Raw genomic sequence first — 115,343 nt, 5'->3', positions numbered from 1 at the left:
GTTCTTCAAATTCGGTAGCTGCAATCTGTCCTGTAAGCCATCGATGAAGAATGTTATCTTTCAGAATCTGAATGCCATACGCATCATCGGCTTGAGGTGATACCGTATGATCCAGCTTGGACGCCGTGTTGCTCAGCGTGGATTCCAGTTCCTCTACATTAATCGGTTTGAGCAGATAGTTTTCGATCCCCAATTGCATGCCTTCCTTCAGATATTCGAACTCATTGAAACCACTGAGGATAATGACCTTAAGCTCAGGTTGCACTCGCCTTGCTTCCCGAATCAGATCGAGACCATTCATGAGTGGCATGGATATATCCGTAATCAGAATGTCCACAGGCTGAGAAGAGAGCGCCTGTAACGCTGCTTGCCCATTACCTGCATGGCTCACAATTTCCATATCAAATGAAGACCAATCCACAATATCGTATAAACCTTCAATGATGAATGGCTCATCGTCCACAATAAACACCTTGTACATGTTAAACACCTGTCCCTTCTGTATGTGGATAACGCACCCTGATCCGTGTTCCTTCTCCAAGGGTGCTCTCTATGGTGATACCGAACTCTGGTCCATACAGGAAGCGCAATCGACTATGGACACTGCGCAGCCCGAACATCTGACCAGACTCTTCAGGACGTTCCAGTTCTTCAAGGATTTCCGTCAGGCGTGCTGGATCAATGCCTTTGCCATTATCTCTGACTTCCACTTGCACCACATCATCTGTTTCTTCCACAACAATCGATAATCGGTTATCCGAACGTTCTGTCTGAATGCCATGTACGACATAATTCTCAATGATGGGTTGCAGCGAAAGTTTCACCACAGGGTGTTGATAATAAGCAGCATCGATCTGGATCGTATATATGAAAATATCCTTGTAGCGGATTCGGAATAACTCCAGATACAAGCGACAAGCTTCCATCTCATCCTTCAGCGTATAATTTTTCTTCTGCTGTACCAGGCTCTTGAACAATACGGATAAACTATAGATCATCTCGCCAACATCTCTCGCCCCCTGGGATATCGCCCTCATCCGAATCACTTCAAGCGTATTGTAGAGAAAATGAGGGTTGATGCGCGCCTGTAATGCGACCAGCTCGGTCTCCTTCTGTTTGATCTCGGCTTTGTAGACTCGTTCAATATACAGATTCAGCTCATCCAGCATGTCGTTGAAGCTATGGGAGATCTGCCCCAGTTCATCATCTCGCGAATCGTCGATGCGAGCCGTCAAGTTGCCATATTTCACTTTTTGGGTGAAACGAATAATTCGACGGGTTCGTTTGGCAAAGTTAATAATGAAAAACGCCGGAACCAGCACAGCAAACAGAATACACACAATACTGATCGAGATGATGGTATTGCGAATGCCCGCATAGGTTTCAGCCATCTCTTCTACCGGAACGGTGCCAATGACCACATAACCCTGATCGGCGGAGACAAACTTGTTCACATACATGTTCTGCTCTTTTTTCATCGAATCCATATCCGTCTGATCAAACAGGGAATCGGCCACATTCACGTAGGGATACTTCTTCCCGTAATAATGATTGTTGGAGTCAAATAACACTGTCCCTTTCGCCGATAACACCACGATTTCTCCCTTGAGGTTACTCTCGTAGTTATCCAGCGCGTTACCGATTCCCTCCGAGTCAAAGAAGACAAGAAATTGGCCCAGATTCCGAAGAGTCTGTGTATTGTTAATTGGTACGCGGATGGAGTAGAGCGCAGGGTCCCATTGATTAATCTCTTTGCGAATCCAGTAATTGGGTGCACTGATATTGGGCGTTTCCATCGCCATCACGTCCGGAATATAGGAATGAGCCACATTGGCGTCCAGCTTGCGGAACTGCTTATGTTGATTAAAGGTAGACAGATCCTGCTGCTCAGCGCTATACAACATGAGTTGGTTAATCTGGGAATTACGATCCATAATGTTCTGAAAATGTTTTAACACATCGGCCGAATAATCGTCCTGATTAGCATAATATCCATTTGTCATGTGCTGAACATATTCAGCGTACGAATGATTCATCAGATACGTAATGTTGGCGGAGAGCGCCTCATTCTGATGCATGTCCCTCACCATATTCTGTACCGATTCATACTGCTGATGAATGTACCGATCCACATGTTCCATCGCCGCTTTCTGGATCGCCAGTTCCCGACGAATTGTGGAGTCGGACACTGACAGGAAGATGATATAAGACAATGTAATGATCGTGACAATGGATATCATCGAGAAGATCAGTAGCATTTTCATAAACATATTATTTTTGAAGAAATTATTGTAAACGCTAACAATTTTCAAGTCGCATGTTCCCTCCGATGCTGTTTTCCTGACTATATAAGTAGAACTAAAGATTATTAACACTGACACTACGATGACAGAATAACCTTCCAATCGCTGTTATCCCCAGATTTCTTTGATTCTCTTCTCCCAAGGGAAAATCCGGTGATAGCGTATGCTTCCGATGCAGCTTTCTTTCAGAAAGCTTTTAGGCGAACGCTTCGCTTTTCCAGTTTTTTCTGCCCTCTCCGTTTTCGTGTAAATGATTAGTTTAACTTATATAGAATTATATCATTAGGCTTCTGACATTAACTTGTCACCTGGAACTTTTCTTTAGTTTGTACTAGCGATTCTTTAATTTCACCCTATTTAAAAACGCTTTCATCCACTATCGTTAACCATAAGTTTAGCTTTGTGTAAAAGAATACCTTACATTCATTCCACTTGAAGGAGGAACAGCATGACACGCAAACTCAAAGCAAAAGGCATCATTCCCAAGGTAACCGCCATGGTCCTTACTACGGCTCTGCTTGGACAAGTTGTTGCATCATCCGTTTATGCCGGAGACACGCTCCCTTACACCGGTGAAAGTGCCAAAGGGGTGAATCAGCCCTATCAACACGGGTACACCTCGGCCCAGATTCTGAACTGGACACCGGAAAGTGATATCCATGGTGACCTGCTTCGTGCCCATGTTCCCTTGCAGCCCCGTAATGAAGCGTTCGCTGCCACACAGGCATATCCTGAGCTCAGCCCGGACACCCAACTGTTCACAATGAGTGGTGATTACGGCAATGCATTCTTCGATAGCACACCTTATACCAATGAATTCAGCCAGTATCTGTTTAATTATTGGCAATATACAGACTACTACAGCTATTGGCACGGCATGGCCTCTGCGGGAGTACCTGAGGAGCTGTATGACCCGAGTAAAGAGTGGACGGAGAAATACTTTGAGTTTGGTATCTTGAACATTCCGAATCCGGCCTACACCAATGCAGCCCATAAGAATGGCGTTAAGTCCATTGCTAACATCTTTTTCTCGGACAATGACCGTGGGCCACAAACCTATAAACAAATGCTGATCCAGGATGAAAACGGTAATTTCCCTGTGGCCGAGAAACTGGCCGAGATGGCAGAATACTACAACTACGATGGATATTTCTTCAATCAGGAAGAGGTTGCCCGGGGTGTAGCCCCTGAAGATATCGCTTCCTACAAGAAATTCATGAAATATCTAAGAGATAAAGGCCTGTACGTTCAGTGGTATGATTCCACCATCAATACAACAGGCAAAATTCAATACCAGAACCAATTCAATGGGCTTAACAGCCCCTTTGTACAAGATTCCGTTCTCGGCAGAGTCTCGGATTCCATCTTCCTGAACTATGTATGGAACCACAAGATGCTCCGCGATTCCCGTGATCATGCCCTTAGCTTGGGACTGGATCCACTGGAAACCGTATTTGCTGGTGTCGAAGGTGGACATGACAAATTCGGCCGCTGGAAGCAGTCCTACGACCTGCGCCATAACCTGGATGAGAACGGTCAGCCCATGAATAGTATCGCGACATTGGGTGCCGATTTCACCCACAACGCCCTGGATGAAGAGATGGGCGATGGCAGTACCAATCATCGAGCTGAGGATGAGTACCAATGGATGACCTTTGTACGTGATCGTGCGTGGTGGTCTGGTCCAAATCAGGACCCTACGGATGCACGTCGTAATGCGTCTGCCGATCTGTCCGATGTGTATGCTTCCGGTGCAAATTGGGATGGAATCGCTGCATATCTTACCGAACGTTCCGTCATCAACGGCTCTAATTTTGCGACCAGCTTCAATACGGGCCACGGTCTGAAATATTATGAAGACGGCGCTGTCTCGAACGATAAAGAATGGTCAAATATCAACATTCAGGATATCCCTGTCACTTGGCAATGGTGGATGGATAGCGAAGGCGACAAGCTCAGTGTTGATTTTGACTACGGTCCATCTTATGAGAAAGGCGCAAGGTACAACTATGACTCCATTGGCGCGTTCAATGGCGGTAGCTCTCTCGTGGTGAACGGTACACTGAACTCGGAGAACTTCCTGCGTCTGTACAAAACCGACCTGTCCGTCAACGGACAATCCAAACTGGAGCTCACGTATAACAAACCGTCAACTAGCGATGCTTCTTCCCTGCATGTTGGGCTGATCTTCGAGGATGATCCATCCAACGTGGTCAATGTGGAAGTGCCTCAGTCAGGCCAGCATACTACAGGTTGGAAGACAACTTCGCTGGATTTGAGCGCCTATCAAGGAAAAACCATTGCCGCTATGGGATTATCCTTTGACCCGAATGGCGAGGCAATAGAGAATTACCAGATGAATATTGGCGGGGTCCGCATTTCCGACGGTTCAGCGGCTGTACCGGATGCACCTACCGGATTCCATATTGCCAAAGCACTGACCGACACCAATGAATTGGTTGTCGCATGGGACATGAAGGACTATTCAGAGGTCAAACAATACAATTTATATGAAAATGGCGCCTATGTTGGCGGCGTGTATGATTCTACTTTTTATATCAAATCGCTAAAACAGCCTTCTGGTGAACTGTCCATACGTGCTGTTGGTGCAGATGGTACCGAAAGTGAAGCAACCGTCCTGCCCTACGATCTGAATGCAGCCGTTCAGGATATTGATGTGAAATTCAAAAAGAATGGCGATGCCATCGTAAGCTGGAAAAACCCGAAGAAAGTGAAAGATTCGGGCAAAGGCAAAGATAAGAATACGGATAAGGACAAGGATAAAAATAAAGACAAAGGAAAAGGCAACGAGTCTATTCAGCTCACACTAGAAACAGAATACACAAAAGAACCCTTCACCAAGTCGCTTCAGGTCAAAAAAGGAAAACAATCTGCCGTCCTGACCGGACTTCCGATCAACGGTGAGCATTACGTGCTGAACATCGCTATTGGCGGGCAGAATCCGGTTACCCATACCGGACAGCTCGCAGATCTTCAGATTACACCATACGCCAAGGAAAAGGTCACGTTAAAAGATGGAAAATATACACTTGCCCTGCCCGATCTGGAAGACTGGTACAAGATCTATGTATATGAAAATGGGGTGCCACGCGAGTTCGGAGTCACTTACGTTTCGCAGAAATTCCCGTATATCATTCGGGGAAGAACAAAGCTGAGTGAACTGACCTTCACACCAGCATCCAGCAACAGCTCTTTGAAACTGGTCATTGAGGATTATGCAGGCAATCAGGCCACTACGATTTTGAGGTAATATTACAAAGTATTTTTGTGTGCGCCAGCATAGCAGTAATGAAAACATACAGCCCTTCACTTCCAAAAGGAAGTTGAAGGGCTGTCTTGTTGATCTAACAATAAATACTCTACCAAACAGTTATTAAACATCATTTTCCGTTAGCCTAGTTCTTCGGATGAAATTGAGGATAGCTGCTTGCGCAGCCGCTTTTTGTCTATTTTATCCACGGCTGTTCTCGGCAAAGTATCCACAATGAACAGTTGAGTCGGCCATTTGTACGGAGCAAGGTGTGGCTCACAGAACGCCCGCACCTGTGTCAGATCTAAACTTTCACCGTCCCGTAACACTATGAAAGCGACGAGTTCCTCTCCTTCTTCAGGAAGAGGATGTCCGATTACGGCCGCCTCGCTTATCGCCTCATGAGTCACAATAACATGCTCCACTTCGGCACAGAACACATTGGAGCCGCCCACAATAACCATATCCTTCAAGCGATCAAACACATAAAGGTAACCTTCGACATCCAGGCAACCGACATCCCCAGTTCGGATCCAGCCATCGGGCATGGTCTCGGCAGAAGCCTCCGACTGGCGCCAATACCCCAGCATGGTCTGTGCACCTCGAACAACGATTTCTCCAGCCTCGCCCGTAACTGTCTCACTTCCGTCCGTATCTAATATCCGAACTTCGAAGGCCTGCTCACCCTGGGTAGCCAGATCAGCAGGACGACCTACGGATCGAAGGCGATGAGGATCGCCCATATGCTGAGCAGGAAAAAGGCGGCTTATGGACATTCCACATTCCGCTTGTGAGTAGTTGTTCACAATGATAACTTCAGGAAATTGCGATACGACCTCCTGTAGTGTATCCGGGGAAATGATGGACCCTCCGCAGCCAATAAGCGATAGACTCTTCAAGTTTCTACTTCCTACGGATGCCTCGCGGGTAAGATCACGTAGCAGTTGGCCTACTGTGCTGAGTTGTGTAATCTGATCACGTTCAACGACGTCTATAATGCGGTGTACATCCGCCGGGTATTCGTCTAGGAATACAAGACAGCCTCCAGCAGCCATGGTCGCCCACAACTGGAACTGACCCACCAGATGGGATAAGTTGAGCACTAACACACGACGCTTGAGATCATGACCGAAGCCTGCAGAAGGCGTAAGTTGATTCCAAGCAGCCATTCCGCGATGCGAATGCATGACCCCTTTTGGCCGACCAGTTGTCCCACCCGTATAAATCAGGACTGCCGTATCGTCTACACTTCGATTGAAATGATCTTTTGGATAGGACGCGGGTTCCTGCTGTAAAAGAGCAGCGAGCGAACTGCTATTCGTCCCTTCTTCGTCTGTCGTGAACAGTTTTGGACAATACCCAAGAAGCTTTACCGCGGCAATAGCTGCGTCAACATGTTGGTCATCATGAATAACCATATGTGGTTTTGCATCCTGAAATATCGCAGCGAGTTCAGGCACTGTTAGCATAGGAGAAGGCACGAGTGGTATAGCGCCGATCCCAACTGCTGCATAAAACGCAACAACGAGCTGGGGATCTGGATCACCTAAAAGGGCAAATCGATCGCCCGCCCGGAGACCTTCAACATACAGGGCATGACCTAGTCTTTCAACTAAACCGTAAAGCTCCCCATAACTCATCGTTTGGCCATGTCGCATTAACGCAGGTTCCTCAGGGTACAGACTTGCTGCAATCGGCAATCGTTCGGATAGAAGCAAGCAATTACCCCCAATATTTAAATTTCCATTTTTTCCGTTAAGAAAACTATGGAATAAAAAGAGAGTAGCATATATCTGGAATAATAAGTATTCATTATCCCCTATTAAAACCATAAATTCTTCTAATATTACAGTTCCGCCAACAGACGATCCTGCCATTTACCCTACTTGCTAACTTAATTAGGTAGCCCTAATTGGGCTGCTTTGTAAACTGAAATACAACATTTCTTTTATCATTACGTTTATTTAGGTAACGAGTACCAAGGAGGGGTTTGTCATAAAAGTAAAGACAATGTATTTTATTCTCAGTGTTGTAGCGTTATTTTTAATATCAGCTTGCGCAGGTGGTGTTACTGGCTCTAGTCAGCAGAATGAACTAGGTGAACCATATCGTATGGCGTTGGAGGAGTTAATTTCAACAGATACGGCTCTTAATGAAAACATGGAGTATATCTCATTAGATTTCGATAAAGGAATTCCATTAAAGGATTCTGATAAGAAAAGCATTGAGGATTACCTTCACAGCAAATATAACGTAAAAATTTATAGCCTAACCTATGAAGAATTGATTGAAGAAGGACTGTCTGAACAGTCTGAAAACACGCTAAAAGGAATTTTACTGAAAATTGAAAAGCAGGAGAAGCAATCAGATAATAACATTGCCATAGAGGTCAGTAAGTATCTTGCCAATGAGGGGTCGCTCTCTGCAAAAATAACATTAACCTATGAGGAAGGTAAATGGAGAGTTGCTACCCATACTCCTACAAGGGAAAGTTAAAGGAAATAATTTCTTTTACCAGTGAGAACTAGGAAAAGTTTATTATGACATTATGGAAGTAGCCCTTTTGGGCTTTTTTTGCCCGTATTTTCTGGAGGTACATCCCCCCCCCTAAAGGTATACCAATAAGGATTGTTAGCATTTTTGCAACGACCCCTATTGTCATCCGTTAGTTTAATGAAACTCAATTATGCATTTGAATAATTAATCGAGACCACTCCTGGTAAACTACGGAACGAAGGAGTACCCCAAGTCCCCGAAGAAGAACTTTGGCTCGTGCTCCTAGTTTGTATCCTCCCATAGTTGAACCGAAAAGAAGTATCTTTATATACTAAAAGTGAGGCCTTTACATCTAAAGTAATCTTCAACTTGTTTAATTCTTTTCCAATATACTTAACAAAAAATTCATAACGTCTTTTTAACCATTCAAATAATCTACTCATGATGTTTGTAATAATTATACATATATGAGCGATCCGGTAGGACGTCCAATTTTTTTAAAAATAATCCCAACCTTTATTTCGCCTGGCACACTATATAATTGTCAGGAATTACAGATGCAACTATGGAGGCAAAAAATGGACTCAATTGGTAAAAACGGAAAAGAAGCGGCGGAAGCGATTCGGAGCTATGTCAAACCGATTTTCGGTTTTGCGTTAAACCGGGTCAAGCAGCGGGCCGAGGCGGAGGATCTGGCTCAGGAGATTATGCTGCAGTTGTTGAAATCCTTCTCTGGGGTGCGGGACATTAGAAGCCTTGACGCTTACGTCTGGACGGTTGCCCGATACACTTGGGTGAATTGGTTGAAAAAGCGTGCGCACGCTCCCCAAGCGATTGAAATCAACGGCATGTCCGAACTGTCTGCCGCCCCTTCCCGGGAGCCGCTTGACCGGCTGCTGGTAACCGAAGCTTACCGCGAACTGCGCCGAGAAGTCGCGTTTCTATCCGACATCCATCGCCGGATCGTGGTCATGCATTACTACGACGAGCTTAAAATCGGCGATATCGCGATTGCTCTGAACATTCCTGTCAACACGGTGAAGTGGCATTTGAGCGAGGCTAAAAAGAAGTTACGGAAAGGGATGAAACGTATGCGTGCAACAGGAACTTTAAGTGTCAATCCGGTCAGCATGGGGGAAATGGGCCATTCCGGTTCGGCCGGCAGTCTAGGCGAAACCAACGATTTTCTTGGACGCGCCTTGGCGCAAAATATCGTTTACGCGGCTTATCACAAGGCGCGTACCGTACATCAAATCGCGGAGGAGCTAGGAATGCCGCCGTCTTTACTGGAAGGCGAAGTCCGGCACCTGGCCGATTACAATTTTCTCACCCAAACCTCTCCCGGCAAATATCAAAGCAATACCATCGTCTGGGACCTCTTCGAGTTGGCTGTAGCCGGTCATCAATTTTGGCAAGATTGCGCCGCCGAAGTGGCCGATGTTCATTTCGACGCGTTAATGGAAGTTCGCCAGCAAGTCGAGGATAGCGGAGTGTACGTTCCGGACGGCGACTATAACTTCCTGCTCTGGACCTTGCTGCCCAAGAACGTCGAGGAGCAATCATGGCGGAGCATGCCGGCGGGCGAAAACTTCGATGCGGTCGCACCAATGCGAAAGGACGGAGGTCAGTATATTGCCTATGCGGCGTTAAACCAGAGCCACAGTTCCGATCCGGGTTTTGATTTGAGTAGTTACGTCACCTTCGGTCCGTCGCTCCGCTACGTCGAAGACACTCCCTTATACTTGTGGCAATTTAATACGTACTGGAGCGACCGCCAGATGGATTGGCGTTTCCTGGAATACCGGAATGTCGAGATTTGTCATGCGTTCCAACAAGGGGAGCTGCCCGACAACGAAGAGAACGCCGAGCAATATTCGTTCCTGCTGGAGAAGGGGTACATCCGCAAGACGGAGGAGGGGTACAAGTTCAATGCGGTTTGGATCGACTCTCCGCAAACGTTGGATCGGTTGAACAAGGCAATGCCGGATTTGTCCGCTCTGTATGCGCCTGCTGTCGGCAAGCTCTACGATAAAATGCTCAACCTGTTCCTGCAAAATCAGCCGAAGCATTTGGAGCCGCAGCTTGCTTACATGGTGAGAGGCAACACCGGCGGAGGCCGGCTTGTCGCTTATATTTTGAAGCATTTGATCGATAACGGGAAGTTGAAACCGCCGTTGCCGCATCAGCAGAAGACGATTTCAACCTGGATGGGGCCGGTCAAGTAAGTCGGTTCGGAAATGTACACGAAGAATAGCCGTTCCCGGGCGGTGGCCATTTTTACACAAAACTCTGTCTGTCCAACGAAGTGATTAGGACATCGCTATTTCAACGTGGCCCCCTCCCAACCTAACTCCGCCCGTCCCTCTTTCAGTTTTACGGAGATCATTTTCCCTCCTGTACATTAAAGTGGGTTATTGTCTATTAAATGAAAAATGCTCCCGTACCTGTGGCTAAAATGTACGGGAGCATTTTAATTAGCTGTTGAAGTAGTGCGATTGTTCGAGGTCGGGAATCAGTGCGGGTTGTACAGGGCGCCATCCCAGAAGTTCCTGAGTTGCAATGCTTGATCTCGGGATATCAAGCATTGCAAGTGTGCTGAGAAAGCCGAAGTGGGTCTCTGCCTCTTCACGTGAAATACTGACTACAGGTACGTTCAGTTGCTTACCTATAACACTCGCGATGTCGCGGAATGGCACACCTTCATCTGCGACACCATCCAGTCTTGCACCGGCGGGTGCCTCTTCTAAAGCAAGTCGGTATAAATGTGCGGCATCAAGGCGGTGCACAGCTGGCCACCGATTGTTCCCCTCTTCTATATAAGCTGAAAAGCCCTTTGTTTTGGCAATATTGATTAGTCTTGGTACAAATCCTGTATCACCCGCTCCGTGTACTGACGGACAAAGCTCTACAATCGATGTCCGCACTCCGCGCTCTGCCAGCGATAACACTACGTTCTCTGCTGCAGCTCCATTTGCGTGCGTAGTGATTACGAAGGGTTTACCAGATCCTTCAAGTGCTGCTCCCATCGCTTCTACGGCATGCAGATCTGTTGTGAGTGCTCCAGCGAAGTTCGAGAAGTCGTGGTTGAATGCCAGATGAATGACGCCTTCCGCAGCAGCCACGCCACTACGAAGGCTGTCGAGATCCTCGATGTCACCACGGTGAACTTCGGCCCCAGCCTCTTTTAGTTTCGCAGCGCTATTGTCTGAGCGCACAAGACCGGTGACCTGATGACCGGCATCAATGAGTTCGCGGATGACAGCGGAACCGATATAACCTGTTGCTCCTGTTACGAAAACACGCATTAAGAAATCCCCCTTAAGCTACTATCTATAATTGTATAAACGATAATTACCACGCAATGGGTCCATCCTCATCTGAAAATGTTCCTGTTGGACCGTCTGCTCCAATCATGGCAAGCCGAACCGCCTCACGCGCCCCTTGTTCCACACTACGAGTACCAGCAAAATTATTAAGCGCAGTCGATGTGAAGCCTGGACATGCCGCATTGACCTTGATGTTAGTGGATTCAAGCGCAAATGCAAAGGCAAGTGTCACCGCATGAACAGCCGCTTTGGATGCCGAATAGGCACCAAACATCGCACGATGCGAGTTTTCCGGAATAGAGTTCCAGCTAAGGGAGCCGCCGGTACTGCCCATATTTACGATACGTGCTGCCGGGGCCTCCCGCAAAAGTGGCAACATCGCCTGCGTGACAGCAATAACACCAAAAACATTAGTTTCATAAACTGTACGAATATCATCAAGTGAAGCAACGGTCAAAAGACCACTCGCCGCGCCCCCGTTCGGAAACGGATCACCCGATCTGCCTGCGTGCGAGATCCCCGCATTGTTCACAAGTACATCGAGACGTCCGAATTCGTTCCGAATACGTTCTGCTGCTGCAGCGATAGAGCTCTCATCTGCAACGTCGAGCTGGAGAGCGTGTGCATTTGAACCGATGCTATTTGAGGCAGTTTCTCCATTCTCGAGGCTACGAGATCCGACGAGCACGGTGAATCCGTGTTCCGTGAGGTCCTTCGCAATTTGAAGGCCGATACCTTTGTTAGCCCCAGTGACCAGAGCGACGGGTTTATTTTGCATAGTTATAATCTCCTTTTTTTGCGATTGGTGGGCAATGCGACTTAAGTTGACGTGTCAACCATAGATCAAATTTAGCACATTGAAGTTGACACGTCAACCATGTTATTATGCACCTATGGATAAAAACGAACTTAACGAAGAAGAAATGCGAATATGGCATATGTGGAAAGGTTCCTTTCAGAGCATCTTCGGTCGTGTTGTCAAAGATATGTCCGATCACTCAGGACTGTCAGAGGGTGATTTTGGAGTATTGGACCGATTAGTCCTTTTTGGCGACGGTAGCCTTCGCCAACAGGAATTAGCCGACTCTATGGCCTGGGATAAAAGTAGGTTATCTCATCACTTGAAGCGTATGGAAAAACGAGGACTAGTGATGAGGAAACCATTAGACAACGATCGCGGAGTACAAGTCAGTATCACTTCTTCTGGAAAATCAATGTTAGATGATGCCCGTCCCTTCCTCTCCAAGGCAATTCGCAAACATTTTTTTGAGCAATTAACCGAACAAGATATTGAGTTGATTACTAAGTTGGCGGAAAGGACAAACGCAGGGTCTTAGCTTACTATGGTATAAAGTCCCGCCATTGGGACCACGTTTAATACCATGAAATGAAGAATGGATAGGAATTCAGCTGTATGCTGATTACCTATCCATTTCTTTTCCTTTTTTTGAATATTTAAAAAAATCAGAACGAATATTCAGTGTTTTTTTAGTGAGTATATATCTATTGTGTTAGAAATCATTTGAATTTCAAATGAATTGTATGAAGTTATACCCATTTTTGAAATGAGATCAATCAAAGAAAATTCCCAACTCAAGTATTCTAGTGGCAAAGGGGAAAACATGGTATGGTTGTAATAAGACTAATGATTAGCTATTCATTCGAATCGAATCTCATCTATCCAGATTGTACTTTTGCCACCATGCCAGAAAGTCATCGTCAGTTGTCCTGGGCTGCTGCGATCTATCCCCTTTGCTGCCAAATCAATCGCAACTTCTTTAAAACTGGTTGTTATCTTATCCCCGCTGAAAGCTGCCAGTGTTTGGGACGCTCCGCCGATCGAGAGCTGCATATGATGTTGTTCACCGCCGTGTTCACCTCTGATTCTAATTACCATTTTTGAATAATCCCCTATGTTTTGCTTAATATCAGAGCCAAACCATCCGTTATTGTTATACTGAAGCTTCAACGCCCCGGATTCAATGACACCTGCATCGTTTACGAACCCGTTTGCTCCCGTCCATTTGTTAATACCATTGCTTCCCGGCCAGCTCATTAAGTCGTTAAATTCATCTAGGACTAAACCGCTACTTCCGCTACTATAACCGCCGTCATATGGAGTTTGAGTTAAGCTATACGAAAGTGTATTTTCAGACTTCAAGCTGTCGAAAGGCCCGATGTTCTGGTTAGCAGGATCCATGCCAATGCCCACTTTTCCAAGCGGTGTCCTGCCGCCGGTATAATAATTTGCATTGGCAAATCTTGCACTCGGACGATTGCCGTAAGGATCAAGAATGGACAGCGCCAAGGTGTAAGTACCCGCTGGCAGGTTGGAAGGGATATCAAATTCCCCGGAAACTTGCTGATCCGAAGGCATCTGATCATATTGACGCGTAGAGCTGTTCCAATCGTCACCTGGCATCCAATTCCGAATATCCACATTGTTGAAAATGCCCTTCCAAGCAACTGTGCGATCGCTCCTCAGCAAGCTGACTTCAACGGGCCAGTTATAATAGAACGGGGAAGAACCCTTGTTTACAACTTGAAAAGATACTTTCATTTTCTTACCTGGCTGAACGTTCTCGGAAAATGTCGCTTGATTGATGACGAATCGATATCCGAGTTCCTTCTGCATCAGTGCAGCTCCCTGAGAGACAGCGGGATTTTGGGCATCGTACAGGTCAATCCACCCTAGACTGGTCGTATGCGTCTTTTTGATCCAATCGATAACATAATTCAGATGCTTTATATCGCTTAAAGTATCATCCGGAGAATCGCCAGGCTGGATATGTTTCTGTCCCCAATCATAAGCAACCTCGCCGCCGTTGACTTGCGTTCTCCAGTTATCTCTAGCAACAATGCCTTCCCCACCTTCCAGATCATCAATTAATGCGAATGAGTCCCACAGAAGTCCGAAATCATAATTCTGGAACGTATCGGGATAACGCACTTGAACTTTCTTGTTTTGAAAAGCTTGCTCGGCAGCGTCGGCTAAAGCTGTCTGGAAGCTAAGCGGAATCCGATCGGTCTCATCGGCAAGTTGATCCGGGTAAATATGATGTTCTCCCCAATTACCCCACAATCCCAGCTCCACATAAGCAACACGGGGATCGTTATCCCAAGCTTGACCAAGCTTTTGAATAAATGCAACGAGACGATCTTTCAATATATTTGTTGTCCAACGTGTAGCCAAGTCACCACTAGGAACCCCAGGGGGCCAAAACTCTCCTTCGTTCGGATATACGATGAGAACACGAGGAATAACTTTTTTATTCTGACTTTCAATGCCTTCCCAGGCTGCATTGCTCCAATCCATGATTTTCTGAACAGAGTCCGATGATGCATTTTCCAAGTCCGTGTATTTGATATAGTGCTTAAAAACAGTTCCGTATTCATGACTCGGAAATTTAGTGTCATTCATAAACCGTGTAGGTCTAAACCCCTTAAAAGGATTCTTGAAAGCCTCTTGCGTTTCAATTAGATTAACGGTGATCATACCAGCTGCTGCGGACGTTTTAGGAAACATTACCGCTAATGGTCCTCCTATTAATAACCCAAGAGTTAATAACATGGCCATTGATTTAAGTGATTTTCTCTTCATTAATGAATACTCCTAATATCTGATATAAAGTTTCTTTTTCTAGTGTTAAATTAAGTTTGCATCAACAAACATAAGTCTTACATTATGTATCCGTATTTCTCTGAATCGGTTGTTTCTCAACAATTAACAACCTAAATGAAACAATCTTTTTCATTTTGTGATCTTGTTTTCACCTCACCAGCCCAGTAAGTTACTCCAAGATGGCTAAGCTAAGATGTGTGTAGCTCATGGTGGATTCTCCTTGTGTGAAAGGTGTGTTATGGTGACTTCACTCTACACGAATCCGACCATGTGCCCTTATTTATACTTCACACTACAATCCGTCATAGCAAACAACCGCTAACCCACATATTTATGAATTAGCGGCTACAAATTTATCTGTTCACAAAAGCTACATCATTTTCGAAGTATCTTATATTCAATAGTTCGGACCACCGCGTTTAGGGCTTTATTGAAGGTTCGGAGTACTTTGCGGCGATTAGCTGGTAAGGCGCTCCTTTTAACTCTGACCAATATATCGCCTCTGGCGATCTTGTAGTCAAAAGTCGTGAACTTCACATCAAAAACCTCTTGAGGATCATAGAAGCTTTCAATCTTCAATTTTAGAAAACGGCGATTTGATTTTAAAGAATTCTTTATACGTTATTGGTTTTCGGCCAATCAGACGTTCAAGATCTCCAGACGTCTCCGAGAATTCTCCAGTGTTGATTCCTCGCACCCAACCTAATAAGAAATCAGTCATAAGAACAGGTAAACCATTCGCTACCATAGTGTCTATATATTCTTTTTCGCTAATTGCCTCATAAGGGATATTCATCTCATTAATCTCCGAGAGAGCTTCAGCGATGTCTGCAAAAGAGCTTCCCTCGCTGCCACTTAAAGTATATGACTTATTTTCGTGCCCGTTTTGAGTGAGAACGGCTACGTTGGCTGCCGCCAAATCGTCCAGAGATGCAGCGGCTACTTTACCGGAACCCGCGGGTACTCGCACGCCGACTTTAAGCGCATCTCCGAAATACGAATGCATGACTTCAAGATACGGTGGATTCCGCAAAATAGTATAGTCTAATCCGGATGCTTTAAGCGTTTGTTCAGCAAATAAGTCTGACATCGATACTTCGGGCACAATAAGATTTGAATTTTCTCTTCGTATGATCGACGTAAAAATCACTTGTTTGACACCAGCCTGTTTTGCAGCTGCGATGACATTGAAATGTTGCGTATTGCGGTCGGTAAATGCTTGCGCGGAAATAAGCATTACTTTTTCAACACCATTAAAAGCCCGCAGAAGTGAGTTATAATCAAAATAGTCGCCCTTGTGAGCTTCTATACCTTCTTTAACAAACTTTTTTATTTTTTCGGATTCCGGATCACGTACCAATACAGCGATCTGATTTGACGGAACTTTTTTCAGAAGAAGCTCTAGTGTCCTGCTGCCGAGATTACCTGTTGCACCAGTAATAAGTATTTTCCCCATATGAATAACCCCTTTGTACTTTTATTAATGCTTAAATTTTATACTAGAAACCAATAAGGACTTCGAATCGTTGACCAGTTTTATGACTATATGATTGACTGAAAGCCCTTAACGTTAGAGGGTGCATGAATATGGAAGTCGGTAAATGTCCACAAATTACGAAACATTTCAATCAATAAGATTTGGTTCACACAGCTGCTGGCACCTACTGCCTAGAATAGCGTTATCGTACACTGTATCTCTCCAACAGATTTAAATTTAATCCAGCAAGAGGACCTCCTATTTGCTGCAGCAGACCGCCCTGGCTTAAGGAGCCAAGATCAATACAGGCAAAACCAATGTTCTCCCAAATTTCTTGCAAGACTTGTTTGGTTTGGATGTCGTCACCGGACATGAATAGGACAGTCTTCGGCTTCTCTTCCGTGTAATCCTTAATCCATTCCATCGGAACACTGTTAAAAGCTTTGATTACCCGAGCACCCGGAGCATATTGGGCTACGATTTCACTCGAATTCTTTCCTGATAATTCACCGACTAAAGGTTCCATATTTTCAAAGCGATTGGTAGCATCAATAAGAACACGGCCTGTCCAGTCAGGAACCATGGACAAAGCAGTAGGCATTTGCGGCCACATTACGCTCAAAATTACAAAGTCCTGCTCAGCTGCTTCTATAGGTGTTCCAGCTTTTGCGCCAGTACCGAGCGAGCTTACCAGGTCTGAGAGCGTTTCGGGACCACGGCTATTACTGAGAACAACTTCATGACCGTGAAGCAAGAGATGCTTCGCCAGCGTTTGAGCAACTATTCCAGCACCAATAAAGCCAAATTTCATTAGGCACCTCCATGAAAATTTATTTGTTTAACATTCTCATCTTATTCTCCAATGAAGGTAAGTTGGTCATAATGTAACAATATCAGTTACATTATGACCAAAAAAAAAGGTTATTAACTTCCTGTGCCTTTTTTATCATATCATCCACATCATCTTTTATCGTGAAGCTAGCGAGAACATCTTCCTTTGATTAAGTTTGGCAGTAGATCAAGTGACTGTTGTTTCACGGTGAAATATTCAGAGATTATTTGTAAAATTCGAATTTGGAGGCTGCAGAATGGATTGCAAGTGATAATCCTTACCTTTAAAAACTTACCGTCTTACATTCGTCAGTGTACTTCCCCATTCACCGACTGGTTCAAGCCAGCTTACGATTCTATCATCAATTAGGTTGGTAAGTGCACCTTCATACTCAGCACGATAAGGTTTATTAAGTTCGTGTTGAATCCAACTTTCTCTTGTACCCTGCCAGATCTCATAGATGACAAGATCATCAGAATGATCAAGATCATCGGAGACGATTGCATTGACAAAGGTAGGTTCACTCTTGAAGTTGCTAATCATTGCAAATAGACTTTCACGGAAAGCTTCTTTCTTACCAGGCTTAATTTTAAAACGTATATTGAGAATTATTTGACTGTTGTTCGTTGACATCATTCGAACACTCCTCTTATTAATTTTTTTAATTTCTTCATGGTCACAAGTCTCATTATGTACTATGTATCACTTTTAAAATAGTACGTACTTTTTGGTTATATAGTAACCAAAAAGTGATAATTGTGATGAAATGCAGAATAAATTGATTTTTTAAATTACTCTATTCTACATTTAATCTCCGATATTCATCCTTGTTCCATGTCTTCTCTGCATAATCCTGACCCCAATCACAAAGAGCTCGCAAAGTGGGTTCAAGTGACATACCCATTTCTGATATTGCATATTCCACTTTTGGTGGTACCTGATTATACATTTTTCTTATAATCAAATTATTACTCTCCAACTCCCGCAATGACTGTACTAACATTTTCTGAGAAATTGATGGTATGAGCCTTTTCAATTCACCGGTCCGTTTAGGACCTTTTATTAAGTAATACAGTATAAGAGGTCTCCACTTTCCGCCAATGACATCTAAGGTTATTTCCAGATCACAATAAAAAGTTTTCAATTGAGAAACACCATCCCTTATTTAATTTCCATTATTATAGTACATGTGTTGATTAAATCCACCTCCCTTGCCATATATTCTGTCTGTTTTTATCAATGCTATTACATGGTCTGTTTAAATCAGATAATTTTCAAGACAATTGAACTAACCGGAAATAATTGCTCAAAATGCCTGAGTTGTTTATCCTTTTTCAAGATTCAAGTGCGAAAAAAAGAGCTACCGCGTACCCTAACTAGGAATGGGTAAATCCAGTTCAGTCAGGGGCTTGCTCCAGCTCTTATACATTCTTATATATAACTCCTATGTGTTGATTATCCGTTAAGCTTTGACATTTCTTCTTTTATGTAACGTGTCCCATGGACTACATGTTTAGGGCTGACATCTTCAATTGGGGCCAAATCTTCGGAGCTAAGCTAGATTTCGAGCTGCAGTAATCGACAAATTCTTTGGCATTATGAAGTCAAAATTAAAAGGCATGGGCCCGGTACAATACCGAGCTCATGCCCACCAAAGTGCAAAGAAATATTGGTTTAACTTTAAGGGCACTGTAATGTTGATCGGCTGGTTTCTTGATTATATTGAGTTATCGTTTCTATGTTAGCGTACCGTTCTCTATGCAACGATCCTATTTTCAAACCGTTTTTTTGTAAGCCAAGATCTCTAGGGTTGATTTTTTGCTCCCCACTCGCAAAACCCTTCTAAGACCGGTAATAGTGTTCCCGCTTTATCTGTAAGACTGTACTCGACTTTAGGAGGAACTTGAGGATACTCTCTCCGTATTACCATACCGTCCGCTTCCAATTCTTTAAGTTGTGAACTCAGTGTTTTGAAAGTAATCGCTCCGACCTGTCTTTTTAGATCATTAAAGCGAACCGGTTGATTTTCTGCCAAAAGATACATAATAACCATTTTCCATTTCCCACCAATAACTGACAATGTATACCCAAAAGGTGTATCCTGAATATTTTTAACTTTCCCCTGATATTCAGCCATGCTCATATTTCCACTATCCTTTCTGATAGTACCTATCATTAAAGTGCGTACTATTTTTTTATAAGTACTCATTTTATACTAGCCTTACTTTGAAATAAAGGAGAGAAAAAAAATGACTACTGTCAAAACTTATAATCACAATCTATGGGATCACGGCATATCTCAAGGCTACAGCGTCAACGGAACCATCTACATTTCGGGACAATTTTCCCACAATTCGGAGGGCACCTTCGTTGGTGAGGGCGATATTGAAGCACAAACCCTGCAAACGCTGGAAAATCTCGATCGCGTGTTGGCGGAATTTGATATTACAAAATCGAACCTCGCTTATGTGGAGATTTATTTGACAAACGCACAAGAGCATATAGGGCCATGTATCAAGTTGTTTAGGGAATACATGGGACAACACCGGCCCGCGGGCAGCTGTATCGGTGTGACCTATTTGGCTTCACCTGAGCAGCTGATCGAAATTAGCGCTGTTGCACACACAAACTAAGTCTATTACCGTTTTGTATGTTTCACTAAAAATAGTAGTATATTGCTGTTAACTTAAAGAAACTGCAGTCGATCCATTGCTCGGCTGCAGTTTTATCATATTCAGCTATTGTTTCTCGTTAGCTCAATGAGTATCCTCAATTTAGTCGTTCAAAACTCATCGATCAACGAGATACCTTTAGTAATCCTCATTCTACTATCTTGCAAGAAATCGCGGGTCCAGTCATCTGGTTTGCTTAAATCCCAGCTCCGATGCATACCGACAACCAAAATGATTTCGCGAAGTCTAAGGAATAGCTTCAACAAATCCTTCCAGTTGTCTGGCATTCGTCGACCATCCTCTATATAGCCTAGCTCGAAGTGCTTTATGAAAAGTTCATACTGGTCCTTTCGTTCGAATTTCGAATCTTCTCCGAATACATATAGCAAGTAATACAGCTGGATAGCAATATCCTCGACATACCAACTGTACTGACACTCGTCGAAGTCAAAGAGAGTTAATCCCCCAGCTTCATTGATCGTGAAGTTTCCCACATTAATATCTCCGTGGATCAAACCAAAATTATCTGCATTAACAGGCAGACTCGCCAATTGTACTTTAAGTTCATCAAGGGCAATAAGGATTGGTTGAAGTTCTGACGGCAAGTAAATCCTCGGCTCGTAAGAGGTGTTCATTAAACTCCCAAGTGTGCCTTTTGGCAATCGTAGGGTTGTAAAGCTTCGCTAATTCATGAAGTCGGCCCGTTATACGTCCACACTTTTCATAAAGTATAGAATTGCCTAGACATTCTGGATATCCGATTTTACGACCTGGTGCATGTTTAAAGCAGGTTACGTAAAAATCCATTTTATTTCCTTGAACTAGTTAACAATATTATCCATTAATTTAATAAATAGGTTCTGACACTGCTATACCACTCTCTGAAAGATAATGAATCCAATCCATTTCTGCTACAAGTCCTTCCGCCGTGCGAAGAGTGCTCGGAGTGAAACGGAGAATATATTTCAATTCATCGCGATTATAGGAATATATAAAGTTTTGAAAACCTCCAATGAAAGTGAGTTCCTCTTGGCTGCCCCCATAACGCGCGGCGCCTTCTGCAGCATGTTCGTCCAAGAACAATAATTTTATTTTTGGGTCCATTAGCTCTCCTTAGTAATATAGATTAAATTATGGCCTAACTCGCTGTTGCCTAAATTTAATAAAATGAATGCCTGGTGACATGCGAAAGCCCCACTTTCAAGATTTTTATATCCATATAAATCATACTAATCCAACTTTTTACAGTCAACTAAAATGGTTGATCTATTGCGCTATCCTGCCCGTTAGCTTAATAAGGAACTCATCATCCTAATATAATTTTCGTCTTCTCTACTTTCTGTAAAGGTATACCACTAAGGATCGTTAGCATTTTTGCAACGATCCCTATTGTCAGTCCGCTAGTTGAAATAAGTAACTGATCACTTCGATACCCTGCCGACTATAAGTCCTAGGGATATTAGATTGCATCTGTTTACCAACAGTATTCCAATCATAGAAAGGAGACCTGAGATGATTCGCCTGTTAGCCTTGATTTTATACATTTTATACATCAAAGGGATTACTTATGTAAGGTCACAGCCACTCACCCTAATTAGAGCGTCTCAACCAACTTCTGAATCTTTGAGTGGGAAATTAAATATACAGGACCCATTGTTTCTATGTTGCCGTCCTTTACACGTATAGCGCTCTCCTGTTCTGCCGCATAAACATCAATCTCTTCAGACAAGGGGAACAGGTAGCCTTGAACAAACGTGGCGTAGTCGCGTTGAGAATGAGATTCATAGGCAAAATGATCAAAGCCAATACCATCATAAATAGTACTTGTTTCCAGTTCATCAGTGTTATTCAAGCTTAACCATTTTGCAGCCATGTTTAACGCACCGGCGCTGGCACCCATTATAACGGCATTGCTATTCTTAATCGCATTCGATAGTTCATAATCCAACAAAAAATCGTTCTGCAGAACAGGATATCCACCACATAAAAAAATGACAGAAGCGTTTCGAATGAATCGCTGAGCATCTTCTTTCTGCATACGGTAATCAATGAAATGATATTCATCAAAAATAATGTTAGCCTGATTCAACCAGGTCCATTCAGAAATATCATCCATGTTAATTTGCTCATCTGTATAACCAGACGGGTCAGCACTAATCATAACAAGCGATTTTCTGTCTTGTATATCCTCTTGCAAACAATGGACCAGCTTCTCAGGAAAAAAATGATTAAACCAACTGAAATAGTAGTGAGTTTTCAAACTTAATTACCTCCATATGTATTATTTACATTCATCGCTCGTTGGCTTAACAAATCGCATCAGTAAAAGATGCTTACTTTACTAATGCATATATGTTCGTGTCTCTTAATTCGCTTCCATCAACAGACAGATCTTCATTCCTGATAACACCTTCCAGATCAAACCTCAACCTTTCGGGAATCATCTTGCTTTTTGTGTTTTTGGTGTCACAACGTATTTCTATTCGATTTGCATTCAAATGATTAAAAGCAAAATCAGTGATACCTTGTACAGCTTCAGTCATATAACCTTTGCCACTATACCTAGTATCAATCCAATACCCAATTTCAAACTTTCGAACTTCCCAATCAATGTTATGTAAGCTAGAAGAGGCTACTAATTGCCCGGTATCCTTCAAAAATACAAGTAGCCTTAGGTTTTCTCTACTTAGGAATTTAATATGCGCTTCTCTTATCCTAAGTTCTGAATTATACTCCTTATGTTTTTCCTGAGCCCATTTCATCCAAGGCTTCAACTCTTCAATGGAAGCATTTACAGCTTCACATACTACCTTTCCATCACCTGGTTTAGGCATTCTAATCATTAGACGCTCTGTAAAAAATTCACCCGGAAAATCAATCATGATAGGATTCATAGACAACCTCTTTTTATATGCATTATACAAAATAACCCAATTTATTGATAGTACATTTACCATAGCTATAACCAAGTTAAAAAGAGCCCGGTTTATCCCCCGGGCAACATACACTTTTGTCTGGGTTACTTACTTATAAACTCTACCATCTTCTGATGCAATTCCTGCTCGGAACATTGAAAGATACCATTAAAATCCTGAGGGTTACGGATCAATGTGTTTAACTGGTCTATTCCATATTGTTGAACAACAAACTCCACAAATAGGAACGAAAACTGAAAACCCTTCATCGTTTCGAATTCCCAATTATCATTATCTAATTGTTCGAACGTTGGGATCTCTAAATTGTGAATAGCCTCTTCTGTTGTACCATCAATAAAGTCCTGAGTCATCAGCTTGGCTTCATATCCACCAATTCCTTGCCTTATCCATTTCGGAGCCTTCGGATTAATTTCACTTATTAGCCACATGGTGAACAAGTGAACCGTACCTTTAAGAATCGATTGATAGGTATGCTCCGGTCCTGGATTTAATGGAGATACAATTTTGAGAATACTCCCTTCATAGGTACCCATGAACCAATTCGGAGCATCTGCTTCTCCGACCGCTTGGTGAAACGATGGCATATCAGGATATACTTCAATCGTTACTTTTCGCGATGGATGATAATTGTACTTTAGCGAGATTCGTTCAATATGATCACTTAGTTCATTGAACAAATCATGGTGTACTTTATTGGGCTGATTATTCAATCCCTCGTTTTCACCCTTATTAACAATTGAAATCAAATCTTGAATAGACATGATCGTAACGCCTCCCCATTCTTTCAGTTCCTTTTTAAGTTTTTCCAAAGCTCTGTAGAGTCTGTTCTTTACTGCACTTTCACGCATCCCTACGATCTTAGAAATTTCAAGCAGTGTGCAGTCCACAAAAAAGCGTAATGCAATGATTTCCTGGTCGGTTTCATTTAACTTTTTCAGCGCAATTCCGATATCAATTCGAAAATCAACATACTTCGTAAATTCAAGGGAGATCGACTGTGATTCATATCCTGTAAAATCAAACGGCGTTTCTTTTTTTCGCGATAACCTTCGATATTCGTTTTTCACTGTATTCTGAGCAATCTTGAATATCCACGTGAATAAAATTGATTTGCCTTGAAATTGGTGAAGATTCTCGACTGCTTTTAAAAACACCTGTTGAGTCAAATCATCTGCAACCATCGGATTCAATTTCAGGGAAAAGTACTTGCAAATTCTTTGACGATACAACTCATAAGTGTTTTCAAAGTCAGTGATACTTTCCTGTTTATCCGGATAAACAGGTTTTGTGTCATGAGCTCCTGACATGGTAAGAACCTCCTCTTGATTTACAATGAATTAGACACCAGAGAGAGTCAGAAGGCCACATAAATATAAAATATGTATTCAACTTTTTAGGCTTGTTACTTACAGGACCAATGGCTAATCACCCTTTTTGAAATCTGTCTTCAAATCATCTCTATGATTTCATATCTTTACAAATTAACAATGATAAGCAAAGATTGGAGTAGTTCTGGAGGGAATCACATCATGTAAACGCCTTCCCAAAATGAAGGAGAGATAATAATGAAATACACCAATGTTTTATTATCAGGCCTCATTGTCTTAGGTAGCTTAGGCACGTTATCAACTGTATCAGCTTCGTTCCATACTCTTGATAAGTCAGTAGCTCCAATTGCTGCTAAATCAACTTCTGTGAACTCCTCGACATACCAGAGTATACCTAGGTTTGAAAAAACGATAGGCTCAAATAAAATTGTCTGGAAAGGTGACAACATCACGATAACCGCGAACACCTTAAAGCTAGATGCTGCTGCAGATTTTGAGCAAAACATTATTGACACCATTGTAGTTACTCATGGTAAAGAAAAGCACACCTTACAAACGGGAGATTTTGAAGTTAAATTATTGAATATCACTAGTGTTGTTGGATCTCCATCAAATGAATGGATTGCTATCCAAGTAGAAAAAAGTGCCGGCAGCAACCTCATTCTCGTGAACTTTAAAACAGGAAAGTACACAATTTTAAACGAACGTCTTGAAAAAGCAGGTAAACAAAATGTAGAAACCATTTCATCATATAATTGGTCACCAAAAGAAGACATCATTGCATTTTCCTATGGAAATACGGAGAAAAGCACTTTAGCAATCTACGATACTAAGAAAGACCGTTTTGTTTATCTCCCTCGGGCAACCAACTATATTAGCACCGGTTTAATTTTATGGCATAAGAACGGAAAAAATATAGATTACATTAGTGAGTATCCTTCAGATCAATGGATTCTTTTTAGATACAATACAGCCAGCAGCCAAGTTAAACCTGTTAAAAAAATTAGCCGGAAAGAATTTCAACAGTGGTTAAAATTAGATAAATAAAATGATTATTCAACTCTCCTTCCTTTATCCCCTACCTACTGACTGACAACAGTTCTCTCGTCCATATTTTGTATTAAACAAATTTTCTTTACGACTTTCATGTGGTTTGTAGCGTTCATATTAGTGAACAGAATATTCTAGTAAATTTGGGTTTTCATAAAAGAAAAAGGAGGTGATTGGTTTTTCCCCGTTAGAAGTTGGTACTACGCAAATTAAAACCGAGGTGTAAAATGAAGAAATCTATAATCCTGTTACTTTTCAGCGCACTGCTACTCATGCTAATTCCCATGCACACCCATGCAGCTACGAATCAAACTAAAATTATTTTAGATGGCCAGGAGCTGGTTTTACCCAGTGATGTTGAAGTCGTCAATGTAAGAAACAATATTATGATTCCTATTCGAGTAGTCGCTGAGAATTTAAAATTCAACGTGAAATGGGATCAAAAGACACAAAATGTAAATATCGAACAAGCTTCCAATGCCATTTCTTTGACCGTTGGAAAGGATCAAGCTACAGTCCAAAACAACAACGTCAAACTTAATATCGCTCCACAAATGATTAAGAATACCGTTGTTGTTCCCCTGCGTTTTGTTAGTGAAGAGATGGGTCTAAGAGTGGGCTGGAATAACAAAGACAAGATTGTTACACTAACCAGCAATAATGTATCACAACCAACTTCACCTTCTAATGGGAATGATGCAGCCACTAACCTGGTTCATGATATAACTTATGCCAATAATCAACTCGTCGTCTCATTAGACCGTGAAGTTGCTCCAGTCATATCTACACTAAAAAATCCCGAAAGGATTATCGTAGATTTCCCATCCACCAACTTCGGTAATATGGGACAGGTCCCCTCTGGAGGATCCATGGGAAGGTTGGATGTTAACGAATTTCCAAGTGTTACTGAGATACGTTATTCTCTTTTCAAAAATGATCCTCCTCAAGTTCGAATCGTAATCGAATTAAACAATATAAGTTCGGTGAATTACAAACAACAGACAATCGCCGGTAAATTTATCCTTGATCTAAGTATGGCAAATGAACCTACAACTCCTGTTAACAACGGCAAAAAAATAGTCGTTATTGATCCGGGACATGGAGGAAGTGATCCAGGTACAATAAGTTTTACCAAAAAACCTGAGAAGCATTTTGCCCTTGCTTTAGGCCTAAAAGTGCAGGCTCTTTTAGAAAAGGAACCTGACATAGAATTAATTATGACTCGGGAAACGGACATCTACCCTACACGACCGGAACGTGTCAAACTTGCCAACGATCTTAATGCAGATGTGTTTGTATCTATACACGGTAACAGTGTAACCGCTGCTCCTCAGATATCGGGAACTGAAACGTATTATTACCAACGCGAGAGTAGTAAAGCCCTGGCGACCCTCATTCATAAAAACCTAATCAATGCCCTGGGATTTAATGATCGTGGCGTTAAGAACGGAAACTACCAGGTCATTAGAGAAACCACGATGCCTGCAGTTCTTCTAGAAATCGGATTCTTAAGTAACCAAATTGAGGAGGAGGCCATGATGTCAGAAACCAATCTAAATAAAGCGGCACAAGCCATTGTGGATGGGATAAAAGAGTATTTGAAGTTATAGGGTAGTGAATAATTTAAGAGGATGTGCTTCTATGAAAAAAAGAATCTATTGGGCTATCACGATTTGTGCCATAAGTATACTAGCGGTAGGTTGTGCTACCAAACCTACTTCTTCTAGTCCAGTGCAGGGTTCCGATCCGGCAAGTACAACACCAGCGCCAATAACTAACCCGAGCGAAGAAAATGAAGAATCTCAAGAAATTGAGGTTTTTTATGCAGATGATCAACTATTACAAGTAGAGCAACGTAAGAAAGAAATTACATTCAAAGATGACTCCGAAAAATATAGTAAGACATATGCGGCCCTTCAAAGTAGCGATCAAACCGAACTTATTCCATTGTGGAGTAATATTGATCTACTTTCTGCTACTTTTGATCAAGGAAAATTAACGCTGGATGTGCATATTCCAGATGAAGCAAGATTAGGGTCTGGCGGCGAGCTTTTAGCGATCGATGCTTTGAAAGGAACTTTTTTTCAGTTTGATGAAGTAACCAGTATTGATTTGCTTGTTGACGGAAATGCCACTGACAGTTTAATGGGTCATGCAGAATTAGAGCATCCACTAACCCGTGAATAAATCCATAGAAAAAATATTCTCTGTTTGAAGTGTAGAAATGCCACAATATAAAAAGCATGATCTAAAAATAAAGATCCATTCGCAAAGTAATTAGGCGAATGGATCTTATTTTTTCGGTGACTTGCACTTCTTCTTTGTCGAGGAAGTTAAGAAGTTCCTTTTTGTTTACTCGCTTGCATCTGCTGGGCAAATCTCATCATCTCTTCAAACTCTTCCTCAGATACGGCATCCCCATCGGTGCTTATGTCTTGTACAATCGGAATTTCGGGCTTAGCTTTGGTTCCTTTGCCGTATGTACGGGTACGGGTTCCAGCTGCACCAGCAGCCTGTTTGCCTTTGACCTTGGCCTGATCACGAATATATTGGACGGCTTTCTCGTAAGAGTTTACCTGCTTGAGCAACATGTTTGAGGCGATCGCCTCAACAAAGTTACGGTTAATCCGCTGCTCGCCACCGGATACAAGCAATGCCATCAAATAATGAATCAATACATTGATGACTTCACCAGGCAACTTGTAGCTCAGATCAATTTTCTCAAATATATCGATGAGATTGTCCGGTACTGCGCCCGGGAAAAATGTCTGCAACAGACGCGTATACGGCTCATTACGCAACATCATATTATATTGATGAATATCACACTTCGTCATAAATTGCGGAGGTACTTCGACGTAATATTCCATCTGTACCCCATGCTCAACAGGTGGTTCACCAGAGTCCTCTTTCCGCTCTGGCTCCTCCATATGCTGTCTCAGTGCTACGACCTTCGCGGCCTGTACGGTCTGTTGCTCATGACGCTTCTTCGTCTGTCTGAACTGCATACTTGCTTTATGCTGAAGATCATCCAGAATTAGCTGGCCCTGTGGACTGAAGATATCATCTTCATCCAGCAGACGGCATACATCCTGCACACTAAGGTTAAACTTGTTTACTACATAATTTACAATGCCCAGTTGTTCGTGATCGAACCGCAGCTGTTCTACATGACGGCGATTGACGGACTCCCGCGGGAAACGCAAAATAATGTCGGCATAGTTCAAACTATTTTCTTCCGCTGCATCATTCGTGCCTGTCCGCTGGGCTGTAGTTGATACTTCCGACAAAGCCTGCTCCAACTCGTAATCAATTACATGGGTATTCAATTCAAATATATCGTAAAAGGGAACAGAAATATTCTCTTTATTGGCTGCCGGATAAGGTGCGTCCCCATTTTCCACTGCCGAGAAACCGGAACGCAGGGAAAGGACTGCGAATTTACCAATCTTGTCACGAAGCAGCAGTGTCAAATGCTGTGTCCGGAAAAACTCTGCCGGAGAGAGCGGCGGTTGCAGCTCATATTCGTAGATGTAATCATCATTTTCCGGTATATATAACCGTGAAGTCTGAAGTAGCCCCACTGCCTCAAGCTTGGATGTCTGCTCTAACATATATTTGCGCCCCTTCTCACTTGGCTCCAAGCCAAGCGTCATGAACAGCCTCCGTTGCTGTTCAAGCGGCGAATAACCGACCTGTTCACCGGGAAGATGCTGAAACAACAGCCGATACAAGCCAACCGCAAAAGCACCTACCATGGGCTGATATGCTCCTGTAAGCATACGGTCATCCAGGGCGCTAAGTCCAAACTCCCTGTATACGCAGTAGCGATGATGTTCAGTATAATGGTGCAAATTCTTCATGCGCATAGCCTGATCTCCTTCTCCCCAAAAGTATGTTTATCTATTCTATCATAAATGTCTGATCCTCAAATGCTCAAAAACAGGTAAAAAGATGGCCTGTTCTCGCTCCGTTTCGTCCTAGGTCGACATCATTCACGTTTTCGCCGAATTCAGCAATTTCTAAAATAAAAATGTCGAGAGCCGCTAGAATACTATAAAAGCTGTAGCCGCAGAATACAAGGGAATATCTGAAGAGAATGTTCTCCAGATGTATATGAAGTACAAGTGTACAATAATCCTTCTAATATAAATGAACAGCAAAAAAGCCTTCCCTTTGTACTCGTAAGCGTTTACGACAAAGACAAGACTTTCACGCGATTACAGTGGCATGTGTAACTACTTCCAACAATCTAAAACATTCTGTACCCACCCAAACGCAACTTCTGGATCGTCCAGCCACTGATTATCGCACCAGCCAGTCCAGCGATGCCCGTCATATAGTCTACAAGCTGGAAAGAACCCAGATGTGACATCAGAGATGACGAATGATCCCATAGAGAGTACACGACGACAGGCAAAATCACAATGATGAACAGATAGGAAGGAAACCAGGTGGTCTTCATCAGCATGTTCAGAATGAAACCGATACCAAACATCATAACGAAAAATAATACCATCAATACCAACACAGGTATAAATTGCATCGGGCGACATTCACCTCTTCTTTCACACATTCAGGTTTCACTTCTAGATAGTAGTTAGTGTACCGCAAAAAATGTGGCGAAGCAACGAACTTTCTGGACAAATTTCCCTATATTTATACTCTGTTGATTTGCCCTTCTGCTTCATGTTGGGATACAATGTAAACGATAAAGCACTCACCCGTCCCTTATAGTGCGTATTCAAAAAGACTGGTTTTCAGTACCGAGAAGATGGAATGAAGTTAGAAATGGAGCAGCGGAGCGTAGATAGAGCTACGTGAGCAGCTACAATGTTTCCTAAGGAAACATACTTCGGAAGCCTCCCACTTATTTCGGCTGAATGCCATATTCGATGCTGATGATGCCACCAGGCATGATTCGTAATCAAAGGCAGACTTTTTGAACAACCTCTTATAGGGATTTGGAAATATACCTTGCAGGAGGAACAAAACCAATGAACGAAGCCGCATCAACACTGGAGGGCTGGTATGCCCTGCATGATTTTCGCTCGATTAACTGGGCCGCCTGGAAAGCAGCAGATGATGAAGAACGCGCTGTAGCACTGGACGAGCTTCAGGAATTCTGGAAAGAATGGAAAGAAGTCGAGGATTCATCCAAAGGAAGTACCGTTGTATATACGGTTGTAGGTCAAAAAGCAGACCTCGTCATGATGCACCTGCGTGAAACGCTGGAAGATCTGAAGGCTGTTGAGAACGCGTTTAACAAAACGATGTTTGCTCAATACACAACTAAGTCGTATTCCTACGTCAGTGTAGTGGAACTGAGCAACTATCTTGGCAAAGAAGGCGAAGACCCGATGCAGAATCCGGAGATTATCGCCCGTCTGAAACCTGTTCTGCCACAACGACAATACATCTGTTTCTATCCGATGAACAAAAAACGTGAGCTGAACGACAACTGGTACATGCTGTCCATGGACGAGCGTCGTACCATGATGCGCAGTCACGGCATGATTGGTCGTAGCTATGCGGGTAAAGTAAAACAGATCATTACGGGCTCTGTCGGTTTCGACGATTGGGAATGGGGCGTTACACTGTTTGCGGATGATGCACTTCAGTTCAAAAAACTTGTCTATGAGATGCGTTTCGATGAAGTTAGCGCACGGTATGGCGAATTCGGTTCGTTCTACGTGGGAAGTCTGTTGAACGAAGGAACACTGGAAGACATGCTTAAGCTGTAAAAATAACACCAAGCACAATAAAGCACCGCGACATCTCCTGTAAAGGATACTGTCTGCGGTGCTTTATTATCTATCAATATTCTACTACCTCAAGCTTGATTTAGATCTATATTGTTTGAACTATTTATTTACACAAAAACGGAAAGGACAGAAAAAACCTGAAAAAGCGAAGCGTTCGCCTAAAAGCTTTCTGGGAGAAAGCTGCATCGGAAGCATACGCTATCACCGGATTTTCCCTTTAACAAAAGGGAATCAAAAAAATCTGGGGATAACAGCGATTGGAAGGTTATTCTGTCATTGAAGTGTATGTGTAAACATCTTTAGTTCAACTTATATCGTCTCTAATCTTGCTCCTCATCTACCGCTTTCAGCGATTCGAGGAACTCGGCTGTGGCCCGGTCACGGTCACGACCCTTCTCTTTAAGCCGCTCAATCGCAGGCATAATGAGAATATCCACTTCTTTCTGCACAATGTAGGCCAGATCATATTGATCCTGTTCCTCCAGATAACCACCGACCTGCATCAGGGCGTTGTATCGATCCAGCTCTTCACGTGTTAATAGTCCCCGGACCTGAACACTGCAATGTCTCATCCAAAAAACCGCCCTTTCTTCAGGACTAACGGAATACCACCAATGATGAACAGATAACGCAGATCAACCAGCTTCTTCAACTGAGCCGCTTTCCAGCCCTTGTATTTCTTGCCGCCCACAACGGCAATAGCTTCACCTTTACCCAGTGATGCAACCGTGCCTTTGCTCGTAAATACAAAAGGTTGTGGCTGTTTCTTGCGAATGGATGCCACGACGTTCTTGGCGCAGTTCACACCCTGCTGCATCGCAATCTGAGCTGTTGGCGGATAAGGCCGTCCTTCAGCATTGAACACAAGTGAATTATCACCAATGACATAGACATGCTCATGCCCCGGAGCACGCAAGTAGTCATCTACTTTCACACGTCCTCGCATCACTTCAAGACCTGCCTGTTCAAGCAGTGAGTTACCGCGAATACCGCCGGTCCATACGACTGTAGCCGCATCGAGCTTTTCACCCTCACCCACAATAACCCCGTCCGGGAGACATTGCTTGATTGGAACACCAATTTTGAAAGTAACGCCCTTCTTCTTGAGCACATTCATCGCATGTTCTACCAATTCCGGGTCAAATCCAGGCAAGGCCGAAGGCGCTGCCTCTACATTATAGATGTGCACATGTTTCGGGTTCACGTCGAACTCTTTGCACAGCTGTGGAATACGATCTGCAAGTTCAGCTACAAATTCAACACCGCTGAAACCCGCTCCACCTACGACAAACCGAATACGATTTCGTTTGTTATCGTTTTTGTACATCGCAAATTGATATTCGATGTGTTCTCGAATCAGTCTGACCGAGTTAATGCTTCGGATTGTCATGGCGTGATCAAGCATACCCGGAATACCGAAGGTCTCAGGCTCACCGCCTAGTCCAATAATCAGATAATCATAGGATAACGTGCCGTCCTCCAGAATAATCTTCCGATCCTGCAGACGAATCTCCTTCACGGAAGACTTGACCAGATCAATCTTGAACTCATCAATCAGCTTGGAAATGGGCACTCTTGCATGCTCAATGGTATCCGTGCCGGCTGCCGGCATATGTAGATGTGTAGTAATATAATGATAATCATGCCGATTCACCAGTGTGACGTCGGCCTCGTTATAGTTCAATTCCTTCTGCAGCCGCTGGGCTGTCAGAATCCCGCCATAGCCCGCGCCGAGGATGACGATTTTGGGAATACTGCTCATGTCTATACCCCTTCCGGTTTCACTTGCATCAGCCCGATCTTGGGTGAGATGCAAAATGCACATACTTACAAATATTGATGAGGTCTTGCCCATTATGACGACAAATGTTAACTTCGCGAATTTATTTAAACGTTTGCATCAATTTCATGACTCACTAAAAATGGATTTTATGAAACTAGATATCGACATATCGAACTGTTTTGATCTATATCTAGACTTGATTGAAGCAACTAAAGGGTTTATGAAATTGATACGTTTGCACGCAAGTTATCGTTTCATGTTGTGAAATTAACCACAAGATTCTACAAAACACGGGATCTGTCTTCATATTACATATTGACTCTAAATTAGACAAAAAAACACATAGTACAGGTCAAGGATATCTGTATTTCTAGTAAAGATCAAGGTTTTTTTTGTTATTTTTCATAACCTTTCATTTCCAATTTCATCCTATTCTCATCTGATCTTCATCAATTATTCTCAGTTTCGTGACGCCGCTAACTTTGCAACCCTGAATACACCGTTTATAATAGGAAAGACAGTTCAGCACCAATGCCGGTTACGATACGTAGCCTGCACATTCTTTCTGTTAACTACCTATTAAAATATGAAAGGTGTTGTTGATTCTTGACTGCACAAAATTCCAGTCATGATATGACTGATTTACTTATTATCGGTGGAGGCCCTGCGGGTCTGTTCGCCGCGTTTTACGGTGGGATGCGTCAGGCATCCGTTACACTGGTTGAAAGTATGCCACAGCTTGGCGGACAGCTTGCCGCTCTTTACCCGGAGAAATACATCTATGATGTAGCCGGATTCCCGAAAGTAACAGCTCAGGAACTGGTGAATAACCTGGTTGAGCAAATGAGCCATTTTAACCCGAACATCCGCCTTGAAGAAAAGGTTGTATCGGTGGAGAAAAAGGATGAACAACATTTCGTCGTGAAGACGGATGAGAATGAATATCATGCCAAAGCCGTCATTATTACAGCTGGCGTAGGTGCATTCGAACCACGTCGCCTGGAGCTTGAAGGTGCTGCCAAGTTCGAGAAGAGCAACCTGCACTACTTCATCAGTGATCTGAATGCCTTCGCTGGCAAAAAAGTACTGATCAGTGGCGGCGGTGACTCCGCGGTAGACTGGGCACTCATGCTGGAGCCTATCGCTGAGCAAGTGACGCTGATCCATCGCCGGGACAAGTTCCGTGCACATGAGCACAGTGTTGAAAACCTGATGAATTCCAAGGTGAACGTTGTTACACCGACCGAAATCACGGAACTTCATGGGGATGATACCATTACCAAGGTAACCCTTTCCCATGTGAAAACCAAAGAAACTCAGGAAATCGAAGTAGATGACGTGATCGTTAACTTCGGATTTGTCTCTTCTCTCGGACCGATTGCCGAGTGGGGTATCGAAATTGACAGCAACTCCATCGTTGTTGATTCCCGCATGGAAACATCTATTCCAGGAATCTTCGCTGCCGGAGATATCACAACCTACCCAGGTAAACTGAAGCTGATCGCTGTCGGATTCGGCGAAGCTCCAACAGCCGTTAACAATGCGAAGGTATACTTCGATCCGGATGCCAAGTTGTCCCCAGGACACAGTAGTAACATGAAACGCTAGTTTGGCTGAAATAACATATATTGATACAAAAAAGGGTATCTTACTCCTGAGTGAATCCATATCAGGAGGGATACCCTTGTCTTATATATGCCCGCTGTGTAACGGTCTGGTTGTACCGGAGCAGGCTTGCCCCCACTGCCTTCAGGGACTGTTAGAATGCGGCAAATTGGATGATTACACCGGACCATACAGCCCCTACGTATTCCAACCTTCCTCTGACACGGCAGACGAAGTCGAAAACGTTTGCAATCATGTGATGTACTGTCACCATTGTCAGACGAGCACGCCATGGCCTGTCTCACTATGGGACTTGTCCGGAAACCTGTAACATTGCCTGCAATGAGGATCTCTAGTGAAGAATGGCAGATACGTCGGTACCCAGTTTGCGCTTATGGATTTCTGCCAACAGCAGTGCGATGAAATCTCGTTCGAGATTCAACTCAATCGCTTTATGGTAGGAATCCAACAACATCTCATCGGATAACATAGCCATTTCCCGCCACAACCTTTCCTTTTTTTTCCTCAAAACTATCATATCAGAGATTCATATAGAGAACAAGCGTTCTTGTTATCCACAACGTTATGTGGAAATCCTGTGCATAGTTTGTTGATAAATGGAAAAAATACAGAGTAATCAACGTGTATAGTGTGGACAATATTTATGCACAGGAAGTTTGTACTACTGTCAGAACGTTTATCAGCGTATTTTTTTTGGAATAAATTCATAGTTTCAAGACTTGTTGCGAGTAAATTACCCAGTAATGTAAAATTTCAAACGGTTTTCATACCGTTTTCTTCTATATATTATCGGATTTTCTTGAATTTTCTTGAGTTTTCCCATTCATTTTCTATTGAGGTCTGGTATTCACTTCCAGAATCCAGATCTTGCCTGAATAATCCAGTCCATAATCAAATCCAAGCTGACCTACACCAGGGAACTGACGTTCCATAATGTACGTACATGTCAGTGTAAGTGAACGCATCTCCCGGCGTTTGTGGCGACCGGATATATGAGGCAGGGATAAACCAAGAGCTCGCCTTCCTGATAACATGGTGCCACCCTTGCTCAGATTCGTCACACAGAGTCCGGGACGAGCGAGTCGTCCTACTAAAGAACGGAATACCCAGCCTCGTTCGGTTTTGACAACTTTGACTCTGTAATCAACAGGTCTCCCTTGAATCGTTGCCAGATGAATGCCTTGCTGGATCAAGTACCTGCGTCTAGCTTTTACACGCACCAGAGAGCGATACATCTGGCTGAAACTGGCGAAAGAACGGGTCGTTTTCATATGGGTGTATCGATAAGCCCCACCGCTCGCCGATACCCGAATGACACCGTAACCACCGCCTCCTACAATAGGTTTGACGTACACCATTCCATAACGACTGAGCATTTGCAGCAGATTACCCGAGTTGAATGCCTTGGTCTGTGGGATATGGACAGCCGCTACCGGGTATTTCATCAGAGCCGCTGTCTTCCGCCATTTGCTTGCAAGTTGTCTCGACATGGGTTGATCTCCTTCCTTGAAACAATAGTCCTTCCTTATACATACTCAACAGAAGCCTTGCTTTCTTGGATGTCTGTCCACGGCAAGGGCCCCTTTTCCATGTAACCTGTCCCAGGGGTGATGGCGGAAACGGGAACAAGCGCCCGGTTTGCTTTTCAAACAAGTCAATCTGTCGTATGCTACTAAGGAATGGCTTGGAAGGGCTTAAATATGAGGATCTAAGGAGCGTTCAGAACAAATGGAAGCATTTTTCAAATCACTTTATGGCGTAGCCTATTTTGCAATGTCGATCGTTCTGGTAGCTGTTACGGTACTTCTTTTTGTCACAGGTATTCGACTGTTTATGCAAAAGCGTAATCGCGGCTTTGCCGTGAGTTGTCTTATATTTGCCTGTTTCATCGTCTTTATCATTGTTGTTATGTTAACTACGCCCTTCTCTGCAACACCACCGGGTTCACCGGAAGCCATGGCTGCCCTTCTTCACTTCGGGTAGTTGAACCTCTGTAGAAGGAGATGCTTATGACACGTACTAATGAAACCTTAGGAATTATTGATATCGGCTCGAACTCCATTCGTCTAGTTATATATGAACTGGATCAGGACGCAGCCTATCGCATCATTCATGAAGACAAATATGCCGCTCGTCTGAGCAGCGTTGTTGAGTCTGATGGAACCATCCTTCGCCATTCTCTGGATAAAGCGATTACCATCTTGCGTCAATTCAAAGCGACCTGTGAGGCATATCAGACCAAACTGATTCGCGCAGCAGCTACCGCAGCCATTCGTAATGCAAGCAATGTCCTGGAAATTATCGAATGGCTGGAGACAGAGACAGGGCTTACCATTGAATGTGTATCCGGAGATCGGGAGGCCTATTATGGGTTCCTTGGTGTCACTCAATCCATTGAATTGGCAGACGGTTACGTCGTTGATATTGGAGGCGGCAGCACAGAGATCACAGTCTTTCGGGATCGGAAGAGGTTACATAGTATCTCCCTCCCCATTGGTGCAGTGAATTCACATGCCCGTTATGGGGGTGAAGATCAGTGGAGCGAGGCGAATGCAAATGCATTGTGCAACGAAATCATTGAGGCTCTCCGTGGACAGGATTGGATTCGTGAGCATCCCGGCCTGCCACTCATCGGACTTGGCGGCACAATGCGTACACTTGCCAAAGTGGAACAGAAGCGTACCCAGTATTCTTTGCCTGTCACCCATCATTATGAGATCAGTGAGGAAGCGATGGAGAACATCGCTCGCTCCTTGCCTCATCTCACCTCGGCACAGCGCAAAAAGGTACCCGGGCTCGCCAAAGATCGCGCAGACATCATTGTGCCCGGTGTGCTGATCCTGCGAACCGTCTTCCAGTTAATACAGGGAGATCGTTATGTGGTTAGTGGTGCGGGTCTACGAGACGGGTTGTTGCGTGATTACATGGCTGGAGGTCAGCCGGTCGTTCCGGACGCGCTGAAGGACAGTATCCGCAACTTTATCCATTTTGGTCCGCCTATTCCAGAGAAACGTCTGCAACGGATTCATCAGGATACGGTTACCCTGTATACGGCATTACAAGGTACCCCTCCTGATCAAGCAGATGCCCGAATCCTGTATGCGTCCTCCATGCTGCATATGGCAGGTAAACAGATTAACTATTTCCGTTATACACAGCACTCGGCCTATTGGATCATGAATTCAAGCATCTATGGACTTTCTCATCGGGAGACCATTCTAAGTGCCAGCGCAGCTGATTATCATCCAAAAAAAAGAACGCCCCAGCTGCTGAATAAGCACCGGGACATTCTGAAAAACTCGGATGAGCGGCATGCTCATCGTATTGGCTCTCTGCTGCGCGTAGCCGAAGCCATTAATCGATCCGAGAGCATCGCTGCGATCGAAGCAACAAAAGAAAACGACTCGCTGCAGGTGCAATTCACCTGTACAGCTGAGCCGTTACTGGAACTTGATGGCCTGGAAGAGGCCGTCAAGGATCTGAAGGAAGCCTGGGGAGTTACGTTAACGCACTCCATTCAGCAGGCTTCCAAGGGATAATACCCATGGCCTCCGTCTGACTTCTCAGCGGGGGCTTTTCATTTTCTACAAATACATAATTGCCACCAGGCATAAGTTGTCTCGCTTTGACATTATCCATAAGGGAAAGATTAAGGATATCGACCAGCATTTTCTTCAGCTCTGGATCGAATACGGGACACATCAGTTCAATTCTTCGATTCAGGTTACGTGTCATCCAGTCTGCACTGGAGATGAATACATCCGGGTTTCCGCTATTTTCAAAATAAAACAACCTTGAATGCTCCAGAAAACGATCCACAATGCTAATGACCCGAATATTCTCACTGAGCCCCTCTACCCCCGGACGCAGACAACATACACCACGCACAATCAGATCGATCTGCACGCCGGCTTGAGAAGCCTCGTACAATTCATCAATCATTTCCTGATGGGATAAGGAGTTGATCTTGGCAATGATTCTGGAAGGTTTACCTTTCAGCGCATGCTCTGTTTCTCTACGAATCAGTGCAAACAACTCATCCTTCATACCATCCGGAGCTACGCGGAACGCCTGCAATGCCTTCGGACCGGAGTATCCGGTAATCTCATTAAACAATTCGGATGCATCTTCCCCAATAATCGGATTAGAGGTGAACAGGCCCACGTCCGTATACACTTTGGCTGTACTCTCATTATAGTTACCGGTTCCTACATGAACATAACGTCTCAGCCCCTGCTGTTCCCTGCGTACGACAAGAATGATTTTGGCATGGGTCTTCAGTCCAACCAGTCCATAAACCACGTGACAACCGGCCTTCTCCAGCTTACGGGCCCAAGCAATGTTGCGCTCTTCATCAAAACGTGCTTTCAGTTCCACCACCACCGTGACCTGCTTACCACTCTCAGCGGCAAGAGCAAGTGCCGGAATAAGGCGTGAATCGCCATTGACCCGATATAAAGTCATCTTGATCGCCAGAACTCTTGGATCTTCCGAAGCCTCCAATATAAAATCAGTGACTGGTTCAAACGATTCGTATGGATGATGCACCAGTACATCGCGTTTACGCAGCAGCTCAAAATGACTTTCTCTTGGCAGAAACTCAAGTGGGTAGACTGGCTTCACCGGACTGTATTTCAGATGTGAAAAACTTTCCAGACTGTCCACGAATCCAGCCAGAAAACTCAGATCAAGTGGTCCATCAATTTCATATACCGGGTCCTGGATATCAAATTCATCCTGCAATTCCAATAAGGCATCCGGACGAAAATCCTTACAAACTTCCAGTCGCACAGGAGCCCCGCGGCGTCTGCGTCGCAATTCTTTTTCAATAGCCTCAAGCAGATCTTCCGCTTCTTCTTCATTAATGAACAGATCCGCATTGCGGGTCACTCGGAATTCCTGTGCAGCAAGCGAGATATATCCACTGAAGAGCGTATGAATATGATGTTTGATAAGATCTTCAATCAGTATGAATGTTTTCTTTTTGCTATTCGCCCGAATGGGAGCCTGAACTACCCGCGGCAGATTGGAAGGTACCTGAACAATAGCCATAAATGGCTCGCCCTCTTGCTCCCCTTCCTTCTGAAGCATCACGGACAGGTAGACAGACTTGTTGTGTACCAGCGGGAACGGACGACTCTGGTCAATCGCCATTGGTGTGAGTACCGGAAAAATAATCTCATGAAAGTATTGGTCCATTGCACGCTGCTGTGTCACATTGAGATCGGTATATTCCTGAATGTTCACGCCTTTTTTGGCGAGTAGACGAATGAGTTCACGATACGTTTTATACTGTTCGGCGACCATGGTCCCGGTTCGTTTGATCAATCTGCGGTACAATCCCGAAGGCGTGTATCCTGTAAAATCTTTTTGCGTGAATCCGGCCTTGATCTTCTCTTTTGTCTCCGCCACCCTTACACTGACGAACTCGTCCAGATTACTAGCGACAATGCCGAGAAATCTCATGCGTTCCAGCAGAGGCGTTGTTGGATCCTGGGCCTCCTGAAGTACGCGCCGATTAAATTCAACCCAACTCAAATCACGATTAACGTAGTTGCCTGTTTTGACGTCTCTATGCATGTATGGCCTCCGAATGTGTTGCATATCTATTCTTGGTTAGAAGTTCTCATATAATTGTACTATTCGTAATCAACATCAAGCGTCAGCGCAGTGTAAACGCTACGTAAAATTTATGTAAATGATACCTCATGGGCGCAACTTTTTCCATCCCTTTACAAAGGTCAATAGACAGAGTAAAGTGAAGTACAGTGTGATTTGGTCCGGTTGCTTGTTCTCATTCCAAATATATTTGATCAAAGGAGTATATAATGAAATCCAACAAACCTAGAACGTTACAAAAAAATATAGAATTTTTCACGGCTGCACTATCCCAATGTATGGTAAGCGCATGGCAGGAAGACCCGGCTGGCGTCTACTGTGAAGTGGGTTGCGGCATTGTGGAGCGGATCAGTGAAGACAGCGTGCGCATCCGAAACAATGACGGAACAAAGAGTCATTATGCACGAGATATTACGATGTTCCAGACTGAAAAATAATTTTGCATAAATACGTAAAAAAGACTAGCTTTCCGAAACAAGGTGTTGTATACTCTTGCCACAAGGAAAGGAGGTGCGTCAACATTTCTAATGTCATGTTGAACGTGTCCCTTACCCGATCCACTAGCTCAAATTAAAAGAGTCTGGTGGAGGCGCGGGATACGGATCAATGTTTCAAAAAGCGCCACGGGTAGAAAAGCCGTCTTCGGACGGCTTTTTGTTTTCTCTTTTTCAGTAGAGAGGTTGAGAAAACACCCAAAATATTGGAAATGGACCCTTTAGTAGAGCAAACCAGGATGGCTATAATTAGGATGCAACTCAACCTAAATCCGAGGAGGCATCTTGTAATGTTCAAAAATGTAAGGGGTTTCAAGACATCCATCATGTTGGCTTTTGTTTTGTTATTCACCTCCATCCTGCTGCCCGCAGGTCAGCATGCCAGCGCAGCACCAAGTTTCGCCAAAGGAGCCGACATCAGTTGGGTTCCCGGAATGGAAGCTCAAGGTTACAAATGGAAAGATAAAAACGGGGTACAGCGCGACATCATTGATATTTTGAAAAACGACTATCAAATCAACTCCGTTCGCATTCGGGTCTTTGTTAATCCTTCGAATGATTATGGGAACGGTTACATGAATAAGGATCGTGCGGCTACACTCGCCCAACGTGCCAAGAATGCCGGCATGAGTGTAATGCTTACCCTGCACTACAGCGATTCCTGGGCAGACCCTGGTCAACAAACCAAACCTGCTGCCTGGAAAAACTATACGTTCCAACAGCTCATGGATGCGGTATGGAACCACACTCGTGATGTGATGACGGCAATGCAAAGCAAAGGCGTTACCCCTGACTGGGTACAGATCGGTAATGAAACAAGCAACGGTATGTTATGGGAAGATGGCAAAGCATCCACTAACATGAAAAACTATGCGTGGCTGGTGAACACAGGCCATAATGCCGTGAAATCCCTGAGCAGCGGCACCAAAACCATTGTGCATCTGGCAGGTGGGGATGATAACGCCCTCTATGTATGGAATATTGGGGGTCTGATCAACAACGGAGCTAACTTTGACATGATTGCCATGTCCCTCTATCCTTCAGCTTCCGGCTGGAACACCGCTGTTACAAATACGGTAAACAATGCTAAGGATATGATCAACCGTTATGGCAAAGAGATCATCATCTCCGAAATTGGCATGGACAATAATCAGGCTGCAGCTGGAAAAAGTTTTGTTGCGGCGATGAAAAACCAAATCCGCAATCTGCCAAATGGCAAAGGTAAAGGTGTATTCTACTGGGAGCCTCAGGCTACACCAGGATACAACGGCGGCTACGGCAAAGGCGCATGGCAGTCCAATATGATGCCAACGGCTGTCATGGAAGGATTTATTGACTAGGTACGGTGGGTAGAAGTGCGGGCCTTGGGGGGCAGCGTGGTGGGCGTTCCGGGGTCGGATCGTTCTTATGATCGCTGTTGTATCCTAATTTCTTGAACAACTTTCATAAGTTGAAATTAGGATACAAAGGCGAACGCTTCGCTTCTTCAGAATCGATTCCGCCCCCTCCACTACGTTGCTGCTCCTTGAGACACTTCTAAAACCGTGTGTAGGCAAATGGATTAAGTAGTAAGGTAAACAAGAGCTTGAGGCGCTGTTCCCGGTGGGATGAGCGCCTTTTGGCGATGAAGTGCCTTGAGGGGGCCGCGTGGTGGCGTTCCGGTGTCGGATCGTTCTTATGATCGCTGTTATCCCCAGATTTTGATGAATTCCCCTTATAGGGGGAAATCCGGGGATAAAGGCGAACGCTCCGCTTCTTCAGAATCGATTCCGCCCCCTCCACTACGTTGCTGCTCCTTGAGACACTTCTAAAACCGTGTGTAGTCAAATGATTAGTAGTAAGGTAACAGAAGGGCTTGAGGCGCTGTTCCCGGTGGGAGTAGCGCCTTTTGGCGATGAGGTGCGTTAAGGGCGTAGCATGGTGGGCGTTCCGGGGGCGGATCGTTCTTATGATCGCTGTTATCCCCAGATTTTATGAATTCCCCTTATAGGGGGAAATCCGGGGATACCCTATGCTTCCGATGTAGCTTTCTTGCAGAAAGCTTTCAGGCGAACGCTCCGCTTCTTCAGAATCGATTCCGCCCCCTTCACTACGTTGCTGCTCCTTGTGGAACTTCTAAAGCGTGTCGCGATCAATCGAGGAGGGGTGCACCACTCGGGCTGTAGACTGATGTTCTTTTGGCTTACATATGAATATAATAAGTTTATTGAGATGACACAGGATCAATTTTTTATAGGAGAGGAGGCATAAGGATGAGTTTTTTAAAAGGGCTAGGTCAGTTAGCTGGGGAAGTTACCGGGAAAGTAATCGGCGGCAGCGTGAGGGTTGTTGGTGAGATCGCAGGAAGCCCCTTTATCAAAGAAATCGGAAACGGCGTAGAGAAAGCAACGATTAATACAGGCAAAACCGTTGGACAACTGGCTAGTGGCACATATGATCTTGCCAGTGGTGCAATTCGAAAAGATGATACCGCCATAGACGCGGGACTTGCCGATATTGGAGGTGCTGTAACCAATACCGCAAAAGGTGTAGCGATATCAGCCAAGTATGTATATAACAGCGGTAAAGATGTTGTTGTGGGCATGCAAGAGGAAGATAAGGACAGAGTCAAGCTTGGTGCCAAGAATCTTTTAGCTGCTGCTGCGGTAACAACACTGGCTGTCGGTGTGATTGATGCAGTTGATGGGGCTGAAGGTGTGGATACGTAGGAATTTGGATTAGAACACCAATAACACAATAACTGAAGAAACACAGCCTAGTAGGGCAACAAAAATATGGAGACAACTAAATGAGATTTTTTCAAGTAAAATCCGTTGTCTCTTCTGAATAAAACACGAGTAGATGAACACCGTTATCACAACGGGCAGATATAAATGAAGATCCGGACCATCCGTGCTCGGGAGCAATTTATTAATAAGCCCACCTATCGTCTCGTTGACGAGCATAACCCCGTATATAACACCAATTATCGCTGAAATAGAAAACTGAAATAGTGTCTGAACTACATCATTCTTTAAAAAGAACCAACCACGTTTACGGTACAGGTCATTGACCATCATATATCTGTTGCCTCCTCATTTTCTTATTACTATTTTTGATTAGTACTCCTGTATTTTACCACAACGTTGATCAGCTGCCTTTTTAGTTTTGCTGGGCTATCTTATCTTTTCTTCATAAACGTATAAATGCCCTGTCCACCTCATAGGCGGGCAGGGCATTTATAACGATTCAGATACATCTGTTCAGCTTACCTTAGCAAGTCTCGTAGCACGCATTGATGCGGCAGCGTATACGATAAGCGCTGTCCAGATCAGCGCGAAACCAACGAGCAGAACTGGCGAGACCGTTTCCTTGAACACAAACACACTCAGGATCAGCATGATTGTCGGCCCAATATACTGTACAAATCCTAGTGTGGACAATGACATTCGAGCAGCCGCCCGTGCAAAGAACAACAGCGGCAACGCCGTCACCGCACCGGAAAGTAACAGTTCGAAGAACATGGGCGCAGGCAGCGTCCATGCCGTTGCTTTTCCTACAACAGCCAGATAGATCCAGTAGCCAAGTGCGACGGGCAGAACTACAGCTGTCTCTGAAAATAAGCCCACAGAGGCATCTTGCTTGATCTTCTTCTTCGCAAGACCGTACAAGCCAAATGACACGGCCAGCGAGATCGCAACCCATGGGAAACGTCCGTAGTCGATAGCGATGATAAGCACCGCTACACCAGCAATGGCAATCGCGAGCCATTGTCCCCGGTTTGGTTTTTCATGAAGGAAGACAACCGCCAGCAACACATTCAGCAACGGGTTCAAATAATAGCCCAGACTTGTCTCAACAACATGACCATTGTTAACTGCCCAGATAAAGATAAGCCAATTAATAGCAATTAACAGCCCACTCGCGGTAAGGGACAGCAGGGTCGAACGACTGGTCAGAATGCGCTTCATGTCACTCCAACGACGTTGGACGGCAACGAAAATCCCCATAAAGACAAATGACCAGACAACCCGGTGCGATAAAATCTCGCCTGCCGGTACATTTTCGAACAACTTCCAATACAGCGGGAGAACCCCCCACATGATATACGCAATGATCGCGTTGATTAATCCATTATTCATAACTTTTTCCCCTCTTACTTACTCTAATGTCTCAACGGATTATACGCCTCGATCCTTGTTTAAGTAAAGGGGTCATAGGTCATGCTGGAAGCCATGCTCTCGTTCAACTAATTTATCTTTGGGCAAAAGCTTCACGTTAGTGCAGCGAGATTTATACTTTTCCCTTTTTCTTTCTTACTCTCATAAAAAGGATAAAAATCACCGCAAATACGACTACACCTATGATATATAAATCAATATCTTGCTCAAACATAAACCACATTTTGTGTTCTAGGTTTACTTGTTGTTTTGGTGGATATCCTTCCCCGAATAGTTCAGTTGCTTGATTAAGATTATTCATTTCGATAGTCACACTGCACGGACTACTGCTTAACTCGCCATCCACTTCGCTAAAGTATATTAAGTATTTGTTGCCTTCCTTAAAATCAAACCCCCAAGTGTAGTTAGTTGCAATAATGAGTTGAGAGACAACTTCAGTATTCCAACTCCTTTCAGCCTCCACTAAAATATATCTAATTTTCTCTTTGGTCCCCGTAAACCCCTCTTGCTTTAAGTCGACCTTTATTTGCTTTACTTCACCATAAACAGCTCCATCATATATTTCTAACTGTTCTTGGGGGCTTCCCGATTCTACACATGACAAAGCGTTAACATCTTGTGCATTTGAGATAAAGAACACGCTAGATATAAAAAAAATTAACGTGATTATACGAAGCTTCAGTTTTTCCACCTTCTTCTCATAATGTTATTTCGTACACTTTATTGACCTCTTTAACAGGAAAAATGTTGCATTTCCCCTTGCCGTTAGGAGAATGAACAACGAAGCAACCAATCGGACACAGTTGGTTGCTCCATTTGTCTTTATTAAGTTACCATTCAAGAATAATCTAAAAGAAATAAAACTAAGATATTTTTCTTACAGCAAACCATAGCTCAACAAAATTCAGTCCATCTTTAACTCCAGTAATTTCAAATTCCATTCCGTCGACCTGTTCATATCCTGTAGTAGGAAGCCATTCAGAAAAGAATCGTTTATGTATGGTAGCGTCACATTAGATTCCATTTGAGTTACTTTCACTTTCCTCCAACATGAAACACACCAATTACGGTTTCACCATCCTTGTCATACAGTGGAATATCCCATCCGTCTGGTGATCTGCTGTTCTGTATCGCAATAGCTTCTTCAGGTGTTTTTGGTTGCTGGCCATCCATGTCTTTTTTCAGCAGATATCCGTCTGTACCATCCGCACCAGTAGCCAAGATTAAATCAGGTTCCGTTTCTGGAGAAGTCGCATATGCGGCAGAACCATATGTCTGTCCATTCTTATTTTTCGGATAAAGAGAAGTGATGTGAATTTGATTCAGCGCATTTTTAACGTTTGGATATTGGGATAACCCTGAACCACTCGATTCATTCATCATAAAAACCACAAAGATCAATAGTATAACTCCATTAGAATACATCTTCACAACTGTTCACTCCCTTATACTTTTGAACTCGCAGAAAATCCGATTAAAAGAAGTTGACCTTCCATATAATCGTAGTCGAATTCCATATTTAGAATAATATAACATAGAATCATGGGGTTAGTCCGAAGTTGAACGATAATCATCTAATCTGTCTAACGTTATTGCAGAACTTCTCTCTTCGAAAATATAAAAAACGAACGCCGATCTGTGGAGATCAGCGTCCGTTTGTATATTACATATTATTATTTGAAAGTGTTACTTCACTTCGCCAACAACGGTAAAGCGCTCATTTTTGTGTTGTGGATTTTCGATCTCATCAACCAAAGCAATCGCATAGTCTGCATAGCTGATATAGCTGTTACCTTCACTGTTCACGAGAATAACGTCGTTGCCTGCTTGATATTTTCCAGTGCGTACGCCTTCTGGATTAAAGAATCCAGCCGGGCTCAAGAATGTCCATTGAATACCTGAGGATGCTTGCAGATCCTGCAAGTTTTGGCCTTGGTTCGTTGCAGTTGCTTTGTAAGCATCAGGGAATCCTGGGGATTCAAAGACACGCAATGTTTTGGAATCGTCTGTAAACAGGCTTCCTGCTCCACCCACCACGATCAGACGAGTGTTTGGTGCATCCTTCAGGATGTTGATCAACGCTTGTCCTACTTCCACATGCAGGTTTTCTTTACCAGCTGGAGCACCAAATGCATTTACAACCACATCGAATGCTTTAAGATCTTCAGCTGTAAGATCAAATACATCTTTCTCCAGCGTATTCAGGCTTTTATCTTCCAATTTGGATGCATTACGAACGATTGCCGTTACTTTATGCCCTCTGTCTGCTGCTTCTTTCAAAATTACACTTCCTGCTTTGCCTGTTGCACCAATGATTGCAATGTTCATCATGATCTCTCCTTTAAATTATCGATATTGTTTATGTTTGAACTTTATATTGTAACTATAGTTGTTACAACTAAGTTTGTCAACCATGCACAATCAGTACACGCAAAAAAGCCCCTGATATCATGCCCGTGCAAAACGGATACAATTCAGAGGCTATCTATTAAAGGGATTGGAAACTGCTTATTTCAAAACAGAATTGAGAAACCGCTGTACAACTCAGTTTCTTAACAATCCTTATCAGGCACACCCGCATCTTCCTTCGTACGGAAAGAAGATCCACAACCACAAGTGGCTACTGCGTTCGGATTATGGATGGTGAACCCACCCGTCATACCAGACTCTTCAAAATCAATTTCAAGTCCATTCAGATATTTCAGGTTTTCCTTCTCGACTACAACCTTCATGTTCTGAATATCCATATACAGGTCCTCATCGGACTCTTTATCGTCAAAGCCCATGGCGTACGAAAATCCGGTGCAACCGCCCGGTGCTACGCCAAGACGCAGGAACATACCAGGTGTCTCTTGCTGTGCAAGCATCTCTTTCAATCTGTCAGCAGCCGTTTCGCTGATGTTAATCATGCCAGGTCACTCTCCTTTTTCATATAAAATCATGTTCAAAAAGGGCGCTTTTCAGTACCAAGAAGATGGGATGAAGATAGAAACGGAGTAGCGGAGCGTATGCAAAACTACGTGAGCAACTACAATGTTTCCAAAGGAAACATACATCGTAAGCCTCCCGCTTATTTCGGCTGAATCCCATATTCGACGCTGAGATGCCGCTAGGCATCCTTCGTAATCAAAAGTGGACTTTTTGAACTACCTTTCATTAACTCTTCTTTAAATTATACTCCACCCCGTCAAGGGTCTCAAGTCATGTTTGCCTCTTTCCGCGTTCCCCCTCTACTCCTTTTTCTTCCCAGTGTATTGAACCCCCGCGATACGAGGTTTATAATGAATAGGTGGTCGCACTGAAATGTCGATATTTTGTCATGACTTATTCAGACGATGGTCATAATTGGAGTTGTAATTTTTTTCACATTTCGAGACTGCAACGCAGTCCCCAATGCATATATGAGTCAACCGACTCCATTTTTTGAAAAAATTTAGCTTTCATATGCAGCACACGCTGCACCGGGTAAATAAGAGTTAGTCCTTATAAGAAGGCGGCAGTTGACCGCATCTTTGCTATGTAGTTCTGTATGCAGATCCTACACACAACTCAAATCCGGTTAAGAACAGGAGGAAACAGTATGTCTACATTGGTAACACCGTTCACAGACAAAAGAATGGCTGAAATCGTTGAGAAAGTGCAGAACGGCGTAAGGCTGAGCGTAGAAGACGGCGTATATCTGTATGAAACAGATGATCTGCTGACTTTGGGCCAGCTGGCCAATGAGGCCAACTTGCGGAAGAATGGCAAGAAAGTATATTTCATCGAAAACATGAGTCTTTATTTTACAAACGTATGCGAAGCCCGCTGCGCTTTTTGTAATTTCCGTAAAGACCAGGGTGAAGAAGGCTCTTATACATTATCCGGTCAGGAAATGATCGATTATGTGGAACAGCATATTCATCCGGGCGTACGTGAGTTCCATATTGTAGGCGGACATAATAACCATGTTCCTTTTCAGTATTATGTCGATTCCCTGCGTGCTTTAAACGAGAAATATCCGGATGTTACACTGAAAGCTTACACGGCAGCCGAGATTGATTTCTTCACTCGCATCAGCGGACTCAGTATCAGAGAAGTTCTGCAGGAGCTGCAAAAAGCAGGTCTGAAAACATTGACTGGTGGCGGCGCTGAGATTCTCTCGGATGAATATCGCAAAAAAATGCGTGTAGACAAAGCCAACGTGGATCGTTATCTTGAGGTGCACCGTACAGCTCATGATCTCGGTATGCGTACACATACAACGATGTTGTATGGATCGATCGAGTCCTATGAGGACCGCGTCAACCATATGGTGCAGATCCGTGAATTGCAAGATGAGACCAACGGATTCATGGTCTTTATCCCGCTTTCCATGCAGCCAAAAAGTAAAAACGCGAGTATTATGCGTCGTAACTCGGCTTATGAGGATCTCAAAACAATTGCGATCAGCCGTCTGATGCTGGATAACATCGATCATATCAAAGCATACTTCATTAACATCGGTCCACAGCTGGCTCAAGTTGCTCTTGGATTTGGTGCTTCAGATGCACACGGCACAATAGTTCGCGAACGGATTAGTCATGCGGCAGGTGCACTCACACCTGAAGGCCTTACACGTAAAGAGCTCATTTGGCTCATTAAAGGTGCAGGACGTATTCCGGTAGAACGTGATACGTTCTACAATGAAATTCAAGTGTACGAATAGGATATAACTCCATCCACAATCAATATTGCACCAGCACCACTCCAGAACGCAGCTTTCATTATAGGGAGACGTTTGAATTCGAGTGGTGCAAACTGCTGAATAATATCTTCAATTTTCAATATCTACTTTTCAATTATTCAAATCATAACAAAAGGAGCAGCTATGTTATTGCATAGCTGCTCCACAGTTTACAGCCCCATTTCAGTGGGACTGATGCAGAAAGGAAGCCGAGTCATGAAAAATTTCGTCATTCTTGGAGGCGGCTATGGCGGCCTCACCATCATCAAGGAACTTCTGGAAGGTAAAATTCCATCCGATACACAAATTATTTTGGTGGACCGTAGCCCCTTTCAGGGATTAAAGACAGAATATTACGCACTCGCAGCAGGAACCGTATCCGATTATGACCTGCGTATCCAATTTCCCGTGAGCGATAAAGTCACTTACCGTTATGGAGAAGTTACTTCGATCGACCTAGAACAGCGTCAGATTGAATTTGAAGGCCAAGACCCGCTCGTGTACGACAAACTTGTCATTGGACTTGGTTGTACAGACCGTTTCCACAATACGCCAGGTGCCGAAGACTACAGCTGCACCATTCAAAGCTTTAGCAAAACACGCGAGACTTACCTGCGCCTTAATGAAGTCAAAGCCTATGGCAATGTGCACATCGTAGGCGGCGGATTAAGTGGTGTCGAGATGGCAGCCGAACTTCGTGAGAGCAGACCCGATCTAAACATCAGCATTCTGGATCGCGGTGAACGTGTATTATCCGCTTTCCCGCAACGTCTGTCCGTGTATGTCCATGAATGGTTCAACGAACATCAGGTAGAGACACGCGGACATATCGCCATTTCACGCGTTGAACCGAACGCCATCTATAACCGGGATGAACAGATTCTAACGGATGCTGTCGTGTGGACTGCAGGCATTCAGCCCGTAAAAGTGGTACAGGATCTGGACGTGACCAAAGACCCTCAAGGACGTGTCGTCCTGAATGAATACTACCAAATCCCGGAATATACCGATGTGTATGTCGTTGGTGACTGCGCAAGTGTACCTTATGCACCTAGTGGTCAAGCTGCGGAAGTACAGGGTGAGCAGATCGCCCATATTCAGCATGCCCTCTGGAAAGGCGAAAAGCCCAATCCACATCCACTCAAGCTTCGTGGCACACTGGGTGCACTCGGCAAGAAGTCTGGGTTTGGGCTGATGGGCAAAACGTCCATGATGGGACGTGTACCTCGTATTCTAAAAAGTGGTGTGCTCTGGATGTCTAAGCGCCATCTCGGTTAGTCGAGATCGAGCTCGTCCCAGACATCGGCTTCGGCAATTTTGGCCAGAATGGCGTTATATAGATCTTCCACTTTGTCCGTGATGACAACTTCTCCATTCACCAATGCAAATGGAGTCATAGAACATTGGCCGCAGTTGGTGAGGCAGCCGTATTCAATCACATCATAGTCTGGATTTTCTTCCAGTTGATCCATGACTTCATCTGTGCCAAAATGCATATTATTGGCACAAAATTCAATAATCGGTCTCATTTAAGTTCACCTGCTTTGTTTGACCATTTTAATTTGTGGCCATTTGTAATATAATATAGGAAGGAAAGGAGTTGAACAATATGAGCGAAAACGCACAAAGCACCATGTATGATGAGGTATCTGATGTGCTTGATAAACTTCGTCCGTTCCTGCAACGCGATGGCGGTGACGTGGAACTGGTCGACGTGGAGGACGGCATCATTAAGCTGAAACTGGTCGGTGCCTGCGGCAGTTGCCCAAGCTCCACCATTACCTTAAAAGCCGGGATTGAACGCGCCCTTCTCGAAGAAGTTGAGGGTGTACAAGAAGTCGTACAAGTATTCTAATCAATCCTTCACGAAATAAACCTCAAGAGCCTTCGCTTCGCATGAAGCGGAGGGCTCTTTTTTTGTGCGCATATTCAGAGTGTCCATTTCATCTGTCCCCAGTTTCAACGGGGTTCCACGTCCAATCCTACAAACTCACCTTAAGTATCCTCGCGCTGTATGGTCGGACGAATCGGATCAAGCCCTCCAGATACATCCATAATGTTGCCTGTTATAAAATCGGAATGATCAAGGCACAGATACGTAATCACTCGTGCGATATCTTCACCGCTGCCAGGACGCCCTCTTGGCGTTTCCTCATCGATGATGCCTGCCATTTCATCAATCGTTTTCTCTTTGTTGGCACCGCGAATATCTCCCGGGCATACCATGTTGACCGTAATTCCATAAGGAGCTTCCTCAACGGCGAGTGTCTTTGTAAAAGATACGAGGCCTACCTTGGCAGCCGCATATACGGCGCGATGAGGCCAAGATCTCGCTTCTCCAGCATGACTGAAGCCAAAATGGATAATGCGCCCCCATTGCTTGCGTCTCATCTCTGGCAATACACGCTGATCCAGCAACATCGGTCCCAACAGATTTCCCTGCACAAGCATCTGGACCTCAGCTTCAGAATAATCCGCAAATAATCGTCGTTCACGGACAAATGGACCTGCGTTATTCACCAAAATATCAATGCTGCCCAGGTTACCTTCCACCTGCTCAACCAATGAAGAGATATCTTCCACCTTGGATATATCAGCCTGGATGGCAATACACCGCACACCCTTGGCTATAATCTGAGCCTTTAAAGCCTCAGCTTCTGTTCTGCTGTGTACATAGTTGAGGGCAATATGACACCCTTGATCTGCCAGACTGAGGGCCGTCATTTTACCAAGACCTTTGGCACTTCCCGTTATGAGGGCAATCTTTCCCTTCACGTTCATCCCCCTCTTCAAAGAGCAGTCACTATCCAGTATAAAAGATTTATCGTCCTCCTACAACTCGCTTATCCACAAGGGATTATCCACCTTTAATTCCAAATATATTTTGATTGAAATCGGAAGCCTAACCAGCAATAGTGAATTCGGCTCGTGGTATGTTGTGTTTGAGTACGTGAAGACAGGTCATATCCATGATGACGATCAAAATTTGAGTGCACTGTCCTTAATCAACTTAGCATCAATGCAGGATACACCTACAAGGAGTACAATGCTTCGACTGACAAAACATCCACCATAGATAGGGCTCAACAGTCTTCTGGTGGGCGGGATCGGGTACACGGGTTCCCAGAAATTCAGTGCTCTTCTTTTGCTCAAAAAAGGATGGGCCTTGATCCTGGTTGTCGTTCTCGGGCTAATCGGTTGGATCAGATACAAAATCAAAAGCTTAAATGGAGAAGAAGAACAACTCTCTCCTTCCGAGAGCATGTATCTGCAAGAAGCAGATGAACAGCAGTATGCTGATCAAAATGAATTGTCCTACTACCGTCAATCTGGACATCACTATAGCGCTGATAAAACGGAAAAACTCTGACTTATGTTGATCCCCACCTCAGCACAGACTCAGGAAACATAAAATAAGCCGTATATCTCTTCAGAAGAGATATACGGCTTATTTTATATAGCTTCACATCATGTCATACATATCGTGAATTATTCAGTTGCAGGTTCAACTGCACCTTTATAACGTTCTTTGATGAATGTTTTTACTTCTTCGGAGTGCAGAGCAGCGGCCAGTTTCTGAATTGCATCTGCATCCTTGTTGTCCTCACGGGAAACGAGGATGTTTGCGTATGGGTTACCTTGCAGATCTTCGATCAGCAAAGCATCATTAGCCGGATTCAGGTTCGCTTCGAGCGCATAGTTGGCGTTGATGAATACCAGATCCGCTTCATCCAGTTGACGAGGCATCATGGCTGCATCCAGCTCAATGATATCCAGGTTCTTCGGATTGGCTGTGATGTCTTGAATCGTAGATGAGATATTTGTGTTGTCTTTCAGGGTAATAATACCTTCCTTCGCGAGCAACAACAGAGCACGTCCACCATTGGATGGGTCATTTGGAATGGCTACTTTTGCGCCGTCAGCCAATTCATCCAAAGACTTAATCTTTTTGGAGTATCCGCCAAAAGGTTCAACATGAACAGGAGTTACAGCTACGAGGTTAAATCCACGTTCTTTATTCTCTGTGTCCAGATAAGGCTGGTGCTGGAAGAAGTTTGCATCCAATTTTTTATCAGCAAGTTGCTGGTTGGGTTGTACATAGTCATTAAACGTAACAACTTGCAAACGAATACCTTGTGCTTCCAGTTCAGGCTTGATGCTTTCCAGAATCTCTGCGTGTGGTGTAGGTGAAGCTCCAACTTTCAATTCAACTGTACGTGGTGCACCTGCTGAATTGTCTGCGCCGCTATCCGCATCCTTGTTGTTTCCGCAAGCTGAAAGAACTGCAATCAGCATAAGACTAAGTAGAGCGAAAGACCATTTTTTCATGTGTAAAACCCCTTCTCTCATCATTTTTTCATGTGGCGTCCGCACGAATGCATGTCCATCATGTTATCTATGTGTTATTTCCTGGTGAAAAATGTAACCAAGCGATCTCCAGCCATCTGGAGAATTTGCACTAAGATGACCATAAATACAACGGAAATGATCATAATTTCATTCTGATAACGATAATACCCATAGTTGATTGCCAGCGTTCCTAGTCCTCCACCACCAACCATGCCTGCCATCGCCGTATACGATACAAGCGTAACAATGGTGATCGTTATACCAGCAAGCAGTCCAGGCAGTGCCTCAGGCAGTAACACTCGTCTTACAATCTGTCCGGTCGATGCCCCCATCGACTGTGCCGCTTCAATGACACCCCGATCGACTTCACGCATTGTTGTCTCTACCAGTCGAGCGAAGTAAGGAGCTGCCGAAATAACCAAAGGTGGTATAACACCAAGCACCCCTGTAGCTGTACCGACGAGCGAACGAGTGAATGGAATAATAGCAACAATCAATATGATAAATGGGATCGATCGCAAAATATTAACAATCAGGGACAGTATAATGTACACCACCCGTGATTTGGTTGAAGCAGATCGGGCTGTCATGAACAGCAGCACCCCGAGCGGTAAACCAAAGATTACGGTAAACAAGCCTGATGCACCCAATATTTGCAGTGTCTCAATGGAAGCTTTACCAACCTCTTCCCAGCGAACTGTTGAAAAATCCATCTAACGAAGCACCTCCACATCAAGTCCCTCAGCGGTTAATTCTGATATCGTCCGATCAATCGCAATGGAATCACCCTCGAACCGAACGGTCAGCTGTCCATAAGGAACCTTTTTGATCGTAGAGATTGTTCCTTGCAGGATAGCAAAATCCACACCTGTCTTACGTACCGTCCTGGACAAAATCGCTTCATACGTTTTGTTACCCAGAAAGGATATCTTCACAAGTTTGGAAGCAGCACCTGCCTGCAAATCAACGCCTGCATTCGCCAGAGCGGTCTCTTCCAGAGCAAGTCCAGCTTCATGGTCACGCATCATGAAGTCCCGCGTAATGGCATGTTGTGGCTTCAGGAACACTTCTGTTACAGGTCCTTGCTCCACAATCCCTCCTTGATGAATGACAGCCACTTTGTCACAGATGTTCTGAATGACATGCATCTCATGTGTAATCAGCACAATCGTGAGGTTGTACTTTTCGTTAATGTCGAGCAGTAACTTCAGGATTGAATTTGTCGTCTGCGGATCAAGTGCTGAAGTAGCCTCATCACAGAGAAGTACATTCGGATCACTCGCAAGTGCTCTCGCAATCCCTACACGTTGTTTCTGTCCACCTGATAATTGAGCTGGATATTTGTTGCTATGGTGCTCCAGACCAACCAGATTGAGCATTTCCTTCACTTTGCAATCAATGGCTTCCTTGGGTGTATTCACAAGTTTTAGTGGAAAAGCTACATTGTCATATACCGTTGCCGAGGATAACAGATTAAAGTGTTGGAAAATCATCCCGATCTTGCGTCTCTGTTGCTGCAATTCGGTTTTGCTCAGTTCAGTCAGGTTGATCCCATCAACCCATACTTCCCCCTCCGTAGGGTGTTCCAACAAATTAATACAGCGAATCAATGTACTTTTGCCCGCTCCGGAATGGCCAATCACGCCGTAGATTTCACCCTTTTGGATGCTCAAATTCAGCTCGGATAACGCTGTTGTAGATTTTTTCCCTTTGCCGTACGTTTTCGTTAAACCTTTTAATTCAATCAATCGCACTTGCCCCTTTCCAACCACCTACATGTATCTTTACCCGATCTAAAGGAAAACTCCCCTTAAAGTACAAAAAAAGAGCCCTTTGCAGATACAAAGAGGGCTCTTCACGTGAAAGAATATACCTTCTCATCTGCCAAAATCGTGTCTTGCACCATTTTGTAGGAATTAGCACCTAACATCTATAACGAATGACACATGTATCATGTCGTTACAAATCGGTTGCCGGGCTTCATCGGGCCTGTCCCTCCGCCGCTCTCGATAAGAAATATGTTATTGTAGGATTTTATAAGTTCATGTAGTTTATGCTTTATAATGTGAACGTAACTTCCGAAATATCAGTTCTATCCGTGTAACATTCGATTGAAACTCAGTATATTCCAAGTATTCCGATTTGTCAAAGGGAATTATTTCTTTTCCATATATTATTGATATAACTATAAGAGGCTGTTAACGTTTCACAGACCATATCGACGCCTTGACGCATTTCCTGCACATGCTGATTCAGATCCTCCAACTTCACTTTACCTTGCAAGGTCTGGTGTAACTGCCACAGGTCATCGTGCATTTCGGAGTTCATGTAGTGAATTTCCATATTACGACGTTTGCGCAGCTTGCTCATCGGCTCACGATAAGAGTCCTTGATCTGAATCAATCGCAACGCAAGATCATGATGCTCCCTCGCATAATCGAACTGCCTCAACACAGTAAAATAGGAAAAATGCGCTTTGGTATTTGACGTATTCAGTTGGAATATTTCATTTAAGACGGTGCCGACTTTATCCAGAATGGCAAAGCAGCGGATAAAGCCATCTTTGTAGAAATACACATACCGAGCATACTCGGCTTTTTCAGTCGGCGTCATATCATCCGTTGAGCCTGCAACGACCTTTTTGCGAAAATGAGCAGCAGCGAAACAGCTTTGCTCCAGTTCATCCAGTGAGGAGATGAGTCCCTGAGTCCACACATACAGCTTCCGATAGTCATGCGTGGGATCATGGTCCACATGCATTTGTCGTTGAAATAGCTCAAGCGTATGCGCCATTGCGTCCATCGCTGCCTTCAATTTACCTTCGTTTATACGTGGCTTTTCCCCCAACAACGTTCGCAGCATATCTAACCTCCTCTTTTCCAAATCAACAAGAATTCATCACCGTAACGTAACACATCATCCATTCCGTGTAATTGCTGCTTGCCATAGGTTGCCCTGATCCCCCTGACATCAAACAAAGTCCACCTGTCCAATGATGTACATCACTGGATGGTGGACTTTCATATTTAGCCCAAGTACCTTTGAAAAAGTGAATCTATATCTTAGAAACGATTAACCGGGCGATACAGCTTGTACACCAGGAAACTCATATACGTTAAGACTCCGAACAATATGGCGATATCCAGCATATGAGCAAGAGCTACGAACATGTATACTTCCGGACGGTTCATTGTCACCATCATGAAAATACCAATGACTACTTGCATCAGAATAAGAACAACGGATACCACACCCAGAGTACGCATTTCCTTATTGTCCGGATGATTACGGTAAGCGAAGTGACCCAGGATTGCAATAACAATCACGAGCGACGCAGCTGCTGCACGGTGAGCAAAAGCAACCGCTACCCCACCCGAAAGCTCAGGAATAATCTGCCCGTTACAGAGCGGAAATCCGGAACATCCGCCGGCAGAATCCGTGTGACTCACAAATGCACCCGTGTATACCACGAGATATGTGTAAATGGTGGAGAACCAGACCAGATTCCTGAATTTTTTACTAACCCGAGGGTATTTATTCAGTCGCTCCAATCCGCCATCTTTTGCCTCTTGCCTGATGCCCAGCGCCATCATTAGAGAACTGGCAAAAGCAATCAGTGCAAAGCCAAAATGCAGTGCCATGACTGCTGAAGATTGGGAGAAGACAACGGCAAAAGCCCCCATGATTCCCTGGACGATAACAAATACCAGAGTTAAGAAAGAAAACAATTGCAGGTCACGGCGTGACTTGCCAAACCGCAGAAAAGCAACAAACGAGGCAATGGACAACAGTCCAGCCAGTGCACTTACAGCGCGATGGGAATATTCAATAAGTGAAGCCACAGTATGCGCCGGAACGAGTTTTCCGTTACATAAAGGCCATTCCGTTCCGCAGCCAAGGCCAGATTCTGTTTTGGTTACGATGCCTCCACCAAAAGTGGCCAGAAACATGACAAGACAGGTTAATACGGTTAACCATTTAAACAAAGTTAAGTGTTTCAATTTTTTCTCACCCGCTGTTGGTTTAAGATGGCGAAGAATATTCTCCGCTTGTTTCGGTACTTTGACACTTATTTCACAACTAAATTCATTATACCGGATAAAATGTTCATTGACGTCGCGCTTTGTGACAAAATGTTAACGTCTGCTGAAATAATGACCCACAGGTCATTGGAGTTATGTACAGAAACGTCTCTTGCATAGAACATGCCGAACATACAAACGCCATTTCCCTATTTCAAGAGAAATGGCGTTCTTTTAGTATACCCTTTTACAACATGAACCTGTCATACTTTTATATAAGTTCAATGAAACATTACACAATAACGGAGACAGTGTCTGTGTGTCTGTGTAAATATTCATTAGTTGAACTTATATAACATTATTTATGGATCGTGTTGTACACTTCGACTGCGCGATCCAGGAACTGCTCAATCTCTTCTCTCGACTTGCGCAGCTTGTTCACATACCGTACGAGTTCGCGGCCATCTGTATACGCCACAAAGCTCGGAATGCCAAGAATATTCTGCTCTTCACTAACCGTTCCAACCTGATCCACGTCGACCTCAATCAAAGTCAGTTCACGTGCATATTTCTCTTCAACCTCAGGCATAAACGGATCGATGTATTTGCAGTCTCCACACCAGTCTGCCTTGAATACGGCAATCGTCAAACGTGGGGATTGGATGGCTACATCAAAAGCCGGTTTGGAAGTAATCTGTTCCATTCGGTTCATCTCCCTTTCTGTACCTTGTCTTACCCTAAGTGAAGCAAATTGGCGAGTGGAAGTCAAATAATCAGCGCATACTTAGAATAAAACACATGCTCTGTGAATTTAAACTCAGAACATCATGAAAGGATGTCACATCATGACTTCCACCAGAACCGATTCTTCCAGCGAACAACATCACGGGTCCCTCCTGCAGATGGTCCGTTCCATTCCAGGTGCTGCCCGGGAAATCTGGCGTGGCAAACAGGCTGCATGGCAAGCTTCTGCACAGCTTCGTCACCCATTGCGTGACATCGAGTGGGATACAGATACGGCAGCTGCCTTACAGTCTGAGGTTGAGCGTTTGTTACCTGCCAGCGGCAAGTCTTTTGCACGCACGGACCAGGTTCAAAGCGCACTCGTCTGCGAAGAAGATTGCATCATTCTGGAAGAGATTAAGACACTGACTCAGGAGCACAATCGGAGTAATATCACCCGCACGGCAGCCTACTTGGAATGTTATGAGCAATATCCCGAACTGCATTGGGCACTGCTGGCCCATATGGTCTCTCGCAACGGCGGATATCACATGACAGATCTTCAGAGTGACTTAATGCATAATCTACAGAATCAAAGCGATCGCGAGCATATGTACCGACTGCTGGAGCGGTGCAATGCACTCATTTTCCAGGATGCCTATCCCCAGCTTCTGCTGTATATGAACAGTCGCCGGATCGGACGAAGCTGTTTCCATCTCTTGTCGCACTTTCACGTCTCGGCGTTTATGACGCCATTTTGGGAACGCTTTTGGCTGGAACGGTGCAGTTCACTGCTTAGTGTGGCATTAATTATTAATGAGCAGAACTATATCGAGAGCCGGGTGGTGCAGCATCCTTATTTTCAAAAAGAAGTCCTCTCCAAACCCGCATTCCATCTGCATAATCTGGCAGGTCTGAATCATATCGTCTTCCCTCTTGGACGGGGAGCAGGACTCGCAGGACGCGTCATTGAACATTTTGGCAAGCTGGATGAGCGAATCATGTTTGGCAAAGGGCTATATGCCCTGTTGTTTGGCGTGGAGCAAGTACACACACAAGTGTTGGAGTTCGCACGTTTGGTTCCCCATCGTGGCTCGCGTGCTGAATATTGGCCTGGTCTGTTTACCAATCTTGAAGATGAGGCGGGTGATCACACATTATACGCTCAGGCGCTGCTTGATGAGGAATGGCTTCCAGAAGGGCAACGATTATATAGTCCGGAACTGCTCTCCGTATGGGGGGACACGCCTTATGAACCGATCACCAGACATGACTGGCTTCAGACTCGGGATTGTCTCAGTTATCTGACGGCACCGCGTCGGCCATGGCTGTTTGAGATGAGTCACGAACACCGGTATGGCATGCTGAAAACAGCACTGGCTCATGATGCTAAAGCCATCACACACTAATGCTGAAGACCATATAGAGCAGACAAAGACGGATGATATGATACCCCGATGTATCGCTAATCCTCGCTTGCTGGGCTAATGTCGAGTTCAGTCGCTCAGCTCGCCTTAGCTAAACAAAAAGCCCTGTCCGCTTAACAGCAGACAGAGCTTGTATCCTATTTTCACAAAATATTAATGCTTGAATGATGCTCCTTGCATTTTTAACCTCTTTGCCCAGCTCCACGTTGAAGACGCATAAGTGGACGAAGAATTTTTTGCAGAATACGGGGGTAACTGCCCAGCTCGTCCTTGCGCAGTACACGCAGCACAACCATGAGAACCAGATACACCACCACAACAAGCACACCAACCACAAGGCAGGTAAACAAGAAAGATACACGCGCTGGCAGGAACAGTCCAAAGATCGTATTCCCAATCCAGTTCGTTGCAAATCCTACACCTGCTGCAAGCAAGACCGTAATGATAAACCCTTTCCAACGATCTCCCATGATGGAGAAATCAACGATTTTGCGAAGGACCCGCAGATTCAGGTATGTGATAACCAGGAAACAAAGGGCCGTTGCAATAATGATACCGTAAATGCCAAAGATCGGCGCCAGAATCAGACTTGCGATCAGTTTGATCACAACACCTGCTGCCACACTGACCATCGTAATCCGCGGTTTACCTACCCCAAGCAAAATGGAGTTGGTGGTCATCATCGTAATCTGGAAAATGGTACCGAATGTTAACAAGGCAATGATCGGCGTTCCATCCAGATTGGTAAACAGCAATCCGTTAACCGAATATGCTGCCGCACAAAGTGCAATGACAATCGGCATACCTGTCAGAATCGAAATGCGCAACGCAAGTGTAACCTGACTCTTCAGATGCGCTTCATCCTTGCGGGCAAATGCTGCCGATATGACAGGCACCAACGATTGACTCAAAGCGATAGCCAGAATCGGAGGAATACCCGCAATACTTTGGGCTTTCGCACCCAGGATCGCAAGTACACCTGTCGCTTCTTCAAGTCCGATCTGGCCACTAAGCAGTGGTACCACAAGGGATGAATCGATGAAGTTAATGGCTGGAACCGCAAGTGAAGACAGCACAATTGGAATAGACAGCTTGAAGATATCACTGTAGATACCTCGCATCGGTAACTGCTCTGCACGCTCGTAATTCAATTGGGCCGCACGGTCGCTACGACGCAGCTTCAAGGTGAAGTACAGCATGACACCGAAGGCACCAACACTTCCTAATACCCCACCAAATGAGGCACCCGCAGCAATCGTCTGGTCATCATAATTCCATTGCAGCATGACATAAGCCACGATAATGGCTGTACCTACACGAGCGAACTGTTCCACGATTTGTGAAATACCGCCTGCTGTCATGTTGCCGCGTCCCTGGAAATATCCACGCATCATCGCAATGGCCGGGAACAGCAGCAAGGCTGGAGCCAAGGCGCGAATGGCGCTGACCGATGCCGGTACTTTAGAGACATACGTGGCATAATAAGGTGCTGCGAACCACAACAAAGCAGACATGACTACCCCGGCGACAGCCGCAAAGATCAGGGCTGCACGGTAGATCTGTTGAGCTTCACTCGCGCGTCCGAGCGCATAACGTTCCGATACCATTTTACTAAGTGTGCTCGGTATGCCCGCCGTTGCTACAGTTAACAGCATTAAATATACCGTATTGGAGATCGTAAACGATGCGTTACCAACATCTCCGAGAATATGCTCCAGCGGCACCCGTTGAACCAATCCGAGTACTCTTGCGATCAGTGCAGCGGCCGCCAGAATGAGCGTACCCCTAATGAATGTTTCTTTCTTAGACAAACGAATTCCCCTTCTTTCCTCCACACCGGACGTGCATCCCGTTGAAGCTAATCCTGAACGTTTAGGCGAATCTTACCACCCAGATAATAAAGAGAACAATCATGACGATTTGCAAAATAATTTTCATCACAGTACTCGTAAATAGCCCCACGACGGAACCAAATCCAACTTTCGACGCTTTGGAAGGTGAAGACCCTCCGATCAGTTCCCCGATAAAAGCACCGATAAATGGTCCCAATACCAGTCCGAATGCCGGAATGACAAATGGGCCAATGATAACACCAATGGTACTCAGCGTTGTTGATAACTTGGAGCCACCGAACTTCTTCACACCCCATGCGCTGACGACATAATCAGCCACAAACAACACAACAACAATCAGAATCTGGATGATCCAGAACCACACACCAAACGGATCAAAGCTGAAGAACCAGCCGTAGACCAGAAACGCGAAGAAAATCGCTACAGCACCAGGCAGTATGGGATATACCGTTCCAGCCATCCCCACTGCAAACAGCAGCACAATCAAAATCCAGGCAACGGTTGCGAGCAAAGGTTACTCCCCCTTCAAAATATGTTCACGGATCACTTCGACGATGCCGTCTTCATTGTTACTCGCTACGATCAGATCAGCCGCTTCCTTCACCTGCTCTTGCGCATTACCCATAGCCACACCCAGACCCACGGCCTCAATGACAGCCAGATCATTCAAACTGTCTCCAACAGCAACAACTTCGGACATCTCGATGCCCAGCAGCTTGCAGACTTCCGCTACACCACTGGCTTTGGATACACCTGCAGGGTTGATCTCAATATTAACGGGTGAGGAGTTGGTCATTTGCAGACCACCCATTTGTTGCAGTTCCATCATGATCTGGTGACGAACTTCATCCACTTCCGTATTGAAGCCGAATTTCAACCATTCCAGACCTTCAATATTGTCCGTCCAGCGGTCACGATTGAATAGTTCTTCCACGGAGTATGCCCAGTACCAGCTGTTATATTTCTCACCAATCTCCTGCATCTGGCGAATCAATGCCGGGTCCATCAGATGACGCATATGCAGATCATGCGGGGCTTTCCAGACCTCACTGCCGTTAACGGTAACCATCGGTGTCTCCAGTCCAAGTTGGACCGCATAAGGCATCGCGTGGAATACCGCTCTTCCCGTAGAAAGGCACACATGTACACCCCGACGAATGGCAATTTGAATCCACTTGGCGGTCTCCTGTGTAATTTCATGATTATCGTTAAGTAATGTTCCATCCATATCCAATGCAAGCAATTTGTATTTCAGTTCACTCATACAGTAGTTCCTCCTAGGTTGTCTCTCTCCAAGTTGAACTCATGGATATCCATTCAGGCACTACGCGGGCCCTCTCCGTTCCACAATGGTTCTCCAGTTCAACTTAAAGGTTCTCTTTATCTATTTTAAACATTCTCTCACAACAAGATCGCCCGGCACCCGTAACAACGGACGCTCCGGACGTCACAGCTAACGACATTTTACCACAGATCATCTGTATGCAACAAAATAACCCGTAATCAGCAGGATGACGCTCCATTATCAATTTATATTGCATATGTTATATCCGGTTGCCCTTGTCAAAGTAATACGACCAGACACGCAAAAAACCGCCTGCATTGCAGACGGCTTCTTAGAATTTTGTTTATTCACCTGTTATCTACTTAAAATTCCATTACCTTGCCGCGAATTTGCGACGAGCGTAACGGAATACGATGCCATGTTTCGGTGACAGCAGCAGTGCGAGAACAAACAAAATCCCAGCAACAGCTACCATACAGCCCGCAATGGAAGCATCCAGGGCGTATGCCATGATGTAACCTCCAACCGAGGATGCTGCTCCGATCAGGACGGCATACAGAATCATTTTGCCCAGACGATCTGTAAGCAGGTAAGCCGTCGCCGCAGGTACAATCAGCATACCCACAACGAGAATCGAACCAACACTTTCAAATGAAGCTACGGACGTCATCGAAACAAGTCCCATGAGCAGATAATGGAACAGCACTACTGGAATGCCGCAGGCCGCAGCCAGCGCCGGATCGAAGGCACATAACTTAAACTGTTTGTAGAACAGCCCAATGACGACGAGGATCACCAGCAAAGTGATACCCAGCATCCAGACAGCCCTCGGACCGACATCCGTACCTCCTAGGGTTAGCGTATCCCACTGTACATAAGCGATCTCACCGAACAACACACAGTCCAGATCCAGATCAATATGCTGGGCGTTCAGACTAATCAGAATGACCCCTACGGCGAAGAGTGCTGTGAACACAATTCCGATCGAGGCATCAGACGAGAGCCCACCCGCCTGCAAACTCTGTATGAAAAACACCGTAAGTAGTCCAAACACCGTTGCGCCGAGCAGCATCCACAATGAATCTCTGGAACCGCTCCACAGGAAAGCAATTGCAATACCGGGGAGAACCGCATGGCTGATCGCGTCACCGACCAGAGCCATTCGTCGCAGAATGAGAAAACAACCGAGAATAGCGCAGGCAGAAGATACCAATACGGCCGTCAAAATAATCCAAAACGTTGCCATTACATCTCCCCCCGTTCCTGCTGATTTCGCTGTGTGGCAAGAGTCTGAAGTGTTGCCCGCTCTTCACGCATATATGCGGATTTTGCCTGAATACTGCGCAACCGTCGAGCTAATAATCCACGACGCGGAGCCAGCAAGGCAGATCCGGCAAACAACACCGTAGCCGCAAGAACGGTTACAGGTCCCGTCGGCAGATTAGGTACAAGCGTGCTGAAGATGGTCCCTGTTGCACCGCTCAATGCACCAAATATGCCTGCCAACACCACCATCAGTGCGAGTGAGTCGGTCCAGCAACGTGCCGCTGCTGCCGGAGTTACCAGCAAGGCTGCAACAAGTACCACACCAACGGCCTGAATTCCGGCAACCACCGCGATCACCGTCAAGAGCAGGATGAGCTGCTCCAACATCGCAACTGGCAGACCCATACCACGTGCAAATCCCGGGTCAAAACTCACCAGTTTGAATTCCTTGAACCAGGCAAGACAGGCAATCAGTAATACGAGACATACACCACCCATGACATACACATCCGTCATGACCATGGATGCCGCCTGCCCAAACAAATATTTATCGAGTCCGCTTTGGCTTCCACTCGCCCCATGCTGGATGCGCGTCAGCATCACTACACCAATCCCGAAAAAGACGGTCAGCACAATTCCCATCGCCGCATCCTGCTTGATTCGGGAGTAGCGCGTAATCCACGAGATTCCGAAGGTAGCGACAATGCCGGCCACCAGAGCACCGAACAGGAATAATCCGACCGACTTCGTTTCCGTCAACATAAATGCGATACAGATCCCAGGCAGAGCAGCATGAGCAAGGGTGTCCCCCATCAGACTTTGCTTACGAAGAAAGGTGAAGGAGCCAATAATCCCGCTACTGAATCCAAGCAACAGACAGCCAAGCAATATCCAACGTGTATTTGGGTCGGACAAGATGGCAACGATCCAGTTCCACATGCACTACACCTGGCCTTTCTCCGTCCGGCTTCCGATCATCGCAATCCGGCCTCCGTACGTCTCTTGCAGTGTATCCGGTACAAATACTTCACTTGTCGGTCCACCTGCCACCAGTCGTCCATTGAGCAGCAGCACATGGTCGAAGTATTCCTCGACTGTCGCCAGATCATGGTGAACAACCAGTACCGTCTTGCCTTGTTTCTTCAACTGTTCCAAAAGCGAAATGATCGCTTTCTCTGTGGTGGCATCGACACCTGCAAATGGCTCATCCATGAAATACAGATCTGCGTCTTGTACGAGTGCCCGCGCCAGAAAGACACGCTGCTGCTGTCCACCGGACAGCTGACTGATCTGGCGGTACATGTAATCACCCATGCCGACTTGCTCCAGGCAATGTGCAGCCAGGTCCCGCTCCTTTTTCCCCGGACGACGGAACCAGCCCAGATGACCATACCGTCCCATCATCACCACATCAAGTGCATGCGTAGGGAAATCCCAGTCCACCGATTCCCGTTGGGGCACATAACCAATGCGGCGACGTTGCTCCCTGTACGATTGTCCGAAGATCCGTACCTCACCATGCATCTTCGGTACCAGTCCTAGTACAGCTTTGATCAGTGTTGATTTCCCTGCACCATTTGGTCCGAGAATTCCGATGAGCTGTCCTTCCGGAATATCGAAGGATACGCTGCTAAGCACCGGCTTTTTGTGATACGCAACAGCCAGATCCCTCACACTGAGAGGAGCCGATGTTGGCTGCGTTCCCTGCAAGTGACTATTGTTCGGTTTCGTAGGAGTTTGTTTCAATAAAGTTGTATCTTCCATAATCCTGTAACTCCTCTCTTCATGTGATTCATTATTTCAGTGCTTCTACAATCGTCTCAACATTGTGGCGAATCATACCGATGTATGTGCCTTCTTCCGTTCCCTCAGCCCCCATGGCATCCGAGAACAGTTCTCCACCAATACTGACCGTATGTCCTTTTTGAGCTGCTCCGGCAATGATGGCCTCCATCGCTTTTGCAGGCACACTCGATTCAACAAATACTGCTTTGATATGGTTATCTACGAGATAATCCCGCAGTTCGCTAACATCTTTTGCACCGTATTCAGCTGCTGTACTTATGCCCTGAAGCCCCATCACTTTCATGCCATAAGCCTGACCGAAATATCCAAATGCATCATGCGCCGTAACCAATACCCTGCTTGCTTCTGGAATCTCCAGAATCTTCTCGCGCACCTCGGCATCCAGTGCTTCGAGCTTCGCCAGATACGCCTCTGCCTGAGCCTTGTACTCTTCCGCATGGTCCGGATCCGCCTCCACGAGCGTATCGCGTACGGCTTCTGCCGCATGCATCCAGTGGCTGACGTTAAACCAGACGTGTGGATCATATTCGGTGCCACCTGTATCTTTGCCTGAATGTAACTCCCCGACTGGAATAGTCTCTGTAACGGCAGTAACCAGCTTGTTTGAGGACATTTTCTCCAAAATATCTGTCATTTTGCCTTCGAGATGCAGTCCATTATAGAAAATGACTTTGGCTTGTTCCAGCTTGCGAATATCACCTTGGGATGCCTTGTACAAGTGGGGATCAACTCCCGGGCCCATTAACCCGGTAACATCAACATATGCCCCGCCTACCTCACGTGCTACGTCAGCGATCATTCCCGTTGTAGCGGTTACTTGTAGCTTGCCACCACTGCTCGTCTCTGCATCACTGGAACATGCCGTAAGTACTACAACCAGAACCAGAGCCGCTAGCGTAATGAACCCCCTCTGAATACTCCTCATTTTCACCATTAACAAATCAACCGTCCCCTTTCCCTCTCCTAAAATACTTGTCTGCATCTAATTTTGTTGTACAAGGTATTAAGTTTTAATCAAGACTAATAATGTTTCCCTTGTGCAAATTTTATCCGAAGCCAAAAAAAAAGGCAAGGGATTATTTCCCCTGCCTGTCCAAATTCATATGTTGTTCACTTCATTAACCTGTTGGAGGTGATGTAAAAGCGCTACATCTGCCGCATTTCTTTTACATTACTCGTTGTCTTTTCCTTCGTCTTTCTTACCTTTTGGCGTTCCATCGAGACCATACACTTCATCGTATGCATCGAAGATTTTCCGTGCAATCGGCGAGGCACTGACTGACCCGAACCCACCTTCCGGTACAACAACAGCTACAGCAAGCTTCGGATTATCTCGAGGTGCAAAGGCAATAAATACACCATTCTCTTTTTTGTTCGGTCCGGTCCCCTGCTCTGATGTTCCTGTTTTCCGTGCATAATCGTATGGGAAACCGTCAAATGAACTTACTTTGGTAACCATACCTTTGTGCACTTCATTCCAGTGCGCATCGGCAAAATCAACTTCATTAAGCACTTTAGGTTTGATCTCTTTCACCACATTGCCGTCCGCGTCACGGATTTCCTTCACCAGATGTGGTTCCATCCGTTTGCCCTTATTGGCAAGCATGGTGGTATATTGTGCGAGTTGCATCGTGGTGTACTTGGCTTGCTGCCCAAACGAGGCAAACGCCAAACGTGTTAGAGCTGATTCATATTCATCATTATTATATTCCAAAGTACCTAGGTATTCATTGGGTAAATCGATACCCGTAGACACACCCAATCCGAATTCTTTCATGTGTTCGTCCCACACTTTAACACCCTCAATCGAGCCATATTTACTCAGCAAACGTTTACCCACCATATCGATCATAAACGCATTGGACGATTTCTCGATCGCTTTTCTGGCGGTAATGGAACCATTATACGCAGAATGCGAGTTCCTCACTTGTCGTCCGTCTTTCCCCAGAATGGCATATCCCGGATCATGATAGGTCTGTCCTGCTGTAAATAATCCCTCTTTCAATCCAATAAGCACACTTAGCGGTTTGATGACCGATCCAAGAAGAACAACGGATTCCGCCCGTCTAGGCTTGGCATCATTCGGCGGGAACGACTCGGTGGTTCCATTCCGGAACACAAATTTGATTTTGTCATAATCCCAATCGTTCGGATCATAATCCGGCATACTTGCCATAGCGACAACATTTCCCGTATCCACTTCCATGGCTACTGCGTATCCAGTAATTGCCTTGGGAAGTCTGCGCAATTCGTCTGTTATCGCCTCTTGTGCGGCCAACTGAATTTCCTTGTTAATGGTGGAGACCAGACTGTAGCCTTTTTCCGGTGGAGTTTGTTTCATCGTCCCCTCTGGCAAATTACGTGAATTAATATCTATGGATTGGTAACCGCTACGTCCACGGAGCTCTTCCTGATATTGAAATTCCAGACCATCAACTCCAACCTTTTCTTGTTGGGTATAGCGCAGTCCAGGATCACGTTCTGTTGCCTCCGCCTTGCTTATTTCTATATATTTTTTCAAGTTTTCCTGTTGACCTTTGAACTCTCTTGTATATCCAATCACCTGGACGGCAACTCTATCCGAATCATATTTTCGAATGTTTTCTTCCAGTACCATGGCACCTGGATACTCCGCCTTCTTCTCCATAAAATAAGCAATTTCTTTCGTGTTTAGATCCGACTTCACTAGGCGAGGGGTATACCCATGTGCCTTCTGAGATTTGAGATCCAATCGTTTGATGATCTCTTCCGCGTCCGGCTGCTCTTTATCCCCTGGATTAAACTGCTTAAACACAGCCGCCAGATCATGAGCCAGTTCCTCTGCTTCCTGCCTGCGTTCATCATTCCGATAATCCTCATACAACAACACATAGAGGGACTGCACAGGTTCGGAATAAGCGAGCGCTACTTCCCCTGTCGCATCATAGATGGGACCACGAACAGGTGCGAGTGGAATATCCTTGGTATTGCGACTCGTTTCCATATACGTCAGCTCAGGACCCTCCACAAACTGCACAAAGGCTAATCTGAAAATAAGGATACTGAATATGACAAATGCCGCGAAAAAAAACAGATTCAGCCTTGCGGTGGAAGGCTTGTTGACGGCTGTATCTTCCTCAGTCATGGGTTTCTTCCTCAATCGGTTAAACATGTTTTAAGCCTCTCCCGTTCCTATATAAAAATAAAATATTTAATCCGTCTTGTGAACGCGTTCAATCCAAAATTTAATCCTTTCTCAACCAAGTCTACCAAAGGTTAGCTGTCAAGTCTTTCAATATTTGGTTACATTTTCGTAAACAAAACCGTTACACTACCCAATCTACCGATTCCAATGTAAACACTGACATATCAACGTTATCCCGTTTTTCGGATCGCGTTTCCCCTTCCCTTATATAAACGTGGTACAGCTTATATGGTTACATATTAATGCAACTAATTAGTTCACTCTTATGATCCATTCTCCATGTAAAACAAAAAAGAGGACCCACGAAGGGTCCCCTCTGTAACCAATGCCTCACATCACTGTGTGCCTGATTCCGAATCTGAATCTTTATTTTTGTCCTTTTTCGGTACACCGTCGAGACCGAATTCCTCGTCATAGGCATCGAAGATCGCACGTGCAACCGGAGCCGCACTGCTCGATCCAAAGCCCCCTTCGGGGATAACCACAGCGACAGCAAGCTTTGGATTATTACGTGGTGCATAGGCGATAAATACACCGTTATCCACCAGTTTACCGCCTACTACCTGTGTCGATGTTCCTGTTTTTCTAGCAAAGTCATAAGGGAATCCGCTAAATGCAGATACCTCGGTTGCCATGCCTCGTTGTACTTCATTCCAGTAGGCATCGTTAAACTCCACCGTGCTGAGTACCTTCGGTTTTACTTTCTCGACCACGTTGCCTTCCGAATCCCGGAATTCTCTAACCAATTGTGGCTCCATCCGCTTTCCTTTGTTCGCCAGCATTGTCGTGTACTGTGCTAACTGCATGGTTGTGTATTTCCCCTGCTGTCCAAAGGAACCATACACGAGACGAGTCAGCGAGCTTTCCGTGTCGTTCATGTAATCCCGTATGCCCAGGAATTCATTCGGCAGATCAACCCCTGTAGATACCCCAAGGCCGAACTGCTTCATGTATTCATCCCATTTGTCAATTCCGGTCGCACCGTATTTTGAGTACATCTTCTTCCCAATCTCATCAATCATGAATACGTTCGAGGAATGACGAATCGCATCACGAGGATACATTGCACCATACACATGCCCTGATGAGTTCTGCACTCTGCGATTGTCCCCACCAAAGGTCGTTGAACCTCTATCCGAATAAACCGTATTGGTAGTGAAGAAACCTTCTTTCAAACCGATCAAGACACTAAGCGGTTTGATGGTGGAACCGAGTAGCACGATCGATTCAGCTCGCTTCTTAGAGTCATCCGGAGGGAATGAACGAATCGTACCATTTTGATACACATATTTGATATCATCATACTGATCATTGGTGATACTGCCTGTTCTCCAGATGTTGGTATCATAATCTGGCATACTGGCAGCAGATACGATTTTCCCGGTATCCACTTCCATCGCAACTGCAAATCCGGTCTTGGCATTGGGATGCAATCGACCGGAAACCTGATTCCGATGAAGCCAACTCAACTGATCCAGAATGGCCTGTTCTGTTTTCACCTGGACGTTCTTGTTAATGCTGGAAATCAGGTCGTAACCTTTCTGCGGCGGGGTAGAACCTGCTACACCTTCAGGCAAATTACGCAAATCAACATCAACGGATGTATATCCGCTTTTGCCGCGGAGAGCATCCTGATATTGCAGTTCCAGTCCATCAAAGCCTACAAATTCATTTTCCGTATACACCAGACCCGGGTCCGTTTGCGTTTTATTGGCCTCGTCCACCTCTTTGTATTTGTCCAAGGACTTCGAACTTCTAAACTTCTTCAGATAACCGATTGTCTGAACCGCTACCGTATCCGGATCGTAGAAACGTACACTCTCTTCGACGATCTGAATACCTTTGAACTCGTCCTTATGTTGCAGGAAATAAGCGACTTCTTCCTCGGACAGATCACTCTTGATCAGACGCGGCATAAAACCGTTCGCTTTGCGGGAGTTCAAGTCCATCTCTTCAATAATTTTCTCCACTGTAAGTGACTCTGAATCCTTCAGCTTGTACTGTTCAAATACATCATGCAACCGGGTTGCAATATCCTGTACTTCCCCTATGTTAGGACTCGGTTTCCCATCAACATCCCCATAGTTTTTATAAAGCGTCAGGTAGAGAGATTGAATGGGCTTGGAGTAAGCCAACTTCACCTCACCTGTGGAATCATAGATCGTGCCTCGCACAGGAGGAAGTGGTACATCCTTGGTAATGTTACTTGCTTCTTCCTGACTAAGCTCAGGGCCCTCCACGAATTGCAAAAAGGCCAAGCGTACAATAATAACGCTAAAAATAACAAAGGAAGCGAAGAAAAATACGTTCATTCGGTAACTGAAGCGCCGTTTGTCTGTAAGTTCATCCTTCTCATTGGAATGCTTTTTCATCCATCCTACCTCTTTCATGACTTGATGCATACCACTTCAAACAGATTCTTCGCGGCATGATAACTTGGCAACGTCGTCATATTCCGGACCCATGTCCGTTGTAATGTTAAGCTGACTGATCCTTTAGATGGGTGTCGGCAAAATTCGGAGGATTAAACCAGTCTCCACTGATCGCCCATGTCGGGTCAAGCGGAACCCAGCTCTCGGAATCACTCAAATACACCTCATTCCACGCATGCGGACCGTACCCTCCCTGGCCGTTATAACCCAGTCCCGTAACAACTTTGACTTCAAGTCCTTGTGAACGGGCCATCACAGCGTAGAGACGGGCATAATCAATACATACGCCTTTGCGTGTATCAAATGTATTCTGTGGATTCTGTTCATGCCATATGCCCTTTTGCTCATAGTCATCCACTTTACCATAGTCATACTGAATACGTGAACCTACCCAGTCGTATAGTGCTCTTGCTTTGGCTTCATCTGTCGATTGGCCTTTGACAATCTCACTCGCTGCAGATTCAATATCCGTCGGAATATTGTGGTCGATAACTTCATATTTGCGTTGCAGGATGCCGCCCAGTTCCTTCTGCACAGCCTGCGTAAATACGGGAAGCTTGTCCTTGATAAACGTTCCAGACAACGGTTCGATAACCGATTTGGCCCCTTGCATATAGATCGGAGATGCTTCCACATATCGGCTGAACATGCTCCCAGGGTAAAGACTGACAATCATGAACAAGACCGCAATGACAATCATTCCGCGGACGGAGCCTATGATCGTGCCAATTAATGCACCGGTTAACCGACTGAACATACCTTTAGGCGCACTTTCCTCGGCTGACCCCTGCCTGCTGCTGAAAATAAATGAAGAGAGAAACCCGAGAATCAATCGGATGAGTCCATAGCTTAATACAAATAATACAGCGAACCGCATCAGCGGAAAATCTGCAATCGCCGTAACCAACGTATAATACATCTGTTCCCACCGGTTCAACTCACGGTTAGGCATGGCTGAAGCATACTCAGACAGCCACTGCTGTACATATGGTGCAAGCCACAACGTTAAACCGATCGACAACAGAATACCAATGACCGCCATAATGCCATCCATCAGGAACCCGAAGAGTCTGCCTGCTGAACGCGAAGCCCCTCTGGACCAACCCTGCAATAATGAAGCAGCCACAATCAGCAGCAGCATAATCGTGATGCCATTCAATTCCTTTAGGCTGTCCAGCCAATTCTGCAGCACGTACCGATTCCCCCTTTACTACGATGCTGGTGCTGTTTTGTTCTCCTGTGCCTGTTCGACAAACGTACGTATGGTTTCATTGTCGAGTTTCCATTCGCCAAGTGAAATTCCGCGGAAAGTAACATCAACTTTATCCGATTGAGTTCTGCCCTTAATCTCCACATTGGGACTTGTGATGGTGAACGCTCCATCCTGTCCTTTGACGTATTTTGCTTTGGAAGCCTCCTTCAGCATCATGCTGGTTGCTTCCTTCTTCAATGTGTCCATCGTACTGGATTGTACGTCTGTCACTGTCTGTTTGATCTGATCAATGGAGATGCCGCTGTATATCAGTAGAGCCGCAATAATGATGATGGCAATCGCCCATTTCAATACGGTTTTGACCACATTCAGAACAAAGAACAATATGATCAATGCAACCACGATCACCAGCCAGTTCTGCATCACAAACTCTTTGATTACTTCTATGTTCATGACTACACCTTCCGTATTAGAATTCATTCGTAACACTCCCGAATATTATACATGATTTCCGAAGCTGCTGTCAGCTAAGCCCTCTCCCTTAAAAATAAACGGTCTAAGTTCGTCCCGCCAGGCGTACAAGTAGTACCATAAGGTTCTGCCGGGCGAACGGGGAACACGTTCAAGACCTGTAATTGGAACATGCATCGCTTAACAAGGAGGGGCTTATGTGAAAACGGCCATCTGGCTATACCTGTTTTTGTTCCTTGCCGTATTTGATTTGCACGCCCAGTATCCCATTCTGACCCCTTTTGCCATCTCGCTGGGAGCCGCCCCTACTTTCATTGGCTGGATGATGGGCATCTATTCCTTAACACATCTTCCTGGCAATCTGATTGCTGGAACACAAATCGATAAACATGGCAGTCGCCGCTACATTGTATTTAGTCTACTCGGTGCAGGATTCATCCTGCTCCTGCAAGCCTATGTCCAGACACCATGGCAACTGCTGGCGCTGCGTTCCATCAGCGGTTTTGTACTGGCCTTCCTGTCTCCTGCATGTCTCGCCCTGCTTGCACAGTTATCCAGCGATCCGGTGAAACAGGGGAAGTATATGTCGGGTCACGGGGTAGTACATACCCTCGCATCTGTGGTATCGCCAGCAGCCGGTGCGATCATTGTGGGTTCCATGGGATTCTCTGCTACATTCTCAGGATTGGGCTATCTGCTTATTCTCACAGGTGTCATTGCTTTCATGACCATGCCTCGTGGTATCGTCAAACAGCATGAGAAAGTAACGGTACCTGCCACACTTGACGTTTCACCAGCAGATGCCACAAGTGCATTCCTGCCGGTGTCCTGGCGATACTTTGCCTTGCCTCTGGTGATTGCCTGTGCCCAAGGGATTCTCTTCTTCGAATTACCCCTGCGGGGCGGAGGACAATCGTCCATCATGTCTACCGGACTGCTGTTCTCTATTATAAGTATTGGGGCACTCTTCACACTCAGCATGTTATTTCTCAACCGGTATTCCCCCAAGCTGCGTCTGGTTGCGGGTGTGCTGTTGATGTCCTTGTGTTTTTTTGTAATGGCCGCCATTCCGCAAGTTCCGTTGTCCACCGTGTTATTTGTACTTGGGATGTCAAAAGGCATCATCTTTCCAGCTATGGCTACCCTATTTATCCGTCTGAGCGGAGGAAGCAAGTTGGGCCGCATTTTCTCGCTGCAATCCATTGCCACCTCCATAGGCTCTTTCATCGGCCCCATCACAGCCGGACAACTTCGTGTCGGGTTATCACCCTATTTCATCGCCTTTGTTTTATTAATGATTGGTATGCTGCTGCTTCCATACTATACATCCAGACGCGAAGCTACCCTCACCGATCCCAAAAGTATATTGAATTAAATTCCGATCAGACTCTGTCTTCTTACCGTTATGGCATCAATTAGGCCAGTATTTTCATTAGCTTTGCATCATTCCCCCATTTACAGCTAAACTATATAAAATGGACTAACGTTTTACACGTTGATAAAAGCTAACTGGGAAATCTATCTTTTACAATCACCGAAGGTTTTATCTTATTGAAGATCATTAAGGTTGAACAATTAGCCAAAAGTAGTGGAGGGGACGGAATCGATTTTGAAGAAGCGGTAGCGTTCGCCTTTGTCTCCATATTTCAACCTATAAAAAATAAAATCAATCAGAAATTTGGAGACAACAGCGATCGAAGGAACGATCCGTAACCGGAACGGCCACTGCCAGCTATTACTGACCTAATGATGCACATGAGATAAGATTTCAGAGAATTGTCTTGATGGGTTGTTCTCTCCAGTTAGCAAACGTGTAAAGAAAGGAGTCCATTTTATATAATCAGTCGATTTTCGCTGCAACATTTCCCGGGGAATGTCGACATAAGCTCTCGAACAAGAGGTGAATATCATGCCTATTCATGTCATTGTGGAAGGTAAGAATGACCGAAGCAAACTGAAACGTTTGGTTGGACCCGAAATCAACATTCTATGTACGTTTGGAACACTTAATTCCCTCAAGTTGGAGACCTTGCGCAAGCAAGTCGGTTATGATGAAGTCTTTTTATTTATGGATAATGACAGTTCCGGCAAAAAAATTAGAGGTGTACTTCGGGATGCTTTCCCGGATGCAGTACAGATGTATACACGACGAGGATATGCGGGGGTGGAAGGAACACCTGATGAGTATATCATTGCCCAGCTGGAGAAAGCGGGGTTAGAGACATACATCCAATACCCTGAACATCCTTCCTATTAAAATGAAATACCAAAAAGGCTGCCTTTCGGTTGATGTCCAACCAGAAGGCAGCCTTTACAGTATGATGATCAGATGATTATTCCTTAATCAGATTGCGAATATCCTCGGCAATGACAGCAGGCACAACGGCCTCTGTATTAAATGCGTTATATACCTTGCGCAGCTGGTTGTTCTCATCCACCAGACCAATCATATTCATATGGGCAAAATCATCCTTACTCTCCCCATCGATCAGGATCTGGAATGATTCCCTGGCAAACTGTTTGGTTTTGTCCATATCCCCTCGCAAGAAGTACCATCCGGAATAATCCGCGTGGAAGCGGTCCGCAAACGTCTTAATCTTCTCTCTTGTATCGACTTTCGGGTCGAATGAAATAGATACAAATGAGACATCTTTACCAAAGGTGTCGTCCTCTTTCAACAGATCCTGCACCTGGGATAACGTAAAGGTCGTAATAGGGCAGACATCCGGACAACTGGTGAAATAAAAGTAGAACAAGCGGACTTTCCCTTGCGTATCCTCCAGCGATACTGTACTGCCATCTACATTTTCCATAGAAAAGGATTGGATTTCACGAATCTCGGGTAATTTTTCCTTACTGGCAAATACAGTGCCCCACATCAGATACACAGCCATTATCAGTGCGAGCCCGAGCAGCATCCATGTCCATTTGTACTTTTTCAGCATCTTCCTCGTCCCTTCTGTATCTTTCCTTATGAATACGCATACATATGTGAATCCAAAATCACGTTCGTTTCGCTTTATCCATCTACTGTGACATATGTATTCAAAGAAACCTACTTTTTATGAGATTCTATATTATTGTAACGGTTTAAAGGAACATTGCCCATAAATTATTTTAGCATTGTATATCATTCGAATAGTATCGTACGTTCTCTGGCGATTTTCTCACTGTCTCCGATATAAAGTTTATCATAGGAAATGCCAAAATAGTTTGACAAACTACGTACATTTATTGGGTATGGCACAGGAAATTGTCATAACTTTGAAATTAGGGATGTTTTGCATCCTGACAGACGGATATTATACACTATATATGGGTATCACCTAGATAGAGAAGTAATATGCCTTAGAACGATACACCACACAAAGGAGACGTTTATGGATACCTCTACACATTTTGTCATGGGGATTGGTCTAGCCGGTCTGGCTTATGTCGATCCTGTCGTCGCGGCGAGTCCCATGCTTGCAGCTGCGGTAATGGTTGGCACGATCGCCGGTTCCCAGGCCCCGGACATTGATACTGCGTTACGTCTCAAAAGCAATTCGCTTTACATTCGGAATCATCGGGGCTTGTCACACTCTCTGCCATTTCTCCTGTTATGGGTTTTGCTCATCACCGGCGTCATTGCACTGATATTCCCTGGTGTGCCTATTGGACACGTTGCCACCTGGACCGCTGTGGCCGTAGGCTTTCACGTATTCACCGATCTGTTCAACACCTATGGAACCCAAGCCGCCCGGCCTTTTACGGAACGCTGGATTGCCTGGAACATCATTCATATTTTTGATCCGTTTCTATTCACTACACATGTCATAGCTATCCTGTTATGGGCCTTTGATCTGATCGCCCCTGCACCACTCTTCGTTACGTTGTATAGTTTGACCGGTTTATATTATATATGGCGAACGATTGCTCGTGCACAAGCGGTCAGAAAAGTCAGACGTCTCGACAACAGCCCAGAGCAGGCAAGATACATCGTCATTCCAACGATATCCTGGAACCGCTGGCATGTGGTTAAACGAGTTGAGGACGGCAGTTATGTGATCGGTAAAATGGATGGTTCTAATCTGGTATGGAGTCTGCACGCTTCGTCTTCTACTCATGCGGCCGTTGCTGCTTCACGCAAATCGCCGGAAGTCAGCGCCTTCCTCTATTTCACCTCCTATGCGGTGGCAGAGGTTGAAGAACTGCCTGCCGGTTACAAGGTCCGTTGGGCAGATGTACGTTATCGACACCGGAAACAATATCCATTTGTCGCTGTGATTGTGATGGATCGGAATTTTGAAACGATTGATACGTATGTAGGCTGGTTAAGCGATGAGAAAATGGATAAAAAACTTTTATCTGCACGCCCTTGACGAAGTGAGCATGGCAAGGCACAATCAGACATAGGAACTGATACGCGAGAAAGCCCGGAGCGTTTCCGCTCCGGGCTTTCCGTTTATCCTGTTTTGTTGCTGTTGGTTAAAATAAATTATTTGCCAGACCCAGCCAGAGACTGCTCAGCGATTTGTACCAGACGTTTGGTGATATATCCACCCAAAGATCCTGTTTCACGGGAAGTGTAGTTACCATAGTAACCGTCTTGTGGGATAGTTACACCCAGTTCCTGTGCAGCCTCGATTTTCAATTGTTGCAGTGCTGAATTTGCCTGAGGTACCACCAAGTTGTTAGAACGAGATCCTTGAGCCATATTTATAATCTCCCTTCAATCTGTGTCTGTAATGTAATTGCAAGCTTGCAAGATTATTATGGCTCGTAGGCTACAGGTTATACGGAGTTTTACTAAATTTGTAGATGGAGGTTTTTCCCAATGAGTAAAGGCTTATCCTTATGGTTCGCATTCTCTTCGATTATCTTGTTAACGGTTTCAGCAATTATGATCTCCTACTCCGGTTGGTTTGCTGCACTACTGTTTGTCCTGTCCATTGCCAACATTGGCTGGGGATTTGTGATTCGCGCAAAAAAAGAACGTCAGGAAGTTCGCTCGGCTGCTTCAGAGCCCACTTCTTGAGCAGGTCATTTGACAGTTCAATAATGAACGCATAAATAAAGAGGAGTCCTTCAATAGGACTCCTCTTTATTTATGTTAACTATTCATTGCATGAAATGAAGATCTTTGTTCAGGACTACTGTTTACGTCTCGGAACAAATCCCATGCGTTCTTTCACTGCACTCAACGTTTGAGCAGCGACCTCTTCTGCACGACGAGCTGACGTATCCAGAACATCGGCCAATTCGCCAGACTCCCGAATCTCATTATATCGTTGTTGCAGCGGTTCAATTACAGACACAACCACTTCAGCCAGTTCCTTTTTGAACGGACCGTACATCTTGCCTTCATAACGCTCAGCTACTTCTTTAAGCGTCATACCCGCACATTCAGCGTAGATACTCATCAGGTTGCTAACTTCCGGTTTGTTTGCCGGATCATATACGACTTCACGTCCCGAATCTGTAGTGGCACGGCTGATTTTTTTGCGAATCACATCCGGCGGATCCAGCAGGGCAATATAGCTACCAGCGTTAGGGTTACTTTTGCTCATTTTCGAAGAGGCATCATCAAGTGACATTACCCGTGCACCTACCTGAGGGATGTACGGATCTGGAATAGTGAAGTACTCCCCATAACGGTGGTTAAAACGTCCTGCCAGATCACGTGTCAGTTCCAGATGCTGCTTCTGATCCTCGCCTACTGGCACAAGGTCAGCATTGTATAACAAAATATCAGCCGCCATTAATGATGGATAAACGAACAGTCCGGCACCAACGGAATCTTTACCAGATGATTTATCCTTAAACTGAGTCATGCGTTCAAGCTCACCCATGGAGGTCAGCGTTGTCATCAACCAGCCCAATTCCGCGTGCTGCGGTACATGGGATTGCAGAAATACGTTAGATTTCGACGGATCAATACCTGCTGCAATAAACAGTGCAGCTACCGCTTCCGACTGTTCACGCAATGCTGCTGGCTCCTGAGCCACGGTGATGGCATGAAGATCAACCACCATGAAATGACATTGATAGTCATGCTGGAGTTTTACAAAATTTTTGATTGCACCAATATAGTTGCCCAATGTGAGCTTACCGCTTGGCTGAATACCTGAAAGTACTGTTTTCATTGCACATAACGCCTCCCTGATTGTATATAAAGTAACTCCTGCCATTCTCTGCGAACGCAAAAAGGCCCCACATCCGCAAGGGACGTGAGACCGTGGTGCCACCCTTATTCGCTTTTCTTCCATTGCTCCTGACCCTGAATCAAGTCAAGCCGAAGAAATGCCTTCATTGTTCCGTAACGTGGATTATACGGCAGACTCTAGTGGGGCAAGCCCATTTCTGGCTTAACCTGTTCAAACCTACACTCAAGGGTCCATTCGGTAAAGAGCTCACACCGGTTCACATCAACCACCGGCTTTCTGAAGAGGATTCTCTTGGCCTACTTATCCCTGTCATCGATTTCATGTCATTCAATTCTAATAAATGCTTTCAGAGTTCCATCTTAATGCGCACAGGCGTGAATGTCAAAATGAGTTGAACTTTTTTACCCGAGACACTGAAATCTGTTATGATGGAATTGCTTATCCTGATGACTGGTTCACACGAAGCAGCGCAGGAAATAGCTGGCATGTACACAATGACACGCCTGCAGCAGTACAGTCATCACAACTGCTTGCAGACAGATTTCAAGTGGGAAAAGGAGCATCGATATGAAACAAGTGACCAAAGGCCAATGGAATGGTTACGACACGTATATCCTACATAGCCGTGAATTGGAAATCACCCTGCTGCCGCGTCTTGGGAATAATATTATTTCTATTCGCGATTTAGTGCAGGACAGAGATGTCGTCCGCCGTCCGGATGAAGACGATCTTGCCTTTTATCTGCAGAAGCCGTACCATTTTGGCGTTCCTCTCCTGATTCCACCAGGGCGCATTCATCGGGGACAATTCGAATATGAAGGTGTCGGTTACCAGTTCGATCAGAACACGGCGAATGACAACCATATTCACGGCCTCCATCGTACCCAATCCTGGTGTGTCAGTGACATTGAGGAAGATGAAGACGGCTGTGCAATAACGACCGAATTACTAACCGAAAATGAAGAGCATTGGATGGCTCAATTCCCGATTCCCCTGAAACTTGAGATGACGTTCAGTCTGCAAAACGCTGTATTTAGCCAGCGTCTGCGAGTCACCAATCTGAGCTCAACACCTGCTCCTTTTGGGATGGGATATCATACATGGTTTTTGTTAGACGGCAAACCTGCCGACTGGACACTGCAATTGCCTGTTTCCGGAATATACGGACAGAATGAAGAACAACTACCGACAGGTGAACTGGAGTCCCTGGGTGAATGGTCTGCTCTGAACGAAGGCATCAATTTGCAGGGACGTAACTGGGATACCCTATTAAAAGCTACCGAAGGTGAACCGGCTACGGCTTACTTACGCAGGCAAGATGGATATACATTGAAATATTCAGCAGATGAAGCATTTTTCAAACATTGGGTTCTCTTTACCAAAGGTGAATCCGATCAGTTCTTGTGCATTGAACCGTACACTTGGCTCCCGGATGCACCTAATTTGGCTTTATCGGATGAACAAACCGGGTTGATTCGCTTGGAACCGGAACAGCCTGTTGAGTTATTCACACGTATTGAGGTTATACCTCCTACAGATTAAGCGAGCTGATCATGCTCTATTTTGCTTTTACGCATATCAACCTTTATTTTGATATCCAAATACAACTTGCCGACCCGCATTGGGTCGGCTTTTTTATGTGTCCTGTGCACTGATAGTTATCCATATTTTCCCTTACACCATATCATGTATATTTCCGTATTCTCTAACCATACTAACATCACCAACCCATAAGGAGGTGACACATATGTACGGAAGTCAAAACCAAGGTAGCGGTAGCCGCTCCAACAACCTGGTCGTTCCCCAAGCAACAGCAGCATTGCAACAATTGAAAATTGAAGCTGCTCAAGAGCTGGGTGTAACTATTCCACAAGATGGTTACTACGGTAACTATACTTCCCGTGAGACAGGTTCTCTGGGTGGATACATCACTAAACGTCTGGTACAAATCGCTGAGCAGCAATTATCGGGTCGTTCGTAAGCTCGTAATTATTGCTTGAGCCTAAGCAGAATCCAAAAGCAAAAGCGGCCTTCTTCGGAAGTGCCGCTTTCTCTTGTTTAACTAATTATGAGGTCGACTCCATATCTGAATCCTTGTATGTATTGGTTCTAGGGTAACGTATCATCAAGCTTGCCATATTGTAATTAGACTCCATCGTTGCATCTACCAAAATCATACCTTGTCTTACTGTGAAGTCGTACGATATTTCGCCATGTGTCCAATTGCGTTTAAATTTCAAAGTCTCCAGTGCCATCGCACGGAAAGAAGTTCTCTGGGTTTCGTTTAGCCCCCCTTCCTCCACATCCATCTGCCCATCTCGTCCAGCTATCGGATTATGTCGAATACCGAATTTCCCAATTACGTTGTTTCGTATTTGCACAAAAACTACCCCTGAATCTAACCCTGATAACTCATTATCAAGTTCTTTGAATACCAGATCCAACTGTCTCGCTAATGAAAGCTCATCAATTTTCATATTAACACTCTCCTTATATGCTTATAGTCCTATACATTAAGGACTTACGACTCATTATATGACATCATATGTGCTCATTCAACAAACAACGTCAAAGTTGGGTATTTCTAACTATTATTTGCACAATTAATTGCCATTCCACTCCCTTAAACTGAGCTTTTTCACTTAATTACGACAAAATCTTCGAGAATCAAAAATGAGGATTCTGTACAAAAAGAGGCTGCAATCCCGTGTCTGTTAACAGGGGATTGCAGCCTCTTTCATATTATCAACCTATTCTATTCAACCTATTTTTCGGTTGCTGTCATCTGCAGAAACTGCTCAATATCGGCAATAACCAAGTCCGCAGCATTTTGCCAGAATTCCGGTTGTGTCAGGTCCGTACCCAGATGTTTCTGAGCAAGTTCTTCGACCGTCATACGCCCTGTATCCCGCAACAAATCATCGTATTTATCTGCAAATGCCGTTCCTTCTTGCTGTGCTCTCGCATAGATTCCCGCACTGAACATATAACCGAACGTGTATGGGAAATTATAGAATGGCACACCAGTCAGATAGAAATGCAGTTTGGATGCCCAGAAATGAGGATGATCTGATGCAAGTACGCCACAGAATGCTTCCTGCTGCGCCTCCACCATTAATCTGGATAATTCATCCGCGTTGACCAGCCCTTTTTTGCGTTGTTCATAGAAGCGATTCTCAAACAGGAACCGGGCATGGATGTTCATAAAGAAAGCCACACTTCGCTGTATCTTGTCTTCCAGCAAAGCCAGCTTCTCTTGCTCATCTGTTGCTGCCTGCACAAGGGCATCTGCTACAATCAGTTCAGCAAACGTGGATGCTGTCTCAGCCACATTCATCGCATAACGTTGATTCAATGCAGGCAACTCTTCCATAATGTGTTGATGATATCCATGACCAAGTTCATGCGCAAGAGTCGACACATTAGATGGTGTCCCGGAGAAGGTCATGAAAATTCGGGTTGCTTTGCTAAGTGGCAAAGACGTACAGAATCCGCCTGGACGCTTGCCAGGACGGTCTTCTGCTTCGATCCAGCGTTTCTCAAAAGCCATCTCTGCAAACGAGGAAAGTTTAGGACTGAACTTGGCAAACTGTTCAACAATATTGATGGCTGCCTCATCGTAAGTGATTTTGCCACTCGATTTACCTACAGGTGCATCTACGTCGCTCCAGCTGAGCTTGTCTACCCCCAGCAGTTCTGCCTTGCGCTCCAGATATTGAACAAGTGCAGGTTTGGCACCATTAATCACATCCCACATCGTATCCAGTGTCTGACGTGACATCCGGTTGATGGCCAGAGGTTCTTTAAGGATATCATTCCAGCCACGTTTCTCATATAACTTCAGACGGAATCCCGCGAGGTGGTTCAGCGTGTCAGCACAGAAATCTTCGACATCGGTCCAAGCTTGCTCCCAGTTTGCGAATACCGTCTCGCGTACATTCCGATCACTATCGCTCAGCTTGTTGGCAGCCTGTCCAGCGGAGAGCATCACCGTTTCCCCATCTTGCTCAAATGGAATGTTCACCTTGCTGACAATCGTGTTGTAGAATTTGCCCCAGCCATGGTAACCATCTACACCCAGATCCAGAGCAAGACCTTCCAGTTCAGGCGACAGCTTCTCACGAGCCAGCGTGCGACTCTCGTTCAGTACAAATGCCAGCGGCTGAATATCTTCCCGAGCAATCCAAGCGTCCCACACCGAATCTGATGTCTGACTGAGTGTATTATCGAACTTCGATTTACTGCCGTTCAGCATCGCACCAAGGGAACTGATGGCGCCCTGAAGCTGCGTTGCCTTTTTGTCCTTCTGGTTTTGCGATGAAAGGCAGGATACAAACGCAGAACCTTCCGATACGCGCATATAACAGCTTTGCAGCAGTTCCAAAATGGGATCAAACGCAGCCGTCTCTTCTAATGAAGTCGGTGCAGCTGTTTCGTTCAACAGATGTTGCAGTTTACGTACATCCTCTTCCAGTTCAATCAGATACGCAGCGAATGTCTCGGAGGAAGAACCTCCACTAAAAATGGACTCCAGATCCCATACGGGGTGTAATGGCGTTTTCATTTAATAAGGCACCTCTCTCTATAAATTGGATGGTTAGGATTGAATTAAAAACTGGTTTTATGCGTGCCATATCTCTATACTAGAGAAATACTTATAGCAACCTTCAGGAGGTAAACGTATGAAACCTTTACAAGTATCGGCTGATACAGCCGTCAAATTAGCAGAATCCCTGGGCGTACCTTTGGAGCACCTGATGCACATGCCCCAACATATTCTGATGCAGAAGATTGCGGAACTCGCCAAACAAGAAGCCTCCAAACCTTCCGCACCAGAAGGCGAACAAGAATGATTCCGTTTGAGAACAGCTGGCCTTACGATATTGTGATGGGAGACATCTATGTACAGCAATGTCCCTACTGTCATGCAAGCAACGTGCTGCTCCCCCTCAAACCCAAAGAGCTTGTGCTCATTCGCGAAGGCAAAAAGAAATTACTGGTCTTTCCCTGCTGTAATACAAGCATGACCGTGATCGACAACGACAGTGACTATTTGTTATCCAGCCGTCCTGTCCGTAACTAATGTAAGATCAACCTAGAGGGGGCTGCGCTTCGCAGCCTCTTTGTCTGTTTCCAGCATCTCTTCAGGGAGTTCCAACTTACTTGAAATCATCTGCTCACGCAGCACAGCCCACTGTTCCCTTGAAGCACGAATCATGGCCGCATCTGTGATCCGCTTGTCATGAATGACCTTGCTGAACCATTGCACTGCTTCATTAAACCGTCCTACCCTGCGGTTCAATTCCCCGAGCAAATACAACAGTTTGGCTTCATTGCCACCCGTTCCTTCACGTTCGAACACCTTCACATAGGCTTCAAGGCTAAATTCAAGAAAACGATGTTCCTGTGCATGGTCCTCCATATAACGATACAACCAAGCTATATGATGCAACAGACCAGCGACGACACGATCTTTCTCCTGAATAACCTGTGCGCACAGCAAGGCAAGCTTGTACGTAGCCAGCGCCTGTTCCAGTGTTCGTGCTCCGCTATAATCACGTTTTACCCAGCGATTACCGACCTGTTCCTTAAAAGCCTTGCGCTGAGCATCATTCAAATGCTCCGTTGCGTTCTCCGTCGAGGCAAACCCGCACTGCGGACAGATGCGAACCACATAAAAATCTGGATTCTCCAGCTTGTAGTACGCACAAAAATCCGAATCCGTCCGGTAGGGCCTTTTCAAACTCGGTCTTACCCGTGAGGTTTCATACTCGGTTTCGCAATAATGACAGGTCACCTTCACCTTATATAGCGGCTCTAATTCCAATCTCTTCCATCCCTCTCCCGTACGCTTATAATCATATTCGGAACTACGGTGTATTCACAAAATGATGTGCTGGCCCGGATAAACGCTGCAGGATAAACGAATGCAAGGGCTCCTCCACACCAATCTGTGTTAAGGCTTGATCCATACATGCAAGCCAAGCCTCGGCCCGTTCAACCGTCACTTCAAAATGCATATGACGGGCACGCATCATCGGATGTCCAAATGCCTCGGAAAACAGCCCTGGTCCTCCAAAAAATTGAGACAAAAACATATACTGCTTGTCGATGACCGGCTGAATATCTTCCGGGAAAAGCGGAGCCAGTTGCTCATTCTGCTGAACGATTGGATAGAAAGCCTCGACCAGTGCGCGAACACCTTTCTCACCGCCAAGATTGTCATAAATACTCAAACTGGGATTCATGCGTCTGATTCCCCTTTCTGATGTCGAATTTTGCCATATATTACACGTTCCGTGAACATTGTGAAAACAGTAACAATATCAAGGCCCCAAAAGCCTTTATCTCCATTCTATCAAAAAAAACCAAAAAGTCCTATATAACATGAAATCATCAGGACATGTAACCAGGTCATCTGTATATAGGACCTTCTTCAAAAAATAATAAAAAAAAAGCGCCAACCGCATAGGTTGGCGCACTAGATATTCCATTAATAACTCCGCCAGTCCTCTTCCTCAGAGCGTACCAGCGAGGCACGTATCACATATACAAAAGCACAGACCAGGATTCCGGTGACAAGACTCATGATCATCACTCCATCCGAATTGAATTCCACCTTGGAGACAATTAGGTGACGTTCAGGCGTTTTTCTCATTTTAGCATACATCACTCAAAAACACAGCCACTTTTGCAAGCGCTTTCTACGTATAATTTTGTACTGTTTGTCCACTTTTTTTCATATATTGATGGCAATAGGCATCACAGACTTCCGCACACCGACCATTCCAAAAATAAAGGAGAAGAATTCATGGCTGCTTCACAACGACTCACCCATGTCCTGGTCACACTCGCTCTCCTGATTCTTTGTTTGTTAATGGTTTTGTATCCAGCGGAAACCTGGCATGCAGGTGCACGCGGACTGTCCATCTGGTGGGACGTATTGTTTCCCTCCCTTTTTCCTTTTTTGGTGCTGTCCGAGCTGCTGCTCGGCTTTGGCATTGTTCATTTTCTAGGTACCTTGCTTAATCCACTGATGCGTCCATTGTTTCGTGTTCCCGGAAGCGGTGGTTTTGTATTTGCCGTGAGCTGTGCATCCGGTTATCCAACAGGGGCGAAACTGACCGCTCAGTTATGGGAACAAAAGCTGGTTACCCGGGAAGAAGGAGAACGGCTCGTTGCCTTCACGACATCATCCGATCCGATCTTCATGATTGGAGCGGTATCGGTTGGCTTCTTCCATAATGTCGCCATCGCTCCAGTATTGGTTGCGAGCCATTACGCTGCAGCTTTTCTGGTGGGTATGCTCATGCGTTTTCACGGGGGTACAGCAAAAGGCTCACAGCCAGACATGTCTTCTGCATCTCCACCGAGGGAAATACATAGAAACAGACTGGTCCGTGCCATCTATGCAATGCATGAGGCAAGAAAGGCTGACGGACGGGCATTCGGTGAACTGCTGCGCCAGGCAGTCTCCTCATCCCTTCGCCTTATTATTATCGTAGGAGGGCTGGTTGTATTCTTCTCGGTCATGATGGAGTTGCTTGTACAGACCGGTTGGCTTGGTGGATTATACGGGATAACCGAGCAATTGCTTCGACATAGCGGGCTTCCTCCATCCTTATCTCCTAGCTTGGTCGGGGGGTTATTTGAAGTAACGCTGGGGAACAAAGAGGCAGGAAGTGCCGGTGCATCCATCCCTCTCGTCTATAAAGTCGCAGCAGCAGCCTTTGTTCTCTCCTGGGGCGGATTATCCGTCCATGCACAGATTATGAGTATTTTGAGCAACACACCCATGAGATACGGTCCATTTCTATTTGCCAGAGCAATTCATGCGCTAATCGCACCTGTGCTGGTCCTGATGTTGTGGACACCCATGATGGGGCGTTCCTCTTCCCCCGTTCTCATGGAGCCCAGTTTCATCCCATCGTTATCTGCATATACACCGGACTGGGGACTTATTTTCTTATCTGGAATGATTGTTTTTGTAAGCCTCATCGTATTGTTGTTATTCCTTGCGATATTAAGTTCCATTCTCAAGCCTAGACGACATGCCAAAAATAAGTGAACGATTCATCTATATTTAACTGAATATGCGCCCAAACGTTGTGTTCTTCCGCGGAATTGATTATCATCGGTAGTATAATGACCACAAAGGAGCTTTCATCTTGAGATACTATGTTCAAGACCGCGGAGACCAGTTATCGATTGATCTCAGTCAGCAGTTTCATGCGCTGGCGAAGGAAGAAGGGTTCAAGCTGGATGCAGAATCGCCGGAGATTGTTATCTCCATCGGGGGCGATGGTACGATGCTACAGGCATTTCACAATTTCATCGACCGCATTCCGGATATTGCTTTTGTTGGGGTTCATACAGGCCATCTCGGCTTTTACGCCGATTGGAAGAAGGAAGAATTACGTGAATTAGTCAGGCTGATGAGTGGCAAAGGAGATCCGGAGCGTCTCAAACCACGCATTGTACAATATCCGCTATTGGAGCTTGAGATTCGCAAAAAGTCGGGGAATTCCTCTTACATCGCCCTTAATGAATTTACGTTAAAAGGTGTAGACGGTACCGTTGTGGCGCAGGTCGATATTAACGATGTGACATTTGAAATGTTCCGTGGAGATGGCATCTGTGTATCCACGCCATCAGGCAGCACGGCATACAACAAAGCCCTTGGCGGTGCCATGGTTCATCCAACCATCGAGGCGATTCAGATTGCGGAGATTGCATCGATTAATAATCGGGTCTATCGGACACTTGGTTCACCGGTTATTTTGCCCAAGCATCATCATTGTGATATTTTCTCCCGCAAGGATCAGCGGTTATTGATGACGATTGATCATGTGAACGTGATGGTGGAGGATCTGATCTCCGTCCGTTGTCAGGTATCCAGTCACAAGGTCAGTTTCGCACGTTTCCGCCCTTATCCATTCTGGAACCGGGTTCGCACGGCATTTCTTGACTAAAATAAACACACCAAAAAAGCGGTCCTTCTCAGGAACCGCTTTTTGCTTTGGCTTGAGGCTGATCCTTGCTCTTCTGAAGCACAAAGTACGCACAGCCAAAATTACAATATTCATTGATATAATCCACCATACTGGCGATTGTGGAATCCTTCGTCGCTTTTGGATGGTTATCACGGTAAAAACCTTTTAACCTCAACTGGCTATAACCCCAGTCCCCGATAATATAATCATAACGCTCCAGCACTTCACTGTAACGATCGCGGAAGACCTCTGGATTCCAGCCCTCTTTGTGGTTCTGGACGATTTCATAATTTTTGCCGCCGATCTGTACAATGACCGGTTCTTTGGGCTTTTCCTCAACTGATTCAACAACCGATTCCTGAACCGGCTTCTGGATCTGCTCCTGAAGTTGTTCCTGAATCTGTTCTGTGATTTTTTCTTCTTCCAATCCGGTATCCTCCATCACGCGTGTGTTGCCGCCTGTTTAGCATGTTTGGTAGCCGATTTCACCTGTTCATGCGCATGGTAGGAGCTGCGAACCATTGGGCCGGACTCGACGTGGCTGAACCCACGTTTTAATCCTTCCTGTTTCAATGCAGCGAACTCCTCTGGCGGATAATACTTTTCAACATACAGATGTTTCTCCGATGGCTGCAAATATTGACCAATCGTCATAATATCACAGTTCACCGCACGAAGATCATCCATTGTTGATAAAATTTCATTATATTCCTCACCTACACCAAGCATAATGCTTGATTTCGTAGGGATGTTAGGTTGCATTTCTTTGGCACGAGCAAGCAATTCCAGTGAACGTTTATATTTCGCCTTGGCACGCACTTTGTCTGACAACCGCTCAACCGTTTCAATATTGTGATTCAGAATGTCCGGTTTGGCATCCATTACAATCTGCAAAGATTCCCGATCGCCCAGAAAGTCTGGAATGAGTACTTCAACGCTGCACAATGGCAACCGCCGCCGTACGGCCTTTACCGTCTCTGCAAAAATCGTAGCTCCCCCATCCTTCAGGTCATCACGGGCTACACTAGTAATTACGCAGTGTTGCAGATTCATCTGCTCTGCTGCTTCCGCCACACGTTCTGGTTCCTGCAAATCAAGCTCCGTTGGCAAGCCTGTATTCACCGCGCAAAAACGGCATGCCCTTGTGCAAATGTCGCCCAAAATCATAAAAGTGGCCGTTCGATTGGCCCAGCATTCATAAATATTCGGACACCGTGCTTCCTCACATACCGTATGCAGCGTTTTGGAACGCATCATCGTTTTCATTTCCTGATAGTTATCGCCGGTTGTCAATTTGATCCGAATCCAATCCGGCTTCGGTTCTTTAACACGTTTAGCCAATGCATAAACCTTCTTTCTACTGAAGTTAGGCTGTTGCTCGGAACATATTATACCATGAAAGCGCTGGAAAAACCCCCATTTGTCACATCTTGTGCATTCCTGCCCGATATGGACAATTTGTATAATTCGATTCCCCCCAAGAGCTTACATGGATAAAATGAGAACTTTTGAAGAACGCTAACCTTTAGCTTGGTTCATCGGGTACCTTGTATCATTCTAATGGAAAGGGGCTGCTTCCCAGTGCAACAACGCTTGACCTTCAGGCAAACGTACCGCTTTTGGATCAAAACATTACTTGCAGGTACTCTGCTTCTCCCATTCTTGCCTGTTGAAGTTTACAGTGAACCCGCCCAGGCCGCTCCCAAACCACAGGCTACCGAGTTAAAACCCGCAGACATTTTCGCTGCACGTCGCCATTTATATGAAACCATCGGTCAGATGACCCAGACTCCCTGGTACAGGCTTGCCGCCATTGATCAGTATGAACGAACGATTACCCGTGCACACCCGAAGGATCGCAAGCATCCGGAGCGGCTTACGGGTATCTTCATGACCCCTCCGGCCTGGAGAGGATGGCTAAATCCCGATGAGACGGATCAACATCCGGAATCCATTCTTTTTTTCAAAGGATATGGACGTGATGGTTCAGGAGACGGTATAGCGAATGCCAACAATGATCAGGATGTGCTGTACAGCATGGCTTCGGTTATTCAAGGTTACGGAAACAAACAAGAGGACTTCAACATTGCCTTGTGGGAATATTATCACAACTCCCGTGCTGTGCAACGGATACAGCAATTCGCGAAGTTATATGAGCATTTTGACAATCTGGATCTATTCGGACATGCCTTTCCGGTCCCGCTCGGAACCAACTACTCCTATCGCAGTACCTGGGGGACGAAACGAAGCTGGGGCGGTTATCGCATTCATGAGGGAACGGATATCTTCGCTCCGCATGGCCTGCCTGTGCGCAGTACCTGTTACGGGGTCGTGGAAATCAAAGGCTGGAACCCGTTTGGCGGCTGGCGCATCGGAATTCGGGATTTGAACAACCATTATCACTATTACGCCCACCTCTCGGGTTTTGACAAGAGCGCACGCATTGGTGAAGTTGTGATCCCTGGTCAGGTTGTAGGTTGGGTTGGCAGTTCAGGTTACGGGAAACCTGGGACACAGGGCAAATTCCCTCCGCATCTGCACTATGGGATCTACCGGGACAGCGGACTGCACGAATGGTCATTCGATCCTTATCCACTGCTGAAACATTGGGAACAGGATGAACGCAAACAAAAGAGCAAGAAAAGTAAGTGAGACGAGGATATGCACGATCAGCAAAGCGAAAAAGGGACCTCTTTAATAGAGGCCCCTTTCTTTGCTTTGCAATTCAAATTTGTGTGTATCATGGCTGGGTATCCTTATTAGGTTGCAACCCCCCATTCATATCAGGCAGATCATCCGGCTCAATTTCAAGTTCATTCCCTTGCAAAGGGTTTGACGGCGTCTGTTGCTGGTTCTGGCTAGGGGGATTCGTAGTTACTCCATTATCGCTTGATACACCCGTATGACCTGATGGCAGCGCAATAGCTGGGGCATTACTGCCGTTACTGCCCACTGGCTTGCCCTGATTATCGTAATAATACATTGGCACATCCCCGACAACCAGAAGATAGGAAATCGGGATCTCCGTATCAACCGTTTCGGGTTCCATATCGAAGGGCACCACGACTGCGACCTCAGCAATGATGTGAATGTACACTTCCACCAAAATCATGTTAATACCCGCATTCTGTTGACGGGTGTTCAGATCCACTTTGACAGCGCCCTGGGGCTCAATACGAACCGGTATACTCGGGCCAAATGAAGCCAACACCGGACTGCCCAGCGCCTGCCCCAGTGGGATTTTTTCTTTTAACATGTGTACATTCTGCAGCGTGGATTGCACAATATTCATCGTACTTGCTGTAATTCGCATATGCTCATTGTAGTTCAGCATGAAACCGGACACTTTCCCTGCGGTATCCGTCTTCCAGTCAATCAGCCCTTCGTTGGTTTTGCCCTCTGCAACCTGTGCTGTAATCGCCTTGTTGATCGCCTCAGTTGCAATCTGCTTCACTCTGATCTTGGCCAAATGCATGATGGGGGGCTTCATCTTTTTATCCACATAAGCAAAGCCCTGCATCAAACAAAACGCGGTGACCAATAAAATGATCAACCACATTTTGCGCTTGCCGCTTGGCGGCTTACGGCGTCTCCGGCTTCGCCATTTTCTTCTCATCATCGAAGTGTCCCTCCCCTGCGGGATGAGCTATAGGCTATATGTTAACCTTATGCACCGTTGTCCCGAAAAAGAAGGACAGTACGTGGACACTGAACAGAAAGTAACAACAACATGAAAGGGACAAGTACTCCTCTTTGGCTAACCTAAACGGAAATCGGAAACTACATAAAATCGAGATAAAAAAGCCTTTCGCCCGCAGATTACTCTGCAAGGCGAAAGGCTTTATGTTCAGACCACCCAAAGATTCAGGTAATGTCTTTCCTTTTATTTCGGAACAGATTCCCAGTCTTTCAGGAAACGTTCAATCCCGCTGTCCGTCAGTGGGTGTTTCCAAAGTGTTGGCAGAAGCGAACCTGGGATGGTGGCAATATGCGCACCGGAAAGGGCTGCATCCTCTACATGTTTGATATTGCGAATGCTTGCTGCGATAATCTCGGAAGGCAGATCATACATGTCCAGAATAAGACGCAGATCACGAATCAATTTCATACCATCCACCGCAATATCGTCCAAGCGACCAACGAATGGACTGATGTAGGTTGCACCGGCTTTCGCCGCCATCAGGCCCTGTGCTGCGGAGAAAATCAGCGTTACATTTGTTTTAATCCCTTTTTGCGTCAACTCATGACAAGCATATAGCCCATCTTCGGTCATCGGCAATTTAATGACTACATTCGGTGCCCATTCTGCAATTTCATAAGCTTCCTTCAACATATCCTCGGCTTTGAGACCGATGACTTCAGCACTGACCGGGCCTTTAACAACGCCACAGATCTCCTGAATGACTTCTTTAAATACGCGACCTTCTTTGGCAATCAAAGACGGGTTAGTCGTGACTCCATCCACCAGACCCAGACGTTCGATCCGTTTGATTTCTTCCACATTCCCTGTATCCAAGAAAAATTTCATGATATGTTACCTCCACTTGATGAATTCGTAAACACGATATAAGTCATTACCCGATTCTCATCATATGTTAACAGTTATATATAAAATTAATTTTTCTCTACAGCGTGACCGCCAAATTCATTACGCAATGCTGCTACCACTTTACCTGTGAATGTATCTGTTTCCAGGGAACGATAACGCATCAGCAAGGACAACGCGATAACCGGTGTAGCGGTTTGAAGGTCAAATGCCGTTTCTACCGTCCAACGTCCTTCACCGGAAGAGTGCATTACGCCTTTAATCTCATCGAGGTTTGCATCTTTGGAGAAGGCACGTTCTGTCAGCTCCATCAACCAAGAGCGGATAACGGAACCGTTGTTCCATACGCGAGCCACTTGTTCGAAGTCGAAATCAAATCCACTTTTCTCCAATACGTCAAAACCTTCACCGATGGATGCCATCATACCGTACTCGATACCATTGTGAACCATTTTGAGGAAGTGACCGCTGCCCGCTTTACCAGCATACAGGTAGCCATTCTCCACGGAAGTATCTTTGAATGCCGGTTCAACGATGGCCCAAGCTTCCGGGTCTCCACCGATCATATAACATGCTCCATTACGTGCGCCTTCCATACCGCCAGATGTACCTGCATCCATGTAGTGAATGCCTTTAGGTTTCATCTCTTCGTAGCGACGGATGGATTCTTTGTAGTGGGAGTTACCCGCTTCAATAATGATGTCGCCTTTGGACAACAATGGGCTAACTTCAGCCAGCACAGCGTCTACCACGTTGTGGGGAACCATGATCCACAATACACGTGGGGATTCGAGCGAAGCCACCATCTCTGCGTAAGAAGATACGCCTTCAGCGCCGTATTCTTTCATTTCATTTACTGCTTCAGCGTTCAGGTCAAAAGCAACCACTTCGTGTTTGTGATCAATCAGGTTTCTACCCAGGTTCAATCCCATTTTTCCTAATCCGACAAGTCCAAGTTTCATTTCAAAATCCTCCTGTTATGAACAATGTTTAAATTTCACTTTTGTTGCAGAGCGCCAGACTACATTCCCGTTTCGCAGCAACCGTTCCGGTTACGGCTCGTTCTTTCGATCGCTGTTGTATCCAAATTTCTTTTCATCAACCTTTAAATTGATGAAATTTGGATACAAAGGCGAACGCTTTGCTTCTACAGAATCGACTCCGTCCCCTACACTACGTCGCTACTTAGGCAAAAAATTCAGTGCGTCCGCTAATCTATATTCAAAAATTTTCACGGCCTTCCGGCCACATAACCGGAAGGGCTTATGCAAAATTGGAACGGTATATTCGTGATAGATACTGTGTTATATCAACAATTTACCTTCGATCCAACTCGCTTCTGAGTTCAAGCTCTAAGGTAATAAAACATCTCGTTCTATATCCTGTTGACTTGGAAGAAGCATTTGGATTGTGCAAAATGTTCATGGGTGAGCAGAACGGATTGTACTGTTGTTTTTACTATTGTGTTCTCTTATGCTCGCTTTTTCGTTTCACTTACCACCAACGGTAACCGTCTGCTGCTGTCAGGCGATCTGCTGACTCTGGTCCATGCGAACCTGCACTGTACGTATCCAGTGGCACGCTGCCAGCTTCGAATGCTTCCTGAATCGGTTGCACCCATTGCCATGCCAGCTCCACTTCGTTCCAGTGAGCAAAGAAGGTGGAATCTCCACGCATCGCATCAAAGATCAGATTCTCGTATGCTTCAGGGATATTACGTTTACCGGAGTTGAAGGTCATATGCATTGGTTCCACTTCACCATGGTTCAATGGATTCTTCGCATTTAATTGAAGGGAAATACTTTCTCCCGGACCAATTTCAATCGTAAGCAGGTTAGGTTCCGTTGTATTCTCGGATTCATGCCCCGTTTTGAGTGGAGACTTGAATTCAACAACGATTCTGGTGGATTTCTCAGCCAGGCGTTTACCTGTACGGATATAAAATGGAACCTCGCTCCAGAACGGATCATCGATCCAAAGTCTTGCGGCAACATAGGTCTCGTTCTGAGATCCGGCTGGGATGCCAGGCTCGTCCAGATATCCAACAACTGAAGATCCTTGCAGTTCACCTTCTGCATATTGCGCACGAACAACTTCAGAATTGATATTTTCTTTCGTCAACGGACGAAGTGCTTCAGCAATTTTTTGTTTTTTGAATTGAATTTCTTCCGGTGTGCAACGTTTTGGCAAATGTAAACCAATCATCATCAGCAACTGAAGCATATGGTTCTGGAACATGTCACGAAGGGCACCGCTTTGGTCGTAATACGCGGCACGTTCTTCAACACCCACCGTCTCACTTGCCGTGATTTGTACATTGGCAATATAACGGTTAGACCACAACGCCTGAATTACCGGATTTGCATAGGTGAGCGTCTCAATATTTTGAACCATCGGTTTACCGAGGAAATGGTCAATGCGATAGATCTCTTCTTCCGCAAAGGTATTGCTCAGTTTTTCGTTCAGATCACGAGCCGATTGCAGATCGTGTCCGAATGGTTTTTCGATAATCAGTTTCTTCCAGCCTTTGGTGTTACCCAGGCCACTTTCTTGAATGTTTAATGCGATTGGCTCAAAGAATTCCGGTGCCACCGACATGTAGAACATGCGGTTTTCGGGAATGTTAAGCTCTTGTTCACGCTGTTGAACCAACTCCAACAGTTTGGTGTAATCTTCAAGCTTCGTATTATTTAAAGAACAATAACGGAAAGCTCCAATGAAATCACGAACCTGAGATGCTTCTTCTGGCGTCTGACGTGAGAATTCGTGCAGTGACTTTTCAACATTGGCCTGGAAGTCCATATCCGACAATTCACGTCGTCCCAATCCGATAACGGAGAAAGATTTCGGCATTTTCTGATCCATGTACAAATTATATAATGCAGGGTAAATCTTGCGTTTGGCTAAATCGCCTGTTGCCCCGAACAGGACAAATGTCATTGCATCCATTGGAGTGCCTCCTGTGATCTGTGCAGTATAGTATATGATGTTGCAAAATGTTCAAATCCAAGCATGACAAAAGACGGAATAAGTGGGTGTGTTCCCCGCCTTGCCTCCGTTTATATAACACACCTGAATTCAACCATGGAACATTCCTTCTCTCCACAACCTGTTTATAGGTTATAAATTGTAACCATTTGAATTAACGTTACCCATATTACACCTGTCGTCACAATTCGTCAACAATCGTGTCGAACCTGTGAACTCCAGTGTTTATAGGGTTTTTATTTGATGATAACGCTTTATGTGGTAACATTAAGAACAATTGGTATGTGACATTTTACACATATGGCCTGTGGACAAGTAGGTTACAATAAGTATACTAATGATATTACAAGCAATACTAAATCAAAGGAGTACAATCATGAGCGATGATGAGAATGCCAAGCAGATATGTACAAAAGTGGAACAATCTTATCAGATCATTGGCCGAAAATGGGTAGCCCTCATTATCCATGCGTTGATGGAGGAACCCAAACGCTTCAGTGAGATTCACGCTTATATCCCTGACTTGAGCAAACGTGTGTTAAATGAGCGAATGAAGGAATTGGAGGAAGAAGGACTTGTGGTTCGCCATGTGGTCACGGAACGTCCAGTTCGAACTGAATATATGTTGTCACGAAAAGGAACGGAACTGGGGAGGGCGCTAAGCGCCGTGGAACGTTGGGCTGATAAGTGGCTGTAACAACTTGAGGAATCCTTAAGGTTTATTTAGCTTGAAGGTTACCGCTGTTGCAATCCCGGAGGTGGAGTATCGCATTTAGCAACTGGCTAGTGCACTCCACATTCGGGATTTTTTCACTTCAAACGGTGAATACTAATTGTATATAGAGACGTAATAACGCTATTTTTTATAATTCAAAATAATGCTTACTGCACCGTTCAAATTGTTGTCGATACTGAATTGGGATCGTCCCAGCAGTTTTGCGAAATAACTGGATGAAATATGGTCCATTTGGAAACCGGCGCGTCTGCCCCTCCTCTTCCACCCAAAGTGATGTTGTCTCAAGGAGTAAGTAGTCCTGCTTCAACCTCTGGATTGTGATGTAGTTTGTAATGTTGCTATCTATCTCTTGATGAAAAACACAGGAAGCATACGATTTGGACAGGTGGACAGGTGAACATCTGCCGCCATCTGGTCCAATCTCATCTCATATTCGAAATGCTCTTCAATCCAGCGCATCATCTTCTCCGAGTGTCTCAAATGACGTGAATCCGTTAACTGTGATAGCGCTTCATCTGCTCCTTCTTTTTGTTGATCCAATCCATGACTAAGCAGATTATTATCTTGAAGTGATTTTCAGTTAAATGGATGGAAAAATCGAGTGTATAAATTTTTATGGTGATGTAGGTGTAATCGACCTAGTACAAAAAGATGCCCATTCTCACTCATATGAGGGGCATCTTTTTCATGTAAAATACTACGAATCCAACTTCCTCCCGAGTGTAATACTCGAATCCTCGAAGTTCTCCACCGTCGTTTTCTTTTCATAAAAGTGTACGGCATGTTGCATAATTCCTTCTCTTGTGTAAAACGCGTCTTCCGCCCCTATTGGAAAAATAACCTTTTCTCCTGTGCTTGCCGACTTATAGATACCCACAATCAGTTCAAGCGTATTTCGACCACTTTCTCCGTCCACCAGAAGGGGTGATCCTGTCTCAATAGCGTTTAACACATTCTCAACTTGCCCAGCGTGACCGACATAAGTAACATCCGGTAATTCGTCAGCGAACTTCTGAATCTGGTGTTCCAACTCTCGATTCGGTTCCGGAAATCCGTTATTTCGCGCGGTAGAAGCAACCACTTTCCAAGGTGCAGATACCCGGGCTTTTTTCCCCTGAAAAATTAACTGCTGCTCCTCTCCGTGATGTACAACGGAACTGGTAATCATGCCAAGCGCCCCTTCCTGGAAGCGAAGCATCGCCATGGATATATCCTCAACTTCTGCATTATCATGTGCGGTATTCGCCATCATGGCCTGTAATTCCACTGGAGGTCCCATCATCCAGAGCATGGCATCAATATGATGAACCGCATGATTAAGGGTACAACCTCCGCCTTCTTTTTCCCATGTCCCGCGCCACCACAGATCATAATAATTGTGGCCCCGCCACCAGAACGAATCAACCTGCACATGTACGATGGGGCCCATCCGTTTACTGTCCAGCACACCTTGTAGTTTCATCATTGGTGTTGTAAACCGGTTCTGTGCTACTACAGATAGTAACTTGCCACTTTCTTGCGCTGCTCTCAACATCAGATCCGCTTCCTCCAGGGAAGAGGCCATCGGTTTTTCGACTAACACATGCGCACCTGCATGCATGAAATCACATGCAATTGAAGCATGTGTATACGGCGGTGTACAGACTGATACCAGATCAATGTTTTGGGCAAGTAACTCTGTGTAATCCGTGATAGCTTGTGCACCTTTCAGACCATATTCATTAATTCGCTTCTGTGCTTTTTCCACGTAGATATCGACCACAGCAACAATCTGACATCGCTCAGGGAACGCCAAATATGCTGAGATATGTGCTCCACTAATTGCACCTGCTCCGATAATCGCCACTTTTAACATCGTTGCATACCTCCCTTATTCCCTTCACAATACACAATAATAAAGCGCTTTTATGCGTTCATCTTGTGCTAAAATAAAACTATCTTGCGCATGATAAGGGAGGCATTCATGAAGTCCATCTTTCTGGGAGAACAATTTAATCTGGTCTGTCGTCGTACATCCAACACTACGTTTCGCGAAGTGTTCCATGCTCATTCGCAGCTGGAGATAACCTATATTCACGAAGGATATGGGCAGTTGATAACCGAAGGTCAGGTTTTCTCCCTTGAACCCGGTATGCTCATGATTTTTCGACCTTTTCAATTGCACCACATCCAGATTCAGGTATCCAGACAGCAGCCTTTCATTCGAAATGTACTCATGGTTGAACTTGATCTACTGAAGGCACATTGGCCCCAATTTATTGTTACTCACGACTTCATACAGGATCTGCTGGAAAAGCAATCCCCCATTCAGCCCATCCGACTTGCTGCCACATCCCCACTCGTTCAACGAATGGAACAATATGCAGATACGTATCCAGGTCTGCTTCCCCACGAAGTACAGGAGGATACACACCTCTTTGTATTGGATCTGCTCGCACAACTTCGCTATCTGTGGCAGGACGGGCAGCAGCACCACTCCCAAGATGTACTCTCGTCCAGTGCTAACGTTCTTCACCCTCATGCCGAAGCCATCATGCAATGGATTGAGCAGCATTACCAAGAGCCTTTTCGTTTGGAGCATATCGCAGATACACTTCATCTATCCCCCTACCATCTATCTCATGTATTCAAAAAAGCGACAGGCACCACAATTGTTGCTTATGCTCAAGCCACCCGCATTCGTCATGCCTGTGTGTTGCTCACTCGGTCCTCGCTCACCGTTCCCGAAATCGGTCACCGTGTCGGTATGACCAGCCCCTCCTACTTTTGCAAAGTATTCCGTACTACCACAGGCTCGACACCACATCAATATCGGCTGAAGGTGCAGGGGAGTAGATAATTGGATCACAACATAAAAAAGAAGCGAAAAAATTCACTTCTCCGCTTCTTCTCCACTTTCACAGTTCACCCGAATTAACGCAAATTGAGCTCTAACCGTTTCAAATAGGGGATTAGGCGTCTCTCTAGCTGGTTTAAATCATCCTTCTGCTCCGCCGACAAACGTTCCTCATGAATACTTCCATCCTTGTCCATCACCATAACTTTGTATTTCTTCATTTGTTCATAGACAGACTTGAACTCACGATATTGTTCCTTGGTAAATGTCTTCTCTGCCTGTTCCAACTGTTCCGTCCAAAATTGCTCCTCGTCCATCCGTTTTTTGGAGGACCCTACACTCACAGCTTCCAGCTTCTCGAAAAACGGTTCCAGCTCAGCTGCAAGAAGGTTATATCGTTCCTGCTCCACTGTACTCCACTGCTCTGGATGCATATTGCCTTGAGAATCGGCATGCTTCATGGCCATTTGTCCCATTTGCTTCAACAGGTCCATATATTGAACAAATTCTTCTTCGCTGAAATAGGCCTTGGCCGTCTGCAGCTTCGCTTCCAACCTCATATAATCCTCAGCTGTTCCCCCCATAGCAGCAACATTTTCCTGTGAACCATATATTCCGTCTGCGAGATAGGTGTACCCTGCGTAGGCTCCGGTGGGAACAATTAGTACAACAGCCAATAGCCCAGTGACCAGCCATTTTTTTCGATTTCTCCTGATGTGTGAATCATTTCGAATACTATCCATCATTTTGTGTTTAATACTCGCAGAGATGGACCAGTCTTTGGTTTCTTCCTGGTAGGCTGTTCGCAACTGTTCATCGAGTTTCATGCAGATCCTCCACCTTTCCCCGCAATCTCGGATTCATCTTCTCTTTCAATCTCAACTTCGCCAGCGCCGCATGTATACGCGATTTTACGGTTCCAAGCGGAATCTCTAATATGTCAGCAATCTCCTCTTGCGTGTATTCATTTAAATAATGAAGGGTGACCACCTGCTGCAGCTTGTACGGCAAACGGCGGACCAGTTCCAGCAGAGGCCGATTCGCCAGTTTGTTGACCAGATCAGTGGAAAAATCATATTCTAGTCCCACGTCAGATTTTTCGATCCGCTTGCCAAACCGAAACTGCATCAATCTTTTGCGTCGATAACTCTGGACCTGCCGCATCGTCACACCCATTAACCAGGGACGAAAAGCACGCTCCGCATCATATCGCGCTAATGATCGATACGCCTGAATGTAAATCTCCTGTACTACATCCTCCGCGTCAGACTTGTCCTTGATGAGAAATCGCACAGTTTGATATACCCCCGTCACTGTTTTCTCATATAATTCTCCATATGCTTCTTCACGCCCAGCCCGTATTAACGTTACAAGTTCTATGTACTCATCATGCTCACTCATTATCCATCCCCCTCCTCCTTACACTATATATTGGCATGACAGCATTATTTCGTTCGATTTATTTATTGAATGAGTAGGTATGGCTGAATCTGATACAAAAAGGTCCTCTTGTGTTTATCATGATATAATATACCTAATTTTGATATAATTGGAGGTTCTGCATCTGAGTTATAAGATCACCTTTGGTCTTTTGCTATTATCTTATTTCGATCATCGGATCGGTAATCGCCAGAAGCAACCTCGAGGCCTACGCCACGGTATACAGACTTATTGGGATCTTGGTTGTCTCTTTTTCTTTCGAAAGCGGATATAAGGGAGTAACTTAGCAGGGGTGGTCACTACTGTAATGAAACTTTTCAGCAAATTGTACTCGGAATATCTCCTGATTCCACGACCTTTACGTTTACTGTTTCTATGGGGATGGATTGTTTTGTTTTTTGTTGCTGGTATAAAATTCAACTGGTTCTATTTCCTACAATAATCTGATTTCAAAAAATCCTTGCTTATCGGACATAAAAAAGAGCTGAGTCGTCATTATGACGTCTCGGCTCTTCTTTGATGCTCATCCTCTTCCTTGCAGATAAAGATATAGATAATCAACTCGAGCTCACTTATAAGTTCCTTTTCGAGACAAGCTTTATTTGATATTCAGAAATTCATATCACTTGATCACCGCTCCTGAGTATGTCCACCTATTCAAGTCTTGCCAGTACGTTGGCAAGGCTTTTTTCTCTTTAAGGTAGTTGTGTGGCTTTGCTTATGTATTCTTTAGATTTTCTTCAGATTTATGCTCATTAATTCCTTAGTTTTTTTCATTAAGATTGCTATATCAACAAGAGAGGAGGCAAAACAATGATCAGTAATACGATCTTAGAGCTACTTCATCAGTATGGATATCTGATTTTTTATTTTGCCTTCTCATTGGGGCCTTTCGGGATTCCAATTCCAAATGAAATCACGATTATCAGCGGTGCCATTCTGAGTCACACAGGAGTTATCAATTCATGGATCACATACTTCTGTATTTTATCAGGACTATTAACGGCCATTACCTTTGCTTATTTTGCAGGGAAGTTATTTGGCCCCAAGATAAAACACAGATTTCAACATCATAAACACTTCGTTAAGGCTGAACTGATTCTGAATAAGAGTGGCAATTGGGCGATGTGCATCGGTTTGTTCATTCCAATCGTGCGATATGTTCTCCCTTTGGTCATTGGGCTGAGCGGCGTGCAGTATAGAAAATTTGCTCTCATCTCCTATTCCAGTGCTTTGTTATGGACCATAACGTATTTTACAGCGGGAATTTACTTCGGTGGTCCCATTCTTTCTACGCTGCAATTATTACATCTCTAACTGGTTTTGATAACAGACCATCACATATACGGAGGAACCACAAACATGAATTCCAATGAACCCATTTTATTTCTGAAAAGCTTTCTTCAAAGCCCTAAACATGTCGGTAGCATCATACCCAGTTCCCGGTTTCTCGCCAACAAAATGGTGAAGCAAGCCTCTTGGCTGGAGGCAAAAGCAGTCGCCGAGCTCGGATCGGGTACAGGTGCTGTCACTCGTTATATTCAACAAGAGGTGCAGGGTTCAACGAAGGTGTTGTTGTTTGAGATGAACGAAACGATGAGGAATACTCTTAAGACGGCATACCCGGAGTTCTCCTGTTATCCAGACGCCGCTCGATTAGTGGAATCCATGAATCAAGAGGGCGTTCAGCAACTGGATTACATTTTTAGCGGATTGCCTTTCTTCAACTTTGAGCCTGAATTAAGAAATACGTTGGTAGACCAGATCTATAAGGCACTCAAACCTGGAGGGTTATTCATCGCCTTTCAATATTCACTTCAAATGAAAAAAACATTATCGGAGCACTTTATCATCGAAAAAATAGAATTAGTGACTTTGAATATCCCACCTGCGTTCGTTTATGTCTGTCGCAAAAAGGAAACAATTTAAACATCTTAGGCTATCGTTTACACTGATATTATCCTCTTTATAAGAAATATAAATTAATTTAAAACAGGTCATAAAAGGAGTGTTGAATTGTGAATACCGTTCTCGTGGTTGATGATGAACCCGATATCCGTGATGTCATTCATGTCTATTTACGTAACGAAGGATATCAGGTCATTGAAGCAGCCAATGGTGAGGAAGCGCTAAATATTATCAAAACAACATCGGTCCAACTCGTAATACTGGATGTCATGATGCCCATCATGGACGGAATCAAAGCCTGCTTCAAAATAAGAGAAGTATCATCCACTCCGATTATAATGCTATCCGCCAAGGAAGAAGACATTGATAAAATCACTGGCCTGACTACCGGGGCTGACGATTACATGGTCAAACCGTTTAATCCGCTAGAATTGCTGGCTCGCGTTAAAGCTCAGTTACGACGTCAAACACTGATTGGAAAACCAGAATCCAATTCACTTATTTTGATCAAGGACCTTGTCATCGATACAAGTAAACATTCCGTGAAGCTCAAAGAGAATGACATTTCGCTTACACCACTAGAGTTTTCCATTCTGGTGTTGCTTGCCAGCCATCCTGGACAAGTATTTAGCTCGGAGAAGATTTACGAAACCGTATGGAAAGAACCTTACGGGTATTCCGATAATACGGTGATGGTTCATATTCGTAACCTGCGAGAAAAGCTGGAAGTGAATCCACGGGAACCTCAGTATATTAAAACGGTATGGGGAGTGGGTTATAAAATTGATTAAACGATTACCACAGTTTAAAAAAAAGATACAGATTAACATCCTATATCGAATGTTGATCAGTTTATTGATTTCGTTTGTTGGTTCTGTGGGTGTAAATAATATGTTGATCATAGGTGCCGCAAAAATTAGTGAAAAATTTAATTGGCCTTCACTTCTCTACATCTTTCCTTATGTCCTAACACCAATTTTTATCGTAATTTTCACGTTAATTTTTTTGTTTTCTACACGAAAAATTGTGAGAGATCTCATTACTTTAGAGCAAGGGCTTCAATTCATCTCAGAAGGCAATCTGGACTATCGGGTGCCTGTCAATCGACAAGATGAACTTGGACGCGTTGCTTCCAACATCAATCACATGACTGAACAGTTGCAGCTGCAGATCATCAAAGAGCGCGAGCTGGAGAAATCCAAGATGGACATGATTACGGGGATCTCTCATGACCTGCGCACACCGCTTACCAGCATCATCGGGTATATTGAGCTTCTTAGAACAGAATCATTTCAAGACAAAGTAGAGTATGACCGCTTCATTCAAAACACCTATAACAAAGCAACGCATTTGAAGAAGTTACTTGATGATTTATTTGAATACACACGTCTAACCTCAGTAGATACCCAATTGGATTTGAAAAAGGTTGACCTATATCAGCTGTTAGACCAGTTGTTGTTTGAATTTGAACCTTTAGCTCAGGAGAATGGTATTCATATCGAGAAAGAGATCGGTAATGCCCCAATTATGGCCTGCGTGGATAGTGACAAGATTGCTCGGGCTATCGATAATCTTCTCATGAACGCCCTGAAGTATTCCTTTAAACCTGGTGTGATTCACATTCGAATGAGTATGCACCATGAGCACATTACCATTCAAGTCGAAAATAAAAGTGCGCCGCTCACAATGGAGCAAAAAGACAAACTGTTTGATCGTTTTTATAAGGTGGATTATTCAAGAAGCAGTGAAGGCATTCAAGCGGGGTCAGGTTTGGGTCTTTCGATAGCTAAAAACATTGCAGAGCTACATCAAGGCACCTTGACGCTTCAACATACACATAACGTATTTACATTCGAGTTAAACTTGCCTTCCAACATCAAGTGAACCATCAATGAATTCAACCATGGAGGATACCGCGATGAAAACATCCGAACCACTTCTTTTCCTGCAAGGATTTCTGAGGAACCCCAAACGAGTAGGCAGTCTCCTGCCCAGTTCCAAATTTCTAGCCCGTAAAATCGTCCATTCTGTACGATGGGATGAGGTTAGAACCATGGCTGAGCTGGGGCCAGGAACAGGTGCCGTCACACGTCTCATGAGAGCACATTTACCAAAATCTGCAACCGTGTTTTTATTTGAAAGAGACCCCAAAATGAGAAGTAATCTGAAGAAAACATATCCTGAATTCATGTTCCATTCAAATGCATCCTATCTGTTGAAAAGGATCAATCAAGAACATATCCATCAGTTGGATAGCATCATTTGCGGACTGCCATTTTTTAATTTTTCCAGAGAAATGAGACAAAACATCCTGTCACAGATTCATACAGCGCTCCGACCTGGAGGCACCTTAGTTTTGTACCAGTACTCACTTCATATGAAGAAACAATTAGCTGAGTTATTTGAGATGGAGAAAATTCAATTTGTGCCTTTCAGCTTTCCTCCTGTTTTTGTGTATGTTTGTCGTAAAAGAAAAGAATGAAGAACAACGAGAAGCGATCGACTTGAGGAAGACTTGATTTATCCTCTTTATATGTTTAATGTCCTGTCTTGTCCTGTGAGGATCTAATCATGCGAGTCATCATCTTACGCGGCAACAACCGCGGCATAAACGCGATGAATCGGTTTCGAGCACCAGGCATAATTAACGTCTTGCCACGTAAGAAACCTCGATACCCTTCTTCGGCCACCTGTCCGGCTTCCATGATCGGGCCCTGCAACATCTTCGAGACACCCATACCCGAACGATCCACAAACCCGGTGGATGTCAGGCCTGGACACAGTGCCGTTACCGTAACGCCAGTTCCACTTACTTCATTCTCCAAAGCCTCGGTGAATGATAGCACATATGCCTTTGTTGCATAATATACCGACATCATCGGTCCTGGGAAAAAACCTACCAACGAAGCCACATTCATCACACCGCCGTGTCCACGTTGGATCATATCCGGCAAGAATAGCTTTGTCATGATGGTTAAAGCTTTGATATTCACGTCAATCATATTAACTTCTTGCTCCATATCCGTTTCCATAAACGTCCCGAACAGACCGAAGCCTGCATTGTTTACAAGATAGTCAACAACAATCCCCTTTTCCTTCAGCTCATTATAAATCTCCTGTGGTACCCCAGGTGCTGCTACATCTTTGGCAATAACCGTCGCCTGAATGCCATACTTTTTCTGATACTCCTGAGCTAGATCCTGTATTTTACCCTCACTTCGTGCTACCAGCACAATATGATGTCCACCTTTGGCAAACCGATCCGCTAACTCTTTACCGATCCCACCCGATACCCCTGTGATTAGAACTGTCTTTCTCATATCGTTACCTGCCTCTCTTTTCTATAAATATATTTCATCTGGAACACCCATATTAGAACGAACATTCTTTTAATGTGAAAAAATAGACTACCTTCGTATGAGATCCATGGATAGCATCGCTATACGAAGCAGTTTTTCCTTGGTCATCGAGGTCTTGGACATCCCCCTTAACCCAATGCTAACGTTATGCAGATATTCCGCCAATACCTCGGCGTTGTACTCCGTTGTGAATTCACCTTCTTGCTGTCCCCACACAATAATGTCCTTGATTAGTTTCTCCGTATTTGCAAACATCTCCGTCGACCGGTGGTTCATGTCGTCATCGCGTGCCGCCAATTCTACCGTCGAATTAACAATAAAGCAGCCTGATGCTGGAGGTCCCTCTCCATGAATTAAAGAAAGAAATATAAACTGAAGTGCTTCAGTTGCCGTTTTAGAACGTTTTACGCCTGCTGCAAGAGCGGAGCTGATTTTGTGATCATACAGATCTACTGACTTTAGAAATAAGGTGTGTTTGTCACCAAATGTGTCATACAAACTTTTACGATGAATTCCCATATGATTAACCAGATCCGTCATAGACGTCTTCTCATAGCCTTGTTCCCAAAAAAGTCTCATCGCTTTATCCAGTACAACAGACTCTTCGAACTCTTTGCTTCTCGCCATTGGCTTCCCTCCTGTTCAAAAAACGAACATTGAATAGCATGAGCATCATCTTAACGAGCCTTTAAAAGGTAACAATGACTTTGCCCTGGGAGTGACCCGTGGATACTTTAATCAATGCCTTTTCAATGTCATCAAACGTATACGTAGAATCGATCGAAGGTTTAATGTCTTCTTTTTCTACAAGAGCTGTGATTTCTTGCAATTGAATCCCACTGGAATGCACAAATAAAAAACGATATTCATTTTGATTCTTACGCGCTAAAGAATCCAGGCGTGCACCTACGAGACCAAACAATGCTTTTTTCCACAACGGGAATTGACTGTCCACTGCAAAGCGATAATTGGGTCCCGCCTTCAAAGAAACTAATTTGCCCTGTGGTTTCAAAATGCTCAGTTCAGCTTTGATCTCGTCCGCACCCAAAGTGTCAATGACATAATCGATATCGGACAGGATGTCAGCATAATGCTCCGTCTTATAATTAATGAATTGATCTGCTCCAATCGATAGAGTACGCGCTCTGCCCCTTTCACTGCCACTTGTAATCACCGTTAGCCCCATGGACTTGGCAATCGGGATGGCCATCGCACCGAATCCACCGGTTCCGCCAGGAATAAATAACTTTTTATTCGGTTCAGCTCGGAGTACATCATGCAATGCTTGATACGCGGTCAAGGCAGTAAGGGGTACCGCAGCAGCTTCGATAAAAGACAGATTTTCAGGCATTATGGATAAGGCATCCTCATGCACAGCGGCGTATTCAGCAAAAGCACCAATTTTATTCAGTGGCAACCTGGTATAAACCTTATCACCCACTTTAAATTTCAAAACATCATCACCAACGGCTTCGATGACACCAGATAATTCATTCCCTAAGGTTAGAGGTAACTTATAGTCGGCAATCATCCGAACACTACCATTCATATTCAAAATATCCAGCGGATTTACACCCGCAGCTTTTACTCTGACAAGGACCTCATGGCTCTGAATCTGAGGTGTCTCAATATTATTGATTTCCACTTGGATTTTTTTGGAGTATTTCTGTATTTGAGCTGCTCTCATCATTTATCCTCTTCCTTTGCTTGTAGACTATAAAAGTTGAACTCAAGATTATTTTCACTGACACTACGATGACAGAACAACCTTCCAATCGCTGTTATCGTGTAAAATGATTAGTTCAACTTATGTTAGGAACATGGCGCGCAGTGTTCAGTTGTACGCCATGTTCCATACTTTGTGCTAGTGTAGCCCCTGTTGTGACTTTAATTCTTCCAACGTAGGATAATCCGTGTAGCCCTTACTTCCCAATCCAAAGAATGTTGTCGGATCTGCTTCATTCAGTGGCGTACTTTGTTGAAGTCGTTCCACCAAATCTGGATTAGCTAAGGACCATACACCTACAGGTACCACATCAGCGAGACCACGATCTAAATCGACACTGAGATCATCCAACGTTCTTCCAGCCCGATTGACCAGCAATGGATTTTGCCAGATCGAACGAATGTCTTGGAGTAGGTTCTCATCTCTAAGATGCATAACATGAAGGTAAGCCAAATCCAATTGAGCTAATTCTTTTACAAGGTAGCGATACAGATCAGGACCTTGTTCGCCATCTTGAATTCCACCCAGCGGTGTCCCTGGTGAGATACGGAAGCCTGTTCGTTCTGCCCCTATTTCCTCCACGATGGCTTTGGTTACTTCAATCGCAAAGCGAGCACGATTTTCTATAGATCCGCCATACTCATCTGTGCGTGTATTCGAATTTTCACCCAAAAATTGATTGATCAAGTATCCATTGGCTCCATGAATTTCGACGCCATCCGCCCCTGCTTCGATCGCTGCGGCAGCTGCTTTTCGGAAATCGGCAATGGTCGTTTGAATATTTTCCTGACTCAATTCCCGGGGAACGGGGATATTCTGCATCCCTGTAGCCGTAAACATTTCTACACCCGGTGCGATTGCAGATGGAGTAACCGGTTGACGATGATGCGGGGTATTATCTGGATGTGACATGCGACCCGCATGCATTAATTGGATATATACATATCCGCCAGCTTCATGCACCGCATCCGTTACCTTTTTCCATCCTTCAATATGCTTATCGGTGTAGATGCCAGGTGACCACAAGTATCCCTGTCCATCATCAGATGGTTGTGTTCCTTCCGTAATCAGAAGTCCCATCGTTGCACGCTGAGCATAATAAAGTGCCGCCAACTCTCCAGGTGTACCATCTTCTTGTGCTCGACTGCGTGTCATAGGTGCCATCGCTAGTCGATGAGGCAATTCCATGTTGCCAATCTTTGTTTTACTCCATATCTTTTCCAATGGATTGTACTCCTCTTCTTATTTGGGATTTTGTAAATGTATCCTATGGATTCTGCTGTATTAATTCAATTCTGAAATCACCAGGTAGATTGCACCTGTCAGTTGGAACTCATAGTTCTGGTCTACAATTCCTACGACCACTTCATTGTGATCATACAGATCGATCATGAAGCCTGCCATTTCTTTAGCTGTATGGTATTTGGGCATATTCGCTTTGTAATCAAATCCTTCAGCATCTATTGATTTTTGTACAAATTCTGTTTCCGTGATCGCTGGTGCCAGGATCTTCGCTTTTAGTTTTGCACCTTTCAGTTCCAGTTCTTTGGCAAGACCTTCTGTGAAGGCACTAACGTAGTATTTCGATGCAGAATAAGCTACACTGCCTACAGCAATGGCATATCCTAGTGCGGATGAGACGTTAATCAATTGAGTGCCTTCCACATTCGCATAATCTCGCACATACAGTGTAGATAGAATGGTCAAAGATTCGATGTTAACACGCAACATGGTCTCCACTTTATCCAAATTCTGTTCAGCAATGAACGAGCCTTCTCCAAGCCCTGCATTATTGATCCAAGTCTCAATTTCATGTTCCTTCAAATCGTTATATAGCGTGTACGCCTCTGCGGTAACAGACAGGTCGCTTGTGTGAACGACAACATTTACTTTAGGGTCGATACCCTGAATAGTCGATTTAAGGTCTTCCAACTTATCCAATCTTCTAGCTACCAAGATCAAGTTTTTACCCCGTGCTGCAAATGCCAATGCTGTTTCATATCCAATTCCTGAACTTGCTCCTGTAATCACTGTGTATTTCATTATATTCTCTCCCTCATATTCTTTAGATTAGTGTAATTCCGGTTTTTAGAACGATCATTCTTTAATGTGTAAAAAAAACAGTTAGATCTAACTTGCTGTTAGCATATCATTTCTAGAACGAACAGTAAAGAATTATTTTATATATAAAAAATATGCTTGGAACATACTTAAATGAGAATAAAAACACGCTATATAAACCATTTTTATATCATAAATTGAGAATTCCTATATCGTTTCATAAGTTCTTTCATTGAATAATCTAATGTCAGGCCGCTGGCCACAAGTATAACCATCAACCTTTCCTAGCTATGCTAATCTGAATTCGACATCATCCATGCCAGAAATTCTCCAAACGAATCGGATACCTTTTCAACCTCTTCAAATTCAGGCTCACATCCACGGACAATAGCTCCACTGTCGGTTGTTAAGTCAATGGCATAGAAGGAATATCCATCCTCCACAGACATTACGATCGGTAAGTGATAATCCCACCAGGCCGTTATCTCTGACTGCCAAATAGAATCACCCTCTGCTGCCTCCAAACTAAGCATTTCAAATTCATTCCATTGGAATGCGGTCTCCGTGCTATTGTTGAACTCAGCCTCACAAATAAACCAGGTTTGCTCATCCGGTGCAACGCATTTTTCAACTACATTTAGAAATTCTAAATATTCATCTGGAAGTCCTTTATATCTTGAAGTAATGCCGCTGTTTAAATGTAGCTGCGAACCGGATTTACTCATTATGTCCCAGCCCTTTTCCTCAGCCCAAGTCATAAATTCCCTAAAGAGAGTGTTTCCTTTTCCATTATTCATTTCCAATTTATACACCTGCCCATCAGCTTAAGAGATAGAAACTATATCACCTATTCGGGATTTGAATGGAAAATCCCTGCTGTGGTGCTTCAAAGAGAAAGACAAAAAGACTGGAAACATGGCCCGAGAAAAGCGGCAACCAGGTTCCAGCCTTTGGTGGTTGGGGGAAAGTTAATTTTAGTTAGGGACAGTTAATTTTAAATTGGACAGGAATTATTAGTTAGTTAAATATCCGCTGTCTCATCGCCTCAAATAACAGAATCGTTGCCGCCATTGCGGCGTTAAGCGACTCTACCTGTCCTTGCATCGGGATCGTAATCGCATCATCCACCAAACGTGCCGTAGCATCCGAGATGCCTTTGCCTTCGTTACCAATAACAAGCCATACCGACTGCGTAAAATCATAACTATAACATGAATGCTCTGCCTGCAAAGAAGTACTTACCAGCTTCACGCCCGCGGCCTTCGCTTCGGGAAGCAAGGATTCCAACTGGCCCTCCACAATGGGCAGATGAAACAATGACCCCATCGTCGAGCGAATCGTCTTCGGGTTATATACATCAGCACAGCCAGCGCCAAGTACAACCCCCGCTGCTCCAGCTGCGTCCGCACTACGGATGATCGTCCCCACATTACCCGGGTCTTGCACTCCGTCCAGCACCACAACAAGCCCACGAGCTCCGGTCATTAGGCTTTCCAGTGGCTCACTGCCTTTACGCACAATTGCGAATACAGGCTGTGGTGTCATCGTATCCGTACATTTGGCGATAACCGCAGGAGATACACTGACCCACTCCACACGCTGTAGCGGGTTCTCAAGCCCGGCGAGTTCGCTAGGTACGCCTTGCTCTCCATCGTACACAATGCACTCCAGATCTGCTCCTGCGCGCAACGCTTCCTGTACCAGATGAATGCCCTCAATGATATATTTATGTTGACGGGTACGATGCTTTTTCTCCAGCAACTGTGCCCATTCTTTTACCCGTGTATTTTGCGGTGATACAATATCCATCTTTCCATCCTTCCCATCTGCATCCATCACTTCGGATACGCAAGCTCCATTTTCGTCAAATGATCCTTGTGACCCACAATGATCAGCACATCTCCAGCTTCGATCCGGTCCTCCGCGTACGGCGAGATGTTCATCGAATTCCCACTGCGAATCGCCATCACGTTACACCCGAAACGTGCCCGGATGTTTAATTCCATCAGATTTTTGCCGATCATTTGCTCGGAAGCTCTCATCTCCAGAATGCTGTAATCCTCAGACAACTCAATATAATCGAGTATATTCGGCGAGGTCAGATGATGGGCTACACGTAGTCCCATATCCCGCTCAGGATAGATCACCTTGTCTGCCCCAATCTTCTGCAGCACCTTACCATGAAGCTCATTTTGAGCTTTTACGATCAGCACTGGTACACCCATATCTTTCAATATCAAGGTTGTCAGAATGCTCGCCTGTATATCTTCACCAATTGCCACAACGACAACGTCGAAATTCCGTATGCCCAGCGCTCGCAGCGCTTCTTCATCTGTTGAATCTGCCGATACCGCATGGGTCACCACATTGGACATTTCCTGAGTCCGCTGCTCGTCTGCATCAATTGCCAGCACGTCGAATCCCATGCCACTCAGTGCATTGGCAACACTTGATCCGAACCGTCCCATGCCAATTACGGCATACTGTTTCTTGGCCATTAGGGTCTTAACCTCCCGCTGCACTTCAGCATGACGCATCATTACGGATACCCATGCTAACGTAAATAATCCTTCGTAGTATACCACAAAGCCCGATAAACTTGAATGCGCTCGCGCTTCCCAGGGAACAGTATTAGAGCAGCCGAATATACGAGGAGGGAATTGCGATGCCCATTACATTAAGCCTGCGTGAAGCGATTGTTCATAAAGTTCATGACAAGAGTGATGATCAGCTCCGGGAGATGATTGAAGGTTCAGTAGATGGACCGGAAGCTGCATTACCTGGACTTGGCGCCATTTTCGAGATGATCTGGAAGAACACAGAACCTGCCAAGCAGGAAGAACTCATTCAAATCGCGCAGGAGCATCTGCACACCATTCCCGTTCAACCGCTTCGCTAATCGAAGCATTGAAGGGTAAGGTAACCATCAAACCGTTTGTTCTGTCTGCAAAAGAAAGCTTTCCCTTATTCGGCTGGATCATACCCCGCCTCTAAGTAAGGTGTATAGCAATAGATCCCTCCGCCAATTGGCGGAGGGATCTTATTTTTTTAACAATGCACTGTCTCATCGCATTAGCTTGTGAAGTCCAACTAACCCTTCAATGATTCCCACGGAATACGTCAGCCTTACTTAAGGCGCAGTCTCCAGGAACTTGGCTGTAGGATTTTTATCCATAGACGTTCTCATTGCGTACTCATTTTCGAAGAGCACCACATAATTCCCTTTTTTATCTTTTACAAGCGCAGAGTTAATACGGAATTTGCTTGGGTCCAGATTCTCGTCCACGATCCAGCGAGCGAACTGATAAGGCATGCGCTGCAATTGCACGTCTACCCCATACTCGCCTTTCATCCGGTATTCAAATACCTCAAACTGTAGTTGACCAATTACGCCGAGGATTGTCTCGTCGAAACTTGCCGTCTGGAACACCTGAATGGTTCCTTCCTCCGTCAACTGATCAATTCCTTTTTGGTACTGTTTATGTTTCAACGCATTTTTCACGGTAACTTTGGCGAAAATCTCTGGCGAGAACGTTGGCAACTCCTCAAAGATAACCTCGCTGCCTTGGCTCAGTGAATCGCCAATCCGGAAGATACCCGGATCGAACAAACCGATAATATCGCCGGCATACGCCTCTTCCACAATATCCCGATCTTGTGCCAGGAATTGCTGTGGCTGTGACAACTTGATCTCTTTACCCACACGAGTATGCTTCACACTCATTCCACGTTGGAACTTGCCTGATACAATACGCAGGAACGCAATACGATCCCGGTGTGCCGGGTTCATGTTCGCTTGAATCTTGAATACATAACCGCTGAATTTCTCATTCGTTGGCTGAATCTCTCCTGCCGTACTGCGGCGTGGTTCAGGCTTCGGTGCCAGTTCCAGGAAATTCTCCAAGAAGGTCTGCACGCCGAAATTGTTAATCGCACTACCGAAGAAAATAGGGGTCAATTCGCCGCGTTGAACCTTCTCCATATCAAACGGATCTCCCGCAACGTCCAAAAGCTCCAGATCCTGAATTAACTGATCATGCAGATATTCTCCTGCCATCTCACGGATAATTGGATCTGTATAACCGTTTACTTTCTGAACTTTAATTGTCGAGTGATCGTCCCCTTGGAACAACTCCACCTGATTTTTCATCCGATCATATACACCGCATAGCTCGCGACCTGTACCAATAGGCCAGTTCATCGGAACTGAACGAATACCCAGTACATTTTCAAGTTCTTCCATTAGATCAAATGGGCTTTTACCCTCACGGTCGAGTTTGTTGATAAACGTAAAGATTGGAATCCCACGCTTCGCACATACCTGGAACAACTTGATCGTTTGTGCCTCGACACCTTTTGCCACGTCAATCAACATCACCGCGCTGTCGGCAGCCGTCAGTGTACGATACGTATCTTCACTGAAATCCTGGTGACCCGGTGTATCCAGAATGTTAACGCGATGGTTCAGGTAATCAAATTGCATTACGGAAGAGGTAACCGAGATCCCCCGTTGTTTCTCAATTTCCATCCAGTCACTTGTTGCGTGTTTGCTGGCTTTCCGAGCTTTTACCGTTCCCGCAAGGCGAATCGCGCCCCCGAACAGCAACAGTTTCTCGGTTAATGTGGTTTTACCCGCATCCGGGTGAGAGATAATGGCAAACGTCCGGCGTTTGTCCACTTCCTGTTGAAGAATATCATTTGCAGCTTTGCTCATAGGTTTAATCCCTTTCGTCCGTTCATTCACGTTAATCCGGCATCGCCGGTCCATCATTCAATCTTTATGCAATCCGGCAAAGCCGGTTGATTGTACACTGGTCATTTTGCATACGAGGTATTCATACACTAGATTAATTTTACACATTTACAATGGAGTTCATCCTCCTCAAATCTGTGCTTTCATCCATACCGTGAACTGCTTCTTAACCCAACTCTCCTATTGTACCATAATCTGTACCGAAAATAACCGATTACTACCGCAGATTCTTCTCTTTCATTTGCAAAAAAAAAGCACCCTTCAGCCATTTTCATGGCATCCAGGCACTCCTCATTCATTTTTAGTTATCGGGTTTAGAAAATCAATGCATCCAGCGCGTATTGTCCGCCACCG

Annotated in this window: 116 protein-coding genes, 1 riboswitch and 1 other annotated feature (2 of these 118 running past the window's edge); of the genes, 40 read left to right on the top strand and 76 right to left on the bottom strand. The window is 44.9% G+C overall.

The window, feature by feature from the left end; all coding sequences use genetic code 11:
* Together NSQ38_RS10880 and NSQ38_RS10875 are read right to left on the bottom strand one after the other, a co-directional pair.
* Positions 1-481, bottom strand: the start of a protein-coding gene (locus NSQ38_RS10880) for a response regulator transcription factor (RefSeq protein WP_339789118.1). It extends 1,034 nt beyond the left edge of the window; the window shows 481 of its 1,515 coding nt (coding positions 1-481); the start codon lies at positions 479-481; its stop codon lies off the left edge, out of view.
* Position 482: 1 nt separating this feature from the next.
* The gene (locus tag NSQ38_RS10875) at positions 483-2,264 is read right to left on the bottom strand and encodes a sensor histidine kinase (protein ID WP_339789115.1); all 1,782 of its coding nucleotides are present in this window, start codon (positions 2,262-2,264) and stop codon (positions 483-485) included.
* Positions 2,265-2,751: 487 nt separating this feature from the next.
* Here NSQ38_RS10875 and NSQ38_RS10870 point away from each other — a divergent pair, with 487 nt between their 5' ends.
* Positions 2,752-5,574: an endo-beta-N-acetylglucosaminidase gene (locus NSQ38_RS10870; RefSeq protein ID WP_339789112.1), complete on the top strand. Its 2,823-nt coding sequence runs from the start codon at positions 2,752-2,754 to the stop codon at positions 5,572-5,574.
* 140 nt (positions 5,575-5,714) lie between these two features.
* Here NSQ38_RS10870 and NSQ38_RS10865 read toward each other — a convergent pair whose 3' ends face one another.
* Positions 5,715-7,292 (bottom strand): class I adenylate-forming enzyme family protein, encoded by a 1,578-nt coding sequence (locus NSQ38_RS10865; RefSeq protein ID WP_339789110.1) that lies wholly within the window; start codon positions 7,290-7,292, stop codon positions 5,715-5,717.
* 292 nt (positions 7,293-7,584) lie between these two features.
* Between NSQ38_RS10865 and NSQ38_RS10860 the strand changes: the two genes are divergently transcribed.
* Together NSQ38_RS10860 and NSQ38_RS10855 are read left to right on the top strand one after the other, a co-directional pair.
* Positions 7,585-8,070: a hypothetical protein gene (locus NSQ38_RS10860; protein ID WP_339789107.1), complete on the top strand. Its 486-nt coding sequence runs from the start codon at positions 7,585-7,587 to the stop codon at positions 8,068-8,070.
* A gap of 578 nt (positions 8,071-8,648) precedes the next feature.
* A complete protein-coding gene (locus tag NSQ38_RS10855; RefSeq protein ID WP_176873021.1) occupies positions 8,649-10,295 on the top strand; it encodes an RNA polymerase sigma factor in 1,647 nt (548 codons plus the stop codon).
* Between the two features lie 249 nt (positions 10,296-10,544).
* Here NSQ38_RS10855 and NSQ38_RS10850 read toward each other — a convergent pair whose 3' ends face one another.
* Both NSQ38_RS10850 and NSQ38_RS10845 read right to left on the bottom strand, forming a co-directional pair.
* Entirely contained in the window at positions 10,545-11,375 is an 831-nt protein-coding gene (locus NSQ38_RS10850; RefSeq protein ID WP_133387030.1) for an SDR family oxidoreductase, read from the bottom strand.
* A 46-nt stretch (positions 11,376-11,421) separates the two neighbouring features.
* Positions 11,422-12,174, bottom strand: a complete 753-nt coding sequence (locus NSQ38_RS10845; protein ID WP_339789104.1) for an SDR family oxidoreductase — start codon at positions 12,172-12,174, stop codon at positions 11,422-11,424.
* Between the two features lie 115 nt (positions 12,175-12,289).
* On the opposite strand from NSQ38_RS10845, the gene NSQ38_RS10840 reads away from it, so the two are divergent.
* Positions 12,290-12,733 (top strand): MarR family transcriptional regulator, encoded by a 444-nt coding sequence (locus NSQ38_RS10840; protein WP_133387028.1) that lies wholly within the window; start codon positions 12,290-12,292, stop codon positions 12,731-12,733.
* 320 nt (positions 12,734-13,053) lie between these two features.
* Here the strand turns inward: NSQ38_RS10840 and NSQ38_RS10835 are convergent, their stop codons facing one another.
* The 6 genes from NSQ38_RS10835 to NSQ38_RS10810 all read right to left on the bottom strand — a co-directional run bounded on the left by NSQ38_RS10835 (position 13,054) and on the right by NSQ38_RS10810 (position 19,470).
* Complete coding sequence (locus NSQ38_RS10835; RefSeq protein WP_339789102.1) at positions 13,054-14,922, bottom strand: DUF4832 domain-containing protein; 1,869 nt, start codon at positions 14,920-14,922, stop codon at positions 13,054-13,056.
* Positions 14,923-15,586: 664 nt separating this feature from the next.
* On the bottom strand, positions 15,587-16,474 hold the full coding sequence (locus tag NSQ38_RS10830) for an SDR family oxidoreductase (protein WP_289390322.1): 888 nt from the start codon (positions 16,472-16,474) through the stop codon (positions 15,587-15,589).
* Between the two features lie 223 nt (positions 16,475-16,697).
* Positions 16,698-17,306 (bottom strand): NAD(P)-binding domain-containing protein, encoded by a 609-nt coding sequence (locus NSQ38_RS10825; protein ID WP_133387025.1) that lies wholly within the window; start codon positions 17,304-17,306, stop codon positions 16,698-16,700.
* A 312-nt stretch (positions 17,307-17,618) separates the two neighbouring features.
* Complete coding sequence (locus NSQ38_RS10820; protein ID WP_249912834.1) at positions 17,619-17,963, bottom strand: antibiotic biosynthesis monooxygenase; 345 nt, start codon at positions 17,961-17,963, stop codon at positions 17,619-17,621.
* Between the two features lie 160 nt (positions 17,964-18,123).
* Positions 18,124-18,471: a helix-turn-helix domain-containing protein gene (locus NSQ38_RS10815; protein WP_133387023.1), complete on the bottom strand. Its 348-nt coding sequence runs from the start codon at positions 18,469-18,471 to the stop codon at positions 18,124-18,126.
* Positions 18,472-19,131: 660 nt separating this feature from the next.
* Positions 19,132-19,470: a helix-turn-helix domain-containing protein gene (locus NSQ38_RS10810; protein ID WP_249912833.1), complete on the bottom strand. Its 339-nt coding sequence runs from the start codon at positions 19,468-19,470 to the stop codon at positions 19,132-19,134.
* A 106-nt stretch (positions 19,471-19,576) separates the two neighbouring features.
* On the opposite strand from NSQ38_RS10810, the gene NSQ38_RS10805 reads away from it, so the two are divergent.
* Complete coding sequence (locus tag NSQ38_RS10805; protein WP_133387021.1) at positions 19,577-19,960, top strand: RidA family protein; 384 nt, start codon at positions 19,577-19,579, stop codon at positions 19,958-19,960.
* 149 nt (positions 19,961-20,109) lie between these two features.
* On the opposite strand, the gene NSQ38_RS10800 is transcribed toward NSQ38_RS10805, so the two are convergent.
* The 5 genes from NSQ38_RS10800 to NSQ38_RS10780 all read right to left on the bottom strand — a co-directional run bounded on the left by NSQ38_RS10800 (position 20,110) and on the right by NSQ38_RS10780 (position 24,242).
* Entirely contained in the window at positions 20,110-20,604 is a 495-nt protein-coding gene (locus tag NSQ38_RS10800; protein WP_339789100.1) for a phosphotransferase, read from the bottom strand.
* 241 nt (positions 20,605-20,845) lie between these two features.
* Positions 20,846-21,103 (bottom strand): hypothetical protein, encoded by a 258-nt coding sequence (locus tag NSQ38_RS10795; RefSeq protein ID WP_249912830.1) that lies wholly within the window; start codon positions 21,101-21,103, stop codon positions 20,846-20,848.
* A gap of 490 nt (positions 21,104-21,593) precedes the next feature.
* The gene (locus NSQ38_RS10790) at positions 21,594-22,259 is read right to left on the bottom strand and encodes a cyanophycinase (RefSeq protein ID WP_339789098.1); all 666 of its coding nucleotides are present in this window, start codon (positions 22,257-22,259) and stop codon (positions 21,594-21,596) included.
* A 73-nt stretch (positions 22,260-22,332) separates the two neighbouring features.
* Positions 22,333-22,893, bottom strand: coding sequence for a GNAT family N-acetyltransferase (locus tag NSQ38_RS10785; protein WP_339789095.1), 561 nt, complete (start codon positions 22,891-22,893; stop codon positions 22,333-22,335).
* A gap of 125 nt (positions 22,894-23,018) precedes the next feature.
* Positions 23,019-24,242 (bottom strand): sigma-70 family RNA polymerase sigma factor, encoded by a 1,224-nt coding sequence (locus tag NSQ38_RS10780; protein WP_339789092.1) that lies wholly within the window; start codon positions 24,240-24,242, stop codon positions 23,019-23,021.
* 258 nt (positions 24,243-24,500) lie between these two features.
* Here NSQ38_RS10780 and NSQ38_RS10775 point away from each other — a divergent pair, with 258 nt between their 5' ends.
* The 3 genes from NSQ38_RS10775 to NSQ38_RS10765 all read left to right on the top strand — a co-directional run bounded on the left by NSQ38_RS10775 (position 24,501) and on the right by NSQ38_RS10765 (position 27,500).
* Entirely contained in the window at positions 24,501-25,310 is an 810-nt protein-coding gene (locus NSQ38_RS10775; RefSeq protein ID WP_339789089.1) for a hypothetical protein, read from the top strand.
* 230 nt (positions 25,311-25,540) lie between these two features.
* Entirely contained in the window at positions 25,541-26,923 is a 1,383-nt protein-coding gene (locus NSQ38_RS10770; protein ID WP_339789086.1) for an N-acetylmuramoyl-L-alanine amidase family protein, read from the top strand.
* A gap of 31 nt (positions 26,924-26,954) precedes the next feature.
* Positions 26,955-27,500, top strand: coding sequence for a GerMN domain-containing protein (locus NSQ38_RS10765; RefSeq protein WP_339789081.1), 546 nt, complete (start codon positions 26,955-26,957; stop codon positions 27,498-27,500).
* A 146-nt stretch (positions 27,501-27,646) separates the two neighbouring features.
* Here the strand turns inward: NSQ38_RS10765 and NSQ38_RS10760 are convergent, their stop codons facing one another.
* Together NSQ38_RS10760 and NSQ38_RS10755 are read right to left on the bottom strand one after the other, a co-directional pair.
* Entirely contained in the window at positions 27,647-29,182 is a 1,536-nt protein-coding gene (locus NSQ38_RS10760; protein WP_074096359.1) for a helicase DnaB, read from the bottom strand.
* Positions 29,183-29,565: 383 nt separating this feature from the next.
* On the bottom strand, positions 29,566-29,859 hold the full coding sequence (locus NSQ38_RS10755) for a YuiB family protein (protein WP_091037866.1): 294 nt from the start codon (positions 29,857-29,859) through the stop codon (positions 29,566-29,568).
* A gap of 451 nt (positions 29,860-30,310) precedes the next feature.
* Between NSQ38_RS10755 and hemQ the strand changes: the two genes are divergently transcribed.
* Entirely contained in the window at positions 30,311-31,057 is a 747-nt protein-coding gene (hemQ, locus tag NSQ38_RS10750; protein ID WP_062837936.1) for a hydrogen peroxide-dependent heme synthase, read from the top strand.
* 341 nt (positions 31,058-31,398) lie between these two features.
* On the opposite strand, the gene NSQ38_RS10745 is transcribed toward hemQ, so the two are convergent.
* Both NSQ38_RS10745 and NSQ38_RS10740 read right to left on the bottom strand, forming a co-directional pair.
* A complete protein-coding gene (locus NSQ38_RS10745; RefSeq protein WP_091037868.1) occupies positions 31,399-31,650 on the bottom strand; it encodes a hypothetical protein in 252 nt (83 codons plus the stop codon).
* Positions 31,647-32,840 carry an NAD(P)/FAD-dependent oxidoreductase gene (locus tag NSQ38_RS10740; protein WP_036605766.1) on the bottom strand — a complete coding sequence of 398 codons (1,194 nt, stop codon included), beginning with the start codon at positions 32,838-32,840 and terminating at the stop codon, positions 31,647-31,649. The genes NSQ38_RS10745 and NSQ38_RS10740 overlap by 4 nt, the downstream gene beginning before the upstream one ends.
* 627 nt (positions 32,841-33,467) lie before the next feature.
* Between NSQ38_RS10740 and NSQ38_RS10735 the strand changes: the two genes are divergently transcribed.
* Together NSQ38_RS10735 and NSQ38_RS10730 are read left to right on the top strand one after the other, a co-directional pair.
* Positions 33,468-34,469: an NAD(P)/FAD-dependent oxidoreductase gene (locus NSQ38_RS10735; RefSeq protein WP_017692431.1), complete on the top strand. Its 1,002-nt coding sequence runs from the start codon at positions 33,468-33,470 to the stop codon at positions 34,467-34,469.
* Positions 34,470-34,545: 76 nt separating this feature from the next.
* Positions 34,546-34,797 carry a hypothetical protein gene (locus NSQ38_RS10730; RefSeq protein WP_074096361.1) on the top strand — a complete coding sequence of 84 codons (252 nt, stop codon included), beginning with the start codon at positions 34,546-34,548 and terminating at the stop codon, positions 34,795-34,797.
* Positions 34,798-34,818: 21 nt separating this feature from the next.
* On the opposite strand, the gene NSQ38_RS10725 is transcribed toward NSQ38_RS10730, so the two are convergent.
* Together NSQ38_RS10725 and NSQ38_RS10720 are read right to left on the bottom strand one after the other, a co-directional pair.
* Positions 34,819-34,962, bottom strand: a complete 144-nt coding sequence (locus NSQ38_RS10725; RefSeq protein ID WP_017692430.1) for a sporulation histidine kinase inhibitor Sda — start codon at positions 34,960-34,962, stop codon at positions 34,819-34,821.
* 355 nt (positions 34,963-35,317) lie between these two features.
* Positions 35,318-35,977, bottom strand: coding sequence for a YheC/YheD family protein (locus NSQ38_RS10720; protein WP_339789078.1), 660 nt, complete (start codon positions 35,975-35,977; stop codon positions 35,318-35,320).
* Between the two features lie 238 nt (positions 35,978-36,215).
* Here NSQ38_RS10720 and NSQ38_RS10715 point away from each other — a divergent pair, with 238 nt between their 5' ends.
* Together NSQ38_RS10715 and NSQ38_RS10710 are read left to right on the top strand one after the other, a co-directional pair.
* Entirely contained in the window at positions 36,216-36,470 is a 255-nt protein-coding gene (locus NSQ38_RS10715) for a hypothetical protein (protein ID WP_017692428.1), read from the top strand.
* Positions 36,471-36,496: 26 nt separating this feature from the next.
* Positions 36,497-38,026: a Ppx/GppA phosphatase family protein gene (locus NSQ38_RS10710; RefSeq protein WP_338588476.1), complete on the top strand. Its 1,530-nt coding sequence runs from the start codon at positions 36,497-36,499 to the stop codon at positions 38,024-38,026.
* Here NSQ38_RS10710 and ppk1 read toward each other — a convergent pair.
* A complete protein-coding gene (ppk1, locus tag NSQ38_RS10705) occupies positions 37,986-40,067 on the bottom strand; it encodes a polyphosphate kinase 1 (protein WP_036605760.1) in 2,082 nt (693 codons plus the stop codon). The genes NSQ38_RS10710 and ppk1 overlap by 41 nt on opposite strands.
* Positions 40,068-40,315: 248 nt before the next feature.
* On the opposite strand from ppk1, the gene NSQ38_RS10700 reads away from it, so the two are divergent.
* From NSQ38_RS10700 to NSQ38_RS10690, 3 genes are all read left to right on the top strand, one after another.
* Entirely contained in the window at positions 40,316-40,543 is a 228-nt protein-coding gene (locus tag NSQ38_RS10700) for a hypothetical protein (RefSeq protein WP_017692425.1), read from the top strand.
* A 383-nt stretch (positions 40,544-40,926) separates the two neighbouring features.
* Positions 40,927-41,940 carry a glycosyl hydrolase 53 family protein gene (locus NSQ38_RS10695; protein ID WP_339790478.1) on the top strand — a complete coding sequence of 338 codons (1,014 nt, stop codon included), beginning with the start codon at positions 40,927-40,929 and terminating at the stop codon, positions 41,938-41,940.
* Between the two features lie 912 nt (positions 41,941-42,852).
* Positions 42,853-43,308 carry a hypothetical protein gene (locus tag NSQ38_RS10690; RefSeq protein WP_339789075.1) on the top strand — a complete coding sequence of 152 codons (456 nt, stop codon included), beginning with the start codon at positions 42,853-42,855 and terminating at the stop codon, positions 43,306-43,308.
* 534 nt (positions 43,309-43,842) lie between these two features.
* Here the strand turns inward: NSQ38_RS10690 and rarD are convergent.
* The 5 genes from rarD to NSQ38_RS10665 all read right to left on the bottom strand — a co-directional run bounded on the left by rarD (position 43,843) and on the right by NSQ38_RS10665 (position 47,669).
* Positions 43,843-44,721: an EamA family transporter RarD gene (rarD, locus tag NSQ38_RS10685; RefSeq protein ID WP_339789070.1), complete on the bottom strand. Its 879-nt coding sequence runs from the start codon at positions 44,719-44,721 to the stop codon at positions 43,843-43,845.
* Between the two features lie 151 nt (positions 44,722-44,872).
* Complete coding sequence (locus NSQ38_RS10680; protein ID WP_339789066.1) at positions 44,873-45,451, bottom strand: hypothetical protein; 579 nt, start codon at positions 45,449-45,451, stop codon at positions 44,873-44,875.
* A gap of 344 nt (positions 45,452-45,795) precedes the next feature.
* Complete coding sequence (locus NSQ38_RS10675; protein ID WP_339789063.1) at positions 45,796-46,191, bottom strand: hypothetical protein; 396 nt, start codon at positions 46,189-46,191, stop codon at positions 45,796-45,798.
* A gap of 255 nt (positions 46,192-46,446) precedes the next feature.
* The gene (locus NSQ38_RS10670) at positions 46,447-47,088 is read right to left on the bottom strand and encodes an NAD(P)-dependent oxidoreductase (protein ID WP_339790476.1); all 642 of its coding nucleotides are present in this window, start codon (positions 47,086-47,088) and stop codon (positions 46,447-46,449) included.
* Between the two features lie 224 nt (positions 47,089-47,312).
* Complete coding sequence (locus tag NSQ38_RS10665) at positions 47,313-47,669, bottom strand: iron-sulfur cluster assembly accessory protein (protein ID WP_062837974.1); 357 nt, start codon at positions 47,667-47,669, stop codon at positions 47,313-47,315.
* Positions 47,670-48,340: 671 nt separating this feature from the next.
* Here NSQ38_RS10665 and mqnE point away from each other — a divergent pair.
* Positions 48,341-49,447, top strand: coding sequence for an aminofutalosine synthase MqnE (gene mqnE / locus NSQ38_RS10660; protein WP_091037892.1), 1,107 nt, complete (start codon positions 48,341-48,343; stop codon positions 49,445-49,447).
* On the opposite strand, the gene NSQ38_RS10655 is transcribed toward mqnE, so the two are convergent.
* The gene (locus NSQ38_RS10655; RefSeq protein WP_339789060.1) at positions 49,432-49,566 is read right to left on the bottom strand and encodes a hypothetical protein; all 135 of its coding nucleotides are present in this window, start codon (positions 49,564-49,566) and stop codon (positions 49,432-49,434) included. The two genes, mqnE and NSQ38_RS10655, sit on opposite strands and share 16 nt — an antisense overlap.
* 115 nt (positions 49,567-49,681) lie before the next feature.
* On the opposite strand from NSQ38_RS10655, the gene NSQ38_RS10650 reads away from it, so the two are divergent.
* Positions 49,682-50,743: an NAD(P)/FAD-dependent oxidoreductase gene (locus tag NSQ38_RS10650; protein ID WP_036673332.1), complete on the top strand. Its 1,062-nt coding sequence runs from the start codon at positions 49,682-49,684 to the stop codon at positions 50,741-50,743.
* Here the strand turns inward: NSQ38_RS10650 and NSQ38_RS10645 are convergent.
* Positions 50,740-50,994: a YuzB family protein gene (locus NSQ38_RS10645; RefSeq protein WP_036605750.1), complete on the bottom strand. Its 255-nt coding sequence runs from the start codon at positions 50,992-50,994 to the stop codon at positions 50,740-50,742. The two genes, NSQ38_RS10650 and NSQ38_RS10645, sit on opposite strands and share 4 nt — an antisense overlap.
* Positions 50,995-51,074: 80 nt before the next feature.
* On the opposite strand from NSQ38_RS10645, the gene NSQ38_RS10640 reads away from it, so the two are divergent.
* Positions 51,075-51,320, top strand: a complete 246-nt coding sequence (locus NSQ38_RS10640) for a NifU family protein (protein ID WP_053783253.1) — start codon at positions 51,075-51,077, stop codon at positions 51,318-51,320.
* Between the two features lie 140 nt (positions 51,321-51,460).
* Here the strand turns inward: NSQ38_RS10640 and NSQ38_RS10635 are convergent, their stop codons facing one another.
* On the bottom strand, positions 51,461-52,240 hold the full coding sequence (locus NSQ38_RS10635; RefSeq protein WP_076328983.1) for an SDR family oxidoreductase: 780 nt from the start codon (positions 52,238-52,240) through the stop codon (positions 51,461-51,463).
* A gap of 370 nt (positions 52,241-52,610) precedes the next feature.
* On the opposite strand from NSQ38_RS10635, the gene NSQ38_RS10630 reads away from it, so the two are divergent.
* Positions 52,611-52,835, top strand: a complete 225-nt coding sequence (locus tag NSQ38_RS10630) for a hypothetical protein (protein ID WP_339789057.1) — start codon at positions 52,611-52,613, stop codon at positions 52,833-52,835.
* 119 nt (positions 52,836-52,954) lie between these two features.
* Here the strand turns inward: NSQ38_RS10630 and NSQ38_RS10625 are convergent, their stop codons facing one another.
* The 6 genes from NSQ38_RS10625 to NSQ38_RS10600 all read right to left on the bottom strand — a co-directional run bounded on the left by NSQ38_RS10625 (position 52,955) and on the right by NSQ38_RS10600 (position 58,540).
* Positions 52,955-53,794, bottom strand: coding sequence for a MetQ/NlpA family ABC transporter substrate-binding protein (locus NSQ38_RS10625; protein ID WP_339789054.1), 840 nt, complete (start codon positions 53,792-53,794; stop codon positions 52,955-52,957).
* Positions 53,795-53,868: 74 nt separating this feature from the next.
* Positions 53,869-54,528 (bottom strand): methionine ABC transporter permease, encoded by a 660-nt coding sequence (locus NSQ38_RS10620; protein ID WP_133387446.1) that lies wholly within the window; start codon positions 54,526-54,528, stop codon positions 53,869-53,871.
* Complete coding sequence (locus tag NSQ38_RS10615; protein ID WP_339789051.1) at positions 54,529-55,563, bottom strand: methionine ABC transporter ATP-binding protein; 1,035 nt, start codon at positions 55,561-55,563, stop codon at positions 54,529-54,531.
* Between the two features lie 126 nt (positions 55,564-55,689).
* A riboswitch (SAM riboswitch) is annotated at positions 55,690-55,831 on the bottom strand.
* 129 nt (positions 55,832-55,960) lie between these two features.
* Positions 55,961-56,677 carry a Cthe_2314 family HEPN domain-containing protein gene (locus tag NSQ38_RS10610; RefSeq protein WP_339789048.1) on the bottom strand — a complete coding sequence of 239 codons (717 nt, stop codon included), beginning with the start codon at positions 56,675-56,677 and terminating at the stop codon, positions 55,961-55,963.
* A gap of 200 nt (positions 56,678-56,877) precedes the next feature.
* The gene (locus NSQ38_RS10605) at positions 56,878-57,801 is read right to left on the bottom strand and encodes a heme A synthase (RefSeq protein ID WP_339789045.1); all 924 of its coding nucleotides are present in this window, start codon (positions 57,799-57,801) and stop codon (positions 56,878-56,880) included.
* A gap of 394 nt (positions 57,802-58,195) precedes the next feature.
* On the bottom strand, positions 58,196-58,540 hold the full coding sequence (locus NSQ38_RS10600; RefSeq protein ID WP_017692403.1) for a thioredoxin family protein: 345 nt from the start codon (positions 58,538-58,540) through the stop codon (positions 58,196-58,198).
* Positions 58,541-58,682: 142 nt separating this feature from the next.
* Between NSQ38_RS10600 and NSQ38_RS10595 the strand changes: the two genes are divergently transcribed.
* On the top strand, positions 58,683-59,969 hold the full coding sequence (locus NSQ38_RS10595; RefSeq protein WP_339789042.1) for a DUF2515 family protein: 1,287 nt from the start codon (positions 58,683-58,685) through the stop codon (positions 59,967-59,969).
* A gap of 200 nt (positions 59,970-60,169) precedes the next feature.
* Here the strand turns inward: NSQ38_RS10595 and NSQ38_RS10590 are convergent, their stop codons facing one another.
* The 11 genes from NSQ38_RS10590 to NSQ38_RS10540 all read right to left on the bottom strand — a co-directional run bounded on the left by NSQ38_RS10590 (position 60,170) and on the right by NSQ38_RS10540 (position 73,506).
* Positions 60,170-61,798 (bottom strand): polysaccharide biosynthesis protein, encoded by a 1,629-nt coding sequence (locus NSQ38_RS10590; protein WP_339789040.1) that lies wholly within the window; start codon positions 61,796-61,798, stop codon positions 60,170-60,172.
* A 61-nt stretch (positions 61,799-61,859) separates the two neighbouring features.
* Entirely contained in the window at positions 61,860-62,300 is a 441-nt protein-coding gene (locus NSQ38_RS10585; protein WP_047841365.1) for a DUF456 domain-containing protein, read from the bottom strand.
* A 54-nt stretch (positions 62,301-62,354) separates the two neighbouring features.
* The gene (locus tag NSQ38_RS10580) at positions 62,355-63,104 is read right to left on the bottom strand and encodes a Cof-type HAD-IIB family hydrolase (RefSeq protein WP_076253219.1); all 750 of its coding nucleotides are present in this window, start codon (positions 63,102-63,104) and stop codon (positions 62,355-62,357) included.
* Positions 63,105-63,498: 394 nt separating this feature from the next.
* The gene (locus NSQ38_RS10575; protein WP_047841304.1) at positions 63,499-64,371 is read right to left on the bottom strand and encodes a metal ABC transporter permease; all 873 of its coding nucleotides are present in this window, start codon (positions 64,369-64,371) and stop codon (positions 63,499-63,501) included.
* Positions 64,371-65,330, bottom strand: a complete 960-nt coding sequence (locus NSQ38_RS10570; protein WP_091037906.1) for a metal ABC transporter permease — start codon at positions 65,328-65,330, stop codon at positions 64,371-64,373. Before NSQ38_RS10570 ends, NSQ38_RS10575 begins: the two co-directional genes overlap by 1 nt.
* Positions 65,331-65,333: 3 nt before the next feature.
* On the bottom strand, positions 65,334-66,155 hold the full coding sequence (locus tag NSQ38_RS10565; protein ID WP_339789037.1) for a metal ABC transporter ATP-binding protein: 822 nt from the start codon (positions 66,153-66,155) through the stop codon (positions 65,334-65,336).
* Positions 66,156-66,186: 31 nt separating this feature from the next.
* Positions 66,187-67,131, bottom strand: a complete 945-nt coding sequence (locus NSQ38_RS10560) for a zinc ABC transporter substrate-binding protein (RefSeq protein WP_339790473.1) — start codon at positions 67,129-67,131, stop codon at positions 66,187-66,189.
* Between the two features lie 237 nt (positions 67,132-67,368).
* Positions 67,369-69,321: a penicillin-binding protein 2 gene (locus NSQ38_RS10555; protein WP_339789034.1), complete on the bottom strand. Its 1,953-nt coding sequence runs from the start codon at positions 69,319-69,321 to the stop codon at positions 67,369-67,371.
* A 395-nt stretch (positions 69,322-69,716) separates the two neighbouring features.
* Entirely contained in the window at positions 69,717-71,753 is a 2,037-nt protein-coding gene (locus NSQ38_RS10550) for a penicillin-binding transpeptidase domain-containing protein (protein ID WP_338588495.1), read from the bottom strand.
* Between the two features lie 106 nt (positions 71,754-71,859).
* Positions 71,860-73,005 carry a transglutaminase domain-containing protein gene (locus NSQ38_RS10545; protein ID WP_249912814.1) on the bottom strand — a complete coding sequence of 382 codons (1,146 nt, stop codon included), beginning with the start codon at positions 73,003-73,005 and terminating at the stop codon, positions 71,860-71,862.
* 18 nt (positions 73,006-73,023) lie between these two features.
* Entirely contained in the window at positions 73,024-73,506 is a 483-nt protein-coding gene (locus NSQ38_RS10540) for an ATPase (RefSeq protein WP_174806458.1), read from the bottom strand.
* 190 nt (positions 73,507-73,696) lie between these two features.
* Between NSQ38_RS10540 and NSQ38_RS10535 the strand changes: the two genes are divergently transcribed.
* Positions 73,697-74,872 carry an MFS transporter gene (locus NSQ38_RS10535; RefSeq protein WP_339789031.1) on the top strand — a complete coding sequence of 392 codons (1,176 nt, stop codon included), beginning with the start codon at positions 73,697-73,699 and terminating at the stop codon, positions 74,870-74,872.
* 534 nt (positions 74,873-75,406) lie between these two features.
* Positions 75,407-75,754, top strand: a complete 348-nt coding sequence (locus NSQ38_RS10530; protein ID WP_036605733.1) for a toprim domain-containing protein — start codon at positions 75,407-75,409, stop codon at positions 75,752-75,754.
* A gap of 76 nt (positions 75,755-75,830) precedes the next feature.
* Here the strand turns inward: NSQ38_RS10530 and NSQ38_RS10525 are convergent, their stop codons facing one another.
* Entirely contained in the window at positions 75,831-76,442 is a 612-nt protein-coding gene (locus NSQ38_RS10525; RefSeq protein ID WP_339789028.1) for an SCO family protein, read from the bottom strand.
* Positions 76,443-76,877: 435 nt separating this feature from the next.
* Between NSQ38_RS10525 and NSQ38_RS10520 the strand changes: the two genes are divergently transcribed.
* Positions 76,878-77,858: a metal-dependent hydrolase gene (locus NSQ38_RS10520; protein WP_036605731.1), complete on the top strand. Its 981-nt coding sequence runs from the start codon at positions 76,878-76,880 to the stop codon at positions 77,856-77,858.
* A 116-nt stretch (positions 77,859-77,974) separates the two neighbouring features.
* On the opposite strand, the gene NSQ38_RS10515 is transcribed toward NSQ38_RS10520, so the two are convergent.
* Positions 77,975-78,193 (bottom strand): alpha/beta-type small acid-soluble spore protein, encoded by a 219-nt coding sequence (locus tag NSQ38_RS10515; protein WP_017692386.1) that lies wholly within the window; start codon positions 78,191-78,193, stop codon positions 77,975-77,977.
* Between the two features lie 120 nt (positions 78,194-78,313).
* On the opposite strand from NSQ38_RS10515, the gene NSQ38_RS10510 reads away from it, so the two are divergent.
* Entirely contained in the window at positions 78,314-78,514 is a 201-nt protein-coding gene (locus NSQ38_RS10510) for a hypothetical protein (protein ID WP_017692385.1), read from the top strand.
* Positions 78,515-78,629: 115 nt separating this feature from the next.
* On the opposite strand, the gene trpS is transcribed toward NSQ38_RS10510, so the two are convergent.
* Entirely contained in the window at positions 78,630-79,622 is a 993-nt protein-coding gene (gene trpS / locus NSQ38_RS10505) for a tryptophan--tRNA ligase (protein WP_339789025.1), read from the bottom strand.
* A gap of 75 nt (positions 79,623-79,697) precedes the next feature.
* Positions 79,698-79,965, bottom strand: a binding site (T-box leader).
* A 245-nt stretch (positions 79,966-80,210) separates the two neighbouring features.
* On the opposite strand from trpS, the gene NSQ38_RS10500 reads away from it, so the two are divergent.
* Both NSQ38_RS10500 and NSQ38_RS10495 read left to right on the top strand, forming a co-directional pair.
* Positions 80,211-81,185: an aldose 1-epimerase gene (locus tag NSQ38_RS10500; RefSeq protein ID WP_133387432.1), complete on the top strand. Its 975-nt coding sequence runs from the start codon at positions 80,211-80,213 to the stop codon at positions 81,183-81,185.
* A 205-nt stretch (positions 81,186-81,390) separates the two neighbouring features.
* Entirely contained in the window at positions 81,391-81,624 is a 234-nt protein-coding gene (locus tag NSQ38_RS10495) for an alpha/beta-type small acid-soluble spore protein (RefSeq protein WP_047841310.1), read from the top strand.
* Positions 81,625-81,709: 85 nt separating this feature from the next.
* On the opposite strand, the gene NSQ38_RS10490 is transcribed toward NSQ38_RS10495, so the two are convergent.
* Positions 81,710-82,120, bottom strand: a complete 411-nt coding sequence (locus NSQ38_RS10490) for a hypothetical protein (RefSeq protein WP_017692381.1) — start codon at positions 82,118-82,120, stop codon at positions 81,710-81,712.
* A 287-nt stretch (positions 82,121-82,407) separates the two neighbouring features.
* The gene (locus NSQ38_RS10485; protein WP_339789022.1) at positions 82,408-84,207 is read right to left on the bottom strand and encodes a M3 family oligoendopeptidase; all 1,800 of its coding nucleotides are present in this window, start codon (positions 84,205-84,207) and stop codon (positions 82,408-82,410) included.
* Positions 84,208-84,325: 118 nt separating this feature from the next.
* Here NSQ38_RS10485 and NSQ38_RS10480 point away from each other — a divergent pair, with 118 nt between their 5' ends.
* A complete protein-coding gene (locus NSQ38_RS10480) occupies positions 84,326-84,496 on the top strand; it encodes a YycC family protein (protein ID WP_017692379.1) in 171 nt (56 codons plus the stop codon).
* The gene (locus NSQ38_RS10475) at positions 84,493-84,726 is read left to right on the top strand and encodes a hypothetical protein (RefSeq protein WP_017692378.1); all 234 of its coding nucleotides are present in this window, start codon (positions 84,493-84,495) and stop codon (positions 84,724-84,726) included. The genes NSQ38_RS10480 and NSQ38_RS10475 overlap by 4 nt, the downstream gene beginning before the upstream one ends.
* 12 nt (positions 84,727-84,738) lie before the next feature.
* On the opposite strand, the gene NSQ38_RS10470 is transcribed toward NSQ38_RS10475, so the two are convergent.
* The 3 genes from NSQ38_RS10470 to NSQ38_RS10460 form a co-directional block, all read right to left on the bottom strand.
* Positions 84,739-85,470, bottom strand: coding sequence for a DUF2225 domain-containing protein (locus NSQ38_RS10470; protein ID WP_338588502.1), 732 nt, complete (start codon positions 85,468-85,470; stop codon positions 84,739-84,741).
* Between the two features lie 43 nt (positions 85,471-85,513).
* Positions 85,514-85,891 (bottom strand): globin, encoded by a 378-nt coding sequence (locus NSQ38_RS10465; RefSeq protein WP_036605723.1) that lies wholly within the window; start codon positions 85,889-85,891, stop codon positions 85,514-85,516.
* A gap of 245 nt (positions 85,892-86,136) precedes the next feature.
* The gene (locus NSQ38_RS10460) at positions 86,137-86,301 is read right to left on the bottom strand and encodes a hypothetical protein (RefSeq protein WP_155984997.1); all 165 of its coding nucleotides are present in this window, start codon (positions 86,299-86,301) and stop codon (positions 86,137-86,139) included.
* 153 nt (positions 86,302-86,454) lie between these two features.
* On the opposite strand from NSQ38_RS10460, the gene ylbJ reads away from it, so the two are divergent.
* Together ylbJ and NSQ38_RS10450 are read left to right on the top strand one after the other, a co-directional pair.
* Positions 86,455-87,711: a sporulation integral membrane protein YlbJ gene (gene ylbJ, locus NSQ38_RS10455; protein WP_339789019.1), complete on the top strand. Its 1,257-nt coding sequence runs from the start codon at positions 86,455-86,457 to the stop codon at positions 87,709-87,711.
* Between the two features lie 100 nt (positions 87,712-87,811).
* Positions 87,812-88,615, top strand: a complete 804-nt coding sequence (locus tag NSQ38_RS10450; protein ID WP_036673293.1) for an NAD kinase — start codon at positions 87,812-87,814, stop codon at positions 88,613-88,615.
* Positions 88,616-88,643: 28 nt separating this feature from the next.
* Here NSQ38_RS10450 and NSQ38_RS10445 read toward each other — a convergent pair whose 3' ends face one another.
* Together NSQ38_RS10445 and lipA are read right to left on the bottom strand one after the other, a co-directional pair.
* Complete coding sequence (locus tag NSQ38_RS10445; RefSeq protein ID WP_339789016.1) at positions 88,644-89,063, bottom strand: YutD family protein; 420 nt, start codon at positions 89,061-89,063, stop codon at positions 88,644-88,646.
* A gap of 14 nt (positions 89,064-89,077) precedes the next feature.
* A complete protein-coding gene (gene lipA / locus NSQ38_RS10440; RefSeq protein ID WP_339789014.1) occupies positions 89,078-89,977 on the bottom strand; it encodes a lipoyl synthase in 900 nt (299 codons plus the stop codon).
* Between the two features lie 240 nt (positions 89,978-90,217).
* Here lipA and NSQ38_RS10435 point away from each other — a divergent pair, with 240 nt between their 5' ends.
* Positions 90,218-91,288: a M23 family metallopeptidase gene (locus NSQ38_RS10435; RefSeq protein ID WP_339789010.1), complete on the top strand. Its 1,071-nt coding sequence runs from the start codon at positions 90,218-90,220 to the stop codon at positions 91,286-91,288.
* Between the two features lie 88 nt (positions 91,289-91,376).
* Here NSQ38_RS10435 and yunB read toward each other — a convergent pair whose 3' ends face one another.
* The 4 genes from yunB to zwf form a co-directional block, all read right to left on the bottom strand.
* The gene (gene yunB, locus NSQ38_RS10430) at positions 91,377-92,255 is read right to left on the bottom strand and encodes a sporulation protein YunB (protein ID WP_339789007.1); all 879 of its coding nucleotides are present in this window, start codon (positions 92,253-92,255) and stop codon (positions 91,377-91,379) included.
* A gap of 264 nt (positions 92,256-92,519) precedes the next feature.
* Positions 92,520-93,164: a fructose-6-phosphate aldolase gene (gene fsa, locus NSQ38_RS10425; RefSeq protein WP_036605718.1), complete on the bottom strand. Its 645-nt coding sequence runs from the start codon at positions 93,162-93,164 to the stop codon at positions 92,520-92,522.
* Positions 93,165-93,250: 86 nt separating this feature from the next.
* Positions 93,251-94,144 carry a phosphogluconate dehydrogenase (NAD(+)-dependent, decarboxylating) gene (gnd, locus tag NSQ38_RS10420; protein ID WP_017692367.1) on the bottom strand — a complete coding sequence of 298 codons (894 nt, stop codon included), beginning with the start codon at positions 94,142-94,144 and terminating at the stop codon, positions 93,251-93,253.
* Between the two features lie 532 nt (positions 94,145-94,676).
* Positions 94,677-96,131 (bottom strand): glucose-6-phosphate dehydrogenase, encoded by a 1,455-nt coding sequence (zwf, locus tag NSQ38_RS10415; RefSeq protein ID WP_339789004.1) that lies wholly within the window; start codon positions 96,129-96,131, stop codon positions 94,677-94,679.
* A 415-nt stretch (positions 96,132-96,546) separates the two neighbouring features.
* Between zwf and NSQ38_RS10410 the strand changes: the two genes are divergently transcribed.
* The gene (locus NSQ38_RS10410) at positions 96,547-96,867 is read left to right on the top strand and encodes a helix-turn-helix domain-containing protein (protein ID WP_036605715.1); all 321 of its coding nucleotides are present in this window, start codon (positions 96,547-96,549) and stop codon (positions 96,865-96,867) included.
* Between the two features lie 381 nt (positions 96,868-97,248).
* On the opposite strand, the gene NSQ38_RS10405 is transcribed toward NSQ38_RS10410, so the two are convergent.
* Positions 97,249-97,446, bottom strand: coding sequence for a hypothetical protein (locus NSQ38_RS10405; RefSeq protein ID WP_339789001.1), 198 nt, complete (start codon positions 97,444-97,446; stop codon positions 97,249-97,251).
* 157 nt (positions 97,447-97,603) lie between these two features.
* Positions 97,604-98,761 (bottom strand): Gfo/Idh/MocA family oxidoreductase, encoded by a 1,158-nt coding sequence (locus NSQ38_RS10400; protein WP_339788998.1) that lies wholly within the window; start codon positions 98,759-98,761, stop codon positions 97,604-97,606.
* Positions 98,762-98,869: 108 nt separating this feature from the next.
* On the opposite strand from NSQ38_RS10400, the gene NSQ38_RS10395 reads away from it, so the two are divergent.
* On the top strand, positions 98,870-99,745 hold the full coding sequence (locus NSQ38_RS10395) for an AraC family transcriptional regulator (protein WP_339788995.1): 876 nt from the start codon (positions 98,870-98,872) through the stop codon (positions 99,743-99,745).
* A gap of 74 nt (positions 99,746-99,819) precedes the next feature.
* Here NSQ38_RS10395 and NSQ38_RS10390 read toward each other — a convergent pair whose 3' ends face one another.
* On the bottom strand, positions 99,820-100,569 hold the full coding sequence (locus NSQ38_RS10390; protein WP_339788993.1) for a DUF3600 domain-containing protein: 750 nt from the start codon (positions 100,567-100,569) through the stop codon (positions 99,820-99,822).
* Positions 100,556-101,143 (bottom strand): sigma-70 family RNA polymerase sigma factor, encoded by a 588-nt coding sequence (locus NSQ38_RS10385; RefSeq protein ID WP_339788991.1) that lies wholly within the window; start codon positions 101,141-101,143, stop codon positions 100,556-100,558. The genes NSQ38_RS10390 and NSQ38_RS10385 overlap by 14 nt, the downstream gene beginning before the upstream one ends.
* Before the next feature lie 852 nt (positions 101,144-101,995).
* On the opposite strand from NSQ38_RS10385, the gene NSQ38_RS10380 reads away from it, so the two are divergent.
* The 5 genes from NSQ38_RS10380 to NSQ38_RS10360 all read left to right on the top strand — a co-directional run bounded on the left by NSQ38_RS10380 (position 101,996) and on the right by NSQ38_RS10360 (position 105,572).
* Positions 101,996-102,499: a DedA family protein gene (locus tag NSQ38_RS10380; RefSeq protein ID WP_339788988.1), complete on the top strand. Its 504-nt coding sequence runs from the start codon at positions 101,996-101,998 to the stop codon at positions 102,497-102,499.
* A gap of 45 nt (positions 102,500-102,544) precedes the next feature.
* Positions 102,545-103,111: a methyltransferase domain-containing protein gene (locus NSQ38_RS10375; protein WP_339788985.1), complete on the top strand. Its 567-nt coding sequence runs from the start codon at positions 102,545-102,547 to the stop codon at positions 103,109-103,111.
* 89 nt (positions 103,112-103,200) lie between these two features.
* Positions 103,201-103,881 (top strand): response regulator transcription factor, encoded by a 681-nt coding sequence (locus tag NSQ38_RS10370; protein WP_133387419.1) that lies wholly within the window; start codon positions 103,201-103,203, stop codon positions 103,879-103,881.
* Between the two features lie 49 nt (positions 103,882-103,930).
* Positions 103,931-104,974 (top strand): HAMP domain-containing sensor histidine kinase, encoded by a 1,044-nt coding sequence (locus tag NSQ38_RS10365; protein WP_339790470.1) that lies wholly within the window; start codon positions 103,931-103,933, stop codon positions 104,972-104,974.
* Between the two features lie 34 nt (positions 104,975-105,008).
* Positions 105,009-105,572 (top strand): methyltransferase domain-containing protein, encoded by a 564-nt coding sequence (locus tag NSQ38_RS10360; RefSeq protein WP_339788982.1) that lies wholly within the window; start codon positions 105,009-105,011, stop codon positions 105,570-105,572.
* Between the two features lie 55 nt (positions 105,573-105,627).
* Here NSQ38_RS10360 and NSQ38_RS10355 read toward each other — a convergent pair whose 3' ends face one another.
* From NSQ38_RS10355 to NSQ38_RS10320, 8 genes are all read right to left on the bottom strand, one after another.
* Entirely contained in the window at positions 105,628-106,410 is a 783-nt protein-coding gene (locus tag NSQ38_RS10355; RefSeq protein WP_339788979.1) for an SDR family oxidoreductase, read from the bottom strand.
* Positions 106,411-106,497: 87 nt separating this feature from the next.
* Positions 106,498-107,076: a TetR/AcrR family transcriptional regulator gene (locus NSQ38_RS10350; RefSeq protein WP_339788976.1), complete on the bottom strand. Its 579-nt coding sequence runs from the start codon at positions 107,074-107,076 to the stop codon at positions 106,498-106,500.
* Between the two features lie 61 nt (positions 107,077-107,137).
* Positions 107,138-108,136 (bottom strand): NADP-dependent oxidoreductase, encoded by a 999-nt coding sequence (locus NSQ38_RS10345; protein ID WP_339790468.1) that lies wholly within the window; start codon positions 108,134-108,136, stop codon positions 107,138-107,140.
* A 177-nt stretch (positions 108,137-108,313) separates the two neighbouring features.
* Positions 108,314-109,399: an alkene reductase gene (locus tag NSQ38_RS10340; RefSeq protein WP_339788974.1), complete on the bottom strand. Its 1,086-nt coding sequence runs from the start codon at positions 109,397-109,399 to the stop codon at positions 108,314-108,316.
* A 60-nt stretch (positions 109,400-109,459) separates the two neighbouring features.
* Positions 109,460-110,218, bottom strand: a complete 759-nt coding sequence (locus tag NSQ38_RS10335; protein WP_339788971.1) for an SDR family NAD(P)-dependent oxidoreductase — start codon at positions 110,216-110,218, stop codon at positions 109,460-109,462.
* A 311-nt stretch (positions 110,219-110,529) separates the two neighbouring features.
* Positions 110,530-111,033, bottom strand: a complete 504-nt coding sequence (locus NSQ38_RS10330; protein ID WP_339788968.1) for an SMI1/KNR4 family protein — start codon at positions 111,031-111,033, stop codon at positions 110,530-110,532.
* 220 nt (positions 111,034-111,253) lie between these two features.
* Entirely contained in the window at positions 111,254-112,045 is a 792-nt protein-coding gene (locus NSQ38_RS10325) for an RNA methyltransferase (RefSeq protein WP_339788965.1), read from the bottom strand.
* 26 nt (positions 112,046-112,071) lie between these two features.
* A complete protein-coding gene (locus NSQ38_RS10320; protein WP_076211287.1) occupies positions 112,072-112,773 on the bottom strand; it encodes a TrkA family potassium uptake protein in 702 nt (233 codons plus the stop codon).
* Positions 112,774-112,901: 128 nt separating this feature from the next.
* Here NSQ38_RS10320 and sspI point away from each other — a divergent pair, with 128 nt between their 5' ends.
* Complete coding sequence (gene sspI, locus NSQ38_RS10315) at positions 112,902-113,135, top strand: small acid-soluble spore protein SspI (RefSeq protein WP_036673259.1); 234 nt, start codon at positions 112,902-112,904, stop codon at positions 113,133-113,135.
* Positions 113,136-113,366: 231 nt separating this feature from the next.
* Here sspI and NSQ38_RS10310 read toward each other — a convergent pair whose 3' ends face one another.
* Both NSQ38_RS10310 and NSQ38_RS10305 read right to left on the bottom strand, forming a co-directional pair.
* Positions 113,367-114,950: a peptide chain release factor 3 gene (locus tag NSQ38_RS10310; RefSeq protein WP_339788962.1), complete on the bottom strand. Its 1,584-nt coding sequence runs from the start codon at positions 114,948-114,950 to the stop codon at positions 113,367-113,369.
* Between the two features lie 353 nt (positions 114,951-115,303).
* Positions 115,304-115,343, bottom strand: partial view of a DoxX family protein gene (locus NSQ38_RS10305; protein ID WP_053783291.1) — the end only. The gene runs 359 nt beyond the window's last position; the window shows 40 of its 399 coding nt (coding positions 360-399); its start codon lies beyond the right edge, outside the window — the gene reads right to left on this strand; the stop codon is at positions 115,304-115,306.

Origin of the sequence: Paenibacillus sp. FSL R7-0313, from assembly GCF_037969885.1 — a bacterium.
Lineage (GTDB): Bacteria > Bacillota > Bacilli > Paenibacillales > Paenibacillaceae > Paenibacillus.
The sequence above is the reverse complement of the archived record's forward strand: the minus strand, read 5'-3'. Positions and strand labels throughout refer to the sequence as shown.

Coding starts and splice junctions, on each gene's coding strand:
- NSQ38_RS10525 (WP_339789028.1), bottom strand. CDS start 76,442: ATGCTGAAAAAGTACAAATGGACATGGATGCTGCTCGGGCTCGCACTG.
- NSQ38_RS10385 (WP_339788991.1), bottom strand. CDS start 101,143: ATGAGTGAGCATGATGAGTACATAGAACTTGTAACGTTAATACGGGCT.
- NSQ38_RS10665 (WP_062837974.1), bottom strand. CDS start 47,669: ATGATTAACATCAGCGAAACGGCTGCTGACAGATTGAAAGAGATGCTT.
- NSQ38_RS10775 (WP_339789089.1), top strand. CDS start 24,501: ATGAAATACACCAATGTTTTATTATCAGGCCTCATTGTCTTAGGTAGC.
- NSQ38_RS10355 (WP_339788979.1), bottom strand. CDS start 106,410: ATGAGAAAGACAGTTCTAATCACAGGGGTATCGGGTGGGATCGGTAAA.
- NSQ38_RS10610 (WP_339789048.1), bottom strand. CDS start 56,677: ATGCTGCGAACGTTGTTGGGGGAAAAGCCACGTATAAACGAAGGTAAA.
- ppk1 (WP_036605760.1), bottom strand. CDS start 40,067: ATGCATAGAGACGTCAAAACAGGCAACTACGTTAATCGTGATTTGAGT.
- NSQ38_RS10495 (WP_047841310.1), top strand. CDS start 81,391: ATGTACGGAAGTCAAAACCAAGGTAGCGGTAGCCGCTCCAACAACCTG.
- NSQ38_RS10475 (WP_017692378.1), top strand. CDS start 84,493: ATGATTCCGTTTGAGAACAGCTGGCCTTACGATATTGTGATGGGAGAC.
- NSQ38_RS10585 (WP_047841365.1), bottom strand. CDS start 62,300: ATGGCTGGAACGGTATATCCCATACTGCCTGGTGCTGTAGCGATTTTC.
- NSQ38_RS10805 (WP_133387021.1), top strand. CDS start 19,577: ATGACTACTGTCAAAACTTATAATCACAATCTATGGGATCACGGCATA.
- zwf (WP_339789004.1), bottom strand. CDS start 96,131: ATGGATGCAATGACATTTGTCCTGTTCGGGGCAACAGGCGATTTAGCC.
- NSQ38_RS10690 (WP_339789075.1), top strand. CDS start 42,853: ATGAGTTTTTTAAAAGGGCTAGGTCAGTTAGCTGGGGAAGTTACCGGG.
- gnd (WP_017692367.1), bottom strand. CDS start 94,144: ATGAAACTTGGACTTGTCGGATTAGGAAAAATGGGATTGAACCTGGGT.
- NSQ38_RS10840 (WP_133387028.1), top strand. CDS start 12,290: ATGGATAAAAACGAACTTAACGAAGAAGAAATGCGAATATGGCATATG.
- NSQ38_RS10365 (WP_339790470.1), top strand. CDS start 103,931: ATGTTGATCAGTTTATTGATTTCGTTTGTTGGTTCTGTGGGTGTAAAT.
- NSQ38_RS10330 (WP_339788968.1), bottom strand. CDS start 111,033: ATGAATAATGGAAAAGGAAACACTCTCTTTAGGGAATTTATGACTTGG.
- NSQ38_RS10375 (WP_339788985.1), top strand. CDS start 102,545: ATGAATTCCAATGAACCCATTTTATTTCTGAAAAGCTTTCTTCAAAGC.
- rarD (WP_339789070.1), bottom strand. CDS start 44,721: ATGAATAATGGATTAATCAACGCGATCATTGCGTATATCATGTGGGGG.
- NSQ38_RS10465 (WP_036605723.1), bottom strand. CDS start 85,891: ATGAATCCCAGTTTGAGTATTTATGACAATCTTGGCGGTGAGAAAGGT.
- NSQ38_RS10595 (WP_339789042.1), top strand. CDS start 58,683: ATGACTTCCACCAGAACCGATTCTTCCAGCGAACAACATCACGGGTCC.
- NSQ38_RS10820 (WP_249912834.1), bottom strand. CDS start 17,963: ATGATGTCAACGAACAACAGTCAAATAATTCTCAATATACGTTTTAAA.
- NSQ38_RS10715 (WP_017692428.1), top strand. CDS start 36,216: ATGGAAGCATTTTTCAAATCACTTTATGGCGTAGCCTATTTTGCAATG.
- NSQ38_RS10830 (WP_289390322.1), bottom strand. CDS start 16,474: ATGGGGAAAATACTTATTACTGGTGCAACAGGTAATCTCGGCAGCAGG.
- NSQ38_RS10755 (WP_091037866.1), bottom strand. CDS start 29,859: ATGCAATTTATACCTGTGTTGGTATTGATGGTATTATTTTTCGTTATG.
- NSQ38_RS10670 (WP_339790476.1), bottom strand. CDS start 47,088: ATGAACATTGCAATCATTGGTGCAACAGGCAAAGCAGGAAGTGTAATT.
- NSQ38_RS10700 (WP_017692425.1), top strand. CDS start 40,316: ATGAAATCCAACAAACCTAGAACGTTACAAAAAAATATAGAATTTTTC.
- NSQ38_RS10580 (WP_076253219.1), bottom strand. CDS start 63,104: ATGAGTGAACTGAAATACAAATTGCTTGCATTGGATATGGATGGAACA.
- NSQ38_RS10550 (WP_338588495.1), bottom strand. CDS start 71,753: ATGAAAAAGCATTCCAATGAGAAGGATGAACTTACAGACAAACGGCGC.
- NSQ38_RS10410 (WP_036605715.1), top strand. CDS start 96,547: ATGAGCGATGATGAGAATGCCAAGCAGATATGTACAAAAGTGGAACAA.
- NSQ38_RS10345 (WP_339790468.1), bottom strand. CDS start 108,136: ATGAGAGCAGCTCAAATACAGAAATACTCCAAAAAAATCCAAGTGGAA.
- sspI (WP_036673259.1), top strand. CDS start 112,902: ATGCCCATTACATTAAGCCTGCGTGAAGCGATTGTTCATAAAGTTCAT.
- NSQ38_RS10325 (WP_339788965.1), bottom strand. CDS start 112,045: ATGGATATTGTATCACCGCAAAATACACGGGTAAAAGAATGGGCACAG.
- NSQ38_RS10645 (WP_036605750.1), bottom strand. CDS start 50,994: ATGAGACCGATTATTGAATTTTGTGCCAATAATATGCATTTTGGCACA.
- ylbJ (WP_339789019.1), top strand. CDS start 86,455: ATGGCTGCTTCACAACGACTCACCCATGTCCTGGTCACACTCGCTCTC.
- NSQ38_RS10390 (WP_339788993.1), bottom strand. CDS start 100,569: ATGAAACTCGATGAACAGTTGCGAACAGCCTACCAGGAAGAAACCAAA.
- NSQ38_RS10770 (WP_339789086.1), top strand. CDS start 25,541: ATGAAGAAATCTATAATCCTGTTACTTTTCAGCGCACTGCTACTCATG.
- NSQ38_RS10760 (WP_074096359.1), bottom strand. CDS start 29,182: ATGCGCATGAAGAATTTGCACCATTATACTGAACATCATCGCTACTGC.
- NSQ38_RS10870 (WP_339789112.1), top strand. CDS start 2,752: ATGACACGCAAACTCAAAGCAAAAGGCATCATTCCCAAGGTAACCGCC.
- hemQ (WP_062837936.1), top strand. CDS start 30,311: ATGAACGAAGCCGCATCAACACTGGAGGGCTGGTATGCCCTGCATGAT.
- NSQ38_RS10650 (WP_036673332.1), top strand. CDS start 49,682: ATGAAAAATTTCGTCATTCTTGGAGGCGGCTATGGCGGCCTCACCATC.
- NSQ38_RS10625 (WP_339789054.1), bottom strand. CDS start 53,794: ATGAAAAAATGGTCTTTCGCTCTACTTAGTCTTATGCTGATTGCAGTT.
- NSQ38_RS10740 (WP_036605766.1), bottom strand. CDS start 32,840: ATGAGCAGTATTCCCAAAATCGTCATCCTCGGCGCGGGCTATGGCGGG.
- NSQ38_RS10560 (WP_339790473.1), bottom strand. CDS start 67,131: ATGGTGAAAATGAGGAGTATTCAGAGGGGGTTCATTACGCTAGCGGCT.
- NSQ38_RS10350 (WP_339788976.1), bottom strand. CDS start 107,076: ATGGCGAGAAGCAAAGAGTTCGAAGAGTCTGTTGTACTGGATAAAGCG.
- NSQ38_RS10510 (WP_017692385.1), top strand. CDS start 78,314: ATGAGTAAAGGCTTATCCTTATGGTTCGCATTCTCTTCGATTATCTTG.
- NSQ38_RS10725 (WP_017692430.1), bottom strand. CDS start 34,962: ATGGCTATGTTATCCGATGAGATGTTGTTGGATTCCTACCATAAAGCG.
- NSQ38_RS10460 (WP_155984997.1), bottom strand. CDS start 86,301: ATGAGAAAAACGCCTGAACGTCACCTAATTGTCTCCAAGGTGGAATTC.
- NSQ38_RS10480 (WP_017692379.1), top strand. CDS start 84,326: ATGAAACCTTTACAAGTATCGGCTGATACAGCCGTCAAATTAGCAGAA.
- NSQ38_RS10860 (WP_339789107.1), top strand. CDS start 7,585: ATGTATTTTATTCTCAGTGTTGTAGCGTTATTTTTAATATCAGCTTGC.
- NSQ38_RS10310 (WP_339788962.1), bottom strand. CDS start 114,950: ATGAGCAAAGCTGCAAATGATATTCTTCAACAGGAAGTGGACAAACGC.
- NSQ38_RS10875 (WP_339789115.1), bottom strand. CDS start 2,264: ATGAAAATGCTACTGATCTTCTCGATGATATCCATTGTCACGATCATT.
- NSQ38_RS10515 (WP_017692386.1), bottom strand. CDS start 78,193: ATGGCTCAAGGATCTCGTTCTAACAACTTGGTGGTACCTCAGGCAAAT.
- NSQ38_RS10380 (WP_339788988.1), top strand. CDS start 101,996: ATGATCAGTAATACGATCTTAGAGCTACTTCATCAGTATGGATATCTG.
- NSQ38_RS10485 (WP_339789022.1), bottom strand. CDS start 84,207: ATGAAAACGCCATTACACCCCGTATGGGATCTGGAGTCCATTTTTAGT.
- NSQ38_RS10520 (WP_036605731.1), top strand. CDS start 76,878: ATGGATACCTCTACACATTTTGTCATGGGGATTGGTCTAGCCGGTCTG.
- mqnE (WP_091037892.1), top strand. CDS start 48,341: ATGTCTACATTGGTAACACCGTTCACAGACAAAAGAATGGCTGAAATC.
- trpS (WP_339789025.1), bottom strand. CDS start 79,622: ATGAAAACAGTACTTTCAGGTATTCAGCCAAGCGGTAAGCTCACATTG.
- NSQ38_RS10850 (WP_133387030.1), bottom strand. CDS start 11,375: ATGCGTGTTTTCGTAACAGGAGCAACAGGTTATATCGGTTCCGCTGTC.
- NSQ38_RS10540 (WP_174806458.1), bottom strand. CDS start 73,506: ATGAATTCTAATACGGAAGGTGTAGTCATGAACATAGAAGTAATCAAA.
- yunB (WP_339789007.1), bottom strand. CDS start 92,255: ATGATGAGAAGAAAATGGCGAAGCCGGAGACGCCGTAAGCCGCCAAGC.
- fsa (WP_036605718.1), bottom strand. CDS start 93,164: ATGAAATTTTTCTTGGATACAGGGAATGTGGAAGAAATCAAACGGATC.
- NSQ38_RS10835 (WP_339789102.1), bottom strand. CDS start 14,922: ATGTTTCCTAAAACGTCCGCAGCAGCTGGTATGATCACCGTTAATCTA.
- NSQ38_RS10500 (WP_133387432.1), top strand. CDS start 80,211: ATGAAACAAGTGACCAAAGGCCAATGGAATGGTTACGACACGTATATC.
- NSQ38_RS10745 (WP_091037868.1), bottom strand. CDS start 31,650: ATGAGACATTGCAGTGTTCAGGTCCGGGGACTATTAACACGTGAAGAG.
- NSQ38_RS10490 (WP_017692381.1), bottom strand. CDS start 82,120: ATGAAAATTGATGAGCTTTCATTAGCGAGACAGTTGGATCTGGTATTC.
- NSQ38_RS10400 (WP_339788998.1), bottom strand. CDS start 98,761: ATGTTAAAAGTGGCGATTATCGGAGCAGGTGCAATTAGTGGAGCACAT.
- NSQ38_RS10640 (WP_053783253.1), top strand. CDS start 51,075: ATGAGCGAAAACGCACAAAGCACCATGTATGATGAGGTATCTGATGTG.
- NSQ38_RS10335 (WP_339788971.1), bottom strand. CDS start 110,218: ATGAAATACACAGTGATTACAGGAGCAAGTTCAGGAATTGGATATGAA.
- NSQ38_RS10565 (WP_339789037.1), bottom strand. CDS start 66,155: ATGGAAGATACAACTTTATTGAAACAAACTCCTACGAAACCGAACAAT.
- NSQ38_RS10825 (WP_133387025.1), bottom strand. CDS start 17,306: ATGAAATTTGGCTTTATTGGTGCTGGAATAGTTGCTCAAACGCTGGCG.
- NSQ38_RS10555 (WP_339789034.1), bottom strand. CDS start 69,321: ATGACTGAGGAAGATACAGCCGTCAACAAGCCTTCCACCGCAAGGCTG.
- NSQ38_RS10720 (WP_339789078.1), bottom strand. CDS start 35,977: ATGTCGAGACAACTTGCAAGCAAATGGCGGAAGACAGCGGCTCTGATG.
- NSQ38_RS10780 (WP_339789092.1), bottom strand. CDS start 24,242: ATGTCAGGAGCTCATGACACAAAACCTGTTTATCCGGATAAACAGGAA.
- NSQ38_RS10795 (WP_249912830.1), bottom strand. CDS start 21,103: ATGGACCCAAAAATAAAATTATTGTTCTTGGACGAACATGCTGCAGAA.
- NSQ38_RS10620 (WP_133387446.1), bottom strand. CDS start 54,528: ATGGATTTTTCAACAGTTCGCTGGGAAGAGGTTGGTAAAGCTTCCATT.
- NSQ38_RS10710 (WP_338588476.1), top strand. CDS start 36,497: ATGACACGTACTAATGAAACCTTAGGAATTATTGATATCGGCTCGAAC.
- NSQ38_RS10695 (WP_339790478.1), top strand. CDS start 40,927: ATGTTGGCTTTTGTTTTGTTATTCACCTCCATCCTGCTGCCCGCAGGT.
- NSQ38_RS10570 (WP_091037906.1), bottom strand. CDS start 65,330: ATGTGGAACTGGATCGTTGCCATCTTGTCCGACCCAAATACACGTTGG.
- NSQ38_RS10360 (WP_339788982.1), top strand. CDS start 105,009: ATGAAAACATCCGAACCACTTCTTTTCCTGCAAGGATTTCTGAGGAAC.
- NSQ38_RS10845 (WP_339789104.1), bottom strand. CDS start 12,174: ATGCAAAATAAACCCGTCGCTCTGGTCACTGGGGCTAACAAAGGTATC.
- NSQ38_RS10810 (WP_249912833.1), bottom strand. CDS start 19,470: ATGAGCATGGCTGAATATCAGGGGAAAGTTAAAAATATTCAGGATACA.
- NSQ38_RS10765 (WP_339789081.1), top strand. CDS start 26,955: ATGAAAAAAAGAATCTATTGGGCTATCACGATTTGTGCCATAAGTATA.
- NSQ38_RS10600 (WP_017692403.1), bottom strand. CDS start 58,540: ATGGAACAGATTACTTCCAAACCGGCTTTTGATGTAGCCATCCAATCC.
- NSQ38_RS10320 (WP_076211287.1), bottom strand. CDS start 112,773: ATGCGTCATGCTGAAGTGCAGCGGGAGGTTAAGACCCTAATGGCCAAG.
- NSQ38_RS10575 (WP_047841304.1), bottom strand. CDS start 64,371: ATGGCAACGTTTTGGATTATTTTGACGGCCGTATTGGTATCTTCTGCC.
- NSQ38_RS10395 (WP_339788995.1), top strand. CDS start 98,870: ATGAAGTCCATCTTTCTGGGAGAACAATTTAATCTGGTCTGTCGTCGT.
- NSQ38_RS10530 (WP_036605733.1), top strand. CDS start 75,407: ATGCCTATTCATGTCATTGTGGAAGGTAAGAATGACCGAAGCAAACTG.
- NSQ38_RS10855 (WP_176873021.1), top strand. CDS start 8,649: ATGGACTCAATTGGTAAAAACGGAAAAGAAGCGGCGGAAGCGATTCGG.
- NSQ38_RS10785 (WP_339789095.1), bottom strand. CDS start 22,893: ATGAATCCTATCATGATTGATTTTCCGGGTGAATTTTTTACAGAGCGT.